General features: G+C 67.0%; 111 protein-coding genes, 1 tRNA gene and 6 pseudogenes (1 of these 118 cut by a window edge). 58 read left to right on the plus strand and 60 right to left on the minus strand.

Annotated elements, in window-relative coordinates; genetic code table 11:
- Nucleotides 1–388: 388 nt before the first annotated feature.
- Together BN4346_RS22940 and BN4346_RS23070 are read right to left on the minus strand one after the other, a co-directional pair.
- Nucleotides 389–1,333 (minus strand): LysR family transcriptional regulator, encoded by a 945-nt coding sequence (locus BN4346_RS22940; RefSeq protein ID WP_067966772.1) that lies wholly within the window; start codon nt 1,331–1,333, stop codon nt 389–391.
- A gap of 72 nt (nt 1,334–1,405) precedes the next feature.
- Nucleotides 1,406–3,577: a cellulase family glycosylhydrolase gene (locus BN4346_RS23070; RefSeq protein ID WP_268811452.1), complete on the minus strand. Its 2,172-nt coding sequence runs from the start codon at nt 3,575–3,577 to the stop codon at nt 1,406–1,408.
- Between the two features lie 156 nt (nt 3,578–3,733).
- Between BN4346_RS23070 and BN4346_RS23145 the strand changes: the two genes are divergently transcribed.
- The 4 genes from BN4346_RS23145 to BN4346_RS24165 all read left to right on the plus strand — a co-directional run bounded on the left by BN4346_RS23145 (nt 3,734) and on the right by BN4346_RS24165 (nt 7,015).
- Nucleotides 3,734–4,273 (plus strand): hypothetical protein, encoded by a 540-nt coding sequence (locus BN4346_RS23145; RefSeq protein ID WP_067966775.1) that lies wholly within the window; start codon nt 3,734–3,736, stop codon nt 4,271–4,273.
- Between the two features lie 68 nt (nt 4,274–4,341).
- Nucleotides 4,342–4,548, plus strand: a complete 207-nt coding sequence (locus BN4346_RS24155) for a hypothetical protein (protein WP_235653694.1) — start codon at nt 4,342–4,344, stop codon at nt 4,546–4,548.
- A gap of 38 nt (nt 4,549–4,586) precedes the next feature.
- A complete protein-coding gene (locus BN4346_RS24160; protein ID WP_067966778.1) occupies nt 4,587–6,674 on the plus strand; it encodes a heavy metal translocating P-type ATPase in 2,088 nt (695 codons plus the stop codon).
- A 32-nt stretch (nt 6,675–6,706) separates the two neighbouring features.
- The gene (locus BN4346_RS24165; protein WP_154677532.1) at nt 6,707–7,015 is read left to right on the plus strand and encodes a hypothetical protein; all 309 of its coding nucleotides are present in this window, start codon (nt 6,707–6,709) and stop codon (nt 7,013–7,015) included.
- Nucleotides 7,016–7,050: 35 nt separating this feature from the next.
- On the opposite strand, the gene BN4346_RS24170 is transcribed toward BN4346_RS24165, so the two are convergent.
- Genes BN4346_RS24170 through BN4346_RS24180 form a run of 3 tightly spaced genes read right to left on the minus strand, consistent with a single transcriptional unit; the run spans nt 7,051 to nt 9,965 of the window.
- Nucleotides 7,051–7,884: an alpha/beta hydrolase gene (locus BN4346_RS24170; protein ID WP_096867596.1), complete on the minus strand. Its 834-nt coding sequence runs from the start codon at nt 7,882–7,884 to the stop codon at nt 7,051–7,053.
- Nucleotides 7,885–7,928: 44 nt separating this feature from the next.
- A complete protein-coding gene (locus BN4346_RS24175) occupies nt 7,929–8,918 on the minus strand; it encodes an ABC transporter ATP-binding protein (RefSeq protein ID WP_067966781.1) in 990 nt (329 codons plus the stop codon).
- 3 nt (nt 8,919–8,921) lie between these two features.
- The gene (locus tag BN4346_RS24180; protein ID WP_067966784.1) at nt 8,922–9,965 is read right to left on the minus strand and encodes an ABC transporter permease; all 1,044 of its coding nucleotides are present in this window, start codon (nt 9,963–9,965) and stop codon (nt 8,922–8,924) included.
- A gap of 168 nt (nt 9,966–10,133) precedes the next feature.
- On the opposite strand from BN4346_RS24180, the gene BN4346_RS24185 reads away from it, so the two are divergent.
- The gene (locus BN4346_RS24185; protein ID WP_067966787.1) at nt 10,134–11,504 is read left to right on the plus strand and encodes a PPE family protein, SVP subgroup; all 1,371 of its coding nucleotides are present in this window, start codon (nt 10,134–10,136) and stop codon (nt 11,502–11,504) included.
- Between the two features lie 402 nt (nt 11,505–11,906).
- Here the strand turns inward: BN4346_RS24185 and BN4346_RS50025 are convergent.
- The 4 genes and pseudogenes from BN4346_RS50025 to BN4346_RS24205 form a co-directional block, all read right to left on the minus strand.
- Nucleotides 11,907–12,414: pseudogene (locus BN4346_RS50025) on the minus strand (PPE family protein); the annotation flags it as partial.
- Nucleotides 12,415–12,548: 134 nt separating this feature from the next.
- A complete protein-coding gene (locus BN4346_RS24195; protein WP_067966793.1) occupies nt 12,549–13,751 on the minus strand; it encodes a JmjC domain-containing protein in 1,203 nt (400 codons plus the stop codon).
- 5 nt (nt 13,752–13,756) lie between these two features.
- A complete protein-coding gene (locus BN4346_RS24200; RefSeq protein WP_067966796.1) occupies nt 13,757–14,137 on the minus strand; it encodes a nitroreductase family deazaflavin-dependent oxidoreductase in 381 nt (126 codons plus the stop codon).
- Between the two features lie 2 nt (nt 14,138–14,139).
- A complete protein-coding gene (locus BN4346_RS24205; protein WP_067967512.1) occupies nt 14,140–14,523 on the minus strand; it encodes a nitroreductase family deazaflavin-dependent oxidoreductase in 384 nt (127 codons plus the stop codon).
- Between the two features lie 92 nt (nt 14,524–14,615).
- Here BN4346_RS24205 and hemL point away from each other — a divergent pair, with 92 nt between their 5' ends.
- The 7 genes from hemL to BN4346_RS24240 all read left to right on the plus strand — a co-directional run bounded on the left by hemL (nt 14,616) and on the right by BN4346_RS24240 (nt 21,860).
- Nucleotides 14,616–15,935, plus strand: coding sequence for a glutamate-1-semialdehyde 2,1-aminomutase (gene hemL, locus BN4346_RS24210; protein ID WP_067966800.1), 1,320 nt, complete (start codon nt 14,616–14,618; stop codon nt 15,933–15,935).
- Nucleotides 15,935–16,543 carry a histidine phosphatase family protein gene (locus BN4346_RS24215; RefSeq protein WP_067966803.1) on the plus strand — a complete coding sequence of 203 codons (609 nt, stop codon included), beginning with the start codon at nt 15,935–15,937 and terminating at the stop codon, nt 16,541–16,543. Before hemL ends, BN4346_RS24215 begins: the two co-directional genes overlap by 1 nt.
- Nucleotides 16,544–16,545: 2 nt before the next feature.
- On the plus strand, nt 16,546–17,136 hold the full coding sequence (locus BN4346_RS24220; protein ID WP_067966806.1) for a TlpA disulfide reductase family protein: 591 nt from the start codon (nt 16,546–16,548) through the stop codon (nt 17,134–17,136).
- Nucleotides 17,133–17,912 carry a cytochrome c biogenesis CcdA family protein gene (locus BN4346_RS24225; protein WP_067966809.1) on the plus strand — a complete coding sequence of 260 codons (780 nt, stop codon included), beginning with the start codon at nt 17,133–17,135 and terminating at the stop codon, nt 17,910–17,912. Before BN4346_RS24220 ends, BN4346_RS24225 begins: the two co-directional genes overlap by 4 nt.
- Nucleotides 17,912–19,483, plus strand: a complete 1,572-nt coding sequence (resB, locus tag BN4346_RS24230) for a cytochrome c biogenesis protein ResB (RefSeq protein WP_067966812.1) — start codon at nt 17,912–17,914, stop codon at nt 19,481–19,483. The genes BN4346_RS24225 and resB overlap by 1 nt, the downstream gene beginning before the upstream one ends.
- The gene (gene ccsB, locus BN4346_RS24235) at nt 19,484–20,449 is read left to right on the plus strand and encodes a c-type cytochrome biogenesis protein CcsB (protein WP_067966814.1); all 966 of its coding nucleotides are present in this window, start codon (nt 19,484–19,486) and stop codon (nt 20,447–20,449) included.
- 91 nt (nt 20,450–20,540) lie between these two features.
- Nucleotides 20,541–21,860: a MinD/ParA family ATP-binding protein gene (locus tag BN4346_RS24240; RefSeq protein ID WP_067966819.1), complete on the plus strand. Its 1,320-nt coding sequence runs from the start codon at nt 20,541–20,543 to the stop codon at nt 21,858–21,860.
- A gap of 17 nt (nt 21,861–21,877) precedes the next feature.
- Here BN4346_RS24240 and BN4346_RS24245 read toward each other — a convergent pair whose 3' ends face one another.
- The gene (locus BN4346_RS24245; RefSeq protein WP_096867431.1) at nt 21,878–22,027 is read right to left on the minus strand and encodes a hypothetical protein; all 150 of its coding nucleotides are present in this window, start codon (nt 22,025–22,027) and stop codon (nt 21,878–21,880) included.
- 70 nt (nt 22,028–22,097) lie between these two features.
- Here BN4346_RS24245 and BN4346_RS24250 point away from each other — a divergent pair, with 70 nt between their 5' ends.
- The 3 genes from BN4346_RS24250 to BN4346_RS24260 all read left to right on the plus strand — a co-directional run bounded on the left by BN4346_RS24250 (nt 22,098) and on the right by BN4346_RS24260 (nt 23,465).
- Nucleotides 22,098–22,400 (plus strand): DUF4229 domain-containing protein, encoded by a 303-nt coding sequence (locus tag BN4346_RS24250; protein ID WP_067966822.1) that lies wholly within the window; start codon nt 22,098–22,100, stop codon nt 22,398–22,400.
- Nucleotides 22,401–22,641: 241 nt separating this feature from the next.
- Entirely contained in the window at nt 22,642–23,031 is a 390-nt protein-coding gene (locus BN4346_RS24255; RefSeq protein WP_109562129.1) for a hypothetical protein, read from the plus strand.
- Between the two features lie 74 nt (nt 23,032–23,105).
- Nucleotides 23,106–23,465, plus strand: a complete 360-nt coding sequence (locus tag BN4346_RS24260) for a hypothetical protein (protein WP_407695118.1) — start codon at nt 23,106–23,108, stop codon at nt 23,463–23,465.
- Between the two features lie 260 nt (nt 23,466–23,725).
- On the opposite strand, the gene BN4346_RS24265 is transcribed toward BN4346_RS24260, so the two are convergent.
- Both BN4346_RS24265 and BN4346_RS24270 read right to left on the minus strand, forming a co-directional pair.
- Nucleotides 23,726–24,868 (minus strand): GTP-binding protein, encoded by a 1,143-nt coding sequence (locus BN4346_RS24265; RefSeq protein WP_067967515.1) that lies wholly within the window; start codon nt 24,866–24,868, stop codon nt 23,726–23,728.
- 168 nt (nt 24,869–25,036) lie between these two features.
- Complete coding sequence (locus BN4346_RS24270) at nt 25,037–25,906, minus strand: 1,4-dihydroxy-2-naphthoate polyprenyltransferase (protein ID WP_067966832.1); 870 nt, start codon at nt 25,904–25,906, stop codon at nt 25,037–25,039.
- A gap of 14 nt (nt 25,907–25,920) precedes the next feature.
- On the opposite strand from BN4346_RS24270, the gene BN4346_RS24275 reads away from it, so the two are divergent.
- Entirely contained in the window at nt 25,921–26,715 is a 795-nt protein-coding gene (locus BN4346_RS24275; protein ID WP_096867432.1) for an S-methyl-5'-thioadenosine phosphorylase, read from the plus strand.
- 15 nt (nt 26,716–26,730) lie between these two features.
- On the opposite strand, the gene BN4346_RS24280 is transcribed toward BN4346_RS24275, so the two are convergent.
- Nucleotides 26,731–27,477 (minus strand): cutinase family protein, encoded by a 747-nt coding sequence (locus BN4346_RS24280; protein ID WP_407695040.1) that lies wholly within the window; start codon nt 27,475–27,477, stop codon nt 26,731–26,733.
- 43 nt (nt 27,478–27,520) lie between these two features.
- The gene (locus BN4346_RS24285) at nt 27,521–28,957 is read right to left on the minus strand and encodes a DUF7937 domain-containing protein (RefSeq protein WP_067966836.1); all 1,437 of its coding nucleotides are present in this window, start codon (nt 28,955–28,957) and stop codon (nt 27,521–27,523) included.
- A 117-nt stretch (nt 28,958–29,074) separates the two neighbouring features.
- Between BN4346_RS24285 and BN4346_RS48375 the strand changes: the two genes are divergently transcribed.
- Nucleotides 29,075–30,898: a hypothetical protein gene (locus BN4346_RS48375; protein WP_067966839.1), complete on the plus strand. Its 1,824-nt coding sequence runs from the start codon at nt 29,075–29,077 to the stop codon at nt 30,896–30,898.
- A 20-nt stretch (nt 30,899–30,918) separates the two neighbouring features.
- On the opposite strand, the gene BN4346_RS24295 is transcribed toward BN4346_RS48375, so the two are convergent.
- The 12 genes from BN4346_RS24295 to BN4346_RS24350 form a co-directional block, all read right to left on the minus strand.
- Nucleotides 30,919–31,617: a TetR/AcrR family transcriptional regulator gene (locus tag BN4346_RS24295; RefSeq protein ID WP_067966844.1), complete on the minus strand. Its 699-nt coding sequence runs from the start codon at nt 31,615–31,617 to the stop codon at nt 30,919–30,921.
- A 12-nt stretch (nt 31,618–31,629) separates the two neighbouring features.
- Nucleotides 31,630–32,058, minus strand: coding sequence for a hypothetical protein (locus tag BN4346_RS24300; RefSeq protein ID WP_067966847.1), 429 nt, complete (start codon nt 32,056–32,058; stop codon nt 31,630–31,632).
- Between the two features lie 81 nt (nt 32,059–32,139).
- On the minus strand, nt 32,140–33,246 hold the full coding sequence (gene menE, locus BN4346_RS24305; RefSeq protein ID WP_407695119.1) for an o-succinylbenzoate--CoA ligase: 1,107 nt from the start codon (nt 33,244–33,246) through the stop codon (nt 32,140–32,142).
- 50 nt (nt 33,247–33,296) lie between these two features.
- The gene (locus BN4346_RS24310) at nt 33,297–33,614 is read right to left on the minus strand and encodes a DUF3349 domain-containing protein (RefSeq protein WP_067966854.1); all 318 of its coding nucleotides are present in this window, start codon (nt 33,612–33,614) and stop codon (nt 33,297–33,299) included.
- Nucleotides 33,615–33,672: 58 nt separating this feature from the next.
- Entirely contained in the window at nt 33,673–33,963 is a 291-nt protein-coding gene (locus BN4346_RS24315) for a hypothetical protein (protein ID WP_067967523.1), read from the minus strand.
- Nucleotides 33,964–33,968: 5 nt separating this feature from the next.
- The gene (locus BN4346_RS24320; protein WP_067966859.1) at nt 33,969–35,174 is read right to left on the minus strand and encodes an inorganic phosphate transporter; all 1,206 of its coding nucleotides are present in this window, start codon (nt 35,172–35,174) and stop codon (nt 33,969–33,971) included.
- Nucleotides 35,175–35,217: 43 nt separating this feature from the next.
- A complete protein-coding gene (locus BN4346_RS24325; protein ID WP_067966861.1) occupies nt 35,218–35,511 on the minus strand; it encodes a hypothetical protein in 294 nt (97 codons plus the stop codon).
- Nucleotides 35,508–36,785 (minus strand): inorganic phosphate transporter, encoded by a 1,278-nt coding sequence (locus BN4346_RS24330; protein ID WP_067966864.1) that lies wholly within the window; start codon nt 36,783–36,785, stop codon nt 35,508–35,510. Before BN4346_RS24330 ends, BN4346_RS24325 begins: the two co-directional genes overlap by 4 nt.
- A gap of 113 nt (nt 36,786–36,898) precedes the next feature.
- On the minus strand, nt 36,899–37,303 hold the full coding sequence (locus BN4346_RS24335; RefSeq protein ID WP_067966867.1) for a VOC family protein: 405 nt from the start codon (nt 37,301–37,303) through the stop codon (nt 36,899–36,901).
- Nucleotides 37,303–38,187 (minus strand): SDR family oxidoreductase, encoded by an 885-nt coding sequence (locus tag BN4346_RS24340; RefSeq protein ID WP_067966870.1) that lies wholly within the window; start codon nt 38,185–38,187, stop codon nt 37,303–37,305. Before BN4346_RS24340 ends, BN4346_RS24335 begins: the two co-directional genes overlap by 1 nt.
- Nucleotides 38,188–38,226: 39 nt before the next feature.
- Entirely contained in the window at nt 38,227–39,129 is a 903-nt protein-coding gene (locus tag BN4346_RS24345; protein ID WP_067966873.1) for a 1,4-dihydroxy-2-naphthoyl-CoA synthase, read from the minus strand.
- Between the two features lie 27 nt (nt 39,130–39,156).
- On the minus strand, nt 39,157–40,104 hold the full coding sequence (locus BN4346_RS24350) for an aldo/keto reductase (RefSeq protein WP_067966877.1): 948 nt from the start codon (nt 40,102–40,104) through the stop codon (nt 39,157–39,159).
- An 80-nt stretch (nt 40,105–40,184) separates the two neighbouring features.
- Between BN4346_RS24350 and BN4346_RS24355 the strand changes: the two genes are divergently transcribed.
- The 6 genes and pseudogenes from BN4346_RS24355 (at nt 40,185) to BN4346_RS24380 (ending at nt 45,719) form a co-directional block, all read left to right on the plus strand.
- A complete protein-coding gene (locus BN4346_RS24355) occupies nt 40,185–40,733 on the plus strand; it encodes a TetR/AcrR family transcriptional regulator (protein ID WP_067966882.1) in 549 nt (182 codons plus the stop codon).
- A 23-nt stretch (nt 40,734–40,756) separates the two neighbouring features.
- A complete protein-coding gene (locus tag BN4346_RS24360; protein ID WP_067967527.1) occupies nt 40,757–41,581 on the plus strand; it encodes an amidohydrolase family protein in 825 nt (274 codons plus the stop codon).
- A 170-nt stretch (nt 41,582–41,751) separates the two neighbouring features.
- Nucleotides 41,752–41,985: a hypothetical protein gene (locus BN4346_RS48010; protein ID WP_096867433.1), complete on the plus strand. Its 234-nt coding sequence runs from the start codon at nt 41,752–41,754 to the stop codon at nt 41,983–41,985.
- Between the two features lie 334 nt (nt 41,986–42,319).
- Nucleotides 42,320–43,198: pseudogene (locus BN4346_RS24370) on the plus strand (IS701 family transposase); the annotation flags it as partial.
- A gap of 527 nt (nt 43,199–43,725) precedes the next feature.
- A complete protein-coding gene (locus BN4346_RS24375) occupies nt 43,726–44,373 on the plus strand; it encodes a hypothetical protein (RefSeq protein ID WP_167666191.1) in 648 nt (215 codons plus the stop codon).
- 140 nt (nt 44,374–44,513) lie between these two features.
- Entirely contained in the window at nt 44,514–45,719 is a 1,206-nt protein-coding gene (locus BN4346_RS24380) for a hypothetical protein (RefSeq protein ID WP_154677535.1), read from the plus strand.
- On the opposite strand, the gene BN4346_RS48660 is transcribed toward BN4346_RS24380, so the two are convergent.
- Nucleotides 45,707–46,627 (minus strand): hypothetical protein, encoded by a 921-nt coding sequence (locus BN4346_RS48660; protein WP_235653502.1) that lies wholly within the window; start codon nt 46,625–46,627, stop codon nt 45,707–45,709. The two genes, BN4346_RS24380 and BN4346_RS48660, sit on opposite strands and share 13 nt — an antisense overlap.
- Before the next feature lie 63 nt (nt 46,628–46,690).
- Between BN4346_RS48660 and BN4346_RS24390 the strand changes: the two genes are divergently transcribed.
- On the plus strand, nt 46,691–47,656 hold the full coding sequence (locus BN4346_RS24390; protein ID WP_067966892.1) for an o-succinylbenzoate synthase: 966 nt from the start codon (nt 46,691–46,693) through the stop codon (nt 47,654–47,656).
- A 96-nt stretch (nt 47,657–47,752) separates the two neighbouring features.
- Here the strand turns inward: BN4346_RS24390 and BN4346_RS24395 are convergent, their stop codons facing one another.
- A complete protein-coding gene (locus BN4346_RS24395; RefSeq protein WP_235653503.1) occupies nt 47,753–48,442 on the minus strand; it encodes a sensor domain-containing protein in 690 nt (229 codons plus the stop codon).
- A gap of 71 nt (nt 48,443–48,513) precedes the next feature.
- Between BN4346_RS24395 and BN4346_RS24400 the strand changes: the two genes are divergently transcribed.
- From BN4346_RS24400 to feoB, 6 genes are all read left to right on the plus strand, one after another.
- Nucleotides 48,514–49,344: an alpha/beta fold hydrolase gene (locus BN4346_RS24400; protein ID WP_067966899.1), complete on the plus strand. Its 831-nt coding sequence runs from the start codon at nt 48,514–48,516 to the stop codon at nt 49,342–49,344.
- Nucleotides 49,345–49,354: 10 nt separating this feature from the next.
- On the plus strand, nt 49,355–51,013 hold the full coding sequence (menD, locus tag BN4346_RS24405; protein ID WP_067966902.1) for a 2-succinyl-5-enolpyruvyl-6-hydroxy-3-cyclohexene-1-carboxylic-acid synthase: 1,659 nt from the start codon (nt 49,355–49,357) through the stop codon (nt 51,011–51,013).
- Nucleotides 51,010–51,552 (plus strand): DUF3592 domain-containing protein, encoded by a 543-nt coding sequence (locus BN4346_RS24410; protein WP_067966905.1) that lies wholly within the window; start codon nt 51,010–51,012, stop codon nt 51,550–51,552. The genes menD and BN4346_RS24410 overlap by 4 nt, the downstream gene beginning before the upstream one ends.
- A 258-nt stretch (nt 51,553–51,810) precedes the next feature.
- On the plus strand, nt 51,811–52,311 hold the full coding sequence (locus BN4346_RS24415; RefSeq protein WP_067966907.1) for a ferritin: 501 nt from the start codon (nt 51,811–51,813) through the stop codon (nt 52,309–52,311).
- A gap of 175 nt (nt 52,312–52,486) precedes the next feature.
- The gene (locus BN4346_RS24420; RefSeq protein ID WP_078058403.1) at nt 52,487–52,768 is read left to right on the plus strand and encodes a FeoA family protein; all 282 of its coding nucleotides are present in this window, start codon (nt 52,487–52,489) and stop codon (nt 52,766–52,768) included.
- Entirely contained in the window at nt 52,765–54,678 is a 1,914-nt protein-coding gene (gene feoB, locus BN4346_RS24425; protein ID WP_067966910.1) for a ferrous iron transporter B, read from the plus strand. Before BN4346_RS24420 ends, feoB begins: the two co-directional genes overlap by 4 nt.
- On the opposite strand, the gene BN4346_RS24430 is transcribed toward feoB, so the two are convergent.
- Nucleotides 54,653–55,411, minus strand: a complete 759-nt coding sequence (locus BN4346_RS24430) for a DsbA family protein (RefSeq protein ID WP_235653505.1) — start codon at nt 55,409–55,411, stop codon at nt 54,653–54,655. The two genes, feoB and BN4346_RS24430, sit on opposite strands and share 26 nt — an antisense overlap.
- Before the next feature lie 37 nt (nt 55,412–55,448).
- Between BN4346_RS24430 and BN4346_RS24435 the strand changes: the two genes are divergently transcribed.
- The gene (locus tag BN4346_RS24435; RefSeq protein ID WP_067966912.1) at nt 55,449–56,138 is read left to right on the plus strand and encodes a demethylmenaquinone methyltransferase; all 690 of its coding nucleotides are present in this window, start codon (nt 55,449–55,451) and stop codon (nt 56,136–56,138) included.
- A gap of 10 nt (nt 56,139–56,148) precedes the next feature.
- Here BN4346_RS24435 and BN4346_RS24440 read toward each other — a convergent pair whose 3' ends face one another.
- The 3 genes from BN4346_RS24440 to menJ form a co-directional block, all read right to left on the minus strand.
- Nucleotides 56,149–56,592, minus strand: coding sequence for a nitroreductase family deazaflavin-dependent oxidoreductase (locus tag BN4346_RS24440; protein ID WP_067966915.1), 444 nt, complete (start codon nt 56,590–56,592; stop codon nt 56,149–56,151).
- A 14-nt stretch (nt 56,593–56,606) separates the two neighbouring features.
- Complete coding sequence (locus BN4346_RS24445) at nt 56,607–57,281, minus strand: class I SAM-dependent methyltransferase (protein WP_067966917.1); 675 nt, start codon at nt 57,279–57,281, stop codon at nt 56,607–56,609.
- 65 nt (nt 57,282–57,346) lie between these two features.
- Nucleotides 57,347–58,570, minus strand: a complete 1,224-nt coding sequence (menJ, locus tag BN4346_RS24450; RefSeq protein ID WP_096867435.1) for a menaquinone reductase — start codon at nt 58,568–58,570, stop codon at nt 57,347–57,349.
- A gap of 39 nt (nt 58,571–58,609) precedes the next feature.
- Between menJ and grcC1 the strand changes: the two genes are divergently transcribed.
- The 3 genes and pseudogenes from grcC1 to BN4346_RS49820 all read left to right on the plus strand — a co-directional run bounded on the left by grcC1 (nt 58,610) and on the right by BN4346_RS49820 (nt 60,992).
- Nucleotides 58,610–59,638, plus strand: coding sequence for a nonaprenyl/(2E,6E)-farnesyl/geranylgeranyl diphosphat synthase (gene grcC1, locus BN4346_RS24455; RefSeq protein ID WP_167666192.1), 1,029 nt, complete (start codon nt 58,610–58,612; stop codon nt 59,636–59,638).
- Nucleotides 59,639–59,711: 73 nt separating this feature from the next.
- Entirely contained in the window at nt 59,712–60,560 is an 849-nt protein-coding gene (gene htpX / locus BN4346_RS24460) for a zinc metalloprotease HtpX (RefSeq protein ID WP_067966919.1), read from the plus strand.
- Nucleotides 60,561–60,662: 102 nt separating this feature from the next.
- A pseudogene (locus BN4346_RS49820) lies at nt 60,663–60,992 on the plus strand (type II toxin-antitoxin system HicB family antitoxin).
- An 84-nt stretch (nt 60,993–61,076) separates the two neighbouring features.
- Here the strand turns inward: BN4346_RS49820 and BN4346_RS24470 are convergent.
- Both BN4346_RS24470 and BN4346_RS24475 read right to left on the minus strand, forming a co-directional pair.
- On the minus strand, nt 61,077–62,102 hold the full coding sequence (locus BN4346_RS24470) for an NAD(P)H-dependent glycerol-3-phosphate dehydrogenase (RefSeq protein WP_067967544.1): 1,026 nt from the start codon (nt 62,100–62,102) through the stop codon (nt 61,077–61,079).
- Nucleotides 62,103–62,158: 56 nt separating this feature from the next.
- Entirely contained in the window at nt 62,159–62,923 is a 765-nt protein-coding gene (locus BN4346_RS24475) for an SDR family NAD(P)-dependent oxidoreductase (protein WP_067966922.1), read from the minus strand.
- Nucleotides 62,924–62,948: 25 nt separating this feature from the next.
- On the opposite strand from BN4346_RS24475, the gene BN4346_RS24480 reads away from it, so the two are divergent.
- Complete coding sequence (locus BN4346_RS24480; RefSeq protein ID WP_067966927.1) at nt 62,949–63,554, plus strand: TetR/AcrR family transcriptional regulator; 606 nt, start codon at nt 62,949–62,951, stop codon at nt 63,552–63,554.
- 1 nt (nt 63,555) lies between these two features.
- Here BN4346_RS24480 and BN4346_RS24485 read toward each other — a convergent pair whose 3' ends face one another.
- Nucleotides 63,556–65,040, minus strand: a complete 1,485-nt coding sequence (locus BN4346_RS24485; RefSeq protein WP_067967548.1) for a flavin-containing monooxygenase — start codon at nt 65,038–65,040, stop codon at nt 63,556–63,558.
- 37 nt (nt 65,041–65,077) lie between these two features.
- Entirely contained in the window at nt 65,078–65,569 is a 492-nt protein-coding gene (locus BN4346_RS24490; protein ID WP_067966930.1) for a YajQ family cyclic di-GMP-binding protein, read from the minus strand.
- Between the two features lie 79 nt (nt 65,570–65,648).
- Here BN4346_RS24490 and BN4346_RS24495 point away from each other — a divergent pair.
- Nucleotides 65,649–65,734, plus strand: a tRNA-Tyr gene (locus BN4346_RS24495).
- Between the two features lie 36 nt (nt 65,735–65,770).
- Here BN4346_RS24495 and BN4346_RS24500 read toward each other — a convergent pair.
- Both BN4346_RS24500 and BN4346_RS24505 read right to left on the minus strand, forming a co-directional pair.
- Nucleotides 65,771–66,754, minus strand: coding sequence for an isopenicillin N synthase family dioxygenase (locus tag BN4346_RS24500; protein ID WP_067966933.1), 984 nt, complete (start codon nt 66,752–66,754; stop codon nt 65,771–65,773).
- A complete protein-coding gene (locus tag BN4346_RS24505) occupies nt 66,755–67,186 on the minus strand; it encodes a pyridoxamine 5'-phosphate oxidase family protein (RefSeq protein ID WP_067966938.1) in 432 nt (143 codons plus the stop codon).
- A gap of 74 nt (nt 67,187–67,260) precedes the next feature.
- On the opposite strand from BN4346_RS24505, the gene BN4346_RS24510 reads away from it, so the two are divergent.
- The 7 genes and pseudogenes from BN4346_RS24510 to vapC all read left to right on the plus strand — a co-directional run bounded on the left by BN4346_RS24510 (nt 67,261) and on the right by vapC (nt 73,019).
- Nucleotides 67,261–68,859, plus strand: coding sequence for an amidohydrolase (locus BN4346_RS24510; RefSeq protein ID WP_067966941.1), 1,599 nt, complete (start codon nt 67,261–67,263; stop codon nt 68,857–68,859).
- Nucleotides 68,860–68,946: 87 nt separating this feature from the next.
- Nucleotides 68,947–69,732 carry a class I SAM-dependent methyltransferase gene (locus BN4346_RS24515; protein WP_067966944.1) on the plus strand — a complete coding sequence of 262 codons (786 nt, stop codon included), beginning with the start codon at nt 68,947–68,949 and terminating at the stop codon, nt 69,730–69,732.
- 21 nt (nt 69,733–69,753) lie between these two features.
- A pseudogene (locus BN4346_RS24520) lies at nt 69,754–70,219 on the plus strand (DUF309 domain-containing protein).
- Nucleotides 70,216–71,307: a galactose-1-phosphate uridylyltransferase gene (gene galT, locus BN4346_RS24525; protein ID WP_067966947.1), complete on the plus strand. Its 1,092-nt coding sequence runs from the start codon at nt 70,216–70,218 to the stop codon at nt 71,305–71,307. Before BN4346_RS24520 ends, galT begins: the two are co-directional and overlap by 4 nt.
- Complete coding sequence (locus BN4346_RS24530; protein ID WP_067966950.1) at nt 71,304–72,383, plus strand: galactokinase; 1,080 nt, start codon at nt 71,304–71,306, stop codon at nt 72,381–72,383. Before galT ends, BN4346_RS24530 begins: the two co-directional genes overlap by 4 nt.
- 22 nt (nt 72,384–72,405) lie before the next feature.
- Nucleotides 72,406–72,618: a type II toxin-antitoxin system VapB family antitoxin gene (locus BN4346_RS24535; RefSeq protein WP_208863205.1), complete on the plus strand. Its 213-nt coding sequence runs from the start codon at nt 72,406–72,408 to the stop codon at nt 72,616–72,618.
- Nucleotides 72,615–73,019 (plus strand): type II toxin-antitoxin system VapC family toxin, encoded by a 405-nt coding sequence (gene vapC, locus BN4346_RS24540; RefSeq protein ID WP_067966953.1) that lies wholly within the window; start codon nt 72,615–72,617, stop codon nt 73,017–73,019. Before BN4346_RS24535 ends, vapC begins: the two co-directional genes overlap by 4 nt.
- A 6-nt stretch (nt 73,020–73,025) precedes the next feature.
- Here vapC and BN4346_RS24545 read toward each other — a convergent pair whose 3' ends face one another.
- The 8 genes from BN4346_RS24545 to BN4346_RS24580 all read right to left on the minus strand — a co-directional run bounded on the left by BN4346_RS24545 (nt 73,026) and on the right by BN4346_RS24580 (nt 81,806).
- Nucleotides 73,026–74,210, minus strand: coding sequence for an FAD-binding domain (locus tag BN4346_RS24545; RefSeq protein ID WP_067966956.1), 1,185 nt, complete (start codon nt 74,208–74,210; stop codon nt 73,026–73,028).
- A gap of 4 nt (nt 74,211–74,214) precedes the next feature.
- Nucleotides 74,215–76,581 (minus strand): lysylphosphatidylglycerol synthase transmembrane domain-containing protein, encoded by a 2,367-nt coding sequence (locus BN4346_RS24550; RefSeq protein WP_067966958.1) that lies wholly within the window; start codon nt 76,579–76,581, stop codon nt 74,215–74,217.
- A 359-nt stretch (nt 76,582–76,940) separates the two neighbouring features.
- Nucleotides 76,941–77,816, minus strand: coding sequence for an oxidoreductase (locus BN4346_RS24555; RefSeq protein WP_067967555.1), 876 nt, complete (start codon nt 77,814–77,816; stop codon nt 76,941–76,943).
- Between the two features lie 37 nt (nt 77,817–77,853).
- On the minus strand, nt 77,854–78,156 hold the full coding sequence (locus BN4346_RS24560; protein WP_067966961.1) for a hypothetical protein: 303 nt from the start codon (nt 78,154–78,156) through the stop codon (nt 77,854–77,856).
- Complete coding sequence (locus tag BN4346_RS24565) at nt 78,153–78,506, minus strand: hypothetical protein (RefSeq protein WP_067966964.1); 354 nt, start codon at nt 78,504–78,506, stop codon at nt 78,153–78,155. The genes BN4346_RS24560 and BN4346_RS24565 overlap by 4 nt, the downstream gene beginning before the upstream one ends.
- Nucleotides 78,507–78,525: 19 nt before the next feature.
- Complete coding sequence (locus BN4346_RS24570) at nt 78,526–79,806, minus strand: DUF4226 domain-containing protein (RefSeq protein WP_067966967.1); 1,281 nt, start codon at nt 79,804–79,806, stop codon at nt 78,526–78,528.
- Nucleotides 79,807–79,867: 61 nt separating this feature from the next.
- Complete coding sequence (locus BN4346_RS24575) at nt 79,868–80,647, minus strand: acyl-CoA thioesterase (RefSeq protein ID WP_208863272.1); 780 nt, start codon at nt 80,645–80,647, stop codon at nt 79,868–79,870.
- 307 nt (nt 80,648–80,954) lie between these two features.
- Complete coding sequence (locus BN4346_RS24580) at nt 80,955–81,806, minus strand: class I SAM-dependent methyltransferase (protein ID WP_067967558.1); 852 nt, start codon at nt 81,804–81,806, stop codon at nt 80,955–80,957.
- Between the two features lie 87 nt (nt 81,807–81,893).
- Here BN4346_RS24580 and BN4346_RS24585 point away from each other — a divergent pair, with 87 nt between their 5' ends.
- Nucleotides 81,894–83,462, plus strand: coding sequence for an acyl-CoA carboxylase subunit beta (locus BN4346_RS24585; protein ID WP_067966976.1), 1,569 nt, complete (start codon nt 81,894–81,896; stop codon nt 83,460–83,462).
- Nucleotides 83,463–83,476: 14 nt separating this feature from the next.
- Here the strand turns inward: BN4346_RS24585 and BN4346_RS24590 are convergent, their stop codons facing one another.
- A complete protein-coding gene (locus tag BN4346_RS24590) occupies nt 83,477–83,839 on the minus strand; it encodes a DoxX family protein (RefSeq protein ID WP_067966979.1) in 363 nt (120 codons plus the stop codon).
- A 109-nt stretch (nt 83,840–83,948) separates the two neighbouring features.
- Between BN4346_RS24590 and BN4346_RS24595 the strand changes: the two genes are divergently transcribed.
- Nucleotides 83,949–84,731, plus strand: coding sequence for an enoyl-CoA hydratase/isomerase family protein (locus BN4346_RS24595; RefSeq protein ID WP_067966982.1), 783 nt, complete (start codon nt 83,949–83,951; stop codon nt 84,729–84,731).
- A 4-nt stretch (nt 84,732–84,735) separates the two neighbouring features.
- Nucleotides 84,736–85,143, plus strand: a complete 408-nt coding sequence (locus BN4346_RS24600; RefSeq protein WP_067966985.1) for a hypothetical protein — start codon at nt 84,736–84,738, stop codon at nt 85,141–85,143.
- Nucleotides 85,144–85,155: 12 nt separating this feature from the next.
- Here the strand turns inward: BN4346_RS24600 and BN4346_RS24605 are convergent, their stop codons facing one another.
- Both BN4346_RS24605 and BN4346_RS24610 read right to left on the minus strand, forming a co-directional pair.
- On the minus strand, nt 85,156–85,623 hold the full coding sequence (locus BN4346_RS24605; RefSeq protein WP_067966989.1) for a hypothetical protein: 468 nt from the start codon (nt 85,621–85,623) through the stop codon (nt 85,156–85,158).
- Nucleotides 85,624–85,707: 84 nt separating this feature from the next.
- Nucleotides 85,708–86,493 carry a S1 family peptidase gene (locus tag BN4346_RS24610; protein ID WP_235653508.1) on the minus strand — a complete coding sequence of 262 codons (786 nt, stop codon included), beginning with the start codon at nt 86,491–86,493 and terminating at the stop codon, nt 85,708–85,710.
- Between the two features lie 89 nt (nt 86,494–86,582).
- Here BN4346_RS24610 and BN4346_RS24615 point away from each other — a divergent pair, with 89 nt between their 5' ends.
- From BN4346_RS24615 to BN4346_RS24635, 5 genes are all read left to right on the plus strand, one after another.
- Nucleotides 86,583–86,834: an antitoxin gene (locus BN4346_RS24615; RefSeq protein ID WP_235653509.1), complete on the plus strand. Its 252-nt coding sequence runs from the start codon at nt 86,583–86,585 to the stop codon at nt 86,832–86,834.
- Nucleotides 86,831–87,262: a type II toxin-antitoxin system VapC family toxin gene (locus BN4346_RS24620; RefSeq protein WP_067966995.1), complete on the plus strand. Its 432-nt coding sequence runs from the start codon at nt 86,831–86,833 to the stop codon at nt 87,260–87,262. The genes BN4346_RS24615 and BN4346_RS24620 overlap by 4 nt, the downstream gene beginning before the upstream one ends.
- 526 nt (nt 87,263–87,788) lie before the next feature.
- Nucleotides 87,789–89,159: a group II intron reverse transcriptase/maturase gene (ltrA, locus tag BN4346_RS24625; protein ID WP_067966998.1), complete on the plus strand. Its 1,371-nt coding sequence runs from the start codon at nt 87,789–87,791 to the stop codon at nt 89,157–89,159.
- 110 nt (nt 89,160–89,269) lie between these two features.
- Nucleotides 89,270–90,697, plus strand: coding sequence for a protein adenylyltransferase SelO (locus tag BN4346_RS24630; protein WP_067967002.1), 1,428 nt, complete (start codon nt 89,270–89,272; stop codon nt 90,695–90,697).
- 52 nt (nt 90,698–90,749) lie between these two features.
- Complete coding sequence (locus BN4346_RS24635) at nt 90,750–91,184, plus strand: type II toxin-antitoxin system VapC family toxin (protein ID WP_067967004.1); 435 nt, start codon at nt 90,750–90,752, stop codon at nt 91,182–91,184.
- Nucleotides 91,185–91,244: 60 nt separating this feature from the next.
- Here BN4346_RS24635 and BN4346_RS24640 read toward each other — a convergent pair whose 3' ends face one another.
- Nucleotides 91,245–93,482 (minus strand): MMPL family transporter, encoded by a 2,238-nt coding sequence (locus BN4346_RS24640; protein ID WP_067967007.1) that lies wholly within the window; start codon nt 93,480–93,482, stop codon nt 91,245–91,247.
- Nucleotides 93,483–93,627: 145 nt separating this feature from the next.
- On the opposite strand from BN4346_RS24640, the gene BN4346_RS47505 reads away from it, so the two are divergent.
- From BN4346_RS47505 to BN4346_RS24650, 3 genes are read left to right on the plus strand one after another with little or no spacing between them, the layout of a single operon-like run.
- Nucleotides 93,628–93,789 carry a hypothetical protein gene (locus BN4346_RS47505; RefSeq protein ID WP_154677537.1) on the plus strand — a complete coding sequence of 54 codons (162 nt, stop codon included), beginning with the start codon at nt 93,628–93,630 and terminating at the stop codon, nt 93,787–93,789.
- A gap of 2 nt (nt 93,790–93,791) precedes the next feature.
- Nucleotides 93,792–94,292, plus strand: a complete 501-nt coding sequence (locus BN4346_RS24645; RefSeq protein WP_067967010.1) for an isoprenylcysteine carboxyl methyltransferase family protein — start codon at nt 93,792–93,794, stop codon at nt 94,290–94,292.
- Nucleotides 94,289–95,305 (plus strand): NAD(P)/FAD-dependent oxidoreductase, encoded by a 1,017-nt coding sequence (locus BN4346_RS24650; RefSeq protein ID WP_067967013.1) that lies wholly within the window; start codon nt 94,289–94,291, stop codon nt 95,303–95,305. Before BN4346_RS24645 ends, BN4346_RS24650 begins: the two co-directional genes overlap by 4 nt.
- 17 nt (nt 95,306–95,322) lie before the next feature.
- Here the strand turns inward: BN4346_RS24650 and BN4346_RS24655 are convergent, their stop codons facing one another.
- The 9 genes from BN4346_RS24655 to BN4346_RS24695 all read right to left on the minus strand — a co-directional run bounded on the left by BN4346_RS24655 (nt 95,323) and on the right by BN4346_RS24695 (nt 103,934).
- A complete protein-coding gene (locus BN4346_RS24655; protein ID WP_067967016.1) occupies nt 95,323–96,354 on the minus strand; it encodes a pyridoxal phosphate-dependent aminotransferase in 1,032 nt (343 codons plus the stop codon).
- The gene (locus BN4346_RS24660; protein WP_067967019.1) at nt 96,351–97,373 is read right to left on the minus strand and encodes a 3-oxoacyl-ACP synthase III family protein; all 1,023 of its coding nucleotides are present in this window, start codon (nt 97,371–97,373) and stop codon (nt 96,351–96,353) included. Before BN4346_RS24660 ends, BN4346_RS24655 begins: the two co-directional genes overlap by 4 nt.
- A gap of 7 nt (nt 97,374–97,380) precedes the next feature.
- Nucleotides 97,381–98,046, minus strand: coding sequence for a hypothetical protein (locus tag BN4346_RS24665; protein ID WP_067967022.1), 666 nt, complete (start codon nt 98,044–98,046; stop codon nt 97,381–97,383).
- Entirely contained in the window at nt 98,024–99,775 is a 1,752-nt protein-coding gene (locus tag BN4346_RS24670; protein ID WP_067967024.1) for a thiamine pyrophosphate-binding protein, read from the minus strand. The genes BN4346_RS24665 and BN4346_RS24670 overlap by 23 nt, the downstream gene beginning before the upstream one ends.
- Before the next feature lie 54 nt (nt 99,776–99,829).
- A complete protein-coding gene (locus BN4346_RS24675; protein ID WP_067967029.1) occupies nt 99,830–100,546 on the minus strand; it encodes an anti-sigma factor family protein in 717 nt (238 codons plus the stop codon).
- On the minus strand, nt 100,543–101,034 hold the full coding sequence (locus BN4346_RS24680; protein WP_067967564.1) for a sigma-70 family RNA polymerase sigma factor: 492 nt from the start codon (nt 101,032–101,034) through the stop codon (nt 100,543–100,545). Before BN4346_RS24680 ends, BN4346_RS24675 begins: the two co-directional genes overlap by 4 nt.
- A 93-nt stretch (nt 101,035–101,127) precedes the next feature.
- The gene (locus BN4346_RS24685; protein WP_208863206.1) at nt 101,128–102,726 is read right to left on the minus strand and encodes a carotenoid oxygenase family protein; all 1,599 of its coding nucleotides are present in this window, start codon (nt 102,724–102,726) and stop codon (nt 101,128–101,130) included.
- The gene (locus BN4346_RS24690) at nt 102,723–102,995 is read right to left on the minus strand and encodes a sigma factor-like helix-turn-helix DNA-binding protein (protein ID WP_067967037.1); all 273 of its coding nucleotides are present in this window, start codon (nt 102,993–102,995) and stop codon (nt 102,723–102,725) included. The genes BN4346_RS24685 and BN4346_RS24690 overlap by 4 nt, the downstream gene beginning before the upstream one ends.
- Before the next feature lie 174 nt (nt 102,996–103,169).
- Nucleotides 103,170–103,934, minus strand: a complete 765-nt coding sequence (locus BN4346_RS24695; RefSeq protein WP_067967040.1) for a chymotrypsin family serine protease — start codon at nt 103,932–103,934, stop codon at nt 103,170–103,172.
- Nucleotides 103,935–104,002: 68 nt separating this feature from the next.
- On the opposite strand from BN4346_RS24695, the gene BN4346_RS47510 reads away from it, so the two are divergent.
- The 4 genes and pseudogenes from BN4346_RS47510 to BN4346_RS24710 all read left to right on the plus strand — a co-directional run bounded on the left by BN4346_RS47510 (nt 104,003) and on the right by BN4346_RS24710 (nt 111,756).
- Nucleotides 104,003–104,155 (plus strand): hypothetical protein, encoded by a 153-nt coding sequence (locus tag BN4346_RS47510; protein WP_154677538.1) that lies wholly within the window; start codon nt 104,003–104,005, stop codon nt 104,153–104,155.
- Nucleotides 104,156–104,215: 60 nt separating this feature from the next.
- Nucleotides 104,216–107,290 (plus strand): annotated as a pseudogene (locus tag BN4346_RS24700) (BPTD_3080 family restriction endonuclease).
- Nucleotides 107,280–109,979 (plus strand): site-specific DNA-methyltransferase, encoded by a 2,700-nt coding sequence (locus BN4346_RS24705; RefSeq protein ID WP_067967049.1) that lies wholly within the window; start codon nt 107,280–107,282, stop codon nt 109,977–109,979. Before BN4346_RS24700 ends, BN4346_RS24705 begins: the two are co-directional and overlap by 11 nt.
- Before the next feature lie 191 nt (nt 109,980–110,170).
- Nucleotides 110,171–111,756, plus strand: a pseudogene (locus BN4346_RS24710) (ABC-F family ATP-binding cassette domain-containing protein).
- A gap of 114 nt (nt 111,757–111,870) precedes the next feature.
- On the opposite strand, the gene BN4346_RS24715 reads toward BN4346_RS24710, so the two are convergent.
- Nucleotides 111,871–112,610 carry the final stretch of an SEC-C domain-containing protein gene (locus BN4346_RS24715; RefSeq protein WP_067967061.1) on the minus strand. 1,207 nt of this gene lie beyond the right edge of the window, so the window shows 740 of its 1,947 coding nt (coding positions 1,208–1,947); the start codon falls outside the window, past its right edge; the stop codon is at nt 111,871–111,873.

Consider the following 112,610-nt stretch of genomic DNA (forward strand, 5'->3'; position numbering starts at 1 on the left):
TCCAGAAGGTGTCCCAGGCCGTCGGGGAGAACACCGCGTCCCAGTCGAGGGTGTTGGTCGTGCTGTCTAGGAAGGGTGCGATGGCGGCGTCGATCGCGTCATCGAAATCGGCCTGGGCGGGTGGCGGAGAGACCAGCGGAGCCAGCCCGAACGCCACGGCACTGACACTGAAACCGACTAGGCGACAACGCGCCGGGGCTTGGCCCCACCGGCGAGCACGCGTGACGGAACGCTGACCAGTCATTGCCTAACACCCCTGGACGTGCTTTCTCAGATACCGCTAGCTCTGAGCAGGAATTCTAATAATTCCCTTCGTCAATGCTGACAATTCTTGGCCGGGAACGGAAACACCAAACAGCCGCTGCATTGACAACGTCAGCGTTATGAATCAGGCGGTTGTCGGCCTGTTTTCCATGCTGTGTACGAGCTCGGACTCCCGATCTCGCACCGCGAGCGCGACGTCAAGGAACTGGGCGACCAGGGGGGAGCGTTCGTCTCGGTGCCAGCCAACGGCGATCGCCGAGCCGGGCCAGTCGTTGATCGCCAGGAAGCGCACGCCCGGGAGCGGCATGAAGTTCCTGACCACTGCGCTGGTGACCGCGATAGCCGCTCCGGTCGCGACCAGTTGTGCTTCCTCGGTGATCGAGCTGATCGGAACGTGGCGGGCCTTGGTTGACTCGTCGCGTGCCGCCTCCAGACACCAGAATGCGCGGTAAGCCTCGTCTACGGTGTCCCCGTTGGTGATCGGATCACCGACGAGATCCCGCGCGGACACCGAACCCCGGCCGGCCAGGCGGTGCGAGCTCGCCACCATCGCCACGACCGGATCGACGAACAAAACCTCCGTCTCGATGTTGGGTATGCCCTTCGGCAGGCGCACGAACGCCACGTCAGTGGCACCTGATGCCAGGCCCGCCGATGAGTCGTGGACCGGAAACTCTTGCATCTCAACGACGACGGCGGGGTGGCGTTGCGCGAACTCGGCCAGGATCAACGGTGTCAGTTCGAGGGCAGCGCCGGGGACGTAGCCCAGCCGCAGCGTGCCGGCCAGCCCGCGTGCGGCCCGTCGGGCGGCGGACGCAGCCTCATCAAGAGCAAGGAGCGCCGTGCGCGCTCCCTCCAGGAAGGCTTCGCCGGCGGGCGTCAGCGTCACCTTGCGGGTGGTCCGCTCCAACAGCTTGGCGCCGACCAGGTTCTCGAGTTCCTTGATCTGGCGGCTGAGGGCCTGCTGGGCCAGGTGAACGCGTTCCGCGGCCTTGCTGAAGTGCAGTTCTTCGGCCACCGCCACGAAGTAGCCTAACTTGCGGGTGTTGATCTCGATGGGGCTAAGCATAGCCGGGACGCCCGATCTGTTCGTGTCTAGTTTTCCCGCGAGCATCTCGAATTGCCCCAGCGATCACGCTGCTCAGGTCGGGCCGCCGGCGGCCGTCACGGTGACGGTGACGGTGGTGGCGCCGCTGTCCGAGGCGATGATCAGCACCGGCGCGCCAGGCGCCGAGACGACATGTCCGCCGGTGACACTGACTTGATAACCGTCCGGGTACTGGATGTTGGGTACCGAGATCTCGGTCTGGGATCCGGCGGCGAAGTGTCCTGTGCTGCCGGCTATCTCGGTGGAGTAGCTGAGCTGGAAGGTGCCGTTGTCGAACGACCAGGAGGTCGGGGTGCCGGCAACAGCCTGTGCGTACGGCGCCGACGTGGCTTCCAGCCTGGCCCAATCGACATTGTCGCCCACGGGCGGCTTGCTCGGGTCGAAGACCAGCGCATTGCCCGGCGCGGTGCCGGTGATTGCGGGTACTCCGTTGTAGGCCCAGTTCGACCAGCCCCACATGTGCTGGTCGGCGGCGTTCATCACCATGATGGCTTCCGCGGCGCCGTTTCCGGAGCCGAACTCCGAGATGAATCCCGGCACGCCGTACTTGCTGGTGTAGGCCGCGCCGTTGTCCGCCTCCAACTCGATGTACCCCGGGCACAGTGGGGACAGGGCCGCGCTGATGCTGGTCAGCATGCAGTAGTCGTGGAATGCGAAGACGCCGTGCGGGTCGTCCACCGGACCCAGCTGTGTCGGTACCGCCTCGTTGAACAGGGTGTTGGGCTCGTAGATCAACGGTGTCGTCGGGTCGACGGACCGGATCGCTGCGCTCACCTGGTTGTAGAAGGGAGTCAGCTGTTGAGCTTCGTAGAAGGAATTCCCGAATATCGTTGACAACCAGGTAGATCCGGCCCAGGGCTCGTTGATGATCTCGTAGCCGGCGATGCTGGGGTCGTCTTTGAAGTAGTCCGCAACGGCCTGGGTCATCCGCGCGTAGTGGTTCAAAAGGCCTACTCCGTCGGGGCCTTTAGCGTTGGACCAGAACATATCCCAGGCGTGATTCTCTGCGGGGTTGAGTGGGTAGTTGAGTCCGAAACCGATGTCGGGGTTGGGCAGTCCGCCGGTCTGGGTGGCCCATTCGGGTGCGCCCTCCCCGCCGAAGACCGGGCTGAAGTCGTCCTGGTGGAAGTCGATGATGCTGACGATGCCGTGGTTGGCCAGGATCTGCACGGTCTGGTTGATCGAGGCCAGGTAGTTGTAGTCGATTACGCCGGGCTGCGGTTCCACTCCCGCCCAGATGACTCCCAGCCGTACCGAATTGAAGCCGTTGGCGGCCAGGAACGCCGCGTCGTCGTCGCTGAACCCACCAGCGGACGGCTCATACGGCGCAATCTTGTAAACCTCGTTGAATCCGTGCAGATTGAGGACCCGTCCGTCGGCGTCGGTGATCCAGGTGCCGGCCGTGGTGATCCCAGCGACCGCGGCCGGGGCGCCGTCGAGGGTGCCGTAGTGGCCGTGGTCGCCGTGGGTGCCGAGCAGCATGCTGGCGTTGCCGCCGGCGCCGCCGAGGGCGGGGAGGTCGCCGGGGCCGGTGTAGACGCCGTCGCCGGCGTCGCCGCCGGTGCCGCCGTTGCCCATCAGCCAGCCGCCGTTTCCGCCGTCGCCGCCGTTTCCGCCGTTGCCGAACATGCCGGCGTTGCCGCCGGCGCCGCCGATGCCGCCGGATTCGGTGGCATGCCAGCCGTTTCCGCCGTCGCCGAAGAGCCAGCCGCCGTCGGTGCCGTTGTGGTGTTCGGCGGTGCCGTCGATGCCGTCGCCGATCAGGGCGCGTCCGGTGAGGGTGAGGAAGGGTTGGTTGATGAGGTTGTTGACTTGTTGGCCCAGGTCGCTGTGGATCCAGTCTTCGATGCCGGTGTGGATCGGGGTGTAGAAGTACTGCAGGAGCATGGTGTTGGGGTCGAGGGCCGCGGGGCCGGCCAGGGCGGCGCCGGCTAGTTCGGTCAGGACGGTGTCCCAGTGGGCCGGGGTCCAGAAGGTGTCCCAGGCCGTCGGGGAGAACACCGCGTCCCAGTCGAGGGTGTTGGTCGTGCTGTCTAGGAAGGGTGCGATGGCGGCGTCGATCGCGTCATCGAAATCGGCCTGGGCGGGTGGCGGCGAGACCAGCGGAGCCAGCCCGAATGTCAGATATGCCCCCGTGGTCGCAGCAATCCCGACGACCCGGCAGGCGATGTGGCGTTTTGCAGGGGAACCGTTGCGGCGCATCATCCTGGCTTCATCTCCAAGTTATGGCAAACCTGTGTAAAGCATCTATTTAGACCAAATCTAACGCGCTTACTGGCGCGTAACTTAAGAATCGGCAAAACAGTCGGGAGGTTGCGGCTAGGTGTTGCGAGCCTCGGGCCCGGGTTAGGCTGACCCGACATGTCTGAGCCCCAGCCGCCACCCGCACCGCTGTTCTTCGAGCGCGGTGCCAGCTGGTATTGGGTGTTGTTCGGCCCGATCTCCGCGGGACTATTGGTACTGATCCAGAACTCCGGCGGCTACGGCTTTCAGCCCTTGGTTCCCACCGTGTTGTTGGTGCTGGTCTCAACGATGCTCGCCATCCAGGTGAAGGCGGCGCGTATCCACACCTCCGTCGAGCTGACGGCGGACACGTTGCGACAGGGCACCGAAACCATGCGGGTCGCCGACATCGTGGCGGTCTACCCCGAGGCGCCGCGGCCCACCGGCTGGGGCAAGCAGGAACCGGAGAAGTGGCAGGAGTCCCGGGCGCTGGGCGAGCTCAGTGGGGTGCCCCGACGCCGAGCGGGCATCGGATTGAGGCTGACAGGTCGGCGCACGGTGCAGGCCTGGGCGCGGGACCATCGCGGGCTTCGTGCCGCACTCAGCGAAGTGATTCCGGAGACCGTCCCGCCCGGTGGGCCTGCCGAGACCGACGTCGAGGACGGATCGTCCTGGTGAGGACCGTCCCGATTCTCCGGGCCGTCGTCGAGTTGGCGTTGGCTGCCGCCGCGGCGGTGGGCTGCGTGATGAGCTGGTTGCAGGTGCGCTACCTGGTGTTGGTCGCGCCGGTCATCGACGGCGAACCGGCTACCACCTCGGTGAGTTACCACCCACGGATGCTGTTGCTGGCGTGGGTGCTGGCGACGGCCGCCGGGGTGCTGGCCGTGGTAGGCGCCGCGCGCCTGCGCCGCGCCTGGCGAACTCCAGAACTGGAATACCCCATGGGGGTATAGTCGGTGGGGTGACTACCACCGATCTCGAACTACGGGGAATGACCTGTGCGTCGTGCGCGGCGCGAGTGGAGCGCGGCTTGAATGCACTCGACGGGGTGCATGCCACGGTGAACTTCGCGGTCGAACGGGCCCGCGTCGAACACGATCCGAACGTCTCGGCAGCCGACCTGGTGCACGCTGTGGAGAGCACTGGTTATCAGGCCTCCGTGGTCGGTGCGGCCCACCCGGTCGAGCACGCCTCCGAACATGCAGATGTGCCGGCCGCACGGCTGCGCTCTTGGCTGATCGGCTCGGCAGTGCTCGCCGTGCCCGTGGTGGCGCTGTCGATGGTGATGGCTTGGCAGTTCAGCGGCTGGCAGTGGGTGGTGTTCGCGCTGACCACCCCGATCGTGGCGTGGGGCGGCTATCCGTTCCACCGCGCCGCATTGCGCAGCGCTGTGCACCGCGCCGCCACGATGGACACCCTGGTTTCGCTGGGCACATGGGCGGCCTATCTGTGGTCGGCGGTGGCGGTCTTCACCGGGGCGGGTCACCTGTATTTCGAGGTGGCGGCCGTTGTCACGGTCTTCCTGCTGGCCGGCCGTTACGCCGAATCGCACGCCAAACGTTCGGCGGGCGCGGCGCTGCGGGAACTGCTGGAACTCGGGGCCAAAGACGCCGCGGTCATGCGGCGCGAGGCCGGTGTGCTGACCGAGGTCCGGGTGCCGATCGCCGATCTACGGGTGGGCGACGTGATCGTGGTTCGGCCGGGGGAGCGGGTCGCCGCCGACGGCGTGGTCATCGACGGCACCACCGCGCTGGACACCTCGGCGATGACCGGCGAATCGCTACCCATCGACGTCGGCGACGGCGACTCGGTGCTGGGCGGTTCGCTCAACACCACCGGGCTGGTGCTGGTCCGCGCCACCAAGGTCGGCGCCGACACCCAGCTGGCCCGGATGGCCACCATGGTCGCCGATGCCCAGGCCGGCAAGGCCTCGGTCCAGCGGCTCGCCGATCGGGTCTCGGCGGTGTTCGTGCCCGCGGTGCTGGGGATCGCCGCCCTCACCCTGGCCGGCTGGCTGCTGGCCGGTGCGTCCGTCGCAGCGGCGTTCACCGCGGCCGTCGCCGTGCTGATCATCGCTTGCCCGTGCGCGCTGGGGCTTGCCACGCCCACCGCCATCCTGGTCGGCACCGGCCGCGGCGCGCAGCTCGGCATCCTGATCAAGAACCCGCAGGTCCTGGAGGCCGTCAAGGACATCGACACCGTGGTGCTGGACAAGACCGGCACGGTCACCACCGGCGTGATGGCTGTCGGCGGTCTCGCGGTCGCTCGCGGCGAGGACCCGAACACTGTGCTGGCTCGGGCCGCCGCCGTCGAATCGGCATCCGAGCACCCGATCGCCGCGGCCATCGTCGCCGGGGCCAAGGCCGGCGGCCTGGAGATCGGCCGGGTCACCGAGTTCGTCAGCCGTCCGGGCCACGGGGTGACCGGGGTGGTGGACGGTGTGCGTGTCGAGGTCACGCGATCGGCCGCTGCGCACGAGACCGGGACCGCCGTCGAGGTCTGCTGGGACGGCCGGGCGCGCGGCACGATCACCCTGACCGACACCGTGCGACCCACCAGCGCGGCCGCGGTGGCCGAACTCAAGGCCATGGGCATCACCCCAATGCTGCTTACCGGGGACGGTGCTGCGGTGGCGCGCACGGTGGCAGCCGAGGTCGGGATCGATCCGGCCAACGTGATCGCCAACGTCTTGCCTGCGGACAAGGCCGAGGCGGTCAAGCGGCTGCAGGCGCAGGGCCGGCGGGTGGCCATGGTCGGCGACGGCGTCAACGACTCGGTAGCGCTGGCCACCGCCGATATCGGGATGGCGATGGGAACCGGCACCGACGCCGCCATCGAGGCCGGTGACGTGACGCTGGTGCGCGGTGACCTCGGCACGGTTCCGACCGCGCTGCGGCTGTCCGCACGCACACTGCGAATCATCCGGCAGAACCTGATCTGGGCGTTCGGCTACAACATTGCGGCGATCCCGCTGGCGGCCGCCGGGCTGCTCAACCCGATGATCGCGGGCGCGGCGATGGCGGCCTCGTCGGTTCTGGTGGTGACCAATAGCCTGAGGCTTCGACGTTTCGCGCGGTAGGGTCCGAAAAAGTCGAACAGGGGGTTTGCTCTATGTATGCAGGCAACGTTTCTCATGGCGTGATCGCCAAGGTCGGGGCGGTATGCGCCGGTCTGGCAGCGTTTGCTCTGGCCGTGTGCGGGCCGGCTGGTGCGGATCCGGCCAATCCCGACCCGTTCAGTCCCAGCGATTGCATGGCCAACGCGAATGCTGTCTGCAACGTCGGCCCATATGGCCCCAACAGCCTGACCAATCCGGCCAACATCAACAGTCCGCTGAACCCGGCAAACCCGGCGAATCCAGCGAGCCCGATGAATCCGGCGAATCCGGCCAGCCCGATGAACCCGATGAATCAGCCCTAGTGATCGCCTGAACCGCCGGGCCTATTGGGGCGGGATCACGAATCCAGCCAGGCCAACTCGGCGGGAAGCTGTTCCCGCCAATAGGACACGTCGTGACCGCCGGGGGCGAACCCGCCGGCCGGCGGCGGGTTCAGCTGGCCGATGAAACTCTTGGTCGCGTAGGCGAAGCTGTCCGCAGTCCCGCAGTCGACGCGCAGCGGGAACGGGGCCAGTCGCGGCACCAGGTTGAAAACCGAGTTCGTCCGCCAGTCATCGACGCTGTCGAATGCACCGGCGGGTGCGCCGAAGTAGGTCATGTAGATCGCCGGGCTGATGGCACAGATCCCCGCGGTGCGCGACGGACCCAGCCGGGTGCCCAGCTGCAGTGCGCCGTAGCCGCCCATCGACCAGCCCATGAAACCGACCCGGGTGGTGTCGATACCCTTCTCCGGCAGCATCGGGATCAGCTCATTGAGCACCATCGCGCCGGAGTCCTCACCGGAACTGTGTCGGCGCCAGTAGGTGTTGCCGCCGTCGACGGCCACCACCGCGAAGGGCGGCCGGCCCGCTGCGGTCAGCTTCGCCAGCTCTTCTTCGACGCCCAGATCCATCACCCAGGCCGCGTCGCCGTCCTTGCAGTGCAGGGCGATCACCGGCCGCAGCGGAGCGGTCTGTCCCGGGGGGCGGGCGATGATCCAATTGGTCTCCACCCCGCCGCGAGCCGCCGACACGAACGTGCCGGATTCCCGGGTCGGATAGGTATTACCGGTCGCCCGCGACTCGGCCGGGTGTCGCCCCACACCCACGCCGAATAGGCCTGCAGCCCCCGCGGCACCGACCCCGAGGCGCAAAGCAGCCCGGCGGGTCAAATCTGCCATGTACAGCATCATCGCGCGGCGCATGCTCGGTTTCGCCCGGCACGCCGCAGTATTGATCAGGTTGATGCGGGTTCGTTAGGAACATCGGGAACGGGCGGGCGGCCGAACTGCTGGCGAAACGCGTCCACCGTGTAACTCACGACGGTTGCCTCACGTGGGGCACGGACCGTCGCCGAGCGGGGGATCCGCACCATGGGTCCGAGCTGGCCGGCGTACTGGTCTGGCTTGCCGATCTTGAGCAGCCCGTCGCCGGCGCCCGCCGAATCGGGGGCGATCTCGACCTCGCCTTCGGTGACAACGTAGATCAGGTCCTCGACGGTGCCCTGCTCGAGCAGCACCGAGCCCGGTCCCAGCAGGACCGGCGCCTGCTGCGGGCGCGTCGGTACTGCGGTCGGCGACAGCTGGATGACGATGTCGGCCAGCGGGACGATCCGGGTGTCGTGGGTCGCGACCACCACAACGCGATCGCCGGCCGCCAGCAACCGCAGCAGTTGCACGACTTCGCCGGCCCGGACGTAGTCCAGTTGCGCCGTGGGTTCGTCGGCCAGGATCAGCGGCGGATCTAGGGCCAGGGCGCGCGCCACCGCCACTCGCTGCTGCTGGCCACCACTGAGCTGCCCGGGGTGGTGGTCAGTCCGGTCGGCCAGACCGACCCGTGACAGCAGATCCCGGGCACGTTCTTGGGCGGACCACTGGGTCCATCCGGCCGCCCACATCGGCACCATCACGTTCTCCAGCGCGGTCAGGCTCGGCACCAGATTGAACGCCTGGAAGACGATGCCGACGGTGCGCCGCCGGTAGGAGGTGATGTCGCGCCGGCTGAGTGTGGTCACATCGGTGGCGCCGAACAGGATCTGACCGCTGGTCGGGCTCAGGATGCCGCCCAGGCACGACAGCAGGGTGGTCTTGCCGCAGCCGCTGGGACCGAGCACCACCACCATTGAGCCGGCCGGCACGTCCAGGCTCAGGCCGTGGATGGGACGGATCGGTTCCCCACCGCCGGTGGCGTATTCGATGACCAGATCACGGATCTGCAGGTCTCCCATGGGTTACGGCCCTCCGAACGCCAGTACCGGGTCCACGGCCACCGCGTGGCGTAGACCCGCCAGGCTGGCCAGCAGCCCGATCCCCACCGCGGTCAGGACCAGCAGCGCGAACGACGACCCGGTCACCGCCACCAGCATCGGAAACAGCGGCCCGATCGACACCGCCAAGACGCCGCCGAGCACCGCCGCGGCCACCGCGACGATCACCGCCTGCAGCGCCAGCCCGGTCAGCACCATCCACGTGGTGACCCCCAGCGCCTTGAACACCGCGAAGTCGCGGGTGCGTTCCAGCGCGGACAGGTAGATCAGCGAGCCCACGATGAGCCCAGCGACACCCCACAGCAGCACTGACATGTACGACAGGGCCATCTGCGCGCCCGCCAGTGGGCGAACCATGTCGTCGACGGCGGCGGTCCGGTCCACCACCCGGTAGCCCTCCGGTACGTGTGCCGGCTTGCCCCGCACGCCGATCGCGGAGACCACCGGCTGACCCGAATACATCAGTCGTTGAGCGCCCGCCACGGTCAGGAAGCCATTGGGTTGGCCGGCCAGCGTGGTCGACTTCTCCACCAGGCCAACGATCCGCACCTTGTCCGCACCCAGCTCGATCTCGTCACCGACGGCGCGTTTGAGCGTGGTCGACATGGCGATCTCGTTGGGCTCGGTTGGAGCGCGGCCCGCGGTGAGCGGCGGCATCGCGGCCTTCGGCACGCCGTAGATATTCACGTTCAGTGGCGACTTGCCGTCCTGCAGGATGGTGTTGCCGTAGACCACCGGCAGCGCCGCGTCCACTCCGGGAATTCGGGCGACATCGCCTGCTTCGGCCTGCGGGAACCGCGACGAGCCCATGAACGGCCCTACCGCAGCAGTCTGGATCAGGTAGCCGTCGATGTTCAGTGAATCGACCACGTGTTCGGCCTCGACCCGGAACCCGTGGGTCAGCCCGGCCAGCACCAGGGTCAGGGCGAACACCATCGCGGTACCCACCGCGGCAACGATGAACCGGCGCAGTCGCCACTGCAGATCGCGAAACGCGGTGATTAACATCCGCACGCGCGCATGTTATCGCAGCGTCCAGCCGGGACCGCCATCTCGGCGCGAGACGGAAGGGCCTCCGCAAATCCGGAATGCCCGGTCAACCGATAGCTTTTGGGCTACAAATACACACACGCCGCTTTCATGAGCCCGGTGTACGCCCCAGGGAGGGGGTCGGTGATGAATTACGCTGCCCTGCCACCTGAGATCAACTCGTTGCGGATCTACACCGGGCCGGGCTCTGCGCCGATGCGTGCCGCTGCCGCCGCCTGGGGCGCGGTCTCCGCCGAACTGCACTCGGCGGTCGCGTCGTACGAATCGGTGATCGCCGAGCTGACGGCCCAAGCCTGGCTGGGGCCGTCGTCGGCGGCGCTGACTCGGGCCGCAGCGCTGTACGTGGCCTGGATGACCGCCACCGCGGCGCAGATCGACCAGACCACAGCACAGGCGAACGCGGCGGCGGCGGCCTATGAGGCGGCGCACGGCGCGACGGTGCCGCCCTCGGTGGTGGCGACCAACCGCGCTCAATTGCTGCTGCTGATCGCCACCAATGTGTTGGGCACCAACACTGCGGCGATCGCGGCCAACGAGGCCGAATACGGCGAGATGTGGGCCCAGGACGCGGCCGCGATGTATGCCTACGCTGGCGCATCTGCGGCCGCCACCGGCCTGACACCCTTCCAGACACCTCCGCAGACCAGCAATCCCGCCGGTCCGGCCAGCCAGGCCGCCTCGGTCGGGACCGCCGCGGCCACGTCATCGTCATCGGACGTCCAGTCCCTGCTGGGCCAGCTGGCCTCGGGGATCTTCGGGGCACCGCAGAACACCGTGCTGCAGGCGGGCGCGGCGGCGGTGGGAGCGGCCCAGGAGACGCCCGCGATACCCGACCTGCTCGGGTTGAACTTGATCGCGGCGACTTCCCTGGCTGCGTCGGCGATCGGCGTCGGGATATCGGCCGGGGCCTGGACCGCGGCGGACGCCAGCACCCGGGAGATCTTGTCCGAGCAGGACCAGTTGCGGATGGTGGAGTACGAGATCCTGCGCAACATCGATCTGTTCTCCCCGTTGACCCCGTCGCGGCCGATGCTGCCCGGGGCGTCGATGTCGGCGGCGATGGGCGAGGCGATTAACGCCGGGAACTTGTCGGTGCCGATCAATTGGGCGGCCAACGCTCCGGAGATTCGGAGCCTGTCCTACACCAAGCCGCTGGCCGGACCGGGCTTCGGCGGTGCCCCGGCGGCATCGCTCAGCGGCGCCGGCACCGCGTTCAGCCAGATGGCGCTGGCGGGCATGGGGGGCAGCGCCTTGGCGGGCTCGGTCAGCCGCGGCCGCGGGGGCGCCGAACCGGAATCGTCGGCGAGGGTTGCGATGCCGCAACGCGCGGCTGGCGACCCGGCGGCGGAGTCGGCGACCGGTGACGTCGAGGGCAACCCAGGTCCGTCGGTGATGGGGATCGCCGCCGAGATCCGTGAATTCGCCGAGCTGCGTGACCGTGGATTGATCACCAACGACGAGTACAACGAGCAGAAGATGCGCCTGTTGGGCCGTTAGAAGAATTCCGCATCTACGGCGACTTTTCCGGCGGAGCGTTGATGCCCGCCAGGCCGGCCAGACCGGCACCGCCGGCGAAGCCGGCCAGCGGTGAGATGGGTGCGACGAGGCCGAGCATGGTCTCGGTCAGTGCCGTCACTGGAGGCGCCATCCCGAGCACGATCTCCCCCGCGTAGTGCGGAGCGATCGTCATCAGCACCGGATCGCTGATCAGGCTGGTGAGCGGATTGTTGCTGGACAGGTCGGCTTGGATGGCCTCGTTGATTTCGGCGATCCGGGTGGTCCACCAGCTCTCCTGGAAGATGTTGCCGAAGTCCTGGGTGGGTGCTTGGTCGGTCCGGTGTTGGTGGTCGCGGTGGTGCGGGGTATTGGGGTTGAGCACCGTCGGTGCGGTCGACGCCGCCGGGGATGACGCCACCGCGGCGCCGGCCACCGCCTGGTACGTCGACATGGTGGTGGCCGCCTGGACCCACATCCGGGTGTAGTCGGCTTCGTTGAGTGCGATCGGAATCGCATTGATCCCAAAGAAGTTCGTCGCCACCAGCACGGCGTGAATGGTGTGGTTGGCAGCCAGCTCGGCCAGCGTCGGCATGGCGGCCAACGCAGCGGTGTAGGCGGTGGCGGCGGTCTGATGCCGGGCGGCCAACGTCATGCTGTCCGCACCGGCTTTCGCCAGCCAAGCCAGATACGGGACATTCGCCGCCACATAGGATTCCGCGCTCGGGCCCTGCCACGATCCCGCCTGCACCGCCGAAAGCATGGTGGAAAGTTCCTGTGCCACGTCGGTGTATTCGGTACTCAACGCGTCCCACATGGCGGCGGCCGCCAGCAGTGGACCCGCGCCCGGACCGCTGCTCAGCAAGGCTGAGTACACCTCCGGTGGTGACGCCATCCAGATCGGCTCCGTCATTGCCGCCTTTCGCGCGGTGGATAGACGAAAAGTCTAAACCTCAAATCTTGTCCATTACCTGGAAATTTCCTCGGAATGCGGGACGCGGCTGCGGATCCGTTCGCATTTATGGAAGGCCATGTGCCTCGGCGGGTTTAACGGGCGGGTGGACGCACCAGAAAGCCGCTCATGATCAGACTGCGGGCCAGCTCAATCTGTTGCGCGGCGGACAGTTCGGGCAGGTCGCCGACCCGGAACGGCTCGGTGTGTTCCGACAAAAATCGCATTGCGGACTTGTGGTCCGGGCGGGCGGTGACGATGAGCTGGGCGAACTGCAGGCCGACACCGTCGGTCGTGGTGGTCACTCGGGAGTACAGCGGCTGTTGCTTGCGCACCCAGGTGTCGACGTCGAGCCCGACGGTGTCGCTGACTTGCCCGACGACCGGACAGCGGGCACGCCGGACCAGAAAATCCTGCATGGCCCCAAGGCCTTCCGCGAGGGAGTCGGGGGACTCGATCGCGGACAACCCGGCATGGATCAGTGCGTCCAGGCTCGCCCGCACCTGCGGGTCGTCCAGGTGCTTCGCCGGCAACCGGGTGTGCACGACGTCGTCGCGCAGACTCAACATATGCAAGGCATGGGTCAGCAGCGTGAGAACCGTCGGTACGTGGATACCGACGGTCAGGTGTACCGACGGTTCGGCTCCCGTCTCGGCGGAGTGCACGCGGCCTCGCGGTAGGTAGAGGGTGTCCCCAGCTTCCAGGTGCAGACTCGTCGGCTTGGGAAGACCGGCCGGGTCGACCTCGTACATCTGTTGCATCAGGTGTGGTGGCACCGGATCGTCGCCGTAGAAATACCAGGTCTTGCTGCCCTGGATCTGCAGCACCAGCACGTCGTGGTGGTCGTAGTGCGGCAGGAAGCCGGTGGCGGTCGGCGGGGTGACGTAGGCGTTGACGTGAGTCGGAAAGTTCAGCTCGACCTCGACTCCATGGGTCAACGTCGACATGGCGCGCAGGTACTTCTCGATGTTGTTGCAGATGATCGTGAAGCCGCTGTCGGCCGCGGCGCGCACCCGCGCCACGTCCAGAGTGCCGTCGGGCAGCGTGTATTGCTCGGGCTCCAAGTGATCGGCGCCGCGCACCAGGCGCACCGCGGACGGCTCGGTGCTCAACGCCGCCAGTAGCTGCTCGACCGCCGCCGAGCCGCCCAGCAGGCGGTCAAAGTAGTCGGGGCGGCTCCGGCCCAGATGGTGCGGGGCGGCGCCCCACAGCTCGTCCAGGAAAGTCGGCACCGTCACCGGCGCCAGCAGCCAGGCGAGCGGGGATTCCGGGGGCTCCGGAACGTCGACGTCCGACATTGGCCTCAAGCGCGGGTGAGCAACAAGGTATGCGGCACCCCGGCGCGCCCGAGCAGCTGCCGCCAGGGCGCCTTCAGCAGCCCTACCGCCTCCTCGGTCGGCACCACCTGCGGGTTCGTGACGGTGAACGTCTTCCCGCCGACCTTGACCCGGCCGCCGTCGGCGGCCTGCAGATTCTTCACCCAGTCGCGGCTGGTTCCGTACGGAAGCAACACCGCGACGCCGTCGGCGGTGTGGAACATCGAGACCGGGGTGCGGTACGTCGCGCCGGAGCGCCGGCCGGTGTGCTCGACGATCGACCACATCGGCACCCAGCCGGAGATCGGGCGGAACAGCGGATTCGTCACGACCCGGTTGAACCGGGCACGTCGCTCGGAGAACTGCACCGCTAGCCCTGCCGGGTGAGCAGCACCGCCTGCTCGAACGGCAGCCGGGCGAAGACCCTGCGCGCCCGCGGACTCACGTGCTCGGCCGCCTCTGCCTTGCTGACCACCCGCGGTTCGGTGACGCCGAAGGTCTTGCCGTGCCGGCGCATGGTGCCGCCGCCGGCGGCGGTGATGTTCTTCAGCCAATCCCGGTCCGGGCCATAGGTCAGCAGAATGGCCACCCCGTTATCGGTGCTGAACACGGTCAGCGGGGTGCGGAAGGGCTTGCCGGAGCGCCGCCCGACGTGCTCGAGGATTCCGAACGTCGGAGCCCAGCCGGCCCACATTCGCTGGATCGGGTTGGTGACATGCCGGTTGAATCGGGCCAGCCGCTGAGGTAGTTGCATGACTGCCATCCAACTCCGGCCGCCGACCCACTTCAACCCTCAACTACACCCTGTAGTCGAGTGATGTCGCGCGAGCTGGGACACTGGTCGCCGTGGGTAATGCGGATCGAGCCACAGCGGTATCGGAGCGGTTGTTCGCCGAGGCCTGCGCGGTGATCCCCGGCGGCGTCAACTCACCGGTCCGGGCTTTCGCAGCGGTGGGGGGCACGCCCCGCTTCATCGCCGAGGCGCAGGGCTGCTGGCTGACCGACGCCGACGGCCACCGCTATGTGGACCTGGTCTGCTCCTGGGGACCGATGATCCTGGGGCATGCCCACCCCGCGGTGGTCGAGGCGGTCCGCGACGCCGTCGGAACCGGCCTGTCGTTTGGGGCGCCGACCCGCGGTGAGACCGAGCTGGTGACCGAGATCATCGCCCGGGTGCCCGCGGTGGACAAGGTCCGGCTGGTCAACTCCGGCACCGAGGCCACCATGAGCGCACTGCGGCTGGCCCGCGGCTTCACCGGCCGGGCCAAGGTCATCAAGTTCTCCGGCTGCTACCACGGCCCCGTCGACGCGCTGCTCGCCGACGCCGGCTCCGGGGTCGCCACCCTGGGCTTGCCGTCGTCGCCGGGGGTCACCGGCGCCACCGCCGCCGACACAATCGTGTTGCCCTACAACGACATCGACGCAGTCCGCGGGGCCTTCGCCGAATTCGGCGACCAGATCGCCGCCGTCATCACCGAGGCCAGCCCCGGCAACATGGGCGTGGTGCCGCCGGCGCCCGGGTTCAACGCCGAACTGCGGACGATCACCGCCGAACACGGGGCCTTGCTGATCATCGATGAGGTGATGACCGGCTTCCGAGTCAGTCGAAGTGGTTGGTATGGCCTCGATCCGGTGGATGCCGACCTGTTCACCTTCGGCAAGGTGATCAGCGGTGGACTGCCGGCCGCGGCGTTCGGCGGCCGGGCCGAAGTGATGGACCGGCTGGCGCCGCTGGGACCGGTCTATCAGGCCGGCACGCTGTCGGGGAACCCGGTGGCCACCGCCGCCGGCCTGGCCACGCTGCGCGCCGCCGACGACGACGTCTACGCCGCACTCGACAAGAACGCCGACCGGCTGACCGCGATGCTGGCCGAAGCGCTGGCCGACGCCGGTGTGCCGCACCAGATTCCGCGAGCCGGAAACATGTTCAGCGTGTTCTTCGCCGAGGAACCCGTCACCGACTTCGCCGCCGCCCGCGCGAGTCAGACCTGGCGCTTCCCGGCGTTCTTCCATGCCCTGCTGCAAGCCGGTGTCTACCTGCCCTGCAGCGCCTTCGAGGCCTGGTTCGTCTCGGCCGCCCTTGCCGACGAAGCCTTTGACCAGATCGCCGCCGCGCTACCCGCCGCGGCACGTGCCGCCGCCACCACCGGAGAGCCGAAACCCTGATGGCAGAAGAAACTCGCGTCCACCTGATCCGCCACGGCGAGGTCCACAATCCCGACGGCATTCTCTACGGCCGGCTGCCGGGCTTCCGGCTCTCCGACACCGGCCGTGCCCAGGCCGTCGCCGCCGCCGACCTGTTGGCCGGCCGCGACATCGTCGCGGTGATCGCCTCGCCGCTGCAGCGCGCCCAGGAGACCGCCGCCCCGATCGCGGCCCGGCACAGCCTGGCCATCGACACCGACGACGACCTCATCGAGTCGGCCAACTTCTTTGAGGGCAAGCGGGTTTCGCCCGGCGACGGCGCCTGGCGCAACCCCCGGTTCTGGTGGCATCTGCGTAACCCGTTCACCCCGTCGTGGGGCGAGCCCTACGACCAGATCGCGGCCCGGATGGCCACCGCGGTGAGCAAGGCCCGCGCGCGCGCCGCCGGCCACGAGGTGGTGTGCGTCAGCCATCAGCTGCCGGTCTGGACCGCGCGTCAGCACCTCACCGGCAACCGGCTCTGGCACGACCCGCGGCGGCGCGAATGCGGCGTGGGTTCGGTGACCACGTTGATCTACCACGGTGATCGTCTCGTCGACGTCGATTACCAGGTTCCGGCTGGCGGCTGACGATGCGGGCAGTGCTGATCGTCGGGGCAGTGCTGGCCGCGCTGATCTCGGGCTGCTCGGTCGGCGACGACGCCGTCACCCACGGCGGCACCTTCGAGTTCGTCTCGCCCGGCGGCAAGACCGACATCTTCTACGACCCTCCCGAGGCCCGCGGCCGGCCCGGCCGGATCTCCGGGCCTGACCTGATGGACCCGTCGCGCACCATCGGCGTCGACGACTTCGGTGGCAAGGTCGTCGTCGTCAACGTGTGGGGGCAGTGGTGCGGACCCTGTCGCACCGAAATCAGCCAACTGCAGAAGGTTTACGACGACACCCGCTCCCAGGGTGTGGCATTCCTGGGCATCGACGTCCGCGACCCCGAGCCACAGGCATCCCGCGACTTCATCTCCGACCGCCGCATCACCTATCCGTCGATCTACGACCCGGCGATGCGCACCATGATCGCGTTCGGCGGTCGCTATCCCTCGTCGGTCATCCCGGCGACCATGGTGCTCGATCGGCAGCACCGGGTGGCGGCGGTGTTCCTGCGTGAAGTGCTGGCCGAAGATCTGCAGCCCGTGGTGCAGCGGCTGGCGGCCGAGGCGACGTCGTGAGCGGCTTCACCGCCACCGCCACCACCGGTCCGCTGCTGCTGGCCGTCGCCGTATCGGCGTTGGCCGGGCTGGTGTCCTTCGCCTCGCCGTGCGTGGTGCCGCTGGTGCCGGGCTACCTGTCGTATCTGGCGGCGGTGGTGGGCGTCGATGAACGACCCGAGGCCGGCACTCTGAAAGCTCCGCCGGGCGCCAGGTGGCGCGTCGCTGGTTCGGCGGCGTTGTTCGTCGCCGGGTTTACTGCGGTGTTCCTGCTGGGCTCGGTGGCCGTGTTGGGCATGACCACCACATTGATCACCAATCAGGTGCTGCTGCAACGGATCGGTGGCGTGGTGACGATTCTGATGGGCTTGGTGTTCATCGGGTTCGTTCCCGCGCTGCAGCGCCAACTCCGCTTCACCCCCCAGCAGTTGTCCACCGTGTTCGGGGCGCCGCTGCTGGGCGCGGTGTTCGCGCTCGGCTGGACACCGTGTCTGGGGCCCACCCTGACCGGGGTGATCGCGGTCGCCTCGACCACCGACGGCGCGGGGGTGGCCCGGGGCGTGGTGCTGGTGATCGCCTACTGCCTGGGCTTGGGTATTCCGTTCGTGGCACTGGCATTCGGGTCGGCCAGCGCGGTGGCCGGGCTGGGCTGGCTGCGCCGGCACACCCGGGCGATCCAGGTGCTGGGCGGGGTGCTGCTGATCGCGGTCGGGCTCGCGCTGGTTACCGGCGTCTGGGACCACTTCGTGGCCGCGGTGCGTGACGGGCTGGTCTCCGATGTCAGGCTGCCGATCTGATGGCCGCCACCACCGCACCGCTGGCGTGGGTTCGCAACACCTGGCGGGCGCTGACCTCGATGGGCACCGCGCTGGTGCTGCTGGTGCTGCTCGCCCTGGCCGCCATCCCCGGGGCACTGCTGCCGCAACGCAGCCTCAACGCGGCCAAAGTCGACGAGTACTTGGCGCTGCACCCGGTGCTGGGGCCGTTATTGGAACGCGTGCAGGCCTTTGAGGTCTTCTCCAGTTTCTGGTTCACCGCCATCTACGTGCTGCTGTGCGTGTCGCTGATCGGCTGTCTGACCCCGCGGACCCTCGAACATTTGCGCAACCTGCGCGCCACCCCGGTCGTCGCACCGCGCAACCTGTCACGGCTGCCCAAACACGCCACGACGCAGCTGTCCGGGGACGCTGACGAGCTCGGGGCCAGGATGGCCGCGGAATTGCGCGGCTGGCGGCGGATCACCCGCTCCTCGGCCGGCGCCGCCGGCGGCATTGAGATCTCGGCGGAGAAGGGCTATCTGCGCGAATTCGGCAATCTGATCTTCCATTTCGCGCTCCTGGGGCTGCTGGCCGCCGTCGCGCTTGGCCGCATGTTCGGCTATGAGGGCAACGTGATGGTCATCGCCGACGGCGGACCCGGATTCTGCTCGGCGTCGCCGGCCGCGTTCGATTCGTTCCGGGCCGGCGCCACCGTCGACGGGACCAAGCTGCATCCGCTGTGCGTGCGGGTCAACGACTTCACTGCCAACTACCTGGCCTCCGGACTGGCAACCTCCTTCACCGCGAATATCGACTACCAGGCCGGCGAGGACCTACGCACCGATCAATGGCGGCCCTACCTGCTGGAGGTCAACCATCCGCTGCGGGTCGGCGGTGTGCGGGCGTACCTGCAGGGACACGGCTACGCGCCGACCTTCACTGTGACCTTCCCGGACGGACAGACCCGCACCCAGACGGTGCAGTTCCGCCCAGACAACCCGCTGACTCTGTTGTCGTCGGGCGCGGTCCGGATCGACCCGCCGGCCGGGGTTTACCCCGACGCCGGCGAGCGCCGCAAGCATCAGATCGGCATCCAGGGACTGTTCGCGCCGACCGAACAGCTCGACAATCGGCTGCTGTCGTCCGCGTTCCCCGCGATGAACGACCCTGCGGTGGCGATCGACGTCTACCGCGGCGACACCGGGCTCGACACCGGTCGGCCGCAGAGCCTGTTCACCCTGGATTCCCGGTTGATCGCCCAGGGTCGGCTGACCAAGGTGGCCCGGTCCAACCTGAAGGCCGGTGAACAGATCCGCCTCGATGACGGCACCAAGGTCCGCTTCGACGGTGCGGTGCCGTTCGTCAACATCCAGGTGTCGCACGATCCGGCCGAGATCTGGGTGCTGGTGTTTGCCATGACGATGATGGCCGGGCTGGTGGTGTCGCTGGTCGTGCGTCGCCGCCGGATCTGGATCCGGATCACGCCGGAGCCCACGGCGCCGGCCGGTACGGTGAACGTCGAGCTGGGCGGGCTGGCTCGTACCGACAACTCCGGCTGGGGTGACGAGTTCGAGCGCTTGAGCACGAGACTGTTCGGCAAGGAGACGTAGGTGAATACGAGTCATATCGACATCGGGCTGGCGCGCTACTCCGACTGGGCGTTCACCTCGGCGATGGTTGTGCTGGTCATCGCGCTGCTGCTGCTGGCCGTCGAACTGGCCTCCAGCCGTGCCCGCACACCAGCCGAGGCCGAGCTGGTGTCAGCCGGCGGTGTGCGCTCCGACAGCACCACTCCGGGCGTGGTGCTCCCCGCGCAGCGACGGCCCCTGGGCGAGCGGGTGGGCCGCGCCGGCCTGGCCCTGGTCTACCTGGGCATCGCCCTGCTGCTGGCCTGCATCGTGTTCCGCGGCGCTGCCACGCTGCGCCCGCCGTGGGGCAACATGTACGAGTTCATCAACCTGACCTGCTTCTCCGGGCTGGTGGCCGCCGCCGTCGCACTGCGCCGACCGCAACACCGCAGCCTGTGGGTGTTCGTGTTGCTGCCGGTGCTGATCCTGCTGACGGTTTCCGGGCGCTGGCTCTACGCCACCGCCGCGCCGGTCATGCCCGCCCTGCAGTCCTACTGGCTGCCGATCCACGTGTCGGTGGTCAGCATCGGTTCGGGGGTGTTTCTGGTGGCCGGGGTGGCCAGCATCCTGTTTCTGATCCGCTCATCACGGCTCAGTGACCCCGACGCCCCGGGGGCTCTGGCACGGATGGTGCGCCGGCTGCCCGATGCGCAAACCCTGGACCGCATCGCCTACCGGACCACGATCTTTGCTTTCCCGGTGTTCGGCTTCGGTGTGATCTTCGGCGCGATCTGGGCCGGCCGTTACTGGGGCTGGGACCCCAAGGAGACGGTTTCATTCATCGCCTGGGTCGTCTACGCCGCCTATCTCCATGCCAGGTCGACGGCCGGGTGGCGCGACTACAAGGCGGCGTGGATCAATGTGGTGGGCTTCGCGGCGATGATCTTCAACCTGTTTTTCGTCAACCTGGTGACCGTCGGCCTGCACTCGTATGCCGGAGTCGGCTAATCCAGCTGACAGATTCCTTTATGACAGCTGCGCTACCCTGCGGTTACTGACGTCCATTGACGTCGTAACCAGTGTGACAGGGGAGATACAAGTGTCCGACCATGCACCCGGTGATGTCACTGAGAGCCATGACGTGACGGATCATCCGACCACCCAGTTCCGGCCGCTGCAGCACGTCAGCGAGGCGGCTGATGACCCTGCGGACGCTTCGGAGTCCGGGGCGGCCGGGTCGTTCAACCAGCAGCCCCCGGGTGAGGAGACCCGCTCCTTCGGGGGTTTCCGCACCGAGCGCCGGTTCTCCGAGCCGGTCGACCCGTGGCCGCCGGCGCCCGCAGAAACCCCGTCCTGGAACCCAGGCGCATCGGCCACGTGGGTTCCGCAGCCGATGGAGAATCCCGCTCCGGTCTACTTCGGTGGTAACCCCGGCGGTGGCGGGCGGGCGCCGTATCGCCCCTCCGAGCCCATCTCCCCGTTCTCGGATCTGTCCACCACCTCGCTGTTGCGACAGGTCAAGCCGCCGCCCACGTCGGGCTGGCGCCGCCTGCTCTATGTGCTGTCCGGCCAGCTGATCAACGTCGGCGAGAGCCCGCGCACCATCCGCTTCAACGACTTGGTGGTGCAGGTGAACCGGCCGCTGCAGGGCTGCCACCGGATCGCGGTGCTGTCGCTGAAGGGCGGTGTCGGTAAAACCACCATCACTGCGACCCTGGGAGCCACATTCGCCTCCATCCGAGGTGACCGGGTGGTCGCCGTGGACGCCAACCCCGACCGCGGCACGCTGAACCAGAAGGTGCCGATGGAGACGTCGGCGACGGTGCGACACCTACTGCGCGACGCCGACGGCATCCAGCGCTACAGCGATGTCCGCAGCTACACCAACCAGGGCCCCAGCCGCCTGGAGGTGCTTGCCTCCGACAGCGATCCGGCGGTCTCGGAAGCGTTCAGCGCTGAGGACTACGCCAGCACGCTGCAGGTCCTGGAGCGGTTCTACAGCCTGGTGCTCACCGACTGCGGCACCGGTCTGATGCATTCGGCCATGTCAGCGGTGCTCGCTAAGGCCGACACCATGATCGTGGTCAGTTCCGGTTCGGTCGACGGCGCCCGCAGCGCCTCGGCGACGCTGGACTGGCTCGACGCGCACGGTCACGAAGACCTGGTGCGCAACTCGATCGCGGTGATCAACGCGGTGCGGCCGCGGTCGGGCAAGGTCGACATGCAGAAGGTCGTCGACCACTTTTCCCGGCGGTGCCGCGCGGTGCGATTGGTGCCGTTCGACCCGCACCTGGAGGAAGGCGCGGAGATCGATCTGATGCGGCTGAAGCGGGAGACCCGTGAGGCGCTCGTCGAGCTGGCTGCGGTGGTTGCCGAGGCGTTCCCCGGCGACGACCGGTTCAACCAACACTTCGTGTAGTTCGGGAGACGACAGCCCTAGGGCTGGTTGTCGCCGTGGCTGATCCGCCAGAGGAATTCCGGATCGTCATCCGGTCCGATCACGCGCGTCTTCGGCCGGGCACGAAGGGCACGCAAGCTGAGGTACAGCAGCATTCCCAGAGTCAGGACGAGGAGCAGGTAGAGCACTCGCGACACCTCCTGGCGCCGAATATACCGTTAGCGTCGTTCTGGCCGGTCCGGCCCGCCAGTAGGCTTGATGACCGTGGCGACAGGTCGGGCCCCGGTGGGCCGTGCGGTAGTCGATGTGGCGTTGTACACGGCGGCGCGGCTGGCGCTGGTGGTTGTGCTGACGGCGGTGATCTACGGTGTGGGCCGGCTGCTCGGGCTCAGCGATTTTCCGCCGATCATCGCTGCGATGCTGGCCCTGATCGTCGCGTTGCCGTTGGGGATGTGGATCTTCACGCCGCTGCGTAAGCGCGCGACCGAAAGTTTGACCGTGGCCGGTGAGCGTCGGCGCCGGGAACGCGAGGAACTGCAGGCCCGGCTGCGCGGGGAGTGACCGCTCGGCGAGTAGTTTTCTGATCTCGGCTGGCCGAGCGCCTGAGCATGTTGGCTTCGAATTGCTCCCGTCGTACGGCCCGCATGTCCGCGCGCATTGCGGCCGCAGCTGACGTGGCTGATCCTGACGGCTCCTCGCAGGGCCAGCCGGCCGACCCATTTATCGACAATGATATTCATTATCGTTAGTCTGCTGGCAGGGATTTGGCCGCGATCCCCGCGAACGGTTTGGGAGGAGGAGCGTGACAAAGGTCCGACCTGATCTCGGCGAGGTGCAAGAGTCCTTGTTGATCCCGCTGTACGGCCGCGCATGCGATGCCGCGAAGCGACGGCCCATGCTCGGTGATGTGCGTGCCCGCGAGCTGGTAGACACCCTGGACTACGACTTCTCGCGATTTCGCGGAGGCTCGCACCGGGTTCGGTGCTACGCACTGCGATCTTCGATGTTGCGTGAGCTGAGCGCCTGGGGGTTGCAGCTGTTGGATTCCCGCACCATGGCGACCCCGCAACCCGAGCTCGCCCCTGCACTGCCGGTGCGCTACCGCTACGGCATGCCGGTCTTGGCAAAGATTCTCCCTGGGCTCGTCAACACGTACCGGTTCAATCTGTTTCGTCTAGGAGATGCCGCGTGAGCACCGTGATCATCAGCACCGAGCTGCCGATCTCGGCGCAGCGTGCGGCGGAGCTGGCCCGCAAACCCGAACTGATGCAATTCGTGCTCGCACCGGCCCTGCAGCTGCCCACGCTGAGCGCCCCGGCCCGCATCGAGGTGGGCACCCGCTCGTCGGCACGACTGTGGTGGTTCGGCATCATCCCCGCCTGGACGCATCACCTCGAAATCAAAGAACTCGACGACCTGATGATCTACACGCACGAGCACGGCGGGCCCGTACACACCTGGAACCATCGGCTGACGTTCACACCCCTGAACGAGCATCGCTGCCGCTACACCGACGAGATCGAGACCGACGACGGCATCAAAGGCTTAGGCACGCGCCTATTCATCCGCCTGATGTTCGCCCACCGCCACCGCCGCTGGCGCACTCTCGCCGCCATCCTCGCCTAACGGCCAAGCCTCGCTCACCGTTCCAAGCGCTATCACCACCGGAGGTCCCCGATTGCACACCCTGGATTCCGGATAGGATTGGCATGCCTCGCTACCGCTAGCGTCGATGCTGTTGCCGCCGAAGGTGTTTGGCAACGAAGTCGCACTGATCATGGGCGGCACCGGCCCCGAGCAGGGCGATCCGACGTGGTTGTCGGCGCTGTTCGAATCCGTGGGTCCGTGACGATCAAGAAGACCCGGCTGGGGCGCATTCTGCTGCGTCAATGCGAGTGGTTCAGGTCCCAGGCGGGCAGCGGGTCAGGATAGTTGGCCCACTGCCGTGGGCCAGCCGCGTACTCGGCGTCGGTGAGCAGCGCAGACTCCAGGAGCGTGCGTACCCCACTCTTGTCCAGTCTGACGCCGATGAGCACCACCTCCTGGCCGGGAGCGATGTCGGTGGTGGACCAGTATTGCGCGGGCTCGAACACCAGGTTGGGGCCGGCCTGCGACCAGATCGCCGCGATGGCGGGGCGGCTGGCAATCCAACAGAATCCCTTGCTGCGCAGTACACCCCGGAGCTGGTCCAGCGCATCGGAGAGACGTTGTGGGTGGAATGGGCGCTCCGAGCGAAACGTCATGCTGGTGATGCCGTATTCCTCGGTTTCGGGTGTGTGGCCATTGGCGATCTCTTCGGCCCAGCCGGGCTGCTGCGCGGCGAGCTCTGGGTCGAACAGCCCGGTGGCCAGCACCTCGTTGAGCGCTACAACACCGTTCGTGGTCCGCAGGATCTTCGCGGACGGGTTCAACCGCCGGATCACCGCCTCTACGGTTCGGCAGGTTGCCTCGCTGACCAGATCGACCTTGTTGAGCACCAACACATCGGCGAATTCGACCTGATCCACCAACAGATCGGAGATGCTGCGACCGTCTTCGTCGTTGACCGTGATCTCACGCTGGGCGAGCGCTTCGCCGCGGGCCAGTTCGGGCAAGAATGTCGAGGCATCTACGACCGTCACCAGGGTGTCCAGCTTGGCGATCTCGCCAAGGCAGAAGCCGTCGTCGAACTCCCAGCTGAAGGTGGCGGCAACCGGCATCGGCTCGGAGATGCCCGTCGACTCGATCATGATCTGGTCGAATCGGTTCTGCCGGGCCAGGTCGGCAACCGCCTCGATGAGATCCTCGCGCAGCGTGCAGCATATGCAGCCATTCGTGAGCTCGACGAGCTTTTCTTCCGTCCGGTCAAGGTGGCCCTGTCCGGCAACGAGCGCGGCGTCGATATTGACCTCGCTCATGTCGTTGACGATCACCGCCACCCGGCGGCCTTCGCGGTTGGCCAGGATGTGGTTGAGCAGAGTGGTCTTCCCTGCGCCGAGGAAGCCAGACAAGACGGTTACGGGGATCGTGCTGGTGTTCGATGATGGCATACCGTTAATGATAATCATTTTCATTAACGGTAGGTACATGGGGCGGCCAGGAATCGACGATCATTATCGTTAGACTGATGGCGCTCCTTCACCCGGGCAGCAACACCAGGTGAGGCTCTGGCCGGCGGGTAGCCGAGGCGGGGAATACCTGCCCAGGTCGCCTGTAGATCACCCGAAGGCCAGCGCGGTCCCTTCGACAATTGCCCACACCAGCATGGTCAGCCCGGTGTCGCGCAGTACCGGAATCAGTGCGGCGCCGCCGAGCCCGGAGCGCACCGGGGCCGTGGCCCGCAGCGCCAGTGGCGTGGCGATCAACCCGGCCGCGCACCACGGGGTGGCCCGCATCAGGGCCAGCGTCAACACTCCGGCCAGCGCCACCAGCAGCTGAAACAGCAACCGGGTGCGGGCATCGCCGAGGCGTACCGCGAGGGTGATCTTGCCTGCTGGTTTGTCGGTGGCGATGTCACGCAGATTGTTGGCCACCAGCACCGCCGACGAGAGTGCACCGATGCCCACCGCCAGCGCGCCGCCGACCCAATCCACCCGCAGGGCCTGGGTGTATTGGGTGCCCAGCACCGCGACTAGACCGAAGAACACGAACACCGCGATCTCGCCGAAGCCGGCGTAGCCGTAGGGCCTCGACCCGCCGGTGTACAGCCAGGCCCCGGCGATGCAGGCCGCGCCCACAACCAGCAGCCACGGCGCGCTGACCAGGGCCAGCGCTAACCCGGCCAGTGCTCCGACCGACAGCGCGGCGATCGCTGCCGTGAGCACCGCGCGCGGACTCGCCAGCCGGGCGCCCACCAGGCGCACCGGGCCGGTCCGGTCGTCGTCGGTACCACGGATGCCGTCGGAGTAGTCGTTGGCGTAGTTCACCCCGACGATCAGCGCCAGCGCGACGGTCAGCGCCAGCAGCGCCTTCCACCACACCGCGGCGCCCAGCCATGCTGCCGCGCCGGTTCCGGCGATCACCGGAGCGATCGCGTTGGGCAGGGTGCGGGGACGAGCCCCCTCTATCCATTGTGCGAAGCTGGCCACCGCACGATCCTTGCATGCGGGAGGAGCGGACCTTGCTCGGCGTGATCGGCGGTAGCGGTTTCTACTCGTTCTTCGGCGACGATGCGCGTCGTGTCGGTTGCGACACCCCCTACGGGGCGCCCAGCGCGGAGATCACCATCGGTGCCGTCGGCGGCCACGAGGTGGCGTTTCTGCCGCGGCACGGGGCGGCTCACGAGTACTCGGCCCACACGGTGCCCTATCGGGCCAACATGTGGGCGTTGCGGACGCTGGGGGTGCGACGGATCCTCGCGCCCTGTGCGGTGGGCAGCCTGACCCCGGAACTGCCCCCTGGCTCGGTGGTGGTGCCCGATCAGCTGGTGGACCGTACCCGGGGCCGCGCCGACACCTACTTCGACGACGGCGGTGTGCACGTCGAGTTCGCCGACCCGTACTGCCCGACGTTGCGGACCGCGGTGACTGGCCTGCCCGATGTCGTCGACGGCGGGACCATGGTGGTGATCCAGGGGCCGCGATTTTCCACCCGCGCCGAAAGCCAATGGTTCGCTGCGGCGGGATTCCGACTGATCAACATGACCGGATATCCCGAATCGGTGCTGGCTCGTGAACTGGAAATGTGTTATGCCGCAGTAGCTCTGGTCACCGACTTGGATGCCGGTGTGGACGTCGGTAGTGGCGTGAAGGCCGTCGATGTGTTCGCGGAGTTCCAGAAGAACATCGAGCCCTTCAAAAAGCTGGTGCACGAAGCCATCGGGCAGATCGACGAAGAGCGGACCTGCACGCACTGCTTGCCGCACGAAGGCATTCAGTTGCCGTTCGAGCTGCCCTGAATCAACGGGGTGCGCTCAGAGGTGGGCGGCGGCGTACTCGGCGCCCTGCTCGGTCATTCCGTTGACGCCGTACGACGCGTGTGCGAGGGGCGGTCCGCCGGCCGGGGCGCCGTTGCAGATGGTGTCGCCGTCGGCGCAGAGCTCCAAGGCCTTGGACGCATACAGCGGACCGATCCGCACTGGTGGTGCGCCGTTGGGTGAAAGGAACTCAGCGGAGGGCGTGCCGAACAAGACGACCGCGGCCACGTGGTTGGCCACCGACGGCGGCATCGGCTGGGGAATGTAGGCGAGGTAGGCGGCAGGGACTTCCTTGGGAATCTCGGCCGATGTGGTGTAGCCGGCCAGCGCCGCACCTTGCGAGAAGCCGCCGAGCACGATTCGGGTGTTGGGGCAGTTCGCGGCGGTGTTCTCGATATGGTTGCCGGCATCTCGGATGCCGTCGACCACGGTGCGGGCGAAGTCGACGCCGCCACCTAAATCGCTGCTGGCCGCGTAGTTGACCGGATATACCGCGAAAGAGCGCTCACCCACCTTGGCCTGTAGGGCATCGACGAAGGATTGACCGATGCCGCCGACGCCGGGCGGCTCGCCGGTGCCGCGCGCGAACACCACCTCCACGTCGGGACAGGGCTGCGCCGAGACGGACGGGACGCCGGGGGCCACCAGTGCGGCACCGCCCATCACCAGAGTTGCACCCAGGTACCGGGGGAGGCGCCGTGCCTTCGTTGCGACCAGTGCAGTGGTGTACATCGTGACCTTCATTCGCATCGTCCACGTGCGCTCAGGAGCAGAAACGCAGTTTCGGCTACCCGCCGTCGGCGTCCGATAAACGACCTACGCCGCTTTCGCCCGCGGGGGCGACGGCGGGGGAGCCCGCTGACCGGAAGATGCGGGGGGTGCCGGGCTCGCCGGGCCTGGGGCGGTCGTCGGCGGGCACCGTCAGGCGTCCGACGACGATCGCCACCACCAGGCCGCACAGCGCAAGGCCGCACAGCACCACATCGAATGTGCTGGTGATCTGTTGCGCGAGTCCGTTGCCGTACACCGGGTTCGCCCATGCGCTGGCGCGCTGGGCTTCCGCGACTCGCGGCGCCAGGCCCACACCCACCACGACGCGGGCGATCGTGAAACCGAACAGGACGGCGCTCACCGACCAGACCGCCGCTGCCGGCACGGAGCGATTGCCCAAGTTAAGTCGTAGCCAGATCGCGATGACCGCGGTCACCACGTCGAAGGAGGCCATCGCAGCGCTGTCGTAGGGCGAATACGGCAAGTCCAGGCCGACCGCGACGCTGAGATCGACGATGCGCATAAGGACCGACCCAAGACTCCAGATCGCGATCAGCAACAACGTGTTCCGGGTGGCCCCCAGCCAGGTAGCCGCCGACGCGTCGCGCGCTGCCGCCACCGCGAACAGCGCCGCGGCGGCCACCCACACCAGGTAGCCCTCAAAGCCGACCCCGGCCGTGGAAGTGTTCTGCGCGATCCCGTGAAAGCCGTCGATGTCGCGGCCCACCGGCAGCACCCACACCAGGGTCCCGGCGATCAGAGCGGCCCCGCCGAGCAGGACAACGGCAAGCTGGGATGCCTTGTCGCGCTGCAGAACCCATCGCGAGGCGACGAGTACCGTGGCCCACGCCACCGCTCCGTACACCAGGGCGGTCGCAATGATCGCGACGTGCTGGCGGCCGAAGCCGGTCGTGGAGTGGGCATCCGGTAGGGCATAGCGCACCCGCCAATACAGGTTGAACAGCACGCTGCACGTGGCACCGAGGATCGATGCGTAGCCGAGCATCCGGACCGTGCGTCGCCACAGCCGCACCGGCCCGACCAGCACCGGTTGCGCGGCGAGCAACGCCCCTGCGGCGCCCAGCAACGCGCCCGGCCCCACGCCGCCGGGCGGCCGCGGGCTTCCGCCGTAGCGGACTGTCTGTACTACGTCGGCGGCCACCACGCCGACCAGCAACACCAGATACGGCGCGCTGAGCGATAGTCGCAGCCTTCCCGCGACGGCGGGATTGTTGGGCACACGCAAGATTCCCCAGGGCCCGACATAGGTCACGGCGAGCGCTGTCAGCGCGAGCACGGTGGCCACAGCCAGCGCGACGAACAGTTCGGGTTTGCCGGCCGGAATGCCGGCACCGAAGTACAGGCTCCACGGCAACGCCGGCGCCGCGAGCAGCAGGGCCGCAGCGGTCGCATCGCGGCCGATATTCCAGCCTCTGGTCGACTCGGCGATCACCTGCTCACCATAACCGCGGCAGGGGCATACGCCATTGAACTGCCACGATCGGTCCGCTCGGTGGTCGATCCGCGCGGCTAGACTGGCTAATCGAGTGGCCGCGGAAGGAGACGCGCAATGGATGTCGCGCTCGGGGTGTCGGTGAGCGGCGCGCTCGCCCGCTTGGCGCTCGTTGAATCGGACGCCTACGGCGATGCCGTGCTCGACGAGTCCATGCTCGATCTGACGCGCGATCCGGTCGAAACGTTGATCGAGACGGTGACCGGAACCCACCGCATGTTGGCCGAAGAGGGCCATCGGTTGGCTGCTACGCGACTGTGCTGGTCGGACTCGGCATTGATGGCGGACCTTCGCCGTGCCCTCGAGGATGCGGGAGTCGAAAACGTTTCCGAGCAGCCCCAGGCGCGCTCGGCAGTGGCGTTGGCGCGCAACGTCTCGGGCGAGGACGGCGAGACGACCTGGCTGCCTGCTCCGGCCGCCGACGCGACGATGGCTGCGCCGGCGGTGTCGGACGCCGGTGCCCCGGACGGAACGTCCACGGTGCTGGCCCCGGCAGTTGAGGGCGAACAGTCGGAACAGCAGCTGGCCTACTCGATGACTGACGATGACTCCGAACTGCTGCCGGTGGAGTACGCCGAGGGCGACTACGAAAGCTACGAGGGTTACGAGGGCTACGGCGACGATGACGCCGAAGCCGAGGAGCCGGCGGCGCCACCGCCGCCGGTGGGACGTGCACTGCTGGTAGGCAGCTCGGTCGGTGGGATTCTGGTGGCCGGGTGCGCGGCGTTGGCCGTGGCCGTGACGATAGGAATTCGCCCGACGGCTGCGTCCACGCCGTCGCAGCCTCCGGTGGTGGCGCAGCCGCCGCAGGCCCAGCCGGTGCCCGGCAACTTCATGCCGGTGCTGCCCGCCCCGAAGCCGGTCCGGTTGCCTGCTCTGCAGGAGCAGGCCCCTAATCCGGTTGTGGCCCCGGCTAACCCGGCTCCAGCGGTCGTTGCCCCGGCGCCGGTTGTTCCGGAACTTCCGGCTGCACCGGCACCCGTACCCGCGCCGCCCGCGGTCATTCCGTTCCCGATTCCGATCCCGATCATCACCGGGCCCGTTGGTGGCGGCGGCGGTTGGCTGCCCGGATCGGGCGGCAGTAGCAGCGGCGGTAGCGGGTCGGGTCGTGATCACGGCGGGGGCAATCATTCCGGCGGCGATACCGGTTCCGGTGGCACCGGAACCGGTGGCACTGGTTCGGGTGGCACTGGAACCGGTGGCACTGGGGGCAACGGTTCCGGCGAGACTGGTTCGGGTGGCACAGGCAGTAACGGCTCCGGTGGCACTGGTTCGGGCGGCACAGGTTCCGGCGATAACGGTTCCAGCGGCAATGGTTCCAGCGGCAGTGGTTCGGGCGGCACCGGCGGTAACCATTCCGGCGGCAGCGACTCGGGCGGCAACCATTCCGGGGGCAGCGGCGCGGGCGACGGCAGTTCTGGTGGCGCCGGGGGTAATTCCGACGGGTCCGGTGGCACGTCTGGCGGATCCGATGGCAGCGGTTCGGGCGGCACCGGAGCGGGAAGTGACTCGGGCGGATCCAGTTCGGGAGGATCCGGCAGTGATGCCGGTGGATCTAGCGGTGCGGGCTCGGGCACTTCCGGGTCGGGCAGCGGTAGTTCGGGCGGCTCAGGCAGCAGTGCGGGGGGCTCCGGGAGCAGCGGCTCCGGTGGCGCTTCTTCCGGTTCCGGCAGCAGCTCCAGCGGTTCTTCCGGCAGTTCCGGTGGTGGGTCTAGCTCCTCGGGTTCGAGTGGTGACTCCGGGGGAAGTTCTGCAGGCGGCTCGAGTGGTGGGTCGAGCGGTGGCTCAAGTGGCGGCGCTAGCGGCGGAGGTTCAAGCGGCGGCTCTGGTGGTGGATCGGGCGGCGGGTCAGGTGGCGGCTCGGGCGGCGGAGGCGACTGAGCCGCGGCCCTCGCCGTAGGTCAGGGCCTGACAAGCGCGACTATCGACTCCACCTGTTTGCGGTCTAACACAACCGTTGACCCATCAGGCAATCCGAGGATTCGGTCCGTCGCGATGCCGTGCAGTTTGATCCGCTTCACACAGTGGTCGATGGCCTGACGGCGCGCCTTCGCGTCCGGCGCATCCAGAACTTGCATCAGGTTCCTGCGCAAACTGGCCGCGAAACCCTGGATCATGTCGCCGACACCTTCGGGATCGAAAGTGTCAAAGACGCCGGCGTCCACGCCTTCGCTGATGACCTTGGTGAGCACTGGTCGGAACACGTCCTCCCAGGTCTCCACGATCTTGGCGAACAGCCCCCGATTGTGCGGCGCGAACAGGGCCGTCATCGCCGCGATCTGCTCGGGAGCCCCCGTCGCCATCTTCACGTCGTAGCTGGCCGCCAGCCCGTCATTGAGGCGTTCCAGTGCGCTCGTGCCCGGCTGATCGAAGACTGGACGCAACGCCTCCAATGCCGCGTTGGCACTGCGCTCAGCCAGCGCGATGACCAACGCATCTTTGGACGGAAAGTAGTGGTAGAAAGCGCCTTTCGGAATCCCTGTCACTGCGAGGAGCTCGTTGAGGCTGACGTTGTCGTAGCCGCGTTCAAGAAAGAGCGTCAGAGCCTGGTCGAGCAGCTCAGCCCGCCGAATCTCCCGGGGTTTCACGACACGGCGCATGACGGTATGGAATCAGTCGGACTTCTTCAGCCAGCCCACGTAGGTCAGGTATATGCCGCACACGGCAAGCAGTCCGAAGCCGGCCCGCACCGCACCGATGGCGCCACTCGATATGTCGGTGGCGGCTTCGGCTCCCTGCACGATCAACTGCGGCGCGGCGAGCAGGACCAATCCCCGCAGCAACAGGAACCACCCGAACAGCGAAATGACCGCCGCGGCAACGCTGCGCCAATACTGGTGAAACGCAATGATGAACAGCCCGCCGCCGAACAGCAGTGCGCCCAGGACCCACGGCCACATCGGGTCGGTCGAGAAGCTCGACAGCTGGTTTCCGATACTTCCGGCCCTGATCGCGACGATGGCGGGAACCACGGTGATGAACGGTCCCAGGACGCGCGCAAAGGAACGGGTGCGCTGCGCGGACGTGGTGGGTGTGTGCATAGTTGCGCCCCTTTCGCCAGCAACCGCGACACGGTTACTGTCAGCCCATTAGACCACTGGTCTATAAGTTAGGCCACTGGTCTAACGGGGCGCAATACCGTCGGCAGAAAACTGTTGTGCCAGTGCTTTTCGGTCCAGCTTGCCGATCCCGCGGTGGGGGAGTGCGGGCACGACATGCAACTCGCGTGGCGCAGCCGTGGTGTCCAGAGATTCGGCGACGTGGGCGCGTAACGCTTCCAGGGTCGGCGGCGTCGCACCGGCGACGACGACCGCGGCGACCACGCGCTGCCCTAACCGGTCGTCGTCGATCCCGAACACCGCGCACTCGGCCACCGCGGGATGAGTCGACAACACCGCCTCCACCGGACCCGGAAGCACCGTCAAGCCGCCGGTGCTGATCGCGTCGTCGGCGCGGCCAAGCACGGTCAGGCGCCCCGAGGAATCCAGGGCGCCAAGGTCATTGGTCGCAAACCAGCCTGGCTCCGCGAACGGGTCCGGTTCGACGGGATTGCGATAACCCCGTGCCAGGGTCGAACCACCGATCGCGATCCGCCCGTCGTCCCCGATGCGTAGCCGGACACCCGACAACGGCACCCCGTCATAGACGCAACCGCCGGCGGTCTCGCTCATGCCGTAGGTGCGCACCACCCGCACCCCGGCGGCCGCCGCAGCGGCCAGGATCGGTTGCGGCGCCGGGCCGCCGCCCAACAACACCGCGTCCAGCTCGGCCAGTGCGGCCGCGGCCGCGGGAACGGTCAGCGCCTTGGCCAGTTGGGTGGCGACCAGCGAGGTGTAGCGCCGGCCCGAACCGAGTGTCGCTACCGCCGCGGGCAGCCGCGTGACATCGAAACCCGTTGCGACATCGAGCTGCACGGGCGTGGTGCCGGACACCAGGCTGCGTACCAGCACCTGGATTCCGGCGATGTGGTGCGGGGGTAGCGCCAGCAGCCAACTGCCTGATCCGCCCAACCGGTCGTGGGTGGCGGTGGCGCTGGCTGCCAGTGACGTCCCGGTCAGCAGCGCGCCTTTGGGCACCCCGGTGGTTCCCGACGTCGCTACCACCAGTGCGATGTCATCGCCGATGGGATCGCCCACGCGCAGCGCGGTCAGGGCCGACGGCTCGGTGTCGGGGCCTACGGGCGTGAACGCGGGGTCGTGGCCGTCCAGAACGCCCTGCAAGGCGGGCAGGAGCGTGGCGAGGGCATCACCGGGTGGGATGGCCAGTGCACGCAGGCCTGCTATGGGTTTCCTCCGTTGGTGGGGGCGTCGTTGGTGGGAGCGTCGTCCAGCAGCCAGCCCTTTGCCGCCAACCGCTCTCGTACCCGTTCGACGTCCTCGGGAGCGGGCAGCTCGTTGGTCAAGCGGGCGATCAGCACCCCGATATCGATGCGGTCGAACTCGCCGCGGCCGATCAATTCACGGGCGACGTCTTTGACCTCGTCGTTGGTCAGGCGTCGCGACAGTAGCGCCAACAGCGGAACGTAGTCGTTCTGTGGCACACCATCGGGGTACCCGGCGCGCAGCCAGGTGACGATCGAGGTGAGAAATTTGTTCATACTGCGTCAACTTCCCCGCGCCGACACCGGAAGGAACATGTCAGCAGCAATATTACGTCTATTCAAGGCCGAACACGTCGTCCCAATTGCCCCAATTATCCCACTGCCAGCCGATGCGATGCTCGATGAAGTCGCGGGCGATGAACAACACGCCGGCCAGTACCACGGCGAGCAACAGCGCGAAGATCGTCCACCGCAGCAGGATCAATTCCCGGCGGTGCTCAGTCGGTCCATCGGCTGCGTCACCCAGGCGTACCCCGATGGCGAACAAGGCCGGCAGCGCGGTGCCGACCAGCAGGCCGAAGATCAGGATCTTGGCGGTGGCCACGTAGTCGAACCAGGTGCTCAAGGTATTCACGCACCGTCCCCCTCCGCGCCGATCTCGCGAGGCGAACTAGGGGTACTGGGTTGCGGTGCAATCACTTCGAGGCCATCGGTCATATGTGCACCCCAATCGGCAGTGACGTTGGTGTGATCGACCGGGACCTTGCGGGACTGCAGCCAGATGAGCGTAGCGACACCCACCAGCAGCACCAGTCCGGTGATGGTGCCGGGGTAGCCGCCGATGCGGTGGATCAGTTGGTAGGTGCCCGCGCCGATGGCCCCGGCCAGCGGCAGGGTGATCACCCAGGCGGTCGCCATCCGGCGGGCGACTCCCCAGCGCACGTTGGCCCCGGGCTTCCCCAGGCCCGAACCCAACACCGATCCCGTCACCACTTGGGTGGTCGATAACGAGTAGCCGAAGTGGCTGGACAGCAAAATGATGGCCGCCGAGGATGATTCGGCGGCCATGCCCTGAGGGGATTCGATCTCGACGAGCCCCTTGCCCAGGGTGCGGATGACTCGCCATCCACCGAAATAGGTGCCGGCAGCCATCGCCACCGCACACGACACGATCACCCACAGTGGCGGTGTGACGTCGGTCTTGTAAGCCGCGCCGTAGGAGATCAGTGCGAGGAAGATCACGCCCATGGTCTTCTGGGCATCGTTGGTGCCGTGCGCCAGAGACATCAGGGCGGCAGAGAACACTTGACCCCGGCGGAAGTCTCGCAGGGTGCGCCCATGGGGGACTCCCCGTGTCAGCCGGTAGACCAGCCAGGTTCCGACGGTAGCCACCAGGGTCGCGGCGAGCACGGCGATCACCGTCGGCACCAGCACCTTCGAGACCACCCCGGGCCAACGCACCCCGGCCGTGCCGGCCGCGGCCAGCATGGCCCCCACCACGCCGCCGATCAGGGCGTGCGAGGAACTCGACGGGATGCCGAACAACCAGGTCGCCAGATTCCAGACGATGCCGCCGACCAAGCCGGCGAACATGACTTCCAGCGTCACCAGGTTGGTGACCACCAGATCCTTCGCCACCGTGGCCGCCACTTGGGTCGACATGAACGCGCCGACAAGGTTGAGCGTGGCGCAGAGCGTCACCGCGGTCTTCGGCTTGAGCGCACCGCTGGCGATTCCGGTGGCGACAGCGTTGCCGGTGTCATGGAAGCCGTTGGTGAAGTCGAAAGCCAGGGCGGTGATCACGACCGTGATCAACAGGAACAGCTCCAAGGTCACCGTGCGGATTTTTGCAGTCGCACGCCTGCCTTGTCGAACCGGGTTAGGCGGGCTTGGCTCCGAGCAGGTACCAGCCCAGGTGGTGGCTCAAGAAGTCGCGGGCGATGAAGAGCACACCGACGACTGCCACGGCCAGCACTAGTAGGAAGATCGCCCAGCTCAGTGCGAGCAGCAGCGGCCGGCGTGCGTCGGCCGTGCCGCCGGCGACCGCGGGGACGCTGTTACCTGCCACGTTGACCCGCACCCCGACCGCGAACAGTGCCGGCAATAACCCGCCGACCAGCAGTCCGAAAACCAGGATTTTCAGGGTGGCTGCGAGGTTGAACCACTGACTCATGACCGAATGACCTCACGTGAATTGGGGTCGTCGGTGGAGACGACAGTCAACTTGGCTCCCTCATGGCCGGCGTCGAATGCTGACCGCAGGGCGTTCTCGACTTCGCGGCCCGCTTCTTCGGGCTGCACGCCGGGGGCATCGAGACCGCCGGTGAGGGTGCCGTCCCATTCGGCGTTGACGTTGTTGTGGTCGATGCGCGCCCGCCGCGACCGCAGCCAGATCGCCAGGACCGCGGTGATCAGCAGCACCACGCCGATGATGATCCCGGGGTAGCCGCCGATACCGTGCACCAGGCCGTACGCGCCCGAGCCGACCCCGCCGGCCATCGGTAGCGTCACCAGCCAGGCGGCCGCCATCCGTCCGGCCACACCCCAGCGCACCTGCGCGCCCGGCTTGCCGACGCCGCTGCCCAGCACCGACCCGGTGGCGACCTGGGTGGTCGACAGCGAGTAGCCGAAGTGGCTGGAGAGCAGGATGACCGAGGCGGCGGCCGACTCAGCAGCCATGCCCTGCGGAGACTTGATCTCGACGAGGCCCTTGCCCAGGGTCCGGATGACGCGCCAGCCGCCGGTGTACGTGCCGGCCGACATGGCCAGCGCGCAGCTGACGATCACCCACAGCGGCGGCAGCGTCGCCGAGGTACTCACCGCGCCGTAGGACATCAGTGCGAGGAAGATCACGCCCATGGTCTTCTGCGCGTCGTTGGTGCCGTGCGCCAGCGACACCAGCGCTGCCGAGCCGATCTGACCGTGCCGGAACACCTTCTCGGACTTCTTCTCGTCGACGCCGCGGGTGATGCGGTAGACCAGCCAGGTACCGACCGAGGCGATCAAGGTTGCGACCACAGTCGCCACCACCGCCGGGACCAGCACTTTGGAGACCACCCCGCTCCAGTTCACCCCGTGTCCGCCGACCGCGGCGATCATCGCGCCCACGATGCCGCCGATCAGGGCGTGCGAGGAGCTCGACGGGATACCGAGCAGCCAGGTGAGCAGGTTCCACACGATGCCGCCGACCAGGCCGGCGAAGACGATCTCCAGGGTCACCAGGTTGGCGTCGACCAGACCTTTGGCGATCGTGGCGGCGACTGCGGTCGACAGAAAGGCGCCGACCAGGTTGAGGCAGGCCGACATGCCGACCGCTGCCTTGGGCTTGAGCGCACCGCTGGCGATCGACGTCGCCATCGCGTTGCCGGTGTCATGGAATCCGTTGGTGAAATCGAAGGCCAAAGCCGTGATCACCACAATGATTAGCAGGAGCAGTTCAAGGCTCACGGGAGCATCACGGCATTGATTCTGAGGCTTGCGCGGCGCCGTTGTCTAACGATCGTGCAGGCGAAACGCCGGTGTACGTCCAGACGTATCAAAGTGTTTCCCCGTCGTTAACCTCAGGACCTCGAGCGTTCGTCTTGGCGGCTGTCTCGGCGTAGTGGGTGACCTGCGGGAACCTCCACGAAAATGAGGGTGAGGCCGTCGGGATCGGTGACGTGCATCTCATGCAACCCCCAGGGTTCCTGACGGGCGGGCCGGGCGATCGGCACGCCGCGGCTCTGCAGCTCGGCCTGGGTGGCGGCGACGTCGCGCACCTGCAGCCACAGCGCCCCAGGGAAGTTCGCGCCCGCGTGTTCGGGGTTGCCGTGCCCGGCGACTTCGATCAGCGACTGTCCGGCGTAGAAGACCATTCCCGCGCCGTAGTCGCGGGCGATCGCCAGCCCGATCTCGTCGCGATAGAACCGCAGTGAGCGTTGATAGTCCGCCGGACGGAGCAGCACCCGGCTGGCGAGAATCTCCATCAGTCCTCGACCGGCTCGATCCGGTTCCGCTTGACGATGGCGGTGGCCCAGCCGGCGTTGAGGTTGTCCAGTGCACGAAACGCCAGCGCCAGGCGCGGCGCGATGCGGATCGGGCGGTATTTGGCCGCGTCGATCATCCACGCGCCGGCCTCCTGCGCGGTGAGCCCCGGCTTGCCCTGGAACGCCGCGGTGGGCGCGATCATCGGGGTCTTCACCAGCGGGTAGTACAGCGTGGTGGACTGCACGCCGTAGCGGGCCCACTCGCTGTCGATGACCCGGCTGACCGCGCTCAGTGCGGACTTGGAGCCGTTGTATACGCCGAACAGTGGCGAGGAGTCGGTGAACACGCCCCAGGTGGCGACGTTGATGATGTGGCCGTCGCCGCGCTCGCGCATCGCCGGGGCGAAGCCGCGAATCAGCCGCAGCGGCGAGTAGTAGTTCAGCTGCATGGTCCGCTCGACGTCGTGCCAGCGGTCCAGGGATTCGGCCAGCGGACGGCGGATGGAGCGCCCGGCATTGTTGACCAGGATGTCCACCCCGCCGAACCGCTCGTCGACGTCCTTGACCAGCTGGTCGATCGCCGCGAGGTCGGACAGGTCGCACGCGATGGCGTGGGCGGTGCCACCGGCGGCGGGGATCCGCTGGACCAGTGCGTCGAGGTTTTCCTGGCGACGGGCCACCGCGATCACGGTGGCGCCCGCTGCCCCGAACTGTTCGGCGCCGGCCTCCCCGATGCCCGAGGACGCCCCGGTCACCAGCACCCGCTTGCCGGTCAGGTCGATGGTCTTGGCGCCGGGCCGGTGCATCAGCTGCGCGGCGACGGGCGGGCGCATGGTGGCGAGCGTGATCTGGTCGGACAACCGGCGTAGCGGACTGCGGCTCATGGTTAGCCAGTCTATGCGGGGGGCCGGGGATCCCTAGCCTCAGTAGTACCGGGGGAAGGGGCTCCAGTCCGGATCACGCTTCTCCAGGAAGGAATCCCGGCCCTCGACGGCCTCGTCGGTCATATAGGCCAGCCGGGTCGCTTCACCGGCGAACAGCTGCTGGCCCACCAGCCCGTCGTCGAGCAGATTGAAAGCGAACTTCAACATGCGTTGCGCCTGAGGCGATTTGCCGTTGATCTCCTTGGCCCACTGCACGCCGGTGGCTTCCAGCTCGGCGTGGTCGACGACTTCGTTGACCGCGCCCATCTGGTGCATCTGCTCGGCGGTGTAGGTCCGGCCCAGGAAGAAGATCTCGCGGGCGAACTTCTGGCCCACCTGCCGGGCCAGATAGGCGCTGCCGTACCCGCCGTCGAAGCTGCCCACGTCGGCGTCGGTCTGCTTGAACTTCGCGTGCTCGCGGCTGGCCAGGGTCAGATCGCACACCACGTGCAGGCTGTGCCCGCCGCCGGCTGCCCAGCCGTTGACCAGGCAGATCACCGGTTTGGGCATGAACCGGATCAGCCGCTGCACCTCCAGGATGTGCAGCCGCCCGGCCCGGGCGATGTCGACGGTGTCGGCGGTTTCCCCGGAGGCGTACTGGTAGCCACTGCGGCCGCGGATGCGCTGATCCCCGCCGGAGCAGAACGCCCAGCCGCCGTCCTTGGGCGCCGGTCCGTTACCGGTCAGCAGCACCACGCCCACGTCCGGAGACATCCGGGCATGGTCCAGCGCCTGGTACAGCTCGTCGACGGTGTGCGGGCGAAACGCGTTGCGCACCTCGGGACGGTTGAACGCCACCCGCACCGTCGCGTCGGTGACGTGGCGGTGATAGGTGATGTCGGTCAGGTCGGCGAAGCCGTCGACAGTGCGCCAGATGCTCTGGTCAAAAGGGTTGCTGCTCACGCCTGCGACCGTACCGGGGCGGCGCAGTCAGGTTGCCGGAGCTTGCCGGAACGCTTCGCGCAGACTCGCGGCATAGTCCGGCCCCTGCCCGGGGGCGGTGATCGCATCCAGCCGGGCGACGGCGTCGTCGCTGAGCACGATGTCGGCCACCTTCATGTTCTCTTCCAGGTGCCCGATCGACCCGGTGCCGGGGATCAGCAGGGTGTTCGCCGAGGTGGTTAGCAGCCAGGCCAGCCCGATCTGGGCCGGGGTGACGCCGGCTTCGTCAGCGATCTCGCGGACGACGGCGTTGTCGCTGACCTTGGGGAAGCCGGGGAACGCCGAGCCGAGCGGGAAGTACGGCACCCAGGCGATGCCTTCGTCGGCGCAGAAGTCGAGCGCGTCCTCCTGGGTGCGGTCGAGCAGACTGTAGGCGTTCTGCACGCACACGATCCCGGCCGGCAACGCCCGCTGCAGCACCTCCAGTCCCACGCTGCTGATACCGATCGCGGCGATCTTGCCCTCGTCGCGCAACGCGATCATCTCGGCCAGCTGGTCATCGAGGTCGACGTTCTGATCGCCCTCGGGCGCCGCCGCGGGACCGAGGTCATAACGCCGCAGGTTGACCACCGGGACGGTGTCCAGGCCCAGTTGGCGAAGATCGTTCTCGACCGCGGCGCGCAGCTCGGCGGGCTTCTGGGCGGCGGTCAGCGGCACCGGGCCGACGCCGGTGTAGGCGGCGCCGACCTTGCTGACGATGACCAGCTCGTCGCGGTACGGCGCCAGTGCCTTGCGGATGCGGTGGTTGACCTCGCCGCCGCCGTAGAAGGACGCGGTGTCGATGTGGTTGACACCCAACTCGACCGCGCGGCGCAGGACCGCGATGGCGTCGTCGGTCGAGACTTTCTCGTCGAGCTGCATGGCGCCGTAGCCGACACGGGCCACGAACGGTGTGCCGATGCGACCGAGGCCGCCGGGTGAGAGTTGGTCTGTCATGGTGCTCCTCGTGAGACACTGGTAGAGATGCGGAGGACCCTCCGCTTAGACAGCGTAGCAGAAACGGAGGTTCCTCCGCTTTGGTTGGGAGATCCGATGCCCGCCGCAACCGGGAGCGGCTGTTGTCGGCTGCCGCCGCCGCGTTCGGTGCCTCCGACGGGAGTCCGGTTCCGCTGGAGTCGGTCGCCCGTGATGCCGGTGTCGGTATCGGCACGCTCTACCGTCACTTCCCCAATCGCGAGGCGCTGGTCGAGGCCGTGTACCGCGCCGAACTGGGCGACGTCGCGGCCGTCGCCGAACAACTGCTCACCCGCCACCCCCCGAAGGTCGCGCTACGGCGCTGGATGGATCGCTACGCCGGCTTCGTCGCCGCCAAGCGGGGGATGGCCGAGTCGTTGCGTGTCATCGTCGAGTCCGGCGCGATGCAGCCCAACGAGACCCGCGAGCGCATCGTCGGCGCCGTCGACCTGGTGCTGCGGGCCGGCGCGCAGGACGGCAGTCTGCGCGCTGATGTGCGCGCCGACGACGTCGTGTCGAGCCTGATCGGCATCTTTTTGACCAGCGGCTCGTCCGAGCAGACCGGGCGCCTGCTGGATCTGTTGGTCGCCGGAGTGGCCGCCACCGGCTGATCAAGCTGTCTACGGTGGAGACGATGACCATCGACGTGTGGATGCAGCAGCCGACCCGGCGGTTCCTCGACCATGACATGTTGGCGTCGCTGCGACGCTGGACTGGCGGGGCCATGCCCGACGATGAGATCCCCATCGAGGCCACCGTGTCGGCGATGGACACCGCAGGTGTGGATTTCGGGCTGCTCAGTGCGTGGCGTGGTCCCAACGGCATGGACCTGGTCTCCAACGAGGAAGTTGCCGGCTGGGTCCGAGCGCACCCGAACCGGTTCGCAGGCCTGGCCACCGTCGACCTGGATCGCCCGATGGAAGCCGTCCGTGAACTGCGGCGCCGGGTCCGCGACGACGGATTCGTCGGCCTGCGGGTGGTGCCTTGGCTGTGGAATGCACCGCCGACCGATCGGCGCTACTACCCGCTGTTCGCCGAGTGCGTGGAACTCGGCGTGCCGTTCTGCACTCAGGTCGGGCACACCGGCCCACTGCGACCGTCGGAGACCGGGCGTCCGATTCCCTACATCGACCAAGTGGCACTGGACTTTCCGGAGCTCACCATCGTGTGCGGACACGTCGGCTATCCGTGGACCGAGGAGATGGTCGCGGTAGCCCGCAAGCACGAGAACGTCTATATCGACACCTCGGCCTACACCACCAAGCGGCTGCCGGATGAGCTGATCCGGTTCATGCGTACCCGAACCGGGCAGCGAAAAGTGTTGTTCGGCACCAACTATCCGATGATCATGCCCGGCCATGCGCTCGACGGTCTTGACGAGCTAGGGCTCGACGATGCGGCGCACGCGGATTACCTGCACGGGAATGCCGAGCGGGTGTTCAAGTTGGGTGGTGGGTAGCAGGGGGGTAGCCCGCAGCCAATCGGCCTGCACGGCGGTTTAGGTGAGTGGCGGTCATTGCGGTTAACTTGCTAGCTTTTGCTCGGGGCTCCGACGGGAGGTGTGAGCATGGCTTCGGTGCCGATTGATCCCGTCGCGATCTCGGTACAACCAGCGCTGCTGGATCCGAGGTGCCGGCAAAGTACCTGGCATGGCAGCCGAATGCGGCGTTCCTCCGCCAGCAAATGGAGAAGCGGGTACCACGTTTCGAATACCGCCTAACGGATGGCTTCAGCAGTGTTGACGAACTTGCGCGCGTCCGTCGGGAAACCTTCTCGGCGTTCGAGATTAATTACATGGACCAGAACGCAGCGGCGTTCGGATATGAACGTGTCGGAAATTACTGGATCTACGGAGGTGAATAAGCGACTATGAGCTCCGGCGAAGCGGAACGTCAGATGGCTTCGATATTGGCGGACCGCGGCTTCCATCTTGATGCGGTTGACTCTGATCTCGTATACGGTGAGCGCCCAGCATGGGCAGTGTTCTACCGAGGGCCAGATTGTAAACTTCAATTTTGTTGGTCAGCTCGCGAGGGCGGGGCAGACTTCATGCTAGCGCCGTTAGACGCACCGAATGAGTTCGGGCTGGTGAACCAGTCGAAGAAGTGGCGTTTTATGTTGGCCCTTAGCCTCGATTTTTCATAGTGCTTGATGCTCAACAGGCCTGGTGCTGGATTGGGTTGTCAGGCGGTGGTTTTCCGTCAGCGTGCACGCCGCCTCTGATACCGCGTCCGCACCGCTGGACTGGCGCCTGTACGTGCCGCAACGCTGGGACGAGCAATGCGCCGACGACCCTGCCGATGTGGCTGCGGCCGGGCTCCGCCGCAAGCGGTGCGCGATCCCCGAAGACGAACATCACCGCCCCAAATGGCAGATGGCCCTGGAGATGGTCGACGAGCTGGTCGAATGGGGGCGCACACCGCCGGTGGTGTGCGCCGATGCCGGATACGGCGACACCACCGCCTTCCGGCAAGGCCTAAGCGACCGCGGTGTCGGCTACGTCGTGGCCGTCAAAGGCGCCACCACCGCCTATCCCGGTGACGCCGTACCCGAGACCGTGCCCTACGCCGGGCGCGGACGCCCGGCGACCCTGCGCTACCGCGACCCGCACTCCTGCTGCCGGGACCTGGCCATAGCCGCTGGACGCCACGCGCTCAGGACCGTGACGTGGCGCCAGGGCACCAAAACCGACGCGGCTAACCCCACCGCGGCGATGCGCTCCCGATTTTTGGCCCTGCCGATCCGCCCGGCGAACCGCGACATCACCCCCGCCGCCGACGGCAGCCTCCCGCAAGCCTGGCTGCTCGCCGAATGGCCCACCGGCGCTGACGAACCCACCGACTACTGGCTATCCACACTCGGTCCCGACACACCGCTCAAGGAACTCGTCCGCCTGGCCAAAATCCGCTGGCGCATCGAACACGACCACCGGGAACTCAAAACCGGCCTGGGCCTCGACCACTTCGAGGGACGCTCCTGGATCGGCTGGCACCACCACGCCACCCTCGTCACCGCCGCCCACCTGTTCATCACCACCCTGCGGATCACCGACCCCAAAGCCAGTGGGCAGGACTGACCCTCTACGGCATCGTCCGCGAACTCCAACGCGCACTTGCCCATTGGATCGGCACCTGCCCACTATGCCACCACACCTTCCCAACCTAACAAAGTACTACTAGGACCTTGCTAGCTTTCTGCTCAGGGCTCCCACGGGAGGTGTGAGCATGGCTTCGGTGCCGATTGAATCCGCGAAACTCTCGGTTCGTCCCGCGCTGTTGCACTCGAACGCTTCGCGGGTGGCCGACGCGACCGATGTGTCGCGCACTGGGAGGCCGCCGACGCGCAGTTGCACGGGCGCGTCGGGGTGTTCTCCGAGGCGATGCGTGAGGGCGGCCGCCATTACACCGCGATGGAGGAGGAGCACGCCGCGATGTTCACTGTGCTCGTTCCCAGAGGATCCGGCGCTTCGTAGCGGATGACGATCACAACCGACGGCATCGAAAAGTGGAATCTCGACACCCGTCCGGAGATCCAGCCGCCGGAAGCCTGCCGTGGCTGCTGAACCAACCGCGGCAGGGCGGTGGCCCCGTCCCTCCGGCGCCGGTGAGCCCCAAGGACGTGGAGGAATTCAAAGTCCAGGCCCGGAAGATGTTCGCCAATTACGGCGTTCCGCCGGATCAGATCGAGGCCCAGGTCAATGCGGCTTTGGTCCAGGCTCAGCAGCCGCTGCTGCGAAGCGTTCCACGCGATGTTCCACGGGAGCCGGAGCGACAGCCGACACCGGGATTCGGCGAGGGGTTCGGGGACAGCTGGAGGGCCACCGAGCAAGGCCTCAAGAATCTGCTGGGCCAGGGCGGCCCGGGCGCCCCCGGTGTCCTGGACTCCTGGGGTGGCCTGGCCAAGGGGGTGGGCAAGGCCTTCATGAACCCCGTCGGTGTCGGTATGGAGGACATCAAACGGGCGATGGACGCGCCCAGCCTGCCCTACTTCCTGGGCGAGAAGACCTTCGATGTCGGGTCTGCTGCGGTTACCGCACCGTTCGGTGGGGAAGGTTCGATGGTCCGGGCTGGGCTTAGTGAGGCGCTCGAGACCGGGCCGGCATTCTCACGGTATGCGGCCGTCGGCCTCGATTCCGCTGTGACCGAAAACGCCATCATGCAGTGGCTGAAGGCGCTCCTGAAAATACATTTCGAGCCGGCGCGCGCCGCACTGTTGGCGAAGGCAACCCGAGGACATCGCCCTGCTTCCTGATATCGGCGAGGCGCTGTAGTTACCTGCCCCGGGCGGGCTCTGAACCGCTGTGACCCTGCGCGACCGGCCATCCCCGGCTACCATCAGGCAAGGTTCGCCTGATCCGGGGGGTTTAGGCGGTAGTGCCTGGGGGGATGTTCGTGGGGGCTGTACTGGGGGTATTGCTGTCGTCGACGCGCGTGGGCGTGGTCGTTCTCGACGGTGCCGGAGCTGAAGCGTGCACGGTGATCCGTGACGCGGTGGCCGTGTCCGCATCGGAAATAGACGCTGTTGCGGCCGCGGTGGCACAGGCTGCCCGCACCGCCGCGGACCAGGGCTGCCCGGTGCAGGCCATCGGGCTGACCAGCACGGCCGACGCCGAGAGGTACGGGTGGGACCTGGAAGCGCGGTTGGCGGAAGCGGGCATCGCGCAGATCGAGATGTTCGAGCCGACCGACGCTACGATCGCACTGGCCGACGTGGTCGCCTTGAGCACGCGAGCCCAGAGCGCGACGGTCAGCCTCATTACCAAGGACCAGACCCTGGCGGTGCTGGCCGACGGCGACGAGGGTACGCATCGCACCGTGGTCTGCATGCACAACGACGACGACGCCGCGTTGGTTTCGCTGGACAAGCTGGTCGCCGATTGGCTCTCCAGCCCGGTATTCGTGATGATCCCGCATGACCTTGCGGCCGAAGGCTTTCCGGATCGGCTGGAACGTGCCCTTGCGCCACGAATGATTTCGCTGATCGATGCCGAATTGGGGCTGGCACGCGGGGTGGCGCTCGCGGTCGGAAAGTCCGTGTTCGGCGGCGACGTCGTCGCCGAGGGTGCGGATGCGCCCGTGCGACAACGACTCCACCGCTCCGACGCGATGCTGGTGGGTGCTGTGGCGGTGACGCTTCTGGTTGCTGCCGTGACGGTCGGTTTGGCCCGCGGGGTCCTGTTCGGCAATGAACCGCAGACTCAGTCGGGCGTCAGCGTTGCTGCGACTCGGGACGAGGCCCAGCCGAGGCACTATGTGGCGACGCCGCCTTCGGCTGTGGCGTCCCCGATTTCGGCACCAGAACCGGTAAAGGCTGCCGTGGCGGCGCCGCCGGTTTCGGCGCCGGCTCCGATTGCATCTCAAAACGTCGCACCTGACGAGGCGCACCTTCGAAAGATGACCGAGTCGCTCGCCGAGTCGGCCCCCGGCCCGGCTGAGCCTCCAGCCGGTGTTGCGTTGCCGGCGCCCGTCGAGGAACCCGCGCCCTCGCCGCTCCAGGATGCGATCGCCTTCGTGGAGCAGGCGACCGGGATCGACTTCGACAATGACGGCCGGATCGGTGGCCGCGCCGCAACGCCGGCGCCCGATCAAGCCCCGTGAGGCGTGTGCGTTCCGTCATCGTCTGATGGCCGGGGCCGCTCCATGCCATCGCGGTCGCCGGCACAGAACATGCACGGATCGTTGTGTTCGCTGCCGTAGCCGGCGTACTGCGCGACGACGCTGACGACGGCCGCCGCGGTATCGGGGTCGAGCAGCGGTTCGTTGGCTTTCAACCGCTCAAGCGAACCGATGCCCGCGACAAAAGGGATCGGACTGGCCAACGAGCCCGTAACGTCAACGACCGCGTGGCCGTCGACGAACAGCGTGTACATCTCGTGTTCGGGGAATCCGACGTTGAATCGCAGCACCCACCACTGTCCGGATTGTTGTGCGGCGTAAGGGAAATAGGTGTATCCCGTGCGCAACCAGTCTGGCTGCACGCCGAGATCAATGGGGGGCGGATCGGTACGCCCCTCGGGAAGCTGCCGGGGATCGTAGTAACGACGGGGCTCGGGCTGATACGCCGACTGCTTGGTGCCCTCGGGCGCTTGGAGCAATTCAATGGCGGGCGGCGTGTAGCAGTAGTCGTCGGGGATGTCCGAAACGTGCTCTGGAGGGTCAACCTCGTCCAGATTTCCGCTCCACAGGATCGTCGTCGGATCACCGGGGTGGAGAAACGACGCAGGCAATCGGTCTTCGCATAGATCGAGTTCGTAGTAGTAGTAGAAGACTGCCTCGTCCAGGGAGTGCCAGGGGATCGGATCGAGGATCGATTTCCTGGTGTCGCGTGCCAGACCCGAAGTGATGTCGGACGGCGGCGCTTTGTACACGAGGAACATCATCGATGCGTCGGTCCAAGCATGCGAGACGAAAATCGGCGCGTCGCCTTTGGCGTTCTGCATGCTGATGTAGCGAAGCAGTTCTTGCAGCACATCTGCCGCGAAACCGCTTTGCGCTTCCGGGGGCATCACCAAACCGTAATCCTCGCCCCGACCTGGCGCAGCTCACCACCAAACCGGCACCATAGACCGATGCTGCCGCCACTCGATGACATCCTCGACCGCCTGCATGTGGTGGCGCTGCCTATGCGGGTACGGTTCCGCGGCATCACCGTGCGCGAAGTGGCCCTGATCGATGGGCCGGCTGGCTGGGGAGAGTTCGGCGCGTTCGTTGAATACGAACCTTCCGAGGCGGCGCACTGGCTGGCCGCGGCGCTGGAGAGCGCCTACCACAAGCCACCAGAACCGCGTCGTACCCGCATTCCGATCAATGCCACGGTGCCGGCCGTCGAAGCCGGCCGCGTGCCCGAGGTGCTGGCGCGATTCCCCGGCGCGAAGACGGCCAAGGTCAAAGTCGCCGAACCCGGCCAGAGCCTGGCCGACGACGTCAAGCGCGTCGCCGCGGTACGGGAATTGATCCCCACCGTGCGGGTCGACGCCAACGGCGGCTGGACGGTGGAAGAAGCGGTGCAGGCGGCAAAGGCACTGGGCTCGTTGGAGTATCTGGACCAGCCGTGCGCCACCGTCGCCGAACTCGCCGAACTGCGCCGCCGCATCGACACCCCGATCGCCGCCGACGAGAGCATCCGCAAGGCCGAAGATCCGCTGGCCGTTACCAGAGCCGGCGCAGCCGATATCGCGGTGCTGAAAGTTGCACCGCTGGGCGGTATTTCGGCGCTGCTGAGGATCGCCGACCAGATCGGAATCCCGGTGGTGGTCTCCAGCGCGATCGACTCGGCGGTCGGAATCGCAACCGGTCTGCGGGCCGCCGCCGCATTGTCGGACCTGCGGCACGCCTGCGGGCTGGGTACCGGATCGCTGTTCGTCGACGACGTGACGGATCCAGCCGAGACACCGCCGCAAAAGGACGGCTACCTGCCGGTCCAGCCCGTGGTTCCGGACCCCGCCCGGCTGCACGCCCTGGCCGCTTCGCCGCAACGGCGCCAGTGGTGGATCGACCGGGTCAAGGCATGCCATGGACTGTTGGCTGCCCGCTGAAGCGTTCCTCGAGTGTGCGGTTTGGTGGGCAAAATCGGCCAATTACCTGCTAAACCGCACACTCGGAGCGTTCTCGGGCCGGCTGCCGTCACAAGCTCACACGCTGGGCAGTCGCGCGTCGATCCCGTTGGCGATCGTGACGGCCTCGTCGCTGACGTAGAGCTTGCACGCCAGCACGTCGATCGCGACGTTGTTGGCCACCCGCAGTGCCCGCTGACACGACCAGCCGGCACTGTCATCCTGGTGCTGGGTCATCCACACCGTGGAGTCGACGTCGGCAACCGTGTCGAACGTCCATGGCGTGTCGGCGTAGCCGTCTTTACTGGTGGCGAATGTCCGCTCGCCGCAGAGACTCCAGCGCCGGGCGGTCGCGTCGAAGAAGCCATGCGCATCGCCACGGGTGGCGAACACCGTTACCGCCTGGATCACGAAATGGTCCAGTGCGCTCTCGGTCAGGGTCTGAACGACCGTCGCGGTCCAGTCGGTGTCGGCGTACACCGACCGCTCGACGGGCATCCACGCCGGCAGGCAGTCGCGGTCGGGGAATTGATGGCCGGCATCGAACATCCGAGACCGGGAGTCTTTGACCCGCATGCGGGGGGAGCCCATGATGTCGCCGATGGTGGTGGCCTCCAGGAGCAGATCCGGCAGCATCGACGCGGCCACCGGCCGGGGTCCGTCGTGGTCCGCCGGCACCGCCAGGCCGCCGGTCACCCGCGAACAGGCGGCCGTCACCGCGCAGGCCAGCACCAGCGTGCAAGCCAACCCCGCGGTCCGTCTCCGCATCACCGTCCCCCGCTGCGCCGTTTGCGATCCTGACACCATAAGGCGTCGGCGGGGCGCGTACCTTCACATCCGTGACCAACCTCGCTTACGACGACCGTAATCAGGATGGCGACCCGGTTCTGTTCATCGCCGGACGTGGTGGAGCCGGCCGCGGCTGGCATCTGCACCAGGTGCGCGACTTCCAGCTCGCCCGGTACCGCCCGATCACCTTCGACAACCGCGGTATCGGCGCCACCGAGAACGCCTCGGGATTCACCACCGAAACCATGGTGGCCGACACCGCGCAGCTGATCGAAGCGCTGAACGTCGGCCCGGTCCGGATCGTCGCGGTCTCGATGGGCGCGTTCATCGCCCAGGAGCTGATGCTGGCGCGTCCTGAATTGGTGACGTCCGCCGTCTTGATGGCCACCCGCGGTCGCCACGACCGAGCACGCGACTTCTTCTACTCCGCGGAGGTGAAACTCGCCGGATCCGGTATCGAGCTGCCCGCCGAGTACGAAGCCAAAGTGCGACTGCTGGAAAGCTTTTCACCCAAGACACTCAGCGACGATGCGGCGATCAAAGACTGGATCGCGATGTTCACCATGTGGCCGGTAAAGAACACCCCGGGCCTGCGCTGCCAACTCGACGTAGCGCCGCTGACCAACCGGCTGCCCGCCTACGCCAACATCACCGCGCCGGTACTGGTGATCGGTTTCTCCGACGACGTCGTCACCCCGGCATACCTGAGCCGCGAAGTCGCCGACGCCATCCCGGGCGCGCGCTACCTGGAGATCGCCGACGCCGGCCACCTCGGTTTCATCGAGAAGCCGGACCAGGTCAACAAGGCCGCCTTGGAATTCCTCGCCGAGATCGACGGCAAGCCCTTCCGCTGGACGCCGCCGCCCCCGACGCACGACTAACCTCGTACCAATGACCAACCCCTCGACGGCACAGGCCCGCATCGTCGTCGACGAGCTGATCCGCGGCGGTGTCCGCGACGTGGTGCTGTGCCCAGGGTCGCGCAACGCCCCGCTGGCGTTCGCGCTGCACGACGCCGACCGCGCCGGCCGCCTGCGCCTGCATGTGCGCATCGACGAACGCACCGCCGGGTATCTGGCGATCGGACTGGCGGTGAGCGCCGGGGCGCCGGTATGCGTGGCGATGACGTCGGGCACCGCAGTGGCCAACCTGGGGCCAGCCGTGGTGGAGGCCAACTACGCGCGGGTGCCGTTGATCGTGCTGAGCGCCAACCGGCCGTATGAGCTGCTGGGCACCGGCGCCAACCAGACCATGGAGCAGCTCGGCTACTTCGGCACCCAGGTACGCGCCGCCATCAGCCTGGGCCTGGCCAGCACAGCCGCCCCGGAGCAGATGGCTGCACAGAACGCCACCTGGCGCTCGGCCGTGTGCCGAGTCTTGGTGGCCGCCACCGGAGCTCGCACCGCCAACGCCGGTCCCGTGCAGTTCGACATTCCGCTGCGGGAGCCGCTGGTGCCGGATCCCAAGTCAGATCGGCCGTCGGAGCCCGCGGGCCGCCCGGACGGGCGCCCCTGGACCTATACCCCGCCGGTCAGCTTCGATCAGCCGCTGGACATCGACCTGACTCCGGACACCGTGGTGATCGCCGGGCACGGCGCCGGAACGCATCCGAACCTGGCCGAGCTGCCCACTGTCGCCGAACCCACGGCCCCGGTGCCGCAGAACCCGCTGCATCCGCTGGTGTTGCCGCTGCTGCGCCCGCAGCAGGTCATCATGGCGGGCCGGCCCACCCTGCACCGCCCGGTGTCGGCGTTGCTGGCTGATCCGACGGTGCCGGTATACGCGCTGACCACCGGGCCGCGCTGGCCGGACGTGTCCGGCAATTCGCAGGCCACCGGCACCCGGGCCGTCACCTCCGGTGCGCCGGATCCAGCCTGGTTGCGGCGCTGTGCGGAGCTGAACGCCCACGCCTGCGCCGCGGTGCGTGAGCAGCTGGCGGCGCACCCGCTCACCACCGGCCTGCACGTCGCCGCGGCCGTCGCCGACGCGTTGCGCCCCGGCGATCAGTTGGTGCTGGGCGCCTCCAATCCGGTGCGCGACGCCGCGCTGGTCGGTTTGGGCAACATCGAGGGCGTCCGGAACGTCGCCGTGCGGTCCAACCGCGGCGTTGCCGGTATCGACGGCACGGTGTCCACCGCGATCGGCGCTGCGCTCGCACACGAGCGGGACAACCCCGACGGCCGCACCATCGCCCTGATCGGGGATTTGACGTTCGTCCACGACAGCTCAGGGCTGCTGATCGGCCCCACCGAGCCGACACCGCGAGAGCTGACCATCGTGGTCTCCAACGACAACGGCGGCGGCATTTTCGAGCTGCTCGAACAGGGTGATCCGCGATTCGCCGACGTGTCGTCGCGGATCTTCGGCACCCCGCATGACGTCGACGTCGGCGCGCTGTGCCGTGCCTATCACGTCGAATCTCGGCAAATCGAGGTCGACGCGCTGCCCGCCGCGCTTGCCGAGCCCGCCGACGGTGTGCGGGTGCTCGAGGTCAAAGCCGACCGGTCGTCGTTGCGGACATTGCATGCCGCCATCAGGGCCGCCTTGTGAAGTCGCCCGACCATAACTCCACTAAGTTCTCCAAGCCGCTTAAACCGCTGTTGCGCAGCTTGATTCACGGTAACGGTGCGATTGCCCCGGGCACCCGGGCCGGGCGTGCGCTGCGCTGGGCACGGAAAGGCGTGCTGATCCTGGTGGCGCTGGTGACGCTGCAGTCGGTGCTGCTGGTGGCCGGGGCCTGGCGCAACGACATCACTATCGGGCGCGACATGGGGGTCGCCGAAGCTGAGGTCCTCAACGCGGGCTTTCGGCGCTCCACCATCGAGTTCGTCACCCCGGAACGGATCACCTACCGTCCCGAGCTGGGGGTGCTGTATCCGTCCGAATTGGCAACCGGGATGCGGATCTACGTCGAATACGACAAGGCCGACCCGGACCTGGTGCGGGTCCAGCACCGCACCGCGGTGCTGGCGATCATCCCGGCCGGGTCGGTGGCGGTGGTCGCCTGGCTGGTCGGGATCGCGGCACTGGCGGGGCTGGGTGCCCTGGAACGACGCTGGGCTGCGGCTGGTCACCACCCTGGGGGCTGAGGCTCCCGAAGTCTTGGCTGCGATCAACGAGCTTGTCGAGATTTTGCGGGAGTAGTCGTGGCCGGTTTTCAACGCAAACGCTACCGCTGCCATTCGTAATACAAGCCTTACTTTACCTAGGAAAACCTATCCATTGTTGGTCTCAAAAAATGCATTCCGCCATTCTTTAAGATAGGTCTACATTACTTAGGAATGGCTCTCCTGCGTGAGTATCGCCTTCGTTGCGGACCCATTTTGATCTGCGCTAACGTGCACGCCATGACCAAACACAACGCAATCGAGACAAAGTTCCATCAGCTGCTGCAAGAGCAGATCCGTCACGAATTCACGGTGGTTCAGCAATACACTGCGATCGCCGTATATTTCGACAATGACGATCTGCCGCAGCTGGCGAAATACTTCTACCGGCATGCCGGTGAGGAGCGCGAGCACGCGATGAAAATTGTGCAGTATTTCATCGATCGTGATTTCGGAGTCCAGATCCCGGGAACCGACGAGGTGCGCAACCAGTTCGACACTCCCCGGGAGGCGATCGCATTGGCGCTGGACCTGGAGCGCGTGGTCACCAAACAGGTCAGCGCGTTGGCGGCTACCGCCCGCGAAGAAGGCGACTACCTCGGCGAGCAGCTGATGTGGTGGTTCCTCGGCGAGCAGGTCGAAGAAGAGGCGGTGATGATCACGCTGTTGAACGTCGCCGAACGCGCCGGAGACAATCTGTTCGACCTCGAGGAATTCGTCGCCCGGGACATCAACTCCTAAACCACTTGGCAACTGTCCACTAACCCTGTCGGCACCGCCGGCCCCACCCGGGCGGCGGTGCCGACACTCATGATCGCCGCGACCGCCGGCGGCGGCCTGGCCCGCCGGACCTTGATGCCATTGCCGCTGAAGGCGTAGGTCGCTTCGGTTGCCGGCCATTCGACCTAGGACACTGATGGATCGTCGAGACCAAGAATCGCATTCACCCGATTCGGTGGTCGCGCTTGCCCGGCTGGAACCGGGCCAGCGGGCGACGATCGTCGGAATGGCTCCGCAGGCGGATCCTGTCGTGGTGGGAAGGCTCCGGCAGCTGGGTTTTCGGCAAGATGCCCGCGTCGACGTGATCCGGCGGGCCCCACTGGGTGATCCGACGATCTACCGGGTTGCGGACACCGAAATGTGTATCCGTCGCCGTGAGGCGCGGTTGATCGACGTCGTCGCGGACACCCAGCGATGACGTCCTGCCACGCCGACGGTGACGGTGCTGCTGATGTCACGGGCATCCGACGGATTGCACTGGTCGGCTGTCCCAACGCCGGAAAAACCAGTCTCTTCAACCAGCTGACCGGGCTGCGGGCAAAGACCGGCAACTATCCGGGCGTCACCGTCGGACGCAGTGGCGGTATCACGAAGGTAGGTGGCGTTGCGATCGCAGTGGAAGACCTGCCCGGCACCTACAGCCTCGACCCGATCAGCGCGGACGAGAAGGTGGTGACCGATAGGCTGATCGGTGAACTGGATGACACCGGCAAACCTGATGCGGTCGTGCTGGTGGCTGACGTGACCACCCTGCGTCGCTCGATAACGTTGGTGGCCCAAGTGCTCCGGCTCAACCTGCCCTGCCTGCTGGTACTCACGATGGGTGACGAGTTGACGGCTCGCGGCGGGCGGATCGACACCGATGCCCTGGCGCTGGCGTTGGGGATCCCGGTCAGCGTCGTGGTCGCGCACCGCGGTGCGGGCGTCGACGGCCTGCGCGCGCAGCTGGGGTCGGTCGAGCGGTGGCAGCGTCCACCGCTGCTGCCCCCGTCTGACCCGGACACCGTCGACGCTTGGGGCAAGTCGATACTCGGCGCGGCCAATTATCTTGCCCCGCAACCGGATCGACGCACCAACCGGATTGACCGGCTGGTCTTGCATCCGCTGTGGGGAACGGTCGTCTTCTTCACGGCGATGTTTGTGTTCTTCCAGATCGTATTCGTCGTCGGTGAACCCGTGCAGGATCGGATCGCACAGGGACTCGGCTGGCTGAGCGGGCAGGTTACCGAACATATCGGCAACTCGGCGGTGGCGGGCCTGCTCGCGCGGGGAGTGATCGCCGGCGTCGGTACCGTCCTACAGTTCATCCCGCAGATTGTGTTGCTGTTCTTACTGATCGCGCTGCTGGAGAATATCGGCTACATGTCGCGCGCAGCGTTCTTGATGGACCGGGTGATGGCCACGACCGGGTTGGAAGGCCGCGCGTTCGTGGCGATGCTGTCGTCGTTCGCCTGCGCGGTCCCGGGCATTCTGAGCACCCGTACCCTGCCGTCGTCCCGCGACAGGATCGCCACCATCATCACCGCACCGCTGATGCCCTGTTCGGCGCGGCTGCCGGTGTATACCCTGCTGGTCAGTCTGCTGGTCACGCCGCAGGCCCGTTGGTGGGGCCTCAACGGCCAGGGTGTCACGATGTTCCTGCTGTACCTCTGCGGCGGGATCTCGGCGTTGATCGCCGCGCGCGTTGTCAAGTCGACGATCCTGCGCAGCGATCTGCTGCCGTTCACCATGGAGCTTCCCCCGTACCGATTCCCGTCCGGCAAGGCGGTGCTGATCGCCATGTGGAGTGCGGCGAAGGTTTTCCTGCGCAAGGCCGGGACCATCATCCTGGCGGCTTCCCTGGTGCTGTGGGCGATGCTCAACCTGCCGACACGCCAGACGCAGACCGCGGACCTCTCCCGCGCCGGCGCGACCGCTTACGTGATGGAGCACAGCTATGCCGCCGACGCCGGCCGGGCCATCGAGCCGGTGTTTCGACCACTCGGGTTCGACTGGCGGATCGACGTGGCTCTGGTCGGCGCCCTGTCGGCGCGCGAAGTCTTCGTTTCCACACTGGGTCAGGTGTCGTCGTCGGCGAACCCGGGCGACCCCGGTCAAGCGCTGACCGGCATGACCGACGGGCGCGGCCAGAAGGTGTTGACCGCACCGACGGTCGTCGCACTGCTGGCGTATTTCGTGTACGCGTTGCAGTGCATGTCGACCGTCGCCGCCATGCGCCGCGAGACCAACTCGTGGCGGTGGCCGGGCTTCGCGTTCGGTTACCTGTTCGCCGTCGCGTGGTTGATGGCGTTGGCGGCCCGGTCTATTGCGATCGGCGTAGGCGCATGAGCCAGTCGGCGTCTTCGGTGTCCACCACGGTTTTGGAGGTGACGTCGTAAACCGTCGGGGTCCCGGGATTCTGCGGGTTGGCCGCCAACAGCTGGACCCGGTTGAAGGCGTTCATCGACGTGGTGTCGACGACCGGCTGCCCGGAGGCGATGAGGTCCACCACGTGGGCGGGAAGACCGCTCTCGCGGGCGGTGGTGGCGATGTCCTCGATGCTCGGCGTGCCGCCCTTGAGGTACAGGCCGTTCACGAACGCCTGGTAGGTCGCCGCCGAGGTGGCCGGATCGGCCGCCGCCATCAGTGCGTTGCCGACCCGCGCGGAGGTGTCGTTTTTGCGGCGGGCATCCAGAAACGTCATCCACCGGTAGGTCATTGCGACGTCGCCGGCGGCCAGGTGCCGGCTCAGGTCGCCGCCGGAGGCCGCCTCGAACTTCGCGCACTCGGAGCACTGCGGGTCGCAGAAGATCTCCAGCTGCACCGGGGCGGAGGCCGCTCCGACCAGCACGCCGAAGTGATCGGCGCTCCATGCCGTGCCGGGTTCGTGCGCCGGTCCCAGCTTCGCCTCTCCTCCGTCGAGGCTCGCTGAACCGCCGGGTTCGTGCGCCGGTCCCAGCTTCGCCTCTCCTCCGTCGAGGCTCGCTGAACCGCCGGGCGCATCGGGGTCGGCTGTCGCCGGAGCCGTCAAAACCCCGCCGAATGTCATCAATACTGCCAATGTGCCCAGCCAAGACCGCATTCCAGCAACCCTATCGGAGGCGGGTAGCGTCGACCCGGTGAGCCCCGCCAGCCTGGACCAAGACCCCCGCGCGGCGGCGTCGATGTTCGACGGCGTCGCCCGCCGCTACGACCTGACCAACACGGTGCTGTCGCTGGGGCGAGACCGATCCTGGCGCCGGGCCACTCGCAAGGCACTCGGGTTGCAGCCGGGGGAGAAGGTGCTCGACCTGGCGGCCGGCACCGCGGTGTCCACGGTCGAACTCGCGAAATCTGGCGCGTGGTGCGTGGCTGCGGACTTCTCGGTCGGCATGCTGGCCGCCGGCGCCGGCCGTGACGTGCCCAAGGTCGCCGGCGACGCCACCAAGCTGCCCTTCGACGACGGCGTGTTCGACGCGGTCACGATCAGTTTCGGGCTGCGCAACGTCGTCGACCACGCGACTGGCCTGCGGGAGATGGCCCGGGTGACCAGGCCCGGTGGCCGGCTGGTGGTCTGCGAGTTCTCCACCCCGACCGTGCCGGTGTTCGCCACCGCCTACAAGGAGTACCTGATGCGGGCGCTGCCGGCGGTGGCACGCGCGGTGTCGAGCAACCCGGAGGCCTACGTCTACCTCGCCGAATCGATCCGCGCCTGGCCGGATCAGGCAGCGCTGGCCGAGCGGATCACCGCGGCGGGCTGGTCGGAGGTGAGCTGGCGCAACCTCACCGGCGGCATCGTCGCCCTGCACTCCGGGCGCAAGCCGTTGTAGGTCGCTCGGCCTAGGTAACCGGGTCGAACCGGAAGACCGAAATGCGTCCGGCGAGCGCCTCGACTTCCTCGGGCGTGCCGCGTTGGACCAGGCCGGCCTGCTTGAGAAAACGGACGCCGACGGGCACCTGCACCGGGAACTCCCGCAGCACCGGGCGTGCCGACTCGGGTGACAGCTCCACAATGCGTACCGGCCGTACCTTGCGGCCGTGGCGCAGCGTGCCCGAGCCGGCCGCCCGGGCATTGAGTGCCCAGTCGGCGTTGGGGAATCCCGCCACGGTGTAGAGCTGACCGTCGAGGGTGAACGGTGTCATCGGGGTGCTGCGCGGTTGACCGGACTTGCGGCCGGGCACCGTCAACACCATCGGCGGGCCCATCGGGATGCCCAGCTTCTGCAGGCCGATCATCACCTTGTTGACCGGCTTGAGCCAGCGCGGCGGCTTCGGGTCACTCATGGCGACGCTCCTGGTCAGCCCAGGTGCGCCGAGAGCAGCCAGCCCGCGGCCGACTTGCGGCCGCCGGGTTCATCGCGCAGCGGAACGCCGCCGAATCCGGGGAATTCGCCGGGGAACACCGCGTGCAGGCGGGCCGGCTTGATCTCGTCGATCACCCAGTACTTCGACACCACCTCGCGCAGCTCGTCGGCGGTCACCGCGAACGGCGGGCCTTCGGGGATGGCGGCCTTGTCGAAGACCAGCACGAAGTACGACGCCCCGGGGGCAGCGGCGCGCGCGATCGAGCGCTGGTAGCCCTCGCGGGCCTCCACCGGGATCGAGTGGAACAGCGTGCTGTCGACGATGGTGCCGAAGCGACCGTCATAGCCGGAGAAGTTGCTGATGTCGGCGACCTCGAAGGTGGCGTTGGCCAACCCGCGCTTGGCCGCTTCCTGGCGGGCCAGGTCGATGGCGGTGGGCGACATGTCGAGGCCGACGGTGGTGTGGCCCTGTGCGGCCAGATAAAGCGAGATGGCGGCCTCGCCGCAGCCGACGTCGAGGATGTCGCCGTGAAATTTGCCCTGTTCGATCAGCGTCGCCAGCTCGGGTTGGGGCTCCCCGATGCTCCACGGTGGTTTGGCGCCCAAGCCCATCTGCTCGGATTCGCCCCGGTATGCGGCGTCGAACTGGAAATCCAATGAATCGCTCATCACTCCGGTATAGCAATGCTCCTGATATATGTCAACGACGTTGATATATCTCCAACGGGCCGGGGCTAGCAGAACGGGCGGCGGCGGTCGATCAGCCGGGACATCCGGCCCCCGCCACGCCACGCTCGCGCCACGAAGTCCGCGTCCTCGTCGGTGACCAGGTTGGCCATCACCCGCACCGCCACCCGCATCAGCATCGAGGAGCGCATCGCCAGCGGACCGGTGGCCGGCAGGAATCGGGGGAAGGTCAGCAGCAGCGCCAGCCGTCGGGCCACCGAGAATCCACGGGCGTAGTGGGCGGCCAGCAACTCCGGCCAGGCCTGGGAAAGGTCGGCGTCGCCCGCGTTCTCCAGGAGTTCTACGGCCAGCCGCCCGGTCTCCAGGCCGTAATCGATGCCCTCGCCGTTGAGCGGGTTGACGCAGGCCGCGGCGTCGCCGATCAGCATCCAGTTCGGCCCGGCGATCCCCGACACCGCGCCGCCCATCGGCAGCAGCGCGCTGGCCGGCGCACGCACCGGGCCGTCGAAACCCCACTCGTCGCGACGCAGATCGGCGTAGTAGGACATCAGTGGTCGCAGCGCCACGTCGGCGGGGCGTTTCACGGTGGCCAGCGCGCCCACGCCGATGTTCACCTCGCCATTGCCCAGCGGGAAGATCCAGCCGTAGCCCGGCAGCACCGCCCCGTCGGGGGATCGCAGTTCCAGGTGCGACGTCAGCCACGGTTCGTCGCTGCGCGGCGAGGCCAGATATCCGCGCGCAGCCACCCCGTACACCGTCTCCTGGTGCCACTGGCGGCCCAGCACGCGGCCCAGTGTGGAGCGGGCCCCGTCGGCGACGATCAGCGCCCGGCAGGCCACCTCGGTGCCGTCGGCCAGCGCCACCGAACGCACCCGCCCGGACGAGTCGTGATGGACACCGACCGCCTTGCTGCCCAACAGCATTCGGGCACCGGACTCCTCGGCGACCTTGCGGATCCGTTCGTCGAGTTCAGTGCGCGGCGCGGCGCTGCCGGTGGACGGGAATGACGGGCCGGGCCAGTCCACCTCTACCTCGCCACCGAACCCGGCCATCCGCAGGCCCCGGTGCCTGATATGGCTGTCCAGCCACTCGCCGAGCCCCAACAATTCCAACTGCTCGACTGCGCGCGGGGTCAGACCGTCGCCGCACGGCTTGTCCCGGGGGAAGGTGGCCGTGTCGACCACCAGGACGTCGCGACCCGCCCTCGCGGCCCAGGCGGCAGCCGCCGATCCGGCCGGTCCGGCGCCGACTATCACCACATCGGCCACCATGTCAGCGCTGGAACTCACACTGACCAGTATGTTGGAGCCGTGAGGACACCGGCGAGTGTGGTGGCGGGGTTGGATTTCGGCGGCCTGGGCGACCCGGCGTTCGCGGCCAATGTCCGCGACGGGGTGGCACGCATCGAAGAGCTGATGGACACCGAATTGCGCGGCAGCGACAGCCTCATGACCGAGGCCGTGACCCACCTGTTCGACGCCGGCGGCAAGCGGTTCCGGCCGCTGTTCACGGTGCTGTCGGCCCAGCTGGGGCCCGAGCCGGACGCCTGGCAGGTGACGGTGGCCGGTGCGGTGATCGAACTGGTGCACCTGGCCACGCTGTACCACGACGATGTGATGGATGAGGCACAGATCCGCCGTGGGGCGCCCAGTGCCAACGCGAGGTGGGGCAACAACATCGCGATCCTGGCCGGTGACTACCTGTTCGCCACCGCCTCACGCCTGGTGTCGCGGCTGGGACCGGATGCGGTGCGGATCATCGCCGAGACCTTTGCCCAGTTGGTGACCGGACAGATGCGCGAGACCCGCGGTCCAGCGCAGGGTACGGCGGATGGCGCAGCCGCCGTCGAGCACTACCTCAAGGTCGTCTACGAGAAGACGGCCTGCCTGATCGCGGCGTCGGGCCGCTTCGGTGCAACGTTCTCCGGTGCCGACGACGACCAGATCGAGCGACTGGCCCGCTTGGGTGGGATCGTGGGCACCGCCTTCCAGATCTCCGACGACATCATCGACATCGATTCCGACCCCGATGAGTCCGGCAAGCTGCCCGGCACCGATCTGCGCGAGGGCGTGCACACGCTGCCGGTGCTCTACGCGCTGCAGGAGCCGGGCGCCGACGCCGAGCGGCTGCGCGTGCTGCTGGCCGGCCCGGTCACCGAGGACGCGGCGGTCGAGGAGGCGCTGGGGCTGCTGCGGGCGTCGGCCGGCATGGTCAAGGCCAAGCAGACGGTGGCCGAGTACGCCGCGCAGGCCCGCGCGGAGCTAGCTGCGCTACCCGACTGCGTCGGGCGGGCGGCGTTGGCCAGCCTGGTTGACTACACCGTCACTCGACACGGCTGACCACGATTGCGGAACTCGTGCGACCGCGGCAGCGTTTAATGAGCACGATGGTCGTTCTCCAAGGAGGAAGTCGATGACCTGGCATCCGCACCACAACACGGCGAAGACGTTCGTTCTGCTGTTCGTGATGTCGGCGTTGATCGTCCTGGTGGGCCGGGCGTTCGGACCGCAGATGATGTGGGTGGCGGTGCTGTTCGCCGTGGGGATGAACGCCTACACCTACTTCAACAGCGACAAGCTGGCACTGCGGGCGATGCGCGCCCAGCCAGTAACCGAGGTGCAGGCACCGGAGATCTACCGGATTGTGCGGGAGCTGGCCACTACCGCCCACCAGCCGATGCCCCGGTTGTACGTCAGCGACACCAACGCGCCCAACGCCTTCGCCACCGGCCGCAACCCGCGCCACGCCGCGGTGTGCTGCACCAGCGGAATCCTGCGGCTGCTCAACGAGCGTGAGCTGCGCGCGGTGCTGGGCCACGAGCTGTCGCACGTGTACAACCGCGACATCCTGATCTCGTGTGTGGCCGGTGCACTGGCCTCGGTGATCACCGGTTTGGCCAACATGGCGATGTTCATGGGCAACCGCCGCGATGGGAACCCGCTGGCGATGCTGCTGGTCGCCTTGGTGGGGCCGCTGGCGGCCTCGGTGGTGCGGATGGCCGTGTCGCGGTCGCGGGAATACCAGGCCGACGAATCCGGCGCTGTGCTTTCGGGTGACCCGCTGGCGCTGGCGTCCGCGCTGCGCAAGATCTCCGATGGTGTGGAACTCGCCCCGCTGCCGCCCGAGCCGGAACTGGCCAGCCAGTCGCATCTGATGATCGCCAACCCGTTCCGCGCGGGGGAGAAGGTCGGTCAGCTGTTCGCCACCCACCCCCCGATGGCCGACCGGATTCGGCGCCTGGAGGACATGGCCAGGGGGTAGAACGGGCCTCCCGCGCCCCGGCCGTCTCACCCGCCACTTCCGCCCCTGGGCCTGGGGATAGATGTATGCACGAATCGGATAGCGCATGCGCTACTACCGGGCATGAACCACTACACCTATCGCGCCGAATGGTCGCGCGAGCACGACGAATACGTCGGCCGCTGCCTCGAACTGCCATTCCTGAAGCAGTGGGCGCCGACGCTGCGGGAGGCGATCGCCGGTGTCGAGCGACGAGTACCTGGCCGAGTGCGAAGGTGAAGATGTACCGGCTCCGATCACGGACCGACCTTCAGCGGCACATTCCTGGTGCGGACCTCACCGTCGCTGCATGCCCGGCTCGCCGTCGAGGCCGCCGATCAGCATGTCTCGATGAACCACTGGATCGTGCAGAAGTTGGCCGACCGGCCGGTGAGTGGCCTGCTGGACTGGTGATATCGCCAGTGCTATCCGATTTGAACTCATCTCACCCTTCCTCCGGAGGTGCGAAAGTGACGCCTGTGACGGCCGGCCCCGGAGTCAGAACCCGGAGCCGGTCACCTCGTGCCCGGGAGTTTCGGCGATCAGCCCGCGGTAGGCCTGCTCCACCGTGGAGCCGTGGTTGATCACGCCGTCGACCTCGCGGGCGATCGGCATGCTCAGCCCGTACTGTGCGGCGAACTTCATGATCACGCTGGCGGCCCGCACGCCCTCGGCCACCTGGTTCATCGACGCGATGATCTCGTCGATCGTCTTCCCGGAGCCCAGTTGTTCGCCGACGTAGCGGTTGCGGCTGCGCTGGCTGGTGCAGGTGACGATCAGGTCGCCCATTCCGGCCAGACCTGCGAAGGTGTCGCGGGCTCCGCCCATTGCCTCGCCGAGCTTGGACATCTCGCGTACCGAACGCGCCATCACCATGGCCCGGGTGTTCTCGCCGATCCCCAGCGAGTAGCCCATCCCGACCGCGATCGCGTACACGTTCTTCAGTGCGCCGGCCATCTCGACCCCGACCACGTCGTCGGTGGTGTACACCCGGAATCGCTTGGTGCGGAACAGTGATGCCAGCTCGCAGGCCTGACCCGGGTCGGGCATGGCCAGCACCGCCGCCGCGGCATATCCCTCGGCGACTTCGCGGGCGATGTTGGGGCCGGCCAGGATGCCGGCCGGATGACCGGGCAGCACCTCGTCGACGATCTGCGACATCCGCATGTTGGTGCCCTGTTCCAGGCCCTTGACCAGCGACACCACCGGCACCCAGGGGCGCAGTTCGACGGCCAGTTCTTCGAGCACGCCCCGGAAACCGTGTGAGGGTACGGCCATCACGACGACGTCGGCGCAGTGCGCGGCTTCGGCGAAATCGGTGGTGGCGCGCAGGGTGTCGCTGAGTTCCACGTCGTTACCGAGGTAGCGACTGTTGCGGTGGTTGTCGTTGATGTCGGCGGCGGTCGCTTCCGATCGCACCCATTGCAGCGTCGGTGCCCGGCGCGAGCAGATGGACGCCACCGTGGTACCGAACGATCCGCCTCCGAGCACGACGACATTGGGTGTACGAGTAGCAGCAGGCATGAGCGACAGCGTATTGCCGTCGTCGCCACCGCACTGGCGGTTTGTGAACATGTCGCCTAAACGGCGGACCAGCCTCCGTCGATCGACAGTGTGGCGCCGTGAATGTTGGCGGCGTCGTCACTGGCCAGGAACACCACGGCGGCCGCAACCTCTGCCACGGTGCTCATCCGTCGCGAGGGGATCCGGGCCAACACCGGCGCCACATGCTCTTCGAACTCCGCGTTGCGTTCGGTCCGGATCGGTCCGGGGGCAACGGTATTGACGCGCACACCCGAGGGGCCGTATTCGTCGGCCCACGACTTGGACAGCGAGTGGACGGTGGCCTTGGTCGCGCTGTACAGCGCCGAATTCGCCGAGCCGATCAGCCCGCTGATCGAACCGACGTTGACGATCACGCCGCTGCCGCGCTGCGCCATGGCGGGCGCCAGCGCACCGGTCAGCAGGAACGGGGCGAACACGTTGATCGCGAACGCGTCGCGAATCTGTTCCTCGGGAACCTCCGCGGTGGGCGACGGCATCAGGATCATGGCGGCGTTGTTGACCAGGATGTCGAGCGGACCTCCGGCGGCGGCTGTCGCCTCGGCGGCCAGTCGGGTGACCTCGGCCCCGCCGGCGCCCAGATCAGCGCCGATGAACGCCGCCTGACCGCCCGCCGATTCGATGCGCCGCACGACGTCGTCGCCGCGTTTCGGATCGCGCCCGCTGACCAGGACCGATGCTCCGGCTTCGGCCAAAGCGGTGGCGATGCCGGCCCCCAGTCCGGCGGTAGAACCGGTGATCAATGCTGTGCGGCCCGCAAGCCGCGTACTGTTTGGACTCATGAGTCCAGATAGTGCGCCTATCAAAATGGACCCGCAAGTCCAGAAACTAACGAGCAAAGGGGCGGCCACCCGGTGGCGGATCATCGAGGGCGCCGCCGCCGAGATCCGCACCACCGGGGTATCGGCCACCACCCTCGATGACATCAGGGCGCGCACCCAGACGTCCAAGAGTCAGCTGTTCCACTACTTTCCCGGCGGCAAGGAGCAACTGCTGCTCGCGGTGGCCGAACACGAGGCCGCGCGGGTGCTGGCCGATCAGCAGCCCTACCTGGGTGAGCTCACGTCCTGGGCGGCCTGGCAGCGCTGGCGCGACGCCGTGGTCGATCGCTACCGCCGCCAAGGTCAGCACTGCCCGCTGGCGGTGCTGATGTCCGAACTCGGGCGGACCACGCAGGCGGCCCAAGCGGTCACCTCGTCGCTGATCCGGCAGTGGCACGCCGAGATCGCGACAGGAATCCGCGCGATGCAGCAGGGCGGCAAGATGGCGGCGCGTATCGACGCCGATTCGGCGGCAGCCGCCCTCTTGGCGGGCATCCAGGGCGGCGTCGGCATCCTGCTCGCCACCGGCGACCTCAGCTTCTTGGAGGCCGCCCTGGACCGTGGCATCGCGGCGCTCCGCGCCGAGGCCTGACCTAACCGGCCAGCGGTATCGGCTCCCCGGCTCGTCCGAACACCATCGATTCGGTGATCTGGTCGAACCGGAAGTCCAGGGCGTCGGCGAAATAGTTCTGCCGGACATTCCAGGGCCGCTTGGTGCCTGACCGCGGGAGCGCATGCGGCGCCCGCAGCACATAGCCGGCCTGGATGTCCCACGCCGACTTCTCGGCCATCGGTTCATCGCCCAGATGCGGGTAGGCGTGGGTGTAGCCGCGAGAAGCCATGTACGCCAGCAGTTTGGCGGTGGCTCGGGCGGTGATGTCGGCACGCAGCGTCCAGGAGGCGTTGGTGTAGCCGACGCACCAGAACAGGTTCGGCACGTCTTCGAGCATGTGCGCCTTGTAGACGAATCGGTCGGTGGACTTGATCTCGTTGCCGTCCAAGCTGATCCGCACCCCGCCGAGCGCCTGCAACTGTAAGCCAGTGGCAGTGACGATGATGTCGGCATCCAGATGCGCCCCGGACTGCAAGGCGACCCCGGTGGCGTCGAAGTGGTCGATCCGGTCGGTGACCATCTCGACTCGCCCGGCGCTGATCTCGGCGTAGAGGTCAGCGTCGGGAATCAGACACAGTCGCTGGTCCCACGGTTCATACGGCGGCTTGAAATGAGTGTCCACGGCGTAACCCGGGGGCAGATTCTGTACGGCCGTGCGACGCAGGATCCGCTTCAACAGCCGGGGAGTCTTGCGGGCCAGGAACCAGACGTAGCCCTCGAACAGGGCCAGCACGAACCGGATGATCGGGTGAGCCAACTTGCGGGGCAACAGCTTTGTGACCACATCAACGAAACGGCTATACATGCTCGCCGAGATCAGATACGTCGGGGTGCGCTGCAGCAGGGTCACGTGGCCGGCGTGCTCGGCCAACGCCGGGACCAGTGACATCGCGGTGGCGCCGCTGCCGATCACCACCACCTTCTGGTCGGTGTAGTCCAGATCTTCGGGCCAGTGCTGGGGGTGCACCAGCGTCCCCGCGAACGTTTCAGATCCCGGGAAGTCCGGGGTATAGCCCTCGTCGTAGTTGTAGTAGCCGGAGCCGAAGAACACGAACCGGCCGCGGTAGGTCCGCTGGGTTCCGTTCTCGTCCGCCGTCACCGTCCAGGTATCGGTCGCCGAATCCCAATCGGCCGCGGTGACGTGGTGGTTGAACCGAATGTGCTCGTCGATGCCGTGCTTGCGCGCGGTGTCGGTCAGGTAGTCGCGGATCTCGTCGCCGTTGGCGACCCGTTCGCGCCGGGTCCAGGGTTCATACGGCAGGCACAGCGTGAAGATGCTGCTGTCCGAGCGCACCCCGGGGTAGCGGAACAAGTCCCAGGTCCCGCCGATGCGCTCACGCCGTTCCAGGATGACGTAATTGGTGCCGGGGTTGCGTTCGGCGATGCGGTACGCCGCGCCGATACCGGAGATGCCCGCTCCGATGATGACGACGTCCACGACCTCTTCGGTAGTCACGAGCCCCAGCCTAAGCACCGAGCGGCGGTCGGACCAGCGGTACCGGTTACCGGTAGTTCACGAACTGCAAGGCCACGTCCAGGTCGGCGCCCTTGAGCAGCGCCTGGACCGCCTGCAGGTCGTCGCGCTTCTTCGACGACACCCGGATTTCGTCGCCTTGGACCTGGGACTTGACGCCCTTGGGACCCTCGTCGCGGATCAGCTTGTTGATCTTCTTGGCGTGCTCGGCGTCGATGCCCTGCTTGAGGCTGCCGCTGACCTTGTAGGTCTTGCCCGACGGCTGCGGGTCCCCGGCATCGAACGCCTTCATCGAGATGTCGCGGCGGATCAGTTTCTCCTTGAACACGTCGACGGCGGCCTTGACCCGCTCTTCGGTGGAGCTGACCAGCTCGATGTTCTCCTCGCCCTTCCAGGCGATGGTGGTGTCGGTGCCGCGGAAGTCGAACCGGGTGGCCAACTCCTTGGCGGCCTGGTTCAAGGCGTTATCGACCTCCTGCCGGTCGACCTTGCTGACGATGTCGAACGATGAGTCCGCCACGAGACCTGTCCTCCCTTCGAGTTGTGCTGGCCGTTTGTGTCTGAGGTACATCCTCGTTGTACTCTGCTAGGCGCACTACGGCAGGTTGCCCGAGCGGCCAATGGGAGCGGACTGTAAATCCGTCGGCGGAAGCCTACACAGGTTCGAATCCTGTACCTGCCACCACAGGTCAGGCCCCCTTTCGGGGGGGCCTGATTGTTTTCACGGAGAACTGGCCGGCGTGATCCCGTGGTGCAGTTCGGCGACGTCGGGGTGGGCCCGAGTACGTGACTTCCAGGCGTTCTCGCCGTAGGTGTCGAAGATGGGGTTGTCCGGATCGGTCTCGACGCCCCGCGCCAGGGCGGCTAGCTCAGCCGGCAGAGTGATACGCGGCACGGCGGCATCCAGTGCCGGGTTGAGGAAGTACGGGATGGAGATCCGGTCAGTGCCGGGTTGAGGCGAGCGCACCCGGTGCCGCGTGGCCCGCAGGTAGCCGCCGGTCGCGACTTCGAGCAGTTCGCCGATATTGACGATGAACGCACCGGCCATCGGGGGAACATCGACCCAGTCGCCAGGCGATATCGCTACTTGAAGGCCTTCGGAATCCGGCTCGACGAGCAGCAGGGTCAAGACGCCCGAGTCCTTGTGGGCGCCGACGCCCTGGCCGGAATCGGAGCTCGCCGGATAGCGGACGATCTTGATCAGCGTTGCCGGCGACGCTGCGAAGGCCTCGTCGAACAGGTCCTCGGCGGCCCCCAGCGACGCCGCCCAGTGCCGGAGCAGTTGCAGCCCCACCGAGGACAGCGACCGGTCCCACGCTTCGAATGCCGAGCGGAAAGAGGCGGGCCGCACGGGCCACAGGTTCGGGCCCTGCAGGTGCCAGTACCCCTGTGCGTCGGGTAGCGCGGGGCGTTCAGGGCCGATATCGATCTGCTCGCGCCAGTCGACGCGACCGTTGGTCAGCTCGCCGCCCAGGCGTGAATAGCCCCGGAACTGCGGGCTTTTCAACTGGCTGATCTGGTTCTTCTCCGCCTCGGGCAGCTCGAAGAACTGCCGGGCCAGCTCAAGGATCTCGGTGATCTGCTGGTCGGCTAGGCCGTGGCCGGTGAGGTAGAAGAAGCCGCAGGTGTGCGTGGCCTCCCGTAACGCCAGGCGAAACGCCGCCGTATCGGTATCGGCGTCGGCCAGGTCAAGCACGGGCAGCATCTACAGATCGCCGGAGAAATCAGCGGTCAGCCAGCGGTCGGGGCGGATGGTGAACAGCACACTGGAAGCGCCGTCCATATTGGCCGCGAAAGCCCTGCCGCCCTCGTCGCCCAGGTAGCGAATCGCGATGGCCTCGCGCTGCGGCAACGGGGCCGGCGTGGCCGCACCGACCACGGTGCCTTCGACAACTACGTACTGGTAGGGCAGCTCTTCGCGCTGCACCACCAGCGTCACCACCCCGGCCTGCTCGATCAGCTTGGCCTTTCGCCGGCCGGCACCGGTATTGACCAGGATGTCGCCACCGGGGGTGTAGTCGTACCAGATCGGGACACTGGCCGGGGGCCGGCCATCGGTGGCGGCGACGGACAACACCGCGATGTGCTTGTCGGCGAGAAACTGCTGACGCTCGGACTCTGTGAAGGCTTTAGGCATATCGGCTCGAACAGCGGTGGACGCTTCGCTATTCCACTTACACTCCGGCGACACCTGCCGACAAGGAGCCCACAATGCCCGCAGCGGACCTCGTTGTCACCGGCACGATACTCACGGTCAACGACGCGCAACCGACTGCCGAGGCACTGGCTGTCAAAGATGGGCGCATCGTCGCGGTCGGTGACCGCAAAGACGTGGACGCGCTCATCGGCCCCGAAACCCAGGTGTTCGACATCGGCGACGGCTGCGTGTTGCCGGGCTTCGTCGAAGCCCACGGCCATCCCCTGATGGAGTCGGTCGTGCTGTCGGACCGGATGCTCGACATCCGGCCGGTCACCCTGACCGACGCCGACGCTGTGGTGGATCTGGTTCGCAACGAGGTTGCCGCGCGCGGCGCCGAGGGGGCGTACGCGGTCGGCTGGGACCAGCTACTGCAGCCGGGCCTGCCCGAACCCACCGTGGCCTGGCTGGACGGCGTCGCCCCCGACAGCCCGCTGGTGATCGTGCACAACTCGGGTCACAAGGCGTACTTCAACAGCGTCGCCGCACGGCAGGCCGGGCTGAATCGCGACACCCCCGACCCGACCGGTGCCAAATACGGCCGCGACGGCGCCGGCGAACTGGATGGCACCGCGGAAGAGACCGCCGCACTCATTCCGTTGCTGGGCAAGGCGATGCTGCCCGGCGATTCCCCGGCGATGTTGCGTGCCGAATGCGCGCGGCTCAACCGGGCCGGGCTGACCACCTGTTCGGAGATGGCGTTCTCGCCGCATTTCCAGCCGTTGGTGCAACACATGCGCGACGAACTGACGGTGCGACTGCGCACCTACGAGATCTCCAACCCGGAGTTGCGCACCGATGCGTCGCCGGGGGACGGCGACGACATGCTGCGCCAGGTCGGCATCAAGATCTGGGTGGACGGTTCACCGTGGATCGGCAACATCGACCTGTCGTTCCCGTATCTGGACACCGAGGCCACCCGCACCATCGGCGTCCAACCGGGATCCTGCGGCCACGCCAACTACACCGGCGAACAGCTGAGCCGCATCGTCGAGGCGTACTTCCCGCGCGGCTGGCAGATGGCGTGCCATGTGCACGGCGACAACGGGGTCGACACCATCCTCGACGTCTACGAGGACGTGCTGCGTCGACACCCGCGCCCCGATCACCGGTTGCGGCTCGAACACGTCGGCGCTATCCGCCCCGAGCAGCTGCGCCGGGCCGCGGCGCTGGGCGTCACGTGCAGCCTGTTCGTCGACCAGCTGCACTACTGGGGTGATGTTCTGGTCGACGGGCTGTTCGGGCAGGAACACGGCGCGCGGTGGATGCCGGCGGCCTCGGCCGTCGCGGCGGGTATGCGTATCTCGCTGCACAACGATCCGCCGGTCACTCCCGAGGAGCCGTTGCGCAATATCAGCGTCGCCGCCACGCGGCGCGCGCCCAGCGGGCGGATCTTGGCCCCCGATGAGCGGCTCACCGTCGAGCAGGCGATCCGGGCGCAGACCCTCGATGCGGCCTGGCAGCTGTTCGCCGACGAGGTGATCGGCTCGCTGGAGGTGGGCAAGTATGCCGACCTGGTGGTGCTTTCCGCGGACCCCCGCGCCGTCGCCCCGGAAGCGATCGCCGAGCTTGACGTACGCGCTACGTTCCTGGCCGGCCGCCAGGTGTACTGAGAAGAGAGGCCATGAGGCCATTTAGAGGAGAAATAGGGGTCCAAAGGCCTCTGGTAGCTCAACGGTGGTAAGGCTAACCTTCCTTGCATGAGCTTGCCGATGCCCGACCGCAAAACCGCTGATCTGCCCGGCCACTGGCTGTTCGCCCGGCTGGGCAAACGGGTGCTGCGCCCCGGCGGGCTCGGACTCACCCACCGGATGCTGGCCGATGCGCAGCTGGCCGGCGCCGACGTCGTGGAACTCGCACCCGGCCTGGGCCGCACCGCGAAAGAGATCCTGCGCAGCGGCCCCGGCACCTACACCGGCGTCGAGGCCGACGAGAACGCCGCCGGCGTGGTCCGGTCGGTGGTCGGTGAACGGGGCCGGGTGGTCACCGGCGAGGCGTCGAAGACCGGCCTGGAGGCCGACAGCGCCGACGTCGTCATCGGCGAAGCGATGCTGACCATGCAGACCAACGCGCACAAGGCCGACATCATCGCGGAGGCTTTCCGGGTGCTGCGGCCGGGAGGTCGCTACGCCATTCACGAGATGGTGCTGCAGCCCGCCGACGTGCCCGAGGCCGTCAAGGATGAGGTCCGCACCGCGCTGGCCCGCTCCATCAAGGTCAACGCCCGGCCGCTGACCGCCGCGGAGTGGACCGAGTTGCTCACCGAGGCCGGCTTCACCGTGGAGAACATCTCCTATGCGCCGATGGCCCTACTGGAGCCGCGCCGATTGATCGCCGACGAGGGCCTGTTCGGGGCGTTGCGGTTCGTGGTCAACGTGCTGCGCGATTCCGACGCGCGAGCCCGGGTGCTCAACATGCGCGCAACATTCCGTCGCCACCGCAACAACATGGCCGCTATCGAGGTGATTGCCGCCAAGCCCGCCTGACCGGCTTGCCATGATGGTCAGGTGACAACCCGCGACCGCGACGATTCGGGCCGTCCCCGCAACGCCCGCCCGCGTGATCGGCTGGGCCGCCCGCTGCCCCGCGGCAGCCAGGGCGGGGTCGAAGGTGTTCCCGACGACCTCGACCTGCCGCCGGCCCAGATGCTCGCCTATGCGCAGCTGTTGCTGGACGACGGGCTGGCCTTCAACGCCCACGAGGTGCTCGAAGCCGCCTGGAGCCCTCGAGCGTGAACTGTGGCAGGGGTTGGCGGAGCTGGCCGTCGGCGTCGCCCACGTCCAGCGTGGCAATGTGGCCGGCGCGGTCAGTCTGTTGCGCCGCGGCGCTGAACATCTGGCGACGGTGCGGCCCCCGGCCCCGTTCGGGATCGATCTGGCCGGATTGCTGGGCTTTGCAGCGCATTTGGCCGACGACCTGGCGGCCGGTGTCGAGATCGCCCCGCAGCGGCTGCATCCGCGGCTGGTCGCGTGAGCGCCCCGATTCGCTGGACGCTTGCCGACGGCCGCGACCTACTGTTCTTCGCCCTGCCCGGCCACACCCCGGCCCCGGTCGCCGATCGCCGGCCGCTGTCTGCCCGTGATCCCGAGCCGTCGCAGTTGCGCTTCGACCGCACCACCGGCCAGTGGGTGATCATCGCCGCGCAGCGCCAGGACCGCACCTACAAACCCCCCGCCGAGGCCTGCCCGCTGTGCCCGGGACCGAGCGGGGAGACCAGCGAGGTGCCGGCGGCCGACTACGACGTCGTGGTCTTCGAGAACCGGTTCCCCAGCCTGGCGGGATTTCGGCGCGATAATGACCGCTCAGCGGGAGAAACCGCGCCGGAACCGTTCGTTTCCGCACCGGGCAACGGCCGTTGCGAGGTGATCTGCTTCTCGGCCGATCACACCGGTTCGTTCGCCGACCTGCCGGCGGCCCATGCCCGGCTGGTGGTGCAGGCGTGGCGGCACCGCACCGCCGATCTGTTAACCCGCCCGGGCGTCGAGCAGGTGTTCTGCTTCGAAAACCGCGGCGAGGAGATCGGGGTGACGCTGGCTCACCCGCACGGCCAGATCTACGGCTACCCCTACTTGACTCCGCGAACCGCCGCGATGCTGGCTCAAGCGCGTGCGCATCGAGTTACGCACGGCACCAATCTGTTTGCCGATCTGTTGGCGGCCGAGCGTGCCGAGGGCGCTCGGGTGGTGGCGCAGACCGAACACTTCACCGCGTTCGTGCCGTTCGCCGCCCGCTGGCCGGTGGAGGTGCACCTGTATCCGAATCGGTGGGTGCACAACCTGACCGACCTGACCGACGACGAGCTCGACGACTTTGCGACCCTCTACCGAAACCTGTTGGGCCGCTTCGACCGTATCTACGACGCCCCGCTGCCGTACATGGCCGCACTGCACCAGTACCGTAGCGACGGCGCCCAGTCCGACGGCTACTTTCACGTCGAGCTGATGTCGATTAGACGCAGCGCCACCAAACTGAAATATCTGGCGGCCTCGGAGTCGGCGATGGACGCGTTCATCGCCGATGTCACCCCGGAGTCCGTGGCGGCTAGGCTGCGTGAGCTGTGATCACCTACTCCGCGCCGGGCCGGGTCAACCTGATCGGCGAACACACCGACTACAATGGCGGTTTCGCGCTGCCGATCGCGTTGCCGCAGCGCACCAGCGTCACCTTCACCCCGGCCGAGACCGACACACTCACCGTGCTCAGCGACCGTGCCGAGGCACCGGTGAGCATCCCGCTGAACACCACGCCCGGGCAGACCAGCGGCTGGGGCGCCTACGCCGCCGGGGTGATCTGGGCGCTGCGCGACAATGGTTTTGCGGTCCCTGGCGGCACCATGGAGATCCGCAGCGACGTACCGATCGGCTCGGGCCTGTCGTCGTCGGCGGCTCTGGAATGCGCGGTGCTCGGCGCCTTGGCGTCGGCGGCCGGTCTGAACATCGATCGGATCGAGCAAGCCCGGATCGGCCAGCGCGCCGAAAACGACTATGTCGGAGCACCAACGGGGTTGCTGGATCAGCTGTCCTCGCTGTTCGGCGAGGTGTCCAGCGCGCTGCTGATCGACTTCCGGGACATTGCCGTGCACCCCGTACCGTTCGACCCGGACGCGTCCGGGGTGACCCTGCTGCTGCTCGACTCCGGTCAGCGGCATGGCCACGTCGATGGCGAGTACGCCGCCCGGCGCGCCTCGTGTGAACGGGCCGCCGCCGGATTGGGGGTCGCATCGCTGCGGGAGGTCCAGCACCGCGGTGTCCAGGCGCTGGATGTGCTCACCGACCCGGTCGATGCCCGGCGCGCCCGGCACGTGCTGACCGAGAACGAGCGAGTGCTGGATTTCGTTGCCGCGTGTGCCGAGTTGGACTTCGCCGCTGCCGGAGGCTTGTTCACGGCGTCGCACGCCTCGATGCGCGACGACTTCGAGATCACCACCGAGCACATCGACCTGATCGCCGACAGTGCGGTGGCCGCCGGCGCGCTCGGCGCCCGGATGACCGGCGGCGGGTTCGGGGGCTGTGTGATCGCGCTGGTTCCCGCCCAGCTCACGTTGAAGGTGGGCGACGCGGTGCGCGCCGCGGTCACCGACGCCGGATACACCGAACCGGAGGTGAGCCGGGTGTATGCGGCGGCGGGGGCGGGCTAAGCCGAAGGTGTATGGTTGGTGTATGTCACGCACCAACATCGATCTCGATGACGAGCTCACCGCCGAGGTGATGCGCCGCTTCGGTGTCACGACAAAGAAGGCTGCCGTTGATCTCGCTCTGCGGCGCCTCGTCGGTGCGCCGTTGAGCCGGGAGTTCCTCTTGAGCCTCGAAGGCGTCGGTTGGGCGGGTGACCTCGATGCGATGCGCGATGAACGACCCGGCGAATTCGGATGATCCTGGTCGACACCTCGGTATGGATCGAATACTTCCGGGCAACCGGGTCGGCAGCAGCATGTGAAGTACGGCGCCTACTCTCCGACGAACCCGATCAGGTGGTGACCTGCGAGCCGGTCGCGATGGAGATCTTGGCCGGGGCGAGCAGCGACGACGCCTACCGAAAACTTGAGCGGCTGGTAAACGGTCTGCCGTCGTTGACGGTCGAGACGGCAACCGACTTTCGTTCGGCCGCTGATATTTATCGCGCGGCCCAACGCACGGGTCAGACGATTCGCAGTATCAACGACTGCCTGATTGCTGCGGTTGCGTTGCGCCATCATGCCCAGGTTGCGCACCGGGACGCCGACTTCGACGTCATTGCCGAGATAACCGGCCTGATGACCACATCGCTGCGCTGACCGGGATCAGATCCCGTAATCGGGCAGGTCGAAATCGTCGCGCACCGTGCCGGCGAACAGCTGCGTTAGCATTCGCAGGTTCATCGCCCGTAGCGCGAGGTTGCGAAGCCACAGACCGAAACGCGTTCGGGTGGCAAAGAATCCGAGCAGCCGTGCAGCGTTGGACTGCTTGGTCTCGATCAACGGGCGCAGCCGCGCCTCGTAGGCGTCGAAGGCGCGCAGGTGGTCACCACCGGCGCGGTGCAGCTCGCCGGCCAGCACATAGGCCTCGGTGATCGCCAGGCCGGTACCCTCGCCGCCGAGCAGCGAGATGCACCCGGCGGCGTCGCCGATCAACAGCACTCGGCCCCGCGACCAGTGGTTCATTCGAACCTGGCTGACCACGTCGAAGTACAGGTCCTCGGCTCCGCCGGTGTGACCGGCTTGTCCGTCGATGGCGGCCAGCAGCTGCGGGCACTCCCAGCCGGCATCGGCGAACCGGTTGTGCACCTGGGCGTGCGGATCTGAAACATCGGGGGAGGCGTCGCGGAACACGAACAAAGCCAGGGTGCGGTCTTCGCGCAGCGCCACGCGTGACACCTGCCGGTCGGGAACTGCGTACGTCACGTAGGCCAGTTCGTCGCGGGGCCGGTAGCCCTCGACGACGGCGGCGGCCACCTTGCAGCCGAGGTAGTGCTCGAAATCGGCATCCGGGCCGAACACCAACCGGCGCACGTTGGAGTGCAGCCCGTCGGCGCCGATCACCAGGTCGAATTCGCGCGGCCCCGCATGGCCGAAGGTAAGGCGAACGCAGGTGTCGTCCTGGTCGACGGCGGTAATGCTGTCGCCGTAGATCATCTCGACATGCTCGGCGACGGTGGCATGAATGGTGTCGGCCAGGTCACCGCGCGGCAGGCTGGTGAAGTCGTCCCCGAGCAGCTGCCGAAAGACGTTGGTGTCCAACGTGGCGAGGGTATGGCCGTCGGCGCCGACCGTGCGGACAGAGTCGATCTGGTAGCCCTTGTCCAGGATTTGCGCCTCAAGACCCATCCGCCTCGCCACGGTGTAGCCAACGCCCCAGAAGTCGATCATGTAGCCGCCGGAGCGAAAAGCCGGCGCGCGCTCGATCACGGTCGGGGTGTGGCCGGTGCGGTGCAGCCAGTACGCGAGCGCGGTCCCGGCCACTCCTGCACCGCTGATCGCGATCCGCATCGGCTCAGATCATCTCGTTCTCGGTCAGCCAGCGCATCACCGGCCAGCCGATGAACACCGGCAGCCAGCAGGTCAGAACCCGGTAGAGCAGCACCGACGGGACCGCCAGCGCGGCCGGCACACCGAAGGCGGCCAGCCCACCGATCAGGGCGGCCTCCACGGCTCCCACCCCGCCGGGCGTCGGCGCCGCCGAGGCCAGGGTGCCGCCGACCATCGTCACCACCGTGACGGTGACGAACGATGTGTTGCCGCCGAAAGCCTCCACGCTGGCCCACAGCGCCAGCGCCGCACCCAATGTGGTGCCGGCCGCGCCCAATACGATCAACGCCAGTCGCTTGGGTTCGCGGGCCAGGTCCACCAGATCCCCGGTGACTTCCTTGAGGCGTGGCCGCAGTGCCGTGGTCAACCACCGGCGCAGGTTGGGCACCAGCAACACAATGCCGGCCAAGCCGAGCGCCACACCGGCGATCAGGTACAGCATGGTCGCACCGGGTACGAAGTGCGACAGATCCGTTGAGGCGCCCGCGGCGGTGGTGAAGATGACCAGCAGGATCACGTGCACGATCACCTGCACCGACTGCTGTAGGGCGACCGCGGCGGTCGCGCGCAAGGTGCTCAGGCCGCCCTTCTGCAGGAACCGGGTACTCAACGCCAGGCCGCCGACGCCGGCTGGGGTGGTGGTGGCCGCAAAGGTGTTGGCCACCTGCATGATCGCCAGATTGCGAAAGCTGACCAAGCCGTTGGCGCATGCCCACAGCGCGCCCGCCGCGCCGACATAGGTCAGCGACGAGACGATCAGCCCGACCAACGCCCACCACCAGTTCGCCTGCCGCAGTTGGGAGAAGAAGGTGGGCACCTGGCTGATGAAGGGATAGGCCACATACACCAGGGCAACGAGCAGGATCAGCTGAATCAGCTGGCTGCGGGTGAACCGGGTGATGGTCTTGGTCTGGATCTGATCGGTGCCGGTCTGACGCTTGACCTCCTCGCGGGTAGCGGCGATCACGGTGCCGAGGTCGGGGATGGCATTGCGAAGCCGCGCGGGCACCGCGGATTTGGTGAGGCGCCGCGAGGCGGCCAGCACGGCGGTGCGGCCGAAGTATTCGATGGCCGCTTCCACCGCCGCGGCCGCGTCGTACAGCGATGACGTGGTCACCAGCAACTGGGCGATGTCGGATTGCAGTTGGGTGTCGGTGGCGCCGTACTCGGCGTTGCCGAAGCCGCCGAAGAGCACCTGGCCGTCGTCGACGGTCATCTCCTTGCTGCGCAGGTCACCGTGCGAGATCTGCTGATCGTGGAGGCGCCGCAAGGATTCCCACGGCTTTGCCACCGGTGTGGTGGCGGTGCATTTAACGATCGGCGTGCCCCGGGGCGGGGTGTGGGCATACAACGTCCAGCCCCGGTCCAGGGAGGCGACCGCGACGGTGTTGGTGTTGGCGAACCCTGCATCGGCGATCGAGATCGCCATCAGCGCGCGATGCTCCACGGCGCGGTGCAGCGAGGCGTGCAGCGGCGCGGTCTCAGTGGTGCGCAACCGGAACTTGCGCCAGAGCTGTCGCAGCGCGCCGCCACTGCGCTGGTTGGGGCCGTACAACTCGATGATCACCGGGTGGTCGCCGACGGTCGACAGCACCAGCGGGCCGGGCCCGGCCGGCCGGATGACGGCGAGTTCGGAGACGGTGTGGCCGTGACGGGCCAGGGTGCGGACGGCGCCGTCCAGCGGCACCTCCAGCGCGGGTGTGCCGACGATCAGGATCACCAACGCCCCGACGAACCATCCGACGGCCAGCCCGAGCAGCGAGCGGGCCGGGACGATCGCGCTGACCACCAGGTGGATCGGCACGAACGCCAGCAGCAGTGCCCACCACCAGCGTCGCCAGCGGGCCGGCAGCCAGGGGCCGGAGACGGTGAGCATGGCGGCAAGCATGGCGATCCACCGCGGGTCGTCGAGGAACTGCGCCAGCGTGGTGGCCAGCCGATCGGAGAGGTCGAAATGCCAATTCGGTGCGGCCATGCCGGTGCTGCGGATCGACAGTGACACCACCGCGAGCAAACCGGCCACGGCATAGGCTCCGAGCAGCTTCCATTGCCGGGAGGCCACCAGCCCGATCAGGATCGCGAACGGCAACACCAGGATCGCGATGCCGTAGGCGAGGTAGACCAGGTTGGCGTGGACGGGGGAGAGCACCCCGACGATCTGGGATACCGACCGCTCGAGTGCCACCCACTCGTAGCGGGTGACCAGCGAGCTGGTGATGACAGTCGCGAGGAAGAGTGCGGCCAGCACCAGACGCAGAATGTCGTTGGTGCGTCGGGTCAGCGGCTGCAGCAGGTTGCCGGTGACGGCGACGTCGCGCCCCTCAACTCGCATGATCTCTTTCGGTCCGTCTCATGCCGCATCGCGTGGCGGCTCGCCACAACTTAACCGGTGAGCTGCGGTGGGGGGTTAATTTGTCGGCCGCCTCGCCGCCGCGTCATCCGGGTTGAGTCCCGTCCGTCACATCTGTCACCGACGAGAGGGTATGTGGTGTGCGCCCGGCTTTGAGCGACTGCAGAGTTGCAGCGCTCCACCCCATTGCCGCGCCGCGTCGATATGTCCTACTCACTGTCTGACATAACGCTGGTTGTCGCTCCAAGGTGGGCGCACAATCACATGGTCCGAAGCGGTGACGGTTGGGGTTATTGAGGTGACGACGGTTTCTTAGGGGGCGACGACGTACCGCTGCCGGGTCAGACCGGGAAGGTCACCCCGGTCATCTTCTCCGACTCCTCCCACAGCCGGCGCCATAGCCGCTGGTCTTTCGACAGCTTGCTCGACGGGCACGGCCCCATCGTGCCGCGCATCTGGTTCAGCTTCGTGGGCCCCCAATAGATGTCCGGGTCGGCGTCGGGGACCGTCGCGGCAAACAAGGTCGACTCGGCGCCTCGCTCCGGCGGCTGGCCGACCAGCGGCAAACCGTACCTGGTGATCACACCGATGAGGGTCTTGTCGTTGTCGAACAGGTCGGTACTCGACACCCCCGGATGCACGCCAAAGGAGCGCAGCGGCGAGCCGGCCGCGACCAGCCGGCGCTGCAGCTCCCGGGCGAACATCAGGTTGGCCAGCTTGGACTGCGCGTACGCCAGGTTGCGCTGGTAGAGGCGGTGCGCATAGTTGAGGTCGTCGACCCAGAACTTCGGGGTCTGCTTGTGCGCGATGCTCGACACCGTCACCACCCGGTCACCGATCCGATCCAGCAGTAGGCCGGTCAGCGCGAAGTGGCCAAGGTGGTTGACGCCGAACTGCGTCTCGAAGCCGTCGACGGTGCGTCGCATCGGGATGTTCATGATCCCGGCGTTATTGACCAGCACATCGAAGCCGCCCTGCTGCGCGGCGAATTCGCGCACCGACGCCAGGTTGCCCAGATCCAGTGCCGCCACCCGGACGTCACCGTCGATTCCGTCGGCGATCTCCTGGGCCTTGGCCGTGTTGCGGCAGGCCATCACCACGCTGGCGCCCTTGGCGGCCAGGGTGCGGGTGACGACCTCGCCCAGGCCACCGTTGGCGCCGGTCACCACGAAGGTGCGGCCGGACTGATCGGGGGTGTCTGAGATTGTGAAAGACATGCTGGTCACCGTACCTGCCGGTGGGGGTCGACGACGCTCACGCCCGGTGCAGTAGCGCGGTGACAACGACTGGAGGAATGACGGCCAGGGCAATCGTCAGGGGTGTCGCCAGGTAGCCGATGAGCATGCCGAGCCCGATTTGAGCAACCTTGGCGCCACCGGTCTGCCACATGAAGAAGCCGGTCGGCACCACGATCAGGGTGGCGATGCCGAACAAGTACAGCTGGGCGATCCAAAAAGGAACAAATATCCACGTTGCGGTCTCGACGATCGCGATAGTCCCCAGTGCGGCGAGGAAACCGTGTGGGCCGTAGCGGGCTTCGGTAGTCGGGCTGGTCATGCGCCGCTCTCCAACCACGGCAAGAAAATCAGTGCGTAGGCCAATCCACTCATGAAGATCACCACGGCCGATCCGCAGACAGCCAGACCTACAGCGTGTCGACGCGGTGATTCCGCGCGCAACAACACGGTGCCGATCACCAGAGCTGCGGTGGTCGGCACGATGAGCGCGGCCGTGGCCAGGTAGCGAAACGCTGTCCCGTAGGCGAGTGGCAAGCCAGTCAGCGACAGCCAGCCGATACCGATTATCGCCGCGAGGACGAGTTGGACGACGAGCGGTGCTGATCGGGTGGCGGTGCGCCAGAAGGCGGGGTCGCCATCTCGGATATGGGCCAGTATTGCGCTGGGCATGCCTCGGCTCCTTTGTCGATCAGGCGGGAACTCCGCCGGGCTTTCCCGACGGTGTGGGTACCGACGGTGGCGCGGTGGTCGGTCCGAAATCTATGACAGGAAGCGGAGTTCGGACGTCGAACCGGGGATTCCAGCTCCCAGCGTGGTCGAAGGGCGCGAACGCTTTGCCGCCGATTCCGAGGTCATGGTGGAAGGGCAGATTGAGCATGGGGCCGTTGATGCTTCCGGATTGAGCCGGGTCGAGCAGTACCGTCCGGGTGCTGCCGCCGGGCAGATCCTGGTAGACCTCCAGAGACGGGTAATCCGTGCGGGTACCGTCGACATGTACGCCACCCGGGCCGGGGGTGAACACCAGGTCGCCGTTCACGCTCAATCGATGGTTGCCGAACGGGCCGCGCGGATCGGTCGTGGCACTCGGCGCCAGTGGGTTTCCGGCGTCGTACTTGATGCGCACCGATCCATCCGGGGCTTGCATGACGCTGCCCTGGGGGACACCGACTTCCACGCGTGCGGGGGAGTCGTCGGCGTTGAGCTCGACTGATGGGTTCTGTCGCATCACCACAACGCCGTTGTCGTAGTCGATATAGGTGGTGACCTTGGTGTCCTCGGGATCGAAACGTGAGTTGGAGCCCCGGTCGTTGCCGGCGTCCCGTGAACCCAAGCGGTTGACCCACGGCTGCTCGATCCACTGCGACGTACGCACCACGCCTTGCCCGGGCACCGGATCGATCCGGGCCACCCGGACTTCGGATTCCACGCCCTGGAACTTGGGGTCGTAGGTATGCGCGTCGAGTGCGGCGGCGGTGGTCCAATCGGAGTCCGACACCGGATCGCGGCCGACTACCTTTCGGAAGGCATCGATCTGATTGAGCCGGCGTGCGTCATCAGAGGCTGGGCCTCGTTTGAAGGAGTGGTTGACGGCTCGGATAGTCGGCCGTTGCCGGTCCTCGACCGAGTAGCCGCCGCCTAGGGAGCGCACCGACCGCGCGCGGGCCTGGCTGTCGGCGACGGTGTCGGCGATCACCTGGTGAATGTCGTGGGTCTTGGCGGTCAAGAACCGCTGGAACTGCCGGGCGCCGGCGGGAGTGTCCAATGCCAGCGTGCGATGGCGGGCCAACGCTTCGCGGATCTCGGCCTCGATGCTGTCGAGCCGTTTGTGCCCCAGCAGAGCCACCTGCGCGGCACCGCGCACCGTGGCCAGGAAAGCCCGGTCGGCTTGTACGGACCTTTGCAGTCGCCGCGCCAGGACATCCTCGCGTGCTCGCGCGGCATCGGCGTGGGCGCCGAGTTCCTCGGGCATACCGGCGACGCTAGTTCAGCGACGACCATCCCGGTATTCACCCGAGGCCGCGTCTCGGGCCTCAATCCTTGAAATACACCAACTGATGCGTGCTGGCCAGCAGCCGGCCGGCCCGTGACCACAGATGCGCACTCTGATCGAAGTATCCGCGCGAGAACCGATTGGCGTGCGCGCTTGCCAGCAGGAAATCGCTTCCGAGCGCATCGATTTCGCCTTGGTCGGCGTGAAAATATGTGGTCAGGGAGATAGTGCCGGCTGGCAGGAAGCGGCCGCTGCGCAGGAACACCCGAGGGAAGAACACGTCCGACAGGCACGCCAAGGCCGCGAAGTCCAGCGGCCGGTCTTCGGCGTCGCGCACCCACAACGTGGTGGTCGACGATGCGCTGGGCTCTAACGCCTTGAGGGGCACCGGTCCGTCGGTGAAGCGCATGTCGTAGCGGTTGGCCCAGACGATGGCGTCGACGAATTTGCCGGGGGCGACGTCCTCGGGAGCGGGTGCGCTCGGCGGGTGGCTTTCGTCGTCGGCCCAGGTGTCGCGGTGCAGGCCGAACAGCGCGGTGGCGGTGGTCTTGACCTCGTCGCCCTGGCGAAGCTCAAGCATCCAGTGCTGGTTGCTGCGGTTGGTGCGGGCGGCCCGCAGGCAAATGTCGAACTCGCCGTCGGTGATCGGTGCGGCGAAGTTGACGGTCAGCGCCAGCGGGTCGCCGATGCGTTCGGGGTGGGACTCGACAGCGCGCAGTAAGACTGCCGCGGTGATCCCGCCGAACGGCCCGACCATGTTGGCCCACTCCGGGTGGGTCACGCCGCGAAATGTCCCGGCGTCGACGGTCTCGAGCTGCATGGCACGGTCGAAGGGGTGTGGTTTCACAGGAGTCCTTACCGGTGAGCGGAGCGGTCCCGGTCACGCTATCGCGGGCGATGCGCGCACCCGAGCCCCGTGTCTGGCGTCAATACCGCGGACCACATTCGCCCCATCCGTATCGTCCGCGAGCGAGTAGGGTCTGTTCGAATTAGATATCGCATGCGCTACTGGTGATCCGCTGCGAACCGGGTGATAGCGCATGCGACATCGTTGTCGAACATGACTACACCCGACGATGGGGGTGCGCATGTGGCACCTGGGGATTCGAGGCTCGGCAGCGAACTGCTCAGCCGTGATTCGTTGCGGTGACCACCCAGGTACGGCCGGGGAACTGCACCACACCATCGACCCGCTGCCGGCGCAGCTCGTCACGCAACTCCTCGACCACACCGGCCCAGCCGTCAGCACCCAGCTTGCCCTCCAGTTCGGCGCGGGCCTGCTGTCCGGTGCGGTTGGCCAGGATCAACGCCAGACGTTCCTCGACGCCGTCGCTACCGCCGATACCGAAGTTGCAGACCCCGTCGAACGCGGCCAACGCGACGTCGGTCCAGCCGGCTCCGGTCAGGACGGTTCGCACCCGGTCGGGATTGCCGAAAGCCAGCGGGCCGGGCGCGCTGGGATCCAGCGCCGCCGGAGGTGACTCCAATTTGGCGGCCAGGACATCGATGCCCGCGGTGAACATCGGATTGTCGCCCTCGCGCCAGCACACGAACGCCAGCCGGGAGTCCGGGGCCGCCGCGTGGCGGATGTTGGTGAACGCGGCCACCGGATCGTCGAAGAACATCACCCCGAACCGGGAAATGACCCGGTCGAATGATGCGCCGTCCGTGGCGGCACGCAGGTCCATGGTCTGGGCGTCGCCGAGCATCACGGTAGCCTCGGGAACCCGGCGTCGCGCCGCCGCCGCCATCGGCTCGGAGATATCGACGCCGAACGGGACGGCGCCCAGGGCTGCGGTGCGCTGCAGCAATGTGCCGGAGCCGCAGCCGATGTCGAGCACCCGCTGGCCCGCGGTGATGCCGGCGGCGTCCACTACCGCGTCGGCGAACGGCGCCAGCACCGCCTCGAAGATCGCCGCGTTGTCCACCCAGTCGATGCCCTGGGCAGCCCAGGCCTGCTGCTGTTCCTCGTTCGCCATGACCTCAGCGTAGGGGCCGAAAGTCAGGGTGGATGTCGCGCGGCCCATGATGTTCTCTAGGCCAACACCTCGGCGAAGGAATCCCGCATGCCCGACGCTCCGCTGCGTGACGAGCACCTTGAGCTGCTGCGCCGTCGCGCGTTGACCGAGGACGCGGCCCGACCAGACGCGGTACGACGCCGGCACGACGCCGGGGGCCGTACCGCCCGCGAGAACATCGCCGACCTGGTCGACCCCGGGACCTTTGTGGAGTACGGGCGGTTCGCGATCGCGGCCCAACGCGCCCGCCGCGACATCGACGACCTCATCGCCAACACCCCCGGCGACGGCCTGCTGGGCGGTACCGCCACGATCAACGGCGCGCTGTTCGGACGCGAACGCGGCGCCTGCGCCGTGTTGTCCTACGACTACACCGTGTTGGCGGGAACCCAGGGCGCGATCGGCCACTTCAAGAAGGACCGGCTGTTCGAGCTTATCGAACGGATGCGCCTGCCGACCGTCTTCTTCGCCGAAGGCGGCGGTGGCCGACCCGGTGACACCGACTACCCGACGGTGTCGTCGCTCGACGTACCGGCATTCGCCTTGTGGGCCAAGCTGTCTGGGCTGGTGCCGCGGATCGCGGTGGTCAAGGGCCGCTGCTTTGCCGGTAACGCTGTGATCGCGGGTGCCTCGGATCTGATCATCGCGACCGCGGACACCTCGATCGGCATGGCGGGTCCGGCGATGATCGCCGGCGGCGGATTGGGCCACGTCGCACCCGATGACGTGGGCCCGTTGTCTATGCAGGCACCCAACGGCGTCGTCGATGTGGTGGTGGCCGATGAAGCCGAGGCGGTCGCGGTCACCAAACGGGTCCTCGGCTACTTCCAAGGTGCTATCGCCTCCGGCTCTGCGGCAGACCAGAGCGCCTTGCGCACCATGATTCCCGAGCGGGCACGGCGCGCCTATCCGCTCAAGCCGATCATCGAGACCATCGCGGACGACGATTCGGTGACGTTCCTGCGGGAGAAGTTCGCGCCCGAGATGGTCACCGCACTGGCTCGTATTGACGGCCGCCCGGTCGGGATCATCGGCAACAACACCATGGTGATGGCCGGGGCCATCACCGCCGCCGCCTCCGACAAAGCCGCACGTTTCCTGCAGTTGTGCGACGCCTTCGGGCTGCCGGTCGTGTCGCTGGTCGACTGTCCCGGCTATATGGTCGGCCCCGCCGCCGAAGCAGAAGCACTGGTACGTAGGGCTTCTCGGCTGTTGGTGGCCGGCGCGGCATTGCGGGTACCGCTGATCGCGGTCATCCTGCGGCGTGGCTACGGGTTGGGTGCCCAGGCCATGATGGGCGGCAGCCTGCACGAACCGGTGCTGACCGTGGCTTGGCCGAGCGCGCATCTGGGGCCGATGGGACTCGAAGGTGCGGTCCGGCTGGGGCTGCGCAAAGAACTGGACGCCATCGCCGATGCCGATGAGCGGGAGGAACGCGTCCGGCAGGCCACCGCCGTTGCGCAGGAGAATGCCAAAGCGCTCAACGCCGCAACACTTTTCGAGATCGACGACGTCATCGATCCCGCCGAGACTCGTGGTCTGATCGTCGCAACACTGGCGGCGTCGGCCGGCTTCGGGCGCGACGTGCCAGCGCGGCGGTTCGTCGACACGTTCTAAAGGGCGGGCCTCGGTCAGGGCAGCCGGCCCAGCAACACGAAGGCCGCCGCAGCGAACAGCACGGCATTCACAGCCACGCTTTTCGGCTCCTGCAGTCGCGAGTGCGCCCAGGCCGCCCCGACCATCACGACGCACAATCCCGCGGCGGCCAGCGGGGTCAGCATCTGCCCGATCCCGGTGAGGCCGGGCGCGAGGAGTCCGACGGCCGCCAGCAGCTCCATCGCGGCGGTGAAACGCACCACCGGCATGGGAAACATCGCCACCCCGGTTTGGCCGGTGTCCAGCAGACGCTCGCGCGTCATGGTGAGTTTGGCGCCACCGGAGGCGGCGAATAGCGCGGCCAAGGCGAATTGGGCAGTCCACAGTGCGACGTTCATGGTTTCAGTCCTTCCGGTTTGGGGTGTTCATCTGCTAGGACGGAAGGTGGCCGGCGAATGTGACAGTTCGCTGGTGTCACACTCGCCCCCGCGGAATCGTCTAGATGACATGAGCAGGTACCAGACCATCTGCTATGACCGGTGCGACAACGTCGGAACCCTGACGTTGGCGCGACCGGAGAAGCGCAACGCCATCAACCCGGCAATGCGCGCGGAGTTGGACCATCTCGGCAGACAGTTGCTGGCCGACGAGACCCTTCGCTGCCTGATCGTCACCGGCGACGGCCCGTCCTTCTCGGCCGGCATCGACCTGGTCGAAGACATGGCCGGGACGTTGACCGCGTTTGCCGAGCGACCCGTTGATGACGAGACCGTGGAGCTGGGCCTACGCGTGGCCGGCACCTTCGAGTGGATTCCCCAGCTCGGCTGTCCCAGCGTCGCAGCGGTTCGGGGACACGCCTACGGGGCGGGCCTGCAACTGGCACTGGCCTGCGACTTCCGTATCTTTACCCACGACGCCCGGGTCGGCTTGACCGAAACCCGCTACGGTCTGCTGCCCGACATGGGCGCCACGTTCCGACTCCCGCGGCTCATCGGGGAGGGGCGAGCACGAGAACTGATCCTGTTCGGTGAGGTCATCGACGCCGCGGAGGCGCTGCGCGTCGGACTGGCCAACCGTGTGGTCGGCGACGACGAACTCGATTCCGCGGCTAGTCAATTCGCCGAACGGCTCGCGCGTCAACCGCAGATCGCCGTCCGTGGGGCGCGGCGTGCCATCGTTGCGGGCCGTCGGGGCGACGACGCCGCCAGCCTCCGCGCCGCGGTCACCGAACAGGCCCGCTGCTTGGCATCCGACGAGTTTCGCCACGCCAACCCGAACCAGACAAGGTGATGCCGTGACCACCGATCTGCCCTACATCGACGAGCACACGCTACGGATCGACGCGCCGCGCAACGTGGTGTGGAGCGCCCTGCAGCGCTATGTCGAGGCCATGTTGCTTGGCAATGAACGCAATCCGCTGCTCGCGCCGCTCGGCCTGCAGCCCCGCGCCGGCTTCGGTGTGACTGAAAGCGTTGAGCCGCAACGACTCGCACTGGCCGGGCAGCATCGCTTTTCGCGCTACCGGCTGGTGTTCGAGCTCACCGAGGAGCAGGCGGGTGCGACGCGCGTGCACGCCCACAGCTACGGAGCCTTCCCCGGACTTCATGGCGGCGTCTACCGTGCCTTGGTCATCGGAACGCGAATGCACGTCGTCGCGACGAATTACCTGTTGCGCGGGATTCGCGCGGTGGCAACCGGTTAGCAGTCGCCCCGGTCAGGCCGCCGGGCGCAGATCCCGATCACCGCTGGCCGGCAGCGGCGCCGGACGATTGCGCACCGGCGCCCACCCGACGTAGGTCAGATACAGTCCGATCAGCGCGAACAGCACATAGGCGGCGCGTGTCCAGCCTTCGGCGTGCATCGCAATGTTCGCGGTCGACATACCGGCGTCGGGAAACACGCTCAGCGCGAACCCTTTGATCGCGGTGATCCAGCCCGTCACCGACACGAGGATCGCCGCCGCGCCACGCCAATACGGGTGAAATGCCACCACGATCAGGCCGGCTAACAGCGTGAATGCCCCAGCCACCCACAACAACAACGGGTCGGTCCCGTAGTCCGAGGCTCGTTCCCATACCTGCGGGGCGCGAAAGATCGCCGTCGCGGTGAGGATGACGAGGAAAGGACCGATCACCCGGGCGAACATCCGCGTCCGGGCCGCAGATTGCTCTGACACACTCATCGCACTGCCCTCCTGGACCTTATTTCTCCAGGTTACGAGCATTGTATGGCCGCCGCCAGCACCGCCAGCCCCTCCAGGGCCGTGTCAGCGACCGGTGGTGGTGTCCAGCGTCAGCTCCCAGGCCGACAGCCACGGCGTGATGGTCTGGGCGATCGAGAAGGGGTGCGGGTCTTCACACTTGGGCTCGGAGTAGGTGCCGTCGGACACCGCAGTGTAGATGCCGACTGCTTCGGCGGCGCCGTCATCGCGCAGTCGGTACACCGGCCCGCCGGAGTCACCGCAGGTACCGCCGGCCTCAAACCGGACCTTGTTCGCCTCGCTGGCTACTGCCGGACCGCACATCGGCCCGCCACTGCGGATTCCGTAGTGACACAGCACATCACCGACAGAGACGTACTCGGCCACCCCGATGACCGGATGCCCATCGACGACCGACGTCAAGGGGATCTTGCCCGGATCGTTCAGGGTGATCAGTCCGATGTCGTAATCGTCCCAGTTGCTGCCGTCGCTGACCGTCTCGGTGAAGGTGCCAATGGTGCGATAGGCGAAGGCGCCGCCGTAGCGGATCTCCACCTGCCCGGGCCCGCCGCCCGGGTTGCAATGCCCGGCGACCAGCAGGCCGGGTCGGCCGTCGCGAGTGTGCACCAGGAATCCGGTGGTGCAACTGATGCCGGCTGCGTCGCCGCCGGGAGAGACGTTGATGCCGATGCCGGGCCCGATCGCGTGGGCCATCGGGATCGGGATCACTGGGTGCGCCGGGTGGGTGCGGTTCACCTGGTAGAGGCCGATGAAGATCGCGGCGACGACGACGGCGGTCCCGATCCGCCATGCCGCCGTCTTCAGCGTGTCCCAGCGGCGCCGTTCCGTCACCGTCGCAACGGTAGATGGCGCTGCTACGAGTGGCGTGAGCGCCAATGCGTTCGACCCCCTACCCAATATGAGCATGCTAATGTATGAGTATGTCCGGGTTGGAGCGTCGACTTCAGATCCTGATTGATGACGAACGTCATCGTCGGATCACCTCGTTGGCACGCGAACGCGGCGTATCAGTGGCCACCGTGGTGCGCGAAGCCATTGACCGCGGTCTCGCGGGTCCTGTCGACCGCCGCAAATCCGCCGGTCAGCGCCTTCTCGATGCTCCCGATATGGACGTTCCCGAGCTACCGGCACTCAAGCGGGAACTGGACGAACTGCGTGGGCGACGCGGATGATCGTGCTGGACACCACGGTGCTGGTCTACGCCAAAGGTGTCGACCACCCGTTCCGGGATCCATGCCGTGCGTTGGTCGCGGCGGTCGCCGCCGGACGCATTGAGGCGACCACTGCTCCCGAGGTGATTCAGGAATTTGTCCACGTGCGTGCTCGACGACGTGGTCGGACTGATGCCGCTGCGCTGGGGCGCAGCTACGCTGAGCTGCTCGCTCCACTGCTGACCGTGACCGCCGACCACCTCGAGCGGGGGCTGGCGATGTTCGAGACGACCCCCAGCGTCGGGGCCTTTGATGCGGTGCTGGCGGCCGCCGCCAAGTCCGCCGGGGCAATCCTCGTCTCCGCCGACAGTGGGTTTGGCGATCTCCCGGACATCACCCATGTCCTGCCCGACACCGCGGGCATTGGCAACCTGCTCGGCGATCGTTGAACTGCCCGTAGGCTGGCCAGATGTTGCGTCCTGCAAGTTGGACCGAACTAGCGGGTGTAAGTCCCGTCCCGGTAGGCACCGGAGCGCCGGGTAGCAGGCCCCGGTTCGTCGTCGAGAGGCGGCGGGCTGAGCGGGGTGTCAAGAGCCTCTTTGGAGGGAGCAAGTGCGCGGGCCGTAGTGCCATCAGGTGCGAGTCCTGCAGCCTCGTCATAGTCACAATGGAGGAGCCGAGCCGCTCATTTCACGGCGAAGGCCTATGTCTGTCGAGCCCTGGTCCGGGGTCAGCTCGGCGGGTCCTTCCGGGGTACGGGGAGCGGCACGTGCACATAGTTCGGTCGGGAACAGGAGAGGCCCGTCTGCCTGGCCTGCGTCGGGCGAAGACCAGGGGTATAAGCCGATGGTGAAATCCTCTGGAGGGCAGCGGGAGTCCGATGGGGTCGTAGTACCGCTGATCGGCGTGAGAGACGCGCCGGGAGGGAAGGGCCCCAACTTTGATCACGCGGGCGAAGTAGGTAAGCGTGAGGGCATGATCGGGGTTTCCCGGTCCAATTACCCCGGCGGGTCCCAGCCCGCCGTAGCCGATGAGCCGTTGGTGGTCTCGCCGGTGAAAGTGCGACAACTGCAACGCGCGCTATGGGCTGCGGCCAAGCAGTCTGAGGGTCGGCGTTTCCACGCCCTGTATGACCGTGTCCACAGGGGTGACGTCTTGTGGGAGGCGTGGGAGCGGGTGCGTAAGAACAAGGGTGCGGCCGGGGTGGATCGTGTCACCTTGGCTGCGGTGGAGGACTACGGTGTGGACCGCATGTTGCGAGAGTTGCGCTGTGACCTTCGCACGGGTCGTTACCGTCCGGCGCCTGCGCGTCGGGTGGAGATCCCGAAACCACAAGGCGGTAAGCGGCCGTTGGGGATTCCCACGGTGCGAGACCGGGTGGCTCAGGCGGCGGCCAAGCTGGTGTTGGAACCGATTTTCGAGGCGGACTTCTTGTCGTGCTCGTATGGGTTTCGGCCGAAGCGGTCGGCGACGATGGCGATGGAACGCTTGCGGACCGGGTTCATTGGGGGCTACCAGTTCGTTGTCGAGTTCGATATCGCCAATTTCTTCGGCGAGATCGACCATGAGCGCTTACTCACCGAGGTGAGCAAGCGGGTCTCGGATCGGCGGGTGCTCAAACTGCTGCGATTGTGGCTGCAAGCAGGAGTGATGGTCGAAGGGGGTGTCGAGCGGACGGTCGCGGGCACCCCGCAGGGTGGGGTGATCTCGCCGCTGTTAGCCAACATCTACCTGCACGTGCTCGACACCGAGTTGGCTGCCCGCGGGCTGGGCGAGTTGGTGCGCTACGCCGATGATGGCGTGGTGTTGTGCCGTAGCGCGGTACAAGCCGAGCATGCGTTGGTGGCGGTGGGAGAAATCCTGGCGTCATTAGGGTTGCGGCTGCATCCGGACAAAACGAAGGTAGTCGACCTGCGCGGCGGTCGTGAGGGTCTGGATTTTCTGGGCTGTCACTTCCGGGCACGCATGTCGGGGCGGCTGTGGGAACAAAAGCGCATCGTGCGCTACTACCTGCACCGCTGGCCCAGTCAAACGGCCATGGCCCGTCTTCGTGCCAAGGTACGTGACCGAACCGGCCGCAACCGGGTCGGGTCCGACATCCGTGACGTGATCGCGGGTCTGAATCCGGTGCTGCGCGGCTGGGGTAACTACTTTCGCACCGGTAATGCCGCCGACAAGTTCGTCCAGGTTGACCGGTACGTGTGGTGGCGACTGTTCCGTTTGATGGTTAAGAAGCGGGGCCGCAACCTGCGTGCGGGGCAGGCTGAACAGTGGACTGAAGAGTGGTTCAACGGGCACGGCCTGCACCGGCTTCGCGGCACCATCCATTACCCGAAGGCAGCGTAACCATGTCAAGAAGATCATCGGTAAGCCGTGTGCGGGAAAACCGCACGCACGGATTGAAAGGGGGATGGGGAAACAGGCTCGCACTGCGAGTACTGCGCCCCTGACTACCAATGGCGTCTCCGATTCTGACCGCCGACTTCGCCCGCACCTTCCCCGAACTTGGCCAGCCCTGGCAGGCCGCCACCCCACCGGAACCGACGCTGCTGGTGCTCAATGAGAAGCTGGCTGCCGAACTGGGGTTGGATCCGGCCTGGCTGAAAAGCCCCGAAGGCCTAAAGCTGTTGACCGGTACCAACGTTCCCGACGGCGCCACCCCAGTGGCCCAGGCCTACGCCGGACACCAATTCGGCAACTACGTGCCACTGCTCGGCGACGGCCGCGCCCTGCTGCTCGGCGAACTCGGCGGCGACCATCCACACGACATCCACCTCAAGGGCTCCGGGCCCACCCCGTTTGCCCGTGGCGGTGACGGTTTGGCCGTCGTCGGCCCGATGCTGCGCGAATACGTCATCAGCGAAGCCATGCACGCCCTCGGCATCCCCACCACCCGCTCTCTGGCCGTGGTCGCCACCGGCGCCCAGGTGCAACGCGAGGCCCCGGTCCCCGGGGCGGTGCTGACCCGCGTCGCCGCCAGCCACCTGCGGGTCGGCAGTTTCCAACTCGTCGCCCAGCAGGCCCGCGCCACCGGTGACCTGGGGTTGCTGCGCCGGTTAGCCGATTACGCGATCGCCCGGCATTACCCCGATGCTGCGCAGGCCGAAAACCCTTACCTTGCACTGTTTCACGCGGTCGTCGAAGCCCAGGCGTCGCTGATAGCGCGCTGGATGCTGGTCGGATTCGTGCACGGAGTGATGAACACCGACAACATGACCATCTCCGGGGAGACCATCGACTACGGGCCGTGCGCGTTCATGGAGGCCTATGACCCGGGCACGGTGTTCAGCTCCATCGATCACGCCGGGCGCTACGCTTACGGTAATCAGCCACTGGTCGCACAGTGGAACCTCGCCCGGTTCGCCGAGACCATCCTGCCGCTGCTGGCCGCCACCGAGGAACTGGCCCTGTCAGTGGCGGTAGAAACCCTCGAAGGGTTCATGCCGCGCTATCACGGTCTCTGGTCGGCGGGAATGCTGGCGAAGTTCGGGCTGTCCGGCAGCGTGGAGGCTGCCGCGCTGATCGACCAGGCGTTGGCGCTCATGACCGACAACCAGGTGGACTACACCTCGTTCTTCCGGCGGCTGGCGGCGGCCGGGCGCGGGGACATCGATGCACTGCCCGCGGTGTTCGGCGACTGGCTAGGGCGCTGGCGGGCTATGCAGCCCGACCTCGACGCGATGGACCGTGTCAATCCGATCTACATTGCGCGCAATCACCTGGTGGAGCAGGCGTTGACCTCGGCGATGCGCGGCGACCTCGAGCCGGTGAAGAAGCTGTTGGATGTGATCACCGAGCCCTACCGGCAGCGGGATGGCGTGGCGGAATACGCTGCGCCGGCACCGCCGGAATTCGGGGTCTACCGCACCTTCTGCGGGACGTGAGGGGTCTGGGAGCGCAGCTCGACCGCCTGCTCGCCGACGAGCGCGACCGGGTGTGATCGCCTATCTCGATTCGTCGGTCCTCGCGCGGGCTTACCTGGCGGACGAGGACGGTCATCGGCAGGCAACCGCACTACTGGCCGACCCCGACGTTGCCACCGTGACCGGTACCTGGACCCGGATCGAAGTCTCCGGTGCCCTGGTTCGGGCAGCGCGGGCCGGCCGTGCCGACGAAAAGGGTCTTCTCGCAGCGCTGGATGCGGACTTGGCCGGGCCGGTCCTGGTACTGACTGCGCCGCAAGAGCAGGTGGAACAAGACGCCCTGGAACTCGTGCGCAGGTATGCGCTGCGGGCGATGGACGCCCGGCACCTGGCGGTCGCCGCGCTGGTCGTTCCGCCGCTGCTGGAACCCGGTGAGCAGCGGGGGTTCGCCTCAAGGAACGCTGCGCAGCGAAAGGTCGCCGAACTCCTGGGTTTCATCGCGATCTGACCCGCCGATAGCACCGGCGCTATCCGATCCGAACTCATCGCATGGCCGGGAAATCCGTGATCACTCCGGCGTCGACAACGCGGCCTGATGGGTTCCGTCACCAGCCCGATGCGCGCCATGATGCGCCGGTACGTGCGGGGTCCGAAGTCCGGGCGGCGCGGCGTGGCGGCCCGTTGAACTGCCGTTCTCGCTGATCTCGAAACGCCGCGCCAGCCGCGCCAGCGGGCGAGGCGCCCACCAGTTCCATCTGCCCATCAGGTGCATGAATGCCGGCACCAACACCATGCGGATCAGTGTGGCGTCCGCCAGCACCGCCAAGGTCAGACCGAGGCCGAGCATGCGCATGAACGACACCTGGGCGGCGATCAACGCCGCGAACGAGATCGACATGATCAGCGCCGCGGCGGTGATCACCCGCGCGGTATGCGCCAGCCCCTGCGACACACTCTCGTCGTTGTCGACGCGGGTGCGACCCGAGGCCAGCCAGTACTCCCGGATCCGCGACACCAGGAACACCTCGTAGTCCATCGACAGCCCGAACGAGATGCAGAACAGCAACACCGGCACGTTGGCGACCAACATCCCGGTGGGGGTGGTGCCCAACGCACCCAGATGGCCGTCCTGGAATATCCAGACCAGCGCCCCGAACGCGGCAGCCAGCGACAAGACATTGAGGATCAGCGCCTTGATCGGCAACACCACGCTGCCGGTCAGCAGGAACAGCAGGCCGAAGGTGATGATGGCGATCAGCCCCAACACCGGCGGCAGCCGGTCGGTGATCGCATTGACACTGTCCCGGTTGATCTGCGCCAGCCCACCCATCTGTACCGGCCGATCGGCCGGCGCTGGCTGTCCCGGTTGATCTGCGCCAGCCCACCTATCTGTACCGGCCGATCGGCCGGTACAGATGGGTGGGCTGGCGCAGATCAACCGGGACAGCTCGGCGGCATAACGATCCAACTCCTCGGGCGCGATGCCGTTCGCGTCGCGAACCACGATCGGCACCGCCCGGTCGGAGTCGTCGGCGAAATCCTCACGCAGCGCGTCGCCGACCTGGTGCGCCGACGCGGTTGGCGGCAACACCCGGTCGTCGGGGTAGCCCCACTTCACCCCGAGGAACGGCACTCCGACCGCCACCAGCAGGGTGACCACTGCCAGGCCGATCGGCACCGCGTGGCGGGCCACGAAAGTCGTTGACCGGTACCAGAATCCCTCTTCGATCGGTCGCGCGACGGGCTCCGGGCGCCGCAGCAGCCGCCGAATCGGGCGACGCAGGTTCAGCGCGTCGAGCCGGGGCCCCAGCAGGGCGATCGCCGCTGGAGTGACCACGATCGCCGCGATCGCCACGAACGTCACCGTCGCAACCCCGGCGTAGGCGAACGATTTGAGGAAGTACATCGGGAACAAGACCATGGCCGCCATCGACAGCGCGACCGTGATCGCCGAGAACAGCACGGTGCGACCGGCGGTGGTCATCGTTGCGATCAGCGCTCGATCGGGGGCGACGCCGTCGGCCAGTTCGTCGCGGTAGCGGTTGATGATCAGCAGGGTGTAGTCGATCGCCAGCGCCAAACCCATCGCGGTGGTGAGGTTCATCGCGAAGATCGACACATCGGTGCCCAGCGTGATTAACCGCAGCACCGCCATCGATCCCACGATCGCCAGTCCGCCGAGCGCGACCGGCAACGCCGCCGCCAACAGACCGCCGAAAACCCACACCAGCACGGCGAAGCTCAACGGGATCGCGATCGACTCCATCAGCAGCAGGTCATGTTGATTCTGATGATTGATCTGCGCATAGACCATTGCGCCGCCCCCGGCGCGAACGCTGACCCCGTCCCGATCGTGGGCCACCTCGTCAGCCAGGGTGCGGGCGTAGCGCTGGGCGTCGTTCTCGCCGCCGCGCAGGTTGGCCACGATCAAACCGGCGGAGCCGTCGGTACTGGTGAGCCGGGCGGCCGCCGATGGTGGATCCGTCCACGGTGAGGCGACGTTGAAGACGAACGGCGAGCGCTGCAGCACCCCGGCGATTTCGGTGCCCACCGTGCGGGCCCGCTCGCTGTCGGCGCCCTCGGGCGAACTCACCAGAATCAGCAGCTGCTGGTCACTTTGGCCGAACCTGTCGGTCAACAACTGGGTGGCCTGCGCGGACTCCGAGCCGGGGTCCTGAAAGCCTCCCGCCGACAGGCTGTCGGCCACCGGGATCCCGAACACCGCGGCGGCGACCATCACCAACCCGGCCAGGACGAGGACGCGGCGTGGAGCGGCGAGGGCCAGCAGGGCGATCCGGTGCAGCACGTAGTGACCTTCCGCCTAAATGGTCCACCGCAGGTACCGAAGGCACCTCTACCGACAAGATACGTAGTGGATAGCCCCGCCGTTCAATATTCGCCAGCCGCGCCGCGCCGTTGAACCGCGGCCCTGGCGGCACCGTGACCTCGACATGGACAACACTCCGACCGTGGCCGCCGTAGCCGTGGAATTCCCTTCTCACCAACACCGTCAGGGCGAGGTGATGGCCGCGCCGTCGGACTTCGCCGGCCCCGACTTTCAGCGGTTCGCCACCCACCGCGGTGTCGCCGAACTCGTCCTGGTGGAGTGGTAGGCATGTACTACTTGCTGGTTCTGGCGGTGGGCGTCGAACGACTTATTGAGTTGGTGGTGGCCAAAAACAACGCCCGGTGGGCGCTCGCCAACGGCGGCGTCGAGTTCGGGCACAGCCACTATCCGGTGATGGTCAGCATCCACTCGGCGCTACTGGTCAGCTGCGTTGCCGAGGTGTGGCTGCTGCATCGGCCCTTCATCCCGTGGCTGGGCTGGCCCATGTTTGCGGTGGCGGTCTTGAGCCAGGTGCTGCGCTGGTGGTGCGTGCGCACGCTCGGCCGTCGCTGGAATACCCAGGTGATCGTTCTGCCGGAAAGCCCGCTGGTGCAAGGCGGCCCGTATCGCTGGATCCGTCATCCCAACTATGTGGCAGTGGCACTTGAGGGGTTAGCACTGCCGCTGATCCACACCGCCTGGCTGACCGCGCTCTGGTTCAGTCTGGCCAACGCGGCGGTGTTGCGGGAGCGGATTCGGGTGGAGAACGTCGCGCTGGGGTACCGGTGACCAGCTTCGACACCGATCTGCTGATCGTCGGTGGCGGGCCGGGGGGCCTCGCTACGGCATTATGCGCTCGGCAGCAGGGACTTTCGGTGATCGTTGCCGATCCCCGGGCCAGTCCGATCGACAAGGCCTGCGGGGAGGGCCTGATGCCGGGCGGGCTGGCCGTGTTGAAGTCGCTCGGGGTGGACCCGGTCGGTATGCCGCTGCGCGGCATCAACTATCTCGACGAGCAGCGCCGGGCCGAGGCGCCCTTTCGCGACGGTCCGGGGCGCGGCGTGCGACGCACGACATTGCATGCCGCCATGACCGATCAGGCCAAACGGAACGACGTCGACTGGACGGCGACGAAGGTGGACACCGTGGTCCAAGACGCCGGGGGAGTCACGGCGGGCGGCATTCGGGCCAGATGGTTGATCGCCGCCGACGGGCTGCACTCCGTGGTCCGCCGCGCCGTCGGGATCTCCTGTTTCGCAGGCACTCCGCGGCGCTACGGGCTGCGCTGGCACTATCAGGTACCGGCCTGGTCTGAGTTCGTGGAGGTGCACTGGTCACGGTGGGGCGAGGCCTACGTGACGCCGGTAGAGCCGGGCCTGGTGGGCGTGGCCATCTTGTCGCCGCAGCGCCCGCAGCTCGACTGGTTTCCGTCCCTGACTGCCCGCCTCGCCGATGCTCAACGCGGCCCCGTTCGCGGCTGTGGCCCTATGCGGCAAGTGGTTTCGAGCCGCGTCGCCGGCCGGGTGCTGCTGGTCGGCGACGCCGCCGGCTACGAGGATGCGCTGACCGGTGAGGGCGTCAGCCTGGCCATCAAGCAAGCGGATGCCGCTGTGACAGCGATTGTCGAGGACAACCCGATGTCCTACGAACGCGCCTGGCACTCGATCACTCGCCGCTATCGACTGCTCACCCGAGGTCTGGTGCTGGCCAGCGCGTGGCAGCCGGCCCGACGGGCTGTGGTGCCCGCCTGTTGTGCGCTGCCGGCGGTGTTTGACCGCGCGGTGCATCTGCTGGCGCATTGAGTGTCCGCACTGAGGCGCTACTCGATGGCGGACAGCACCATCTGGGTGGAGCCCCGGGAGCCGATGCTGATGCGCACGGCGCCATCGGGATAGTTCCGCACCCGCAGTCCGCTGTCGGCGAAGATCTCGCTCCAGCACCGGTCCGTCGCCGGCAGGTAGACAAAGTTCGCGTGGGAATCGGTGGTGTACACACCGGATGCTCGCAGCCGGGCGCGCAGGTAGCTGCGTTCGGCGACGATATGGGCGATGCGTTGGTCCAGTTGTGCTTCGGCCTGATAGGAAGCGGCCACCGCCACCGTGCAGCCGGCGCTGATGCCGAACGGCAGCTGCATCGACCACAGCAGACCGGCCAGCTCCGGTGCCGCCAGCGCGTAGCCGATGCGTAGCCCGGCCAGACCGTAGGCCTTCGAGAAAGTGCGCAGCACAACCACATTCGGGAAGCGCGCAATGAGTCTCGGGACGTCGATGCGCTGGCCAGGGGCGACGAATTCGATGTACGCCTCGTCGAGCAGCACGATGGTGTCGGCAGGAACGTCCGCAAGCAGCCGTTCGACATCGGCGACGGTCTCCAGGGTGCCGGTCGGATTGTGCGGGCGGCATAACACCACCACCCGGGCATCCCTGGCCGCCTGGGCCATCGCGGTCAGGTCGAGATGTCCGTAGCTATCCAGGGGCACGTCGACCGCGGTCAGCCCGGCCATCTGGGCAAAGGCGGGGTAACCCTCAAAAGTGGGGGTGCTCAGTACGATCCGCTCGCCAGGAGCCGCCAAGGTCTGCAACACCCGCATGGCGAGCCCGGATGCCCCCGGGCCAAGCGCCACGTTGTCCTCGGTTACCCCGGCATGGTCGGCCACCATGCTGCGCAGCCGGATGGGCAGGAATTCCGGATAGCGGTTGGCCGTTCCGACGAAGTCAACCAGCGCCGCACGCACCGCCGGCAGCGGCGGCAGCGGGTTCTCGTTGAGCGACAACGCGCACGGGTCGACGGCCAGTGGGAGTGCGCTGCCAAGATGTGTCGCAGCTGAATCCGTTTGCGCCGCTGAGGTCATTGTGGGCGTCCGCCCCATCGGATGGCCGCCGCACCGGCGAAGTCGCCGGCGTGTGCGAAGCCGGCCATCACCACCACCTCGCCCGGCTGCAGGCGGTTCTGGGTTATCGCCCGATCCAGGTTGATCGGTATGCCGGCACCGAACAGGTTGCCGCACTCATCAAAGGTGTCGACGTGCCGTGATTCGGGCACTTCGAGCGCTTCGCGCCAATTGCGCAGGAAGACCCGGTTGGGCTGGTTGGTGACAAACAGTCCGATATCCGAGGCGGACAGGCCGTTGCGATGACAGACCGCAAGCGCGACCTCGGGAACCTGCCGGTTGCCGCGGGCGAGCACCTTGGTGATCTTGTCTTCGGTGAAACCGATGTAGGCGGCACCGGGCCCGGGCTGCCACCACTTGCGGGGCGGGTCGGTGTTGTAAGTCATGTCGCCGGCGTACTGGCCGTAGGTGCGGCATTCGACGTCGATGATGGGCGATTGATCTGATCGGGTCAGCAAGCCGACGGCGGCGCCGTCGCCGGGAACCGCCGCCTGCGACTTGGGGCGCACGGCGGGCTGATCGAAGACTTGCCCGGCGGCATTCTGCGCGATGGCGATCAACGCGCTTTGTCCGGCGCCGGCCGCCAACAACTGCCGGGCCACGCCCAGCCCCAACACGAACGCGGCGCACCCGCCGTTGTGCAGATCCAGCACCGTGGACGGTCGCATGCCCAACCGGTGGGCGATGCCGCCGCCGGCGCCGCAGAACGGAATGTCCGGCAACTGGGTGTGGGTGATCAGGACCTCGACGTTTTCGATGACGTCTCGACCGTGGCGCTCGATGATTCCCTGCGCCGCCTGCTCGATCATGTCGGCCGCGGTCTCGTCGGCGCCGACGTGATGGCGGAATCGGGGCGCGCGGAACATCAGATTGTCACGCAGCGCATCGGATTCGGCGAACTCGCTGTAGTAGTCGGCGCCGATGGGTTCGCCGGGAAGATAGCTGGAGACGTCGATCAGGCTGACCGCTGATTGGTTCATGATCGCCTCACTGCATCCAGGACGGGGTGACCGGCAGGCCGTTGTGGTGCCGGTATTCCGCGATCGCCTTCAGGTTCTTCAGTTCCAGCAGGTGGCCGGCACTGAACATGTCCCAGAAGTCGCCGACCCACACCGGGCGCTGCGGCGGGGCGGTGTCCGGATAGGGGTTGTGGTCGTAGAACGGGTGGTGGCAATTGGTCCACAGCACAACCGATCCGGGCTTGTTCAGCACGACCTGGGCGTCGACGATCCGGATCAGGTAGATCATCCACAGGTGGTCGGGCTGATCCCAGGCGCAGTGGTAGTCCACCGTGAGGGCTTGCCGGTTGGAGACGGTACGGGTGTAGATCTTGGTCTCCGAACCCAGTCGGTCGTAGGCGAGCCAGAGGCCTGATTCGTCGGTGGGGGTGAAGCCACGCAGGCTGTAGGTCCACTCTTCCAGGCATCGCGTATCGGAGAGGTAGTCGAACAATTCGTCTGGCGGACAGTCGATGTAGTCGTTGACGGTGCAGTAGTCGCCGAACACCACATCGTGGGGGTAGACCGAATGCATCATCTCCATGATGATCGGGGTGGCAACCTCCCGGGGACTGGTCTCTACCCGGACTAATCCGTCGATGGGTCCGGGCGTACCGCTGTGGATGCTGATATCAGCGAGGGCTGGCAGCGACATCGAGTTGATCCTCCTCGTCGGTTGGAATTTTGCCGTTATGACTTACTGGGGCAGTGTTTTTCGGTGAAGCATCGGCAGAAAGGAACGGCGCGAACGGCGGAATCTCGTCGGCGGCGCACTCGACGCTGATCACCGAGGGCCCTGCACGATCCAACGCCGATGCCAGGGCCGCGTCGAAGGTGTCGGCGTCGTCCACGTCGATCGCGTTGAGGCCCGGGAACATCGACGCCAGGCCGGCGCCGAGGTAGCTGGGGGTGAAGCGGTTGTAGCTGTAGAAGCCCTCGTAGAACAACTGCTCGCGGGTGACGCACATGGCGTGAGCGTTGTTGTTCAGCAGCACGAACAGCACCGGAAGCCGGTACTGCACGGCGGTGTGGATCTCCATGCCGTGCATGAAGAACGCACCGTCCCCGGCGATCACCACTGTGCGCCGGCCGCGGCCCAAGGCCATCCCGATCCCGGCACCGAAGCTGTAGCCCATCCCGCCCATCCCCAGCGCGACCAGGAAACGCCCGTCGCGTCGCGGCGCCAGGTAGTGGATGGCCGCAGCGCCGGTATTGCCCGCATCGACGACGATGTCGGTCCCGGCAGGCAACGCGCGGTCCAGCACGGCCATCGCATCGCGGTAGCGCACTCCCGGGCCGGTGTAGGGCGGGGGAGTCAATTCGGTGCGCGGCACCGTCTCGGGCACCCGCAGCCGCCTGGGGCGCCCGGCTCCCGAGAGCTCCCGGCAGATCGACTGCAACGACACCCGCAGATCGGCCGTCTGTACGTGTGTACACGGAACATACGGCGGCGCTGAACCGATCGACACCGTGCGGATGGAGCTCAGCGCCGCCTCGAGGCCGGCGCGGGCGGTCATCGTCAACCGGGTGCCCACCACCAGGCACACCGCACTGCCGGCTAGTGCCTCGGCGACCGAGGGGTGACCCATGATGCCGGCCACGCCCAGTGCCGACGACAACCCCAACCCTGATGTGCCCGAAACATCTTTGGCGTCGGGGACGCATGCCACCCGTGCCCGCAGCAGTGCCCGCAGCTTCTCGAGGTCGGTGCGGGCGTCGTCGCGGGCCACCTGCTCGCCGGCGATGATCGTGACCGGTCCCTGGGCGTTGCGCAGCGCGTGGATGACCGGATGTGGATCGCTGATCACGACGGGGTCGCCGCCAGCGTCGTCGCCGTTGCGGGACGAGCTGGCCGTCACGAAGGCCTGCTGAACATCCTTGGGCAGCAACAGTACGGCGGGTCCGCCGCTGCGTGCCGCGGCGATCGCACGAGGCAGGGCAGCCACGATGTCTTTGGGGTCGGTCACCCGCTCGCAGAAGACCGACACCGCCGAGAACAAGGCCTGCGCGTCGAGTGCACCGTTGTGGCCACTGGTGTCTTGGAAACTGCCTCGACCGTCCAAGGTGCTCGGGGCCTGGCCCACCAGCGCCAGCACCGGAACCCGGCTGGCCAATGATTCACCGAGTCCGGCAACCAGGTTCAGGGCACCCCCACCCGACGTCGCGGCCACCACACCCAATCCGGCACCGCTGCGGCTGTAACCGTCGGCCATGGTGGCGGCCGAGAACTCATGCTTGGCCAGCACCGCCGTGATGTCGGGACGGAAATACGCCGCGTCGTAAAGATCTTCGATATTCGCGCCATCGACGCCGAAGATATGACCGACTCCCATTGCCGCCAGCCGGGCGACGATGAAATCGACTACGGAAGCGATCCTGGACATCTGCCCGCCTAACTCGTGACGATGTCATTGACACGGATGCGGCCGGGCATTAGTTCACAGCGTGCGCTCCAGCAGGACCTGGCCGTTGTCCGCTGACACCACTTGGACCGAGGCGATCTGATCTGACGGTGTCGAGATGCTGCCTGCCGGTGTCGCGGTGTGTCCGGGTTCGGCAACCCAGGTCGCCAGCCGGGTCTGGCTGCCGTCGCGGCCGACCACCACCAGCGCCAAGGTGTCGTGGTGCGCGTTCACCGGCGCCAGGCAGACGCAACTCAAATCGATGTAGCTGCCCCAGGATTCGTCCCGGACCGCGACCGTCGATGCGAGCGCGGTGGTTCCCACCTGGGCCATCGGCACCGCATCGGGGTGTGGGGACGGTGTCGTCGATGAGCCGATGCCGAGCAGGACGCAGATCCCGAGCACGGCGGCCGCAGCAGCGGAGGCCGTCCACGTCACCAGCCGGGTACGCCGGCGCCGTCGCTGCACTTCGGTCAACAGGGCCGGCAGCAGATAGGACGGCGGGGGCGGCTCGGTGTCGGACTCGGTGATCGCAGCCACACAGTTGCCGTCGAGCTGCGACAGCAGCGCCGGTACGCCACTGATCTCGGCGACGGCATTGCGGCACTGCGAGCAGTTGGCCAGATGCCCCTCGAATTCGCGGCGGTCGGCCGCCGACAACGAACCGAGCACATAGGCGGCATCCCACATGGCGTAAGGGTGCTCACTCTCGACCGGCCCGCAGGCCGAGCCGAATTCCCGCGGCGACGTCATCGTGTCACCCCCATCTCCTGCAGGGCGAGTCGCAGAGCCCGCACCGCGTAGTGCAGGCGCGATTTCACCGTTCCCTCGGCGATCCCGAGGTCTTGGGCAGTCTGCCCGGTGCTCCATCCACGGTAATAGGACCGTTCGATCACCGCCCGGTGCTCCGCCGACAGGTGGGCCATGGCGTCGGCGATCAACATTCGGTCCAGGGCGGTGTCCACCTCGTCGCGGGTGGGTTGCTCGGGCGCGGTCGACTCGTCGAGCGTGGCGACGACGTTGCGGTATTGGGCGCTGCGCCGTTCGTCGATGATCATGTTGCGGGCCACGGTGCACATCCAGGCCCGTGGTGATCGCTCGGTGTCGCCGATGACCTCTGGATGCTGCCAGGCGCGCAGCAGGGTTTCCTGCACGACGTCTTCGGCGCGGCTGGCGTCACCGGTCAGGCGCAGCGCGTAGCGCCACAGCACCATGGCGTGCTCGTCGTACAGCGCTTTCATCAGCGCGGCTTCGTGGTCCGGCGGTATGCCAATACGAGGCAAGGTGATCACCTCCTGCCTAATGACACGACGACGGCACCCATCGGGTTCAGCTCAGTCAGGGATCCAGCTCCCGTGAAAACCGTGCGGAACGCGCCGTGGCAGCCGCACCCGGGCGACAGGTTCGGCGTCGAACTCCGACGCGCCCAGGATCACCAGTTCGCTGCACTCGCGGACCGGGCTGTAGACGTAGGTCAGATACCAGCCCGCCGATTCGTCCGTCTGCCCCGGTGCCGGTGCGAACACCGCCTCATCCGGCGCGCCGGCCATGCCGTTGACGCCGAACCGGTGAACCTCGGCGCTGTCGCGGGCCAGGTCGTAGCGGATCAGACCGTCGGTGCCGACGGTGACGGCGTAGCGGGCCTGGGCGCCCACCCGCCGGTCGTCGACGCGGGGGAACTCGATGTCACGGTCGTCGAGCTGTGTTTCGGTGACGACGCCGGAGTCCAAGCCGATCGTCCAGCGCCACAGCGAGGCGTCGGTGTCGAAATCACTGTTGTCGCGCCAGATTTCCGGGTAGCGGACCACCTGCATCACGATCGCGTCGCCCTGGGCCGACGCCACGTCGAACGCATTGGCGACGTGGAAGACGTAGCACGGGTCGATGTCGAACCAGCGAACCGGACCGAACGGGTCGTCGCGGCGCAGCACCCCGAGACGGGCGCCGTAGTCGGCGTCCCACCGATACGGCAGGTCACGCTCGATCGGCCGGGTGAGCGCAACCTGCGGATTGAATACCAACGGCAAGTCCAGGAACACCACATGCTGTGCGGTCAGGGCGAAGTCGTGCATCAGCGTCAGCCCGGGAACATCGATCGGACGGCGGACCTGGACGGCGCCGTCGGCGCCGGCGCGGTAGTAGTTGATGTGCGGGTGGGTGAGGTCGCCGTATCCGAAGAAGTGCAACTCGCCGGTGATCGGGCAGACCTTGGGATGCGGCGCCATGGAATCGACCAGCTTGCCGGCGAAGTCGTAGGCGCCCAGGGTGTCCAGCTCGGTGGAGATCTCGTACGGCAGCGCGGTGTCCATCAGCGCCAGGGTCTTGCCGGCGTGCTGAATCACGTGGGTGTTGGCCGCGCTGGAGTGCAGATTGCGGCTGCCGTCCGCGTTGAACAGCGGCAGTGGGCGTTCGAAGCTCTCGGTACGCACCCAGCGGTTGCGGTACCAGGCGGCCCGGCCGTTTTCCAGCCGAACCCCGTGCACCATGCCGTCGCCGGTGCACCAGTGGCCGCCCGCTTCGCGGGGGTTGGGGCCGTTGCGCAGATACCAGCCGTTGAGTTCGGGCGGGATGTAGCCATCGACGGGCAGATCGAAGGCGGTGAGCTCGTCGGGGACCGGAGCGTAGTTGCCGGGACGAAAGATCGGGAAGACCGTCTCGGGCGGCTGGATGACCGCCACTGCAGCAGCGGAGTCGTGGCCGTTGACCTGACGGGCGACACGGGCTGTCACGTCGTTGGATTCCAGGTGGGATTCTCCGAAGTCCTCTTGGTCTAGCAGCGACAGCACTGCCGGCATCTCGGACAGTTCGCTGACGGCGTCCTGGCACACCGGGCAGTCGTCCAGGTGCGTCTCGAACTTGCGATAGTCGGCTTCCGAGAGTGACCCCAGCACGTAGGCGGCATCCCACATGCCGTACTCGTGGTCGAACGTCATGGCACCGGTCCCATATCTCGCAGTGTCTGTTGCAGTGTCCGTAGCGCGTAGTGCAGTTGGGTCTTCACGCTGCCTTCCGCGATTTCCAGGTCGACCGCGATCTGCTCGGTGCTCCATCCGTAGTAATAGGCACGATGCAGCAGGGTCCGGTGTTCGGCGGAGAGCTGCGCCAGCGCGGCGGCGACCGTGGTCCGATTCGGCGTCAGGTCGCGGTGCAGGGCGCTTGAAGCGCTGTCGAAGCGGAGTCGGGCCTGGTCGTCGGTGGTCATGGCGGTTCAGGCCCTGCCCGTCCGCGCAGAAGTGTCCGGCCGCGGTGTGTCCGCGGTCGCGTAGCGATCTGCCGCTGGTCTTGTTCTACCCACGCACCAGCCTCCCGGAAGTGACACGGCGCAGCGTCCCGTCCGGTTCAGTGTCGCGCGCGGGACGGCTGCGGTAGAGGCTTTTTACGTAGTGGTGACCAGCGTCAGCTGCCAGGCCTGAAGCCACGGCTTGATCAGCTGCGCGACGGAGGACTCGCGGGGCGCCGCGCAGGCCGTCTCGGGGTCCTGGCCGTCGGACTCCGCGGTGAGGATGCCGACCGCTTCGGCGGTGCCGTCGGGACGCATCCGGTAGGCGGGACCACCGGAGTCGCCGCAGGCGCCGGACGCGGTGAACGTCACCTTGTTGTTCTCGCTGGCGGCCACCGGCCCGCACATCGGTTCGCCGGTGCGGCTGCCGAAATGGCAGAGGGTGTCACCAATCTTGACGTTGTCGGCCACGCCGCTCACCGGATGTCCGTCGACCTCGGAGAACAGCGGGATCTTGTCGGGGTGATCCACGGTGATCAGCCCGATGTTGGTGCCTTCCTTGCCGTCGTAGACGCTCTCGGTGAACGTGCCGACGGTGGGGTAGAGCGCACCGTGATGGATGGCCACCGCGGCGGGCCCACCGGGCTTGTTGCATTGCCCAGGGGACAGCAGCCCCGGCTGGCCGGACTTGGTGCGCACCAGAAAGCCCGCGGTGCAGCCGGTGGCTTCGGAGCCTTCCGCGGAGGTGACACTGATGCCGACCCCCGGGCCGATCGCCTCGGCCGGCGGCAGCGGGACGAGCTGCTGGACCGGCTGGGCGCGGCTGATCCAGACCATGCCCGCTAAGACCGTGAGGGCGCCGGCCGCGATGGACAGGCGCTTGAGCAGGGCTTTGGGTGGGAGTCGTCGGAAGGCGGCCACTTAGGCAACGGTACCGAGGGTGGGGCGGGTGTGCCAAGCCGCGGTGACCTCTACTCGACCTGGCCTCGATGCTCGCCGTCGATGAACCGCGGCCGGGCGCCATCCGCGCCGTGCTGACAAATACCGACGGCACCGTGCGCGCCGACAGCGAAAAGGACGTGACGATACTGTGGTCCGGAAGCGTCAAGACTGGTTTCCTCTATCGGGAAAGTGTTTATTGACGGCTAGAGCGTCTCGGTTTGGTTTATTCAATAAAAATGCAGCGCATGTTGAGGAGTGGGATGGCGGACCCAATCGACAATCCGATCCTTAACGCCCCGTACGATCCGCCGACCCGGCATTTCGCCATCGGACCCAATGGCCCGACCGGTGCGATCAACGACGGTCGGCGGCCCAGTGAATCGTTCATCCCGATCGCAGCCGCCCGCAAGACCGCCCGCGGGTCCGGTGTGCAGGAGACGATCGATTTCGACCTCACCGGCGAGCGGCGCACGCGCAACGACCTAATCAACGAGCTGCGCCGCGAGGTCGACCGATGGCGCCAGCGTGACTACGAGCGCGTCACGCCGATCAGCCGCAAACTTCTCCAGCACTGGTCGGACCCCACCCGGGAGAACCGGGTGCTGTTCTGACAGCGCGAAGCGGCCGAAACCGCGATCTTCCTCGGTGAGGTAGCCGGACGACACGGCTACACCGACTGGCGCCGCCGCGTCGACGACGAGAACGCCGCGCACAATTCGGGGCTGCCGCGGCTGGCGTTGAAGATGGCGACCGGGTCGGGCAAGACCGTAGTCATGGCTATGCTGATCGCCTGGCAGACCCTGAACAAGGTGTCTACCCCGCGCGATGCCCGATTTGCCAAGCGGTTTCTGGTGATCACCCCCGGCATCACCATCCGCGACCGGCTACGGGTGCTGTTTCCCGGCGATCCCGGCAACTATTACGCAGCGCGCGACCTCATCCCGCCCGATCTCGCAGGGGCACTGCACCAAGCGCAGATCATCATCACCAACTACCACGCATTTCTGCTGCGCGACGCCAAGGAGATCAAAGGGGTAAGCAAGACCACGCGGCAAATCCTGCTGGCCGGAAAATCGACCGACCCGTTCAAGGAGACCCCCGATGCCATGGTGACCCGGGTGCTGCGCGATTTCGGAGTGGCTGAGGCCAAGGGCCGCCAGGAGATCGTCGTGCTCAACGACGAGGCCCACCACTGCTATCAGGACAAACCGATCGAGGCTGTTGCCGGGCACGGCAAGCTGACCGCCGAGCAGACCACCGCCAACGAAGACGCTCGGGTCTGGTTCAAGGGCATTCAGGCAATCAACCGGCGGATCGGCGTGAAGGCCATCTACGACCTGTCGGCAACGCCGTTCTACCTGTCCGGCTCGGGTTACAACGAGGGTTATATCTTTCCGTGGGCGGTCAGCGATTTCTCGCTGATGGATGCCATCGAGTCTGGGATCGTCAAGGTGCCGCAAACCCCGGTTGATGACGACGCCGCCGGTGAGCTGGTGACCTATCTGCGGCTGTGGGATCACATCGGCGACAAGCTGCCCAAACGCAAGTCAAAGAACGATCTCGACTTCAAGAACTGGCCGCCGCCGGAAGTCCTCGAAGGCGCGTTGCGCAGCCTATATCGCAGCTACCAGCGCTCCTTCACCCATTGGCAGGAGAACTTGGAGCCGTTGGGCGAGACTCCACCGGTCTTCATCGTGGTGTGCCCGAACACGGTGGTGTCCAAGCTGGTCTATGACTGGATCGCTGGATGCGAGGTCGAGGCGGCCACCGGCCAGACCGCGCTGCGTCCGGGGAACCTGGGCTTGTTCAGCAACGTCGTCGACGGCGGCTTGGTGGACCGGCCGCGCACCATCCTGGTGGATTCCGCCCAATTGGAATCAGGTGAGGCGCTGAAAGCGGACTTCAAGGCCGCGGCTGCCACCGAGATCGACGCGTTCAAGAACCAGTACCGGCTGACTCATCCGGGAGCCGACACAGACAAGATCACAGACGAAGACCTGCTTCGTGAGGTGATGAACACCGTGGGCAAGCCGGGTGCGCTAGGCGCCGGGGTGCGCTGCGTCGTCAGCGTCGCCATGCTCACCGAGGGCTGGGACGCCAACACCGTCACCCACATCCTCGGTATCCGCGCATTTGGCAGCCAGTTGTTGTGCGAACAGGTAGTGGGGCGCGGACTGCGTCGACGTTCCTATGCGGTCAACGACGACGGGATGTTCGAACCCGAGTACGCCCAGATCTACGGGATCCCGTTCGCGTTCATCCCGTCCGATCACGCCACCAAGGAATCACCGCCGCGCCCGCCGGCCCTTGAAGTGCGGTCGCTGGAGGGCCGCGAACACCTGCGGATCAGGTTCCCGAAACTCGACGGCTACCGGATGGAGATCCCGGACGCGCAACTGATCTTCTCCACTGACGGCGCCGACGAGTTCGTGCTCAGCACAGGCACGGTACCGACTTGGACCGAATCGGCGGGCATCGTGGGGCGCAGCGAACGCACCGACGACCGCGACCCGAACACCTACCGCACCCAGGAGGTGGCGTTCCACCTGGCTCGCAGGCTGTTGGTGACGAACTACCAGCATGACGCTGCAGACCTGCGGCCCTGGCTATTCCCCCAATTGGTGAAGATCTGCGCCCAGTGGATCGACGAGTGCGTCCGGGTCGAAGCTGGCCGCAGCATCGGCTATCTGGTCACCAGCGCCGAAAAGCAGGCCGAAGCGGTCGAAGCCATCGTTAACGCGATCGCCCGGCAGGACGACAACCGCCAGGCCCGCTTGCGGCCGATGCTGAGACGCTTCGACCCGGAGGGCTCCACGGCGGACGTGAGCTTCCTGACCCACAAGCCAGCGATCGAAGCGACCAAATCGGAAGTGAGCCACGTCGTGCTGGACGGCGTGGGCACCAACACTTGGGAGCAGATCCTGGCGTTGGAATGCGAACTCAATTCGCACGTCGCCGCGTTCGTTAAGAACGACCACCTGGGCTTCGCCATCCCGTACGTGCACAAGGGCCGCTCGCACTCCTATGTGCCGGACTTTCTGTTGCGGCTGGTTTGTCCCGACGGTGAGGATTTCGAACGAGTGTTGATCGTGGAGGTGTCCGGCGGCCAGAAGAGCCCAGGACCGACGAAGGAGAAGGCGCGCACCGCTCGCGACAGCTGGTGTCCGGCGGTCAATAATCACGGCGGGTTCGGCCGCTGGGGCTACATTGAGATCACCCAAATGGGCACGGTGCGTGAGGTATTGAACGGGGCGATCGGCGCGCTGTATGCCGATGAACCGATTATTGGCGATCCGGATCTATTGGACTACAACGAGGTGCGACGTGGCGCGTAAGCAAGCCCCTACCGGCCCCACCCCGGTGGAGGCGATTCAACACAGCGACAAGCGCACCAATATCCCCACCGCCGACGCCCAAGAGTTCGTCGACCCGAGCATTGAGGGCCGGCCACCGCTGCGCTACCCGCGCGACCCGAGTCTGGATCCGCAGCTGGTGTGGCGCGGCAAGGACAAACAGGATTCGACCGATCTGCAGGTTGACGCCCCGCCGATCTACATTCAGGAGAAAATCGATCCGCGGGTGCTGATCGAGAACCTACGGCGCACAGCCGAACTCGAAGAGGACGAACCGGAGCTGTCCCTGTTCGATCAGTTCGATGGCTTGGACGAGCTGTCGCAGCTGGAGTTCTACCAGCACCCCACCAACTGGTCGAACCGGATGATCCTCGGCGACTCACTGCAGGTGATGGGCTCCCTGGCCGAGCGGGAACTGTTACGCGGCAAAGTGCAGATGGTCTACCTCGACCCGCCCTATGGGATCAAATTCGGCTCCAACTGGCAGGTGTCAGCCCGCAAGCGTGATGTCAAAGACGGCAAACTGGAAGACGCCGCCCGAGAAGCCGAGCAGATCAAGGCGTTTCGCGATACTTGGGAGCTGGGCATCAGCTCCTACCTGTCGTATCTGCGGGATCGGCTGGTGGTAGCGCGAGATTTGCTGACTGAGAGCGGGTCGTGTTTTGTGCAGATTGGCGACGAGAACGTCCACTTGGTGCGGTGCATTATGGACGAGGTGTTCGGAAGTGAGAACTTCGTCAGTCAGGTCGCCTTCAAGACCACCAGTGGAGCCGGCAGCTTTGCCGGCGGTACCAGCGTTCTTGCCGCCATCAACAACTATGTGCTCTGGTACTCCCGCTCAATTGATTCCGTCAAGTATCGACAGCTGTACTTGAACAAAGGAATCGGCGATGCGGGAGCCGGGCAGTACACCTGGGTGGAACTCGACGATGGCGTGCGGCGCAGAGCTTCGGCAGAGGAGCTCCAATCTGGAGATTCGTCGATGCGGATCCTCCGTCCCGCCCCGTTTACCTCCCAGACCACGCGTGTCGGCCAGACGACCGTATTCCCAGTCGAGCTCGACGGGAAGACCTACACGCCGTCGAAGGGCGGCTGGAAGACCAATAAGGCAGGAGTCGAGAAACTCCTCAATGCACGCCGGTTGCTGGGCATCGGCAAGACCCTGACGTACGTCCGATACCTCGATGACTTTCCGGCATTCCCGGTCAATAACTTCTGGCCTGATACGGTCAGCTCGGGGTTTAGCGACCCCAAGATCTACGTCGTCCAGACCAACACAAAAGTCATCGAGCGCTGCCTGCTCATGTGCACCGACCCGGGCGATCTCGTTCTCGACCCGACGTGCGGCAGCGGTACAACGGCTTTCGTCGCCGAGCAGTGGGGCCGGCGCTGGATCACGATGGACACGTCTCGTGTCGCGCTGGCTCTGGCTCGCCAGCGGTTGATGGGCGCGAAATTTCCGTACTATCTGATTGCAGACTCCGAAGCGGGCAGAGCCAAGGAAGTCGCGATCAGCGGAAAGTACACTGCCCCAGGACCGATCACCGGTGATATCCGTCACGGATTCGTCTACGAACGCGTCCAGCACATCACGCTCAAGTCGATCGCTAACAACCCTGATATCCGAGAGGGTATGTCGAGGGCGGAGATCGACGCGGCGATCAAGCGGCATGCCGACTTCGAGCAGCTCTACGACAAACCCTACGAAGACAGCAAGAAGGTCCGGGTCACTGGCCCCTTCACGGTGGAAAGCCTCTCGCCGCACCGCTCCCTGGCGTTCGCCGGCATCGTCGACGACGCCAACCGGGAGACGATCAGCGAATCGGCCGGCGCGCAGCAAGCCGACAACCCGATTTTCGAGCAGTCGATCCTGGACAACCTCACCAAGGCCGGCATCCAGAACGGCAAACGCAAGGAACGCATCGAGTTCGCCGCGGTCGAGTCCTACGCAGGTGAGTTCATCCAGGCTGTTGGTGAACGCGACGAGGGCGGCCGGGTGGGTCTGGCACTGGGGCCGCAGTACGGCACCGTCAGCGCATCGTTCATCAAAAGCGCGGCGAAAGAGGCGATCCGGGCCGGCGAGATCGATCTGCTGTGCGTGTTGGGTTTCGCGTTCGACCCGCAGGCGACCGGAGTCACCGAAGAGGATGGCGTCACAGTCGAGGCCTGCGACGACGGTTTCGCCAACGTGGCTGGAGAACGCAAACTTGGCCGCATCCCGGTGTTGCTGGTGCGGATGAACGCCGACCTGTTGATCGGCGAGGACCTCAAGAAGACCGGGGCGGGCAACCTGTTCACCGTGTTCGGTGAACCTGACATCGAACTGCGCTACAGCGATGATGGCCAGGTAATCGTCGAGCTGCGCGGTGTGGATGTGTACGACCCCACCACCGGCGAGATCCGCAACAACGACACCGGCCAGATCGCTTTGTGGATGATCGACATCAACTATGACGAAGAATCCTTCTTCGTCCGGCACTGCTACTTCACCGGCGGCAACGACCCGTACAAGCGGCTCAAGACTGCGCTGAAAGCCGACATCGACGTCGAAGCTTGGGCCAGCCTGCACCGCACCGAATCGCGGCCGTTTGCTAAACCCGCGACAGGCAAGATCGCGGTGAAGGTGATCAACGACTATGGCGATGAGGTCATGAAGGTGTTCGAGGTCTGAAGGCTAACTGGAGTGGACCGCGGTCTGAACCTTTGGCGTAGGAGCCACGACAGAATTGTCGGGACTGTGCTCCAAGTTCACTTGCGGCGGCAACAGTGCATGCGATCAGGTTTACCCGCTAGGTAGACAAGCAGCGCACTCCTGCCGACCGCCATCCCTCCCTGCCCCCCACTCCCTGCGACCATGTACCAATGACCGCAACACTCGTCGCCAAGAACGTCGCTGGCGGCTTCGCGCACCGCACGCTGTTCGAGGGTGTCGACCTGACCGTCGCACCGGGCGACGTCGTCGGCGTCGTGGGGGCTAACGGCGCCGGCAAGAGCACCCTGTTGCGGATCCTGGCCGGCGATCTGGAGCCGCTGCACGGTGCGGTCACCATCGCCCCGGCCGATGCCTTCGTCGGGTGGCTGCCGCAGGAGCACGAGCGGGTGGCAGGGGAGACCGTCGGCGCCTACATCGCTCGCCGGACCGGCTGCGCACAGGCGGCGCAGGCCATGGACGCCGCGGCTGCGGCCCTGGCCGATCCGGATCTGGCTCCCGCGGGTACCGATCCGGCTGAGGCTTACTCGATCGCACTGGACCATTGGCTTGTGACGGGCGCGGCGGACCTCGAGGACCGGGTGCCGGCGGTGCTCGGGTGGGCTTGGCCGCGCTGATGCTGTCGCGCTTCGACATCGTCCTGCTCGACGAGCCGACCAACGATCTCGACCTGGACGGGCTGGCCCGGCTGGAGCAGTTCGTCCGTGATCTTCGCGGCGGGGTGGTGCTGGTCAGTCACGATCGGGAGTTCTTGGCCCGCAGTGTCACTCGTGTCCTGGAATTGGATCTGGCGCAGAACACCACGACCGTCTTCGGCGGCGGATACGACAGCTATCTCGAGGAACGGGAGGTCAACCGTCGGCACCGGCGTGAGCAGTACGACGAGTTCGCCGAGAAGAAGGCCGACCTGGTCGCGCGGGCCCGCGTTCAGCGGGAATGGTCCAGTCAGGGCGTCCGCAACGCCATACGTAAGGCCCCCGACAACGACAAGATCCGACGGCGTGCCGCCACCGAGTCCAGCGAGAAGCAGGCGCAGAAGGTGCGTCAGATGGAGAGCCGGATCGCCCGCCTCGAGGAGGTCGTCGAACCCCGCAAGGAATGGACGCTGCAGTTCACCATCGGGGCTGCGCCACGGTCGAGTTCTGTGGTTGCGACACTCGACAATGCCGTGGTGCGGCAGGGTGATTTCGTCCTCGGACCGGTGTCGCTGCAGGTGGATGCCGGCGAGCGGATCGGCATCGTGGGTCCCAACGGGGCGGGAAAATCGACGCTGTTGCGACTGTTGCTCGGCCGTCAGCAGCCCGACGCGGGCCGTGCGAGTCTGGGCGCCAACGTCGCTATCGGTGAGATCGACCAGGCGCGCGCCGACTTCACCGGCCCCACCCGTCTGGTCGATCGCTTCGAGCAGCGGGTGCCGGACTGGTCGACCGCCGACGTGCGCACCCTGCTCGCGAAGTTCGGGCTGACCGCCGACCATGTGGAGCGCGCGGCCGACGACCTTTCGCCCGGGGAGCGCACCCGTGCCGGCCTGGCGCTGCTGCAGGCCTGCGGCACGAACGTGCTGGTCCTCGACGAACCGACCAACCATCTCGACCTGCCCGCCATCGAACAGCTGGAACAGGCGCTGGAAACCTACGACGGCGCGTTGTTGCTGGTGACTCACGACCGCCGGATGTTGCAGAACGTCCGGCTGGACCGCACCTGGCGGGTCGAGGACGGGACTGTCACCGAGTTATAGGCGGAGGCGGCCGCGGCACGGAGGTCGGCTTCGGCGGTCCCCAGCGCATTGGCCGTTGTGATGACCCTCCGCATGGTTCAGTGAATTGGTTGCTCAGTGCGTTGAGCGATGATGTCATGCGGGACGACGTTGTTGAACAGGACCTTCCGCATCACCGCGGAGCTGCGCCACCAACTCCACCGGATCGGCGCCGTACGCGAGTAGGGCGGTCAGCGGATCGCGCTGGTGCGGCGAGATCGGCTCCAGTGCGAAGAACTGCAGCCCGGCCCCGTCGGTCGCCACCCGGGCGCAGACCAACTGCCCCGGCTGCAACTGCAGGCTGGTCCTGCGCACGCCAACCTCGTGCAGCTCGCCGGTGCGCAGATTGCGGGCGGTGGCACTCCGGTCGTGGTGCACGTGCTCGATCTCGAACACCGACCGCTCTGCCAGCGACCACTGCTGGGCTAGCGCCCATTCGTCGTCGGGCAACAGGGCGCCCCGAACCGTCAGGAACTCGTCGAATCCGCCGCCCTCGAAAAGCACTGCGTCGATCACCAGCGGATCGGCCAGTGCCGCGTTGAACGCGTCATCGTCGTCGAGGATGGTGAACCGACACCGTTCCCAGGCGACCGCATGGTGCAGATCGGTCCAGTCGCCGAGCAGAACATGTTGAATCGCCTTGTGGTACAGCCAGCCCACCCGATCGTGTAGTGGCAGGCCACGGAGATGGCACTTTTTGTATTTTCTGCCGGAGCCGCACCAGCACAACGAATTTCGTCCCAGATCGGCACGCGGATCGACGCGGTGCAACTGGAGCAGGTGCACTAGCGGGTGGTCCGCGATTGCTCCGGCGCGGCGCAGCAGGGCCAGACCGC

Source organism: Mycolicibacter icosiumassiliensis, from assembly GCF_900078685.2.
GTDB classification, from domain to species: domain Bacteria; phylum Actinomycetota; class Actinomycetes; order Mycobacteriales; family Mycobacteriaceae; genus Mycobacterium; species Mycobacterium icosiumassiliensis.

What these genes read in the sequence shown, in the direction of transcription:
- BN4346_RS22940 (WP_067966772.1), bottom strand. Translation starts at nt 1,333, where the DNA reads ATGCTTAGCCCCATCGAGATCAACACCCGCAAGTTAGGCTACTTCGTG.
- BN4346_RS23070 (WP_268811452.1), bottom strand. Translation starts at nt 3,577, where the DNA reads ATGATGCGCCGCAACGGTTCCCCTGCAAAACGCCACATCGCCTGCCGG.
- BN4346_RS23145 (WP_067966775.1), top strand. Translation starts at nt 3,734, where the DNA reads ATGTCTGAGCCCCAGCCGCCACCCGCACCGCTGTTCTTCGAGCGCGGT.
- BN4346_RS24155 (WP_235653694.1), top strand. Translation starts at nt 4,342, where the DNA reads ATGAGCTGGTTGCAGGTGCGCTACCTGGTGTTGGTCGCGCCGGTCATC.
- BN4346_RS24160 (WP_067966778.1), top strand. Translation starts at nt 4,587, where the DNA reads ATGACCTGTGCGTCGTGCGCGGCGCGAGTGGAGCGCGGCTTGAATGCA.
- BN4346_RS24165 (WP_154677532.1), top strand. Translation starts at nt 6,707, where the DNA reads ATGTATGCAGGCAACGTTTCTCATGGCGTGATCGCCAAGGTCGGGGCG.
- BN4346_RS24170 (WP_096867596.1), bottom strand. Translation starts at nt 7,884, where the DNA reads ATGATGCTGTACATGGCAGATTTGACCCGCCGGGCTGCTTTGCGCCTC.
- BN4346_RS24175 (WP_067966781.1), bottom strand. Translation starts at nt 8,918, where the DNA reads ATGGGAGACCTGCAGATCCGTGATCTGGTCATCGAATACGCCACCGGC.
- BN4346_RS24180 (WP_067966784.1), bottom strand. Translation starts at nt 9,965, where the DNA reads ATGTTAATCACCGCGTTTCGCGATCTGCAGTGGCGACTGCGCCGGTTC.
- BN4346_RS24185 (WP_067966787.1), top strand. Translation starts at nt 10,134, where the DNA reads ATGAATTACGCTGCCCTGCCACCTGAGATCAACTCGTTGCGGATCTAC.
- BN4346_RS24195 (WP_067966793.1), bottom strand. Translation starts at nt 13,751, where the DNA reads ATGTCGGACGTCGACGTTCCGGAGCCCCCGGAATCCCCGCTCGCCTGG.
- BN4346_RS24205 (WP_067967512.1), bottom strand. Translation starts at nt 14,523, where the DNA reads ATGCAACTACCTCAGCGGCTGGCCCGATTCAACCGGCATGTCACCAAC.
- BN4346_RS24215 (WP_067966803.1), top strand. Translation starts at nt 15,935, where the DNA reads ATGGCAGAAGAAACTCGCGTCCACCTGATCCGCCACGGCGAGGTCCAC.
- BN4346_RS24220 (WP_067966806.1), top strand. Translation starts at nt 16,546, where the DNA reads ATGCGGGCAGTGCTGATCGTCGGGGCAGTGCTGGCCGCGCTGATCTCG.
- resB (WP_067966812.1), top strand. Translation starts at nt 17,912, where the DNA reads ATGGCCGCCACCACCGCACCGCTGGCGTGGGTTCGCAACACCTGGCGG.
- BN4346_RS24250 (WP_067966822.1), top strand. Translation starts at nt 22,098, where the DNA reads ATGACCGTGGCGACAGGTCGGGCCCCGGTGGGCCGTGCGGTAGTCGAT.
- BN4346_RS24260 (WP_407695118.1), top strand. Translation starts at nt 23,106, where the DNA reads ATGCAATTCGTGCTCGCACCGGCCCTGCAGCTGCCCACGCTGAGCGCC.
- BN4346_RS24265 (WP_067967515.1), bottom strand. Translation starts at nt 24,868, where the DNA reads ATGCCATCATCGAACACCAGCACGATCCCCGTAACCGTCTTGTCTGGC.
- BN4346_RS24275 (WP_096867432.1), top strand. Translation starts at nt 25,921, where the DNA reads ATGCGGGAGGAGCGGACCTTGCTCGGCGTGATCGGCGGTAGCGGTTTC.
- BN4346_RS24280 (WP_407695040.1), bottom strand. Translation starts at nt 27,477, where the DNA reads ATGAAGGTCACGATGTACACCACTGCACTGGTCGCAACGAAGGCACGG.
- BN4346_RS48375 (WP_067966839.1), top strand. Translation starts at nt 29,075, where the DNA reads ATGGATGTCGCGCTCGGGGTGTCGGTGAGCGGCGCGCTCGCCCGCTTG.
- BN4346_RS24295 (WP_067966844.1), bottom strand. Translation starts at nt 31,617, where the DNA reads ATGCGCCGTGTCGTGAAACCCCGGGAGATTCGGCGGGCTGAGCTGCTC.
- BN4346_RS24300 (WP_067966847.1), bottom strand. Translation starts at nt 32,058, where the DNA reads ATGCACACACCCACCACGTCCGCGCAGCGCACCCGTTCCTTTGCGCGC.
- BN4346_RS24310 (WP_067966854.1), bottom strand. Translation starts at nt 33,614, where the DNA reads ATGAACAAATTTCTCACCTCGATCGTCACCTGGCTGCGCGCCGGGTAC.
- BN4346_RS24325 (WP_067966861.1), bottom strand. Translation starts at nt 35,511, where the DNA reads ATGAGTCAGTGGTTCAACCTCGCAGCCACCCTGAAAATCCTGGTTTTC.
- BN4346_RS24335 (WP_067966867.1), bottom strand. Translation starts at nt 37,303, where the DNA reads ATGGAGATTCTCGCCAGCCGGGTGCTGCTCCGTCCGGCGGACTATCAA.
- BN4346_RS24340 (WP_067966870.1), bottom strand. Translation starts at nt 38,187, where the DNA reads ATGAGCCGCAGTCCGCTACGCCGGTTGTCCGACCAGATCACGCTCGCC.
- BN4346_RS24350 (WP_067966877.1), bottom strand. Translation starts at nt 40,104, where the DNA reads ATGACAGACCAACTCTCACCCGGCGGCCTCGGTCGCATCGGCACACCG.
- BN4346_RS24360 (WP_067967527.1), top strand. Translation starts at nt 40,757, where the DNA reads ATGACCATCGACGTGTGGATGCAGCAGCCGACCCGGCGGTTCCTCGAC.
- BN4346_RS48660 (WP_235653502.1), bottom strand. Translation starts at nt 46,627, where the DNA reads ATGCCCCCGGAAGCGCAAAGCGGTTTCGCGGCAGATGTGCTGCAAGAA.
- BN4346_RS24390 (WP_067966892.1), top strand. Translation starts at nt 46,691, where the DNA reads ATGCTGCCGCCACTCGATGACATCCTCGACCGCCTGCATGTGGTGGCG.
- BN4346_RS24395 (WP_235653503.1), bottom strand. Translation starts at nt 48,442, where the DNA reads ATGCGGAGACGGACCGCGGGGTTGGCTTGCACGCTGGTGCTGGCCTGC.
- menD (WP_067966902.1), top strand. Translation starts at nt 49,355, where the DNA reads ATGACCAACCCCTCGACGGCACAGGCCCGCATCGTCGTCGACGAGCTG.
- BN4346_RS24415 (WP_067966907.1), top strand. Translation starts at nt 51,811, where the DNA reads ATGACCAAACACAACGCAATCGAGACAAAGTTCCATCAGCTGCTGCAA.
- BN4346_RS24420 (WP_078058403.1), top strand. Translation starts at nt 52,487, where the DNA reads ATGGATCGTCGAGACCAAGAATCGCATTCACCCGATTCGGTGGTCGCG.
- feoB (WP_067966910.1), top strand. Translation starts at nt 52,765, where the DNA reads ATGACGTCCTGCCACGCCGACGGTGACGGTGCTGCTGATGTCACGGGC.
- BN4346_RS24430 (WP_235653505.1), bottom strand. Translation starts at nt 55,411, where the DNA reads ATGCGGTCTTGGCTGGGCACATTGGCAGTATTGATGACATTCGGCGGG.
- BN4346_RS24440 (WP_067966915.1), bottom strand. Translation starts at nt 56,592, where the DNA reads ATGAGTGACCCGAAGCCGCCGCGCTGGCTCAAGCCGGTCAACAAGGTG.
- BN4346_RS24445 (WP_067966917.1), bottom strand. Translation starts at nt 57,281, where the DNA reads ATGAGCGATTCATTGGATTTCCAGTTCGACGCCGCATACCGGGGCGAA.
- menJ (WP_096867435.1), bottom strand. Translation starts at nt 58,570, where the DNA reads ATGGTGGCCGATGTGGTGATAGTCGGCGCCGGACCGGCCGGATCGGCG.
- htpX (WP_067966919.1), top strand. Translation starts at nt 59,712, where the DNA reads ATGACCTGGCATCCGCACCACAACACGGCGAAGACGTTCGTTCTGCTG.
- BN4346_RS24470 (WP_067967544.1), bottom strand. Translation starts at nt 62,102, where the DNA reads ATGCCTGCTGCTACTCGTACACCCAATGTCGTCGTGCTCGGAGGCGGA.
- BN4346_RS24475 (WP_067966922.1), bottom strand. Translation starts at nt 62,923, where the DNA reads ATGAGTCCAAACAGTACGCGGCTTGCGGGCCGCACAGCATTGATCACC.
- BN4346_RS24480 (WP_067966927.1), top strand. Translation starts at nt 62,949, where the DNA reads ATGGACCCGCAAGTCCAGAAACTAACGAGCAAAGGGGCGGCCACCCGG.
- BN4346_RS24500 (WP_067966933.1), bottom strand. Translation starts at nt 66,754, where the DNA reads ATGCTGCCCGTGCTTGACCTGGCCGACGCCGATACCGATACGGCGGCG.
- BN4346_RS24505 (WP_067966938.1), bottom strand. Translation starts at nt 67,186, where the DNA reads ATGCCTAAAGCCTTCACAGAGTCCGAGCGTCAGCAGTTTCTCGCCGAC.
- BN4346_RS24510 (WP_067966941.1), top strand. Translation starts at nt 67,261, where the DNA reads ATGCCCGCAGCGGACCTCGTTGTCACCGGCACGATACTCACGGTCAAC.
- BN4346_RS24515 (WP_067966944.1), top strand. Translation starts at nt 68,947, where the DNA reads ATGAGCTTGCCGATGCCCGACCGCAAAACCGCTGATCTGCCCGGCCAC.
- BN4346_RS24535 (WP_208863205.1), top strand. Translation starts at nt 72,406, where the DNA reads ATGTCACGCACCAACATCGATCTCGATGACGAGCTCACCGCCGAGGTG.
- vapC (WP_067966953.1), top strand. Translation starts at nt 72,615, where the DNA reads ATGATCCTGGTCGACACCTCGGTATGGATCGAATACTTCCGGGCAACC.
- BN4346_RS24545 (WP_067966956.1), bottom strand. Translation starts at nt 74,210, where the DNA reads ATGCGGATCGCGATCAGCGGTGCAGGAGTGGCCGGGACCGCGCTCGCG.
- BN4346_RS24550 (WP_067966958.1), bottom strand. Translation starts at nt 76,581, where the DNA reads ATGCGAGTTGAGGGGCGCGACGTCGCCGTCACCGGCAACCTGCTGCAG.
- BN4346_RS24555 (WP_067967555.1), bottom strand. Translation starts at nt 77,816, where the DNA reads ATGTCTTTCACAATCTCAGACACCCCCGATCAGTCCGGCCGCACCTTC.
- BN4346_RS24560 (WP_067966961.1), bottom strand. Translation starts at nt 78,156, where the DNA reads ATGACCAGCCCGACTACCGAAGCCCGCTACGGCCCACACGGTTTCCTC.
- BN4346_RS24565 (WP_067966964.1), bottom strand. Translation starts at nt 78,506, where the DNA reads ATGCCCAGCGCAATACTGGCCCATATCCGAGATGGCGACCCCGCCTTC.
- BN4346_RS24570 (WP_067966967.1), bottom strand. Translation starts at nt 79,806, where the DNA reads ATGCCCGAGGAACTCGGCGCCCACGCCGATGCCGCGCGAGCACGCGAG.
- BN4346_RS24575 (WP_208863272.1), bottom strand. Translation starts at nt 80,647, where the DNA reads ATGCAGCTCGAGACCGTCGACGCCGGGACATTTCGCGGCGTGACCCAC.
- BN4346_RS24580 (WP_067967558.1), bottom strand. Translation starts at nt 81,806, where the DNA reads ATGGCGAACGAGGAACAGCAGCAGGCCTGGGCTGCCCAGGGCATCGAC.
- BN4346_RS24585 (WP_067966976.1), top strand. Translation starts at nt 81,894, where the DNA reads ATGCCCGACGCTCCGCTGCGTGACGAGCACCTTGAGCTGCTGCGCCGT.
- BN4346_RS24590 (WP_067966979.1), bottom strand. Translation starts at nt 83,839, where the DNA reads ATGAACGTCGCACTGTGGACTGCCCAATTCGCCTTGGCCGCGCTATTC.
- BN4346_RS24595 (WP_067966982.1), top strand. Translation starts at nt 83,949, where the DNA reads ATGAGCAGGTACCAGACCATCTGCTATGACCGGTGCGACAACGTCGGA.
- BN4346_RS24605 (WP_067966989.1), bottom strand. Translation starts at nt 85,623, where the DNA reads ATGAGTGTGTCAGAGCAATCTGCGGCCCGGACGCGGATGTTCGCCCGG.
- BN4346_RS24615 (WP_235653509.1), top strand. Translation starts at nt 86,583, where the DNA reads ATGTCCGGGTTGGAGCGTCGACTTCAGATCCTGATTGATGACGAACGT.
- BN4346_RS24620 (WP_067966995.1), top strand. Translation starts at nt 86,831, where the DNA reads ATGATCGTGCTGGACACCACGGTGCTGGTCTACGCCAAAGGTGTCGAC.
- ltrA (WP_067966998.1), top strand. Translation starts at nt 87,789, where the DNA reads ATGATCGGGGTTTCCCGGTCCAATTACCCCGGCGGGTCCCAGCCCGCC.
- BN4346_RS24630 (WP_067967002.1), top strand. Translation starts at nt 89,270, where the DNA reads ATGGCGTCTCCGATTCTGACCGCCGACTTCGCCCGCACCTTCCCCGAA.
- BN4346_RS47505 (WP_154677537.1), top strand. Translation starts at nt 93,628, where the DNA reads ATGGACAACACTCCGACCGTGGCCGCCGTAGCCGTGGAATTCCCTTCT.
- BN4346_RS24645 (WP_067967010.1), top strand. Translation starts at nt 93,792, where the DNA reads ATGTACTACTTGCTGGTTCTGGCGGTGGGCGTCGAACGACTTATTGAG.
- BN4346_RS24655 (WP_067967016.1), bottom strand. Translation starts at nt 96,354, where the DNA reads ATGACCTCAGCGGCGCAAACGGATTCAGCTGCGACACATCTTGGCAGC.
- BN4346_RS24660 (WP_067967019.1), bottom strand. Translation starts at nt 97,373, where the DNA reads ATGAACCAATCAGCGGTCAGCCTGATCGACGTCTCCAGCTATCTTCCC.
- BN4346_RS24665 (WP_067967022.1), bottom strand. Translation starts at nt 98,046, where the DNA reads ATGTCGCTGCCAGCCCTCGCTGATATCAGCATCCACAGCGGTACGCCC.
- BN4346_RS24670 (WP_067967024.1), bottom strand. Translation starts at nt 99,775, where the DNA reads ATGTCCAGGATCGCTTCCGTAGTCGATTTCATCGTCGCCCGGCTGGCG.
- BN4346_RS24675 (WP_067967029.1), bottom strand. Translation starts at nt 100,546, where the DNA reads ATGACGTCGCCGCGGGAATTCGGCTCGGCCTGCGGGCCGGTCGAGAGT.
- BN4346_RS24680 (WP_067967564.1), bottom strand. Translation starts at nt 101,034, where the DNA reads ATGAAAGCGCTGTACGACGAGCACGCCATGGTGCTGTGGCGCTACGCG.
- BN4346_RS24685 (WP_208863206.1), bottom strand. Translation starts at nt 102,726, where the DNA reads ATGACGTTCGACCACGAGTACGGCATGTGGGATGCCGCCTACGTGCTG.
- BN4346_RS24690 (WP_067967037.1), bottom strand. Translation starts at nt 102,995, where the DNA reads ATGACCACCGACGACCAGGCCCGACTCCGCTTCGACAGCGCTTCAAGC.
- BN4346_RS47510 (WP_154677538.1), top strand. Translation starts at nt 104,003, where the DNA reads ATGCTCGCCGTCGATGAACCGCGGCCGGGCGCCATCCGCGCCGTGCTG.